133 protein-coding genes, 2 tRNA genes and 1 pseudogene (1 of these 136 running past the window's edge) are annotated in these 108,032 nt (G+C 69.2%); 85 read left to right on the forward strand and 51 right to left on the reverse strand.

All coding sequences use genetic code 11. From position 1 onward, the window contains the following. The 3 genes in view from JNUCC0626_RS17765 to JNUCC0626_RS17775 are tightly spaced (each overlapping or abutting the next) and all read right to left on the reverse strand, a layout consistent with a single transcriptional unit that may run on beyond the window. Window positions 1–1,619, reverse strand: partial view of a BTAD domain-containing putative transcriptional regulator gene (locus tag JNUCC0626_RS17765; RefSeq protein ID WP_394620874.1) — the 5' portion only. It extends 1,171 nt beyond the left edge of the window; the window shows 1,619 of its 2,790 coding nt (coding positions 1–1,619); its start codon is at window positions 1,617–1,619; the stop codon falls past the left edge of the window. Continuing rightward, window positions 1,619–2,251 (reverse strand): hypothetical protein, encoded by a 633-nt coding sequence (locus JNUCC0626_RS17770; RefSeq protein ID WP_394620875.1) that lies wholly within the window; start codon window positions 2,249–2,251, stop codon window positions 1,619–1,621. The genes JNUCC0626_RS17765 and JNUCC0626_RS17770 overlap by 1 nt, the downstream gene beginning before the upstream one ends. Further along, window positions 2,248–2,982: an ATP-binding cassette domain-containing protein gene (locus JNUCC0626_RS17775; RefSeq protein WP_394620876.1), complete on the reverse strand. Its 735-nt coding sequence runs from the start codon at window positions 2,980–2,982 to the stop codon at window positions 2,248–2,250. The genes JNUCC0626_RS17770 and JNUCC0626_RS17775 overlap by 4 nt, the downstream gene beginning before the upstream one ends. Between JNUCC0626_RS17775 and JNUCC0626_RS17780 the strand changes: the two genes are divergently transcribed. The 3 genes from JNUCC0626_RS17780 (at window position 2,981) to JNUCC0626_RS17790 (ending at window position 6,887) form a co-directional block, all read left to right on the forward strand. Further along, entirely contained in the window at window positions 2,981–3,397 is a 417-nt protein-coding gene (locus tag JNUCC0626_RS17780) for a hypothetical protein (protein ID WP_394620877.1), read from the forward strand. The two genes, JNUCC0626_RS17775 and JNUCC0626_RS17780, sit on opposite strands and share 2 nt — an antisense overlap. A 143-nt stretch (window positions 3,398–3,540) precedes the next feature. Continuing rightward, entirely contained in the window at window positions 3,541–6,339 is a 2,799-nt protein-coding gene (gene acnA / locus JNUCC0626_RS17785) for an aconitate hydratase AcnA (RefSeq protein WP_394620878.1), read from the forward strand. 122 nt (window positions 6,340–6,461) lie between these two features. Beyond that, entirely contained in the window at window positions 6,462–6,887 is a 426-nt protein-coding gene (locus JNUCC0626_RS17790) for a DUF1761 domain-containing protein (RefSeq protein ID WP_394620879.1), read from the forward strand. On the opposite strand, the gene JNUCC0626_RS17795 is transcribed toward JNUCC0626_RS17790, so the two are convergent. The 12 genes from JNUCC0626_RS17795 to JNUCC0626_RS17850 form a co-directional block, all read right to left on the reverse strand. Next, complete coding sequence (locus JNUCC0626_RS17795; protein ID WP_394620880.1) at window positions 6,884–7,318, reverse strand: PH domain-containing protein; 435 nt, start codon at window positions 7,316–7,318, stop codon at window positions 6,884–6,886. The two genes, JNUCC0626_RS17790 and JNUCC0626_RS17795, sit on opposite strands and share 4 nt — an antisense overlap. Further along, on the reverse strand, window positions 7,315–7,812 hold the full coding sequence (gene ribH, locus JNUCC0626_RS17800; protein WP_394620881.1) for a 6,7-dimethyl-8-ribityllumazine synthase: 498 nt from the start codon (window positions 7,810–7,812) through the stop codon (window positions 7,315–7,317). Before ribH ends, JNUCC0626_RS17795 begins: the two co-directional genes overlap by 4 nt. Further along, window positions 7,809–9,071, reverse strand: coding sequence for a bifunctional 3,4-dihydroxy-2-butanone-4-phosphate synthase/GTP cyclohydrolase II (locus JNUCC0626_RS17805; RefSeq protein ID WP_394620882.1), 1,263 nt, complete (start codon window positions 9,069–9,071; stop codon window positions 7,809–7,811). The genes ribH and JNUCC0626_RS17805 overlap by 4 nt, the downstream gene beginning before the upstream one ends. Next, window positions 9,068–9,688 (reverse strand): riboflavin synthase, encoded by a 621-nt coding sequence (locus JNUCC0626_RS17810; protein WP_394620883.1) that lies wholly within the window; start codon window positions 9,686–9,688, stop codon window positions 9,068–9,070. The genes JNUCC0626_RS17805 and JNUCC0626_RS17810 overlap by 4 nt, the downstream gene beginning before the upstream one ends. Window positions 9,689–9,696: 8 nt before the next feature. Next, complete coding sequence (gene ribD / locus JNUCC0626_RS17815; protein ID WP_394622054.1) at window positions 9,697–10,680, reverse strand: bifunctional diaminohydroxyphosphoribosylaminopyrimidine deaminase/5-amino-6-(5-phosphoribosylamino)uracil reductase RibD; 984 nt, start codon at window positions 10,678–10,680, stop codon at window positions 9,697–9,699. A 14-nt stretch (window positions 10,681–10,694) separates the two neighbouring features. Continuing rightward, the gene (gene rpe, locus JNUCC0626_RS17820) at window positions 10,695–11,360 is read right to left on the reverse strand and encodes a ribulose-phosphate 3-epimerase (RefSeq protein WP_394620884.1); all 666 of its coding nucleotides are present in this window, start codon (window positions 11,358–11,360) and stop codon (window positions 10,695–10,697) included. 26 nt (window positions 11,361–11,386) lie between these two features. Further along, window positions 11,387–11,884 carry a flavoprotein gene (locus tag JNUCC0626_RS17825; RefSeq protein WP_394620885.1) on the reverse strand — a complete coding sequence of 166 codons (498 nt, stop codon included), beginning with the start codon at window positions 11,882–11,884 and terminating at the stop codon, window positions 11,387–11,389. A 281-nt stretch (window positions 11,885–12,165) separates the two neighbouring features. Further along, entirely contained in the window at window positions 12,166–13,602 is a 1,437-nt protein-coding gene (locus JNUCC0626_RS17830; protein ID WP_394620886.1) for an RsmB/NOP family class I SAM-dependent RNA methyltransferase, read from the reverse strand. Beyond that, window positions 13,599–13,748, reverse strand: coding sequence for a hypothetical protein (locus tag JNUCC0626_RS17835; RefSeq protein WP_394620887.1), 150 nt, complete (start codon window positions 13,746–13,748; stop codon window positions 13,599–13,601). The genes JNUCC0626_RS17830 and JNUCC0626_RS17835 overlap by 4 nt, the downstream gene beginning before the upstream one ends. Further along, complete coding sequence (gene fmt, locus JNUCC0626_RS17840; RefSeq protein ID WP_394620888.1) at window positions 13,745–14,671, reverse strand: methionyl-tRNA formyltransferase; 927 nt, start codon at window positions 14,669–14,671, stop codon at window positions 13,745–13,747. The genes JNUCC0626_RS17835 and fmt overlap by 4 nt, the downstream gene beginning before the upstream one ends. A gap of 2 nt (window positions 14,672–14,673) precedes the next feature. Then, a complete protein-coding gene (gene def, locus JNUCC0626_RS17845; protein ID WP_394620889.1) occupies window positions 14,674–15,222 on the reverse strand; it encodes a peptide deformylase in 549 nt (182 codons plus the stop codon). 46 nt (window positions 15,223–15,268) lie between these two features. Beyond that, window positions 15,269–15,418 carry a hypothetical protein gene (locus JNUCC0626_RS17850; RefSeq protein ID WP_394620890.1) on the reverse strand — a complete coding sequence of 50 codons (150 nt, stop codon included), beginning with the start codon at window positions 15,416–15,418 and terminating at the stop codon, window positions 15,269–15,271. A gap of 119 nt (window positions 15,419–15,537) precedes the next feature. Between JNUCC0626_RS17850 and JNUCC0626_RS17855 the strand changes: the two genes are divergently transcribed. Together JNUCC0626_RS17855 and JNUCC0626_RS17860 are read left to right on the forward strand one after the other, a co-directional pair. Continuing rightward, window positions 15,538–16,140, forward strand: coding sequence for a sigma-70 family RNA polymerase sigma factor (locus JNUCC0626_RS17855; RefSeq protein ID WP_394620891.1), 603 nt, complete (start codon window positions 15,538–15,540; stop codon window positions 16,138–16,140). Further along, on the forward strand, window positions 16,140–17,264 hold the full coding sequence (locus tag JNUCC0626_RS17860) for a hypothetical protein (protein WP_394620892.1): 1,125 nt from the start codon (window positions 16,140–16,142) through the stop codon (window positions 17,262–17,264). Before JNUCC0626_RS17855 ends, JNUCC0626_RS17860 begins: the two co-directional genes overlap by 1 nt. A gap of 67 nt (window positions 17,265–17,331) precedes the next feature. Here the strand turns inward: JNUCC0626_RS17860 and ggt are convergent, their stop codons facing one another. Next, window positions 17,332–19,107: a gamma-glutamyltransferase gene (ggt, locus tag JNUCC0626_RS17865; RefSeq protein WP_394620893.1), complete on the reverse strand. Its 1,776-nt coding sequence runs from the start codon at window positions 19,105–19,107 to the stop codon at window positions 17,332–17,334. 65 nt (window positions 19,108–19,172) lie between these two features. On the opposite strand from ggt, the gene JNUCC0626_RS17870 reads away from it, so the two are divergent. Beyond that, window positions 19,173–19,640, forward strand: a complete 468-nt coding sequence (locus JNUCC0626_RS17870) for a hypothetical protein (RefSeq protein WP_394620894.1) — start codon at window positions 19,173–19,175, stop codon at window positions 19,638–19,640. A gap of 3 nt (window positions 19,641–19,643) precedes the next feature. Here the strand turns inward: JNUCC0626_RS17870 and JNUCC0626_RS17875 are convergent, their stop codons facing one another. From JNUCC0626_RS17875 to pyrR, 15 genes are all read right to left on the reverse strand, one after another. Further along, on the reverse strand, window positions 19,644–22,157 hold the full coding sequence (locus JNUCC0626_RS17875) for a primosomal protein N' (protein ID WP_394620895.1): 2,514 nt from the start codon (window positions 22,155–22,157) through the stop codon (window positions 19,644–19,646). Between the two features lie 30 nt (window positions 22,158–22,187). Continuing rightward, window positions 22,188–23,390: a hypothetical protein gene (locus JNUCC0626_RS17880; RefSeq protein ID WP_394620896.1), complete on the reverse strand. Its 1,203-nt coding sequence runs from the start codon at window positions 23,388–23,390 to the stop codon at window positions 22,188–22,190. A gap of 9 nt (window positions 23,391–23,399) precedes the next feature. Next, window positions 23,400–25,346 (reverse strand): phosphocholine-specific phospholipase C, encoded by a 1,947-nt coding sequence (locus JNUCC0626_RS17885; RefSeq protein WP_394620897.1) that lies wholly within the window; start codon window positions 25,344–25,346, stop codon window positions 23,400–23,402. Window positions 25,347–25,709: 363 nt separating this feature from the next. Beyond that, on the reverse strand, window positions 25,710–26,912 hold the full coding sequence (gene metK / locus JNUCC0626_RS17890; RefSeq protein ID WP_394620898.1) for a methionine adenosyltransferase: 1,203 nt from the start codon (window positions 26,910–26,912) through the stop codon (window positions 25,710–25,712). 38 nt (window positions 26,913–26,950) lie between these two features. Beyond that, the gene (gene coaBC / locus JNUCC0626_RS17895) at window positions 26,951–28,204 is read right to left on the reverse strand and encodes a bifunctional phosphopantothenoylcysteine decarboxylase/phosphopantothenate--cysteine ligase CoaBC (protein ID WP_394620899.1); all 1,254 of its coding nucleotides are present in this window, start codon (window positions 28,202–28,204) and stop codon (window positions 26,951–26,953) included. Beyond that, window positions 28,201–28,479 (reverse strand): DNA-directed RNA polymerase subunit omega, encoded by a 279-nt coding sequence (gene rpoZ / locus JNUCC0626_RS17900; RefSeq protein WP_045313812.1) that lies wholly within the window; start codon window positions 28,477–28,479, stop codon window positions 28,201–28,203. Before rpoZ ends, coaBC begins: the two co-directional genes overlap by 4 nt. A 3-nt stretch (window positions 28,480–28,482) precedes the next feature. Continuing rightward, window positions 28,483–29,079, reverse strand: a complete 597-nt coding sequence (gene gmk / locus JNUCC0626_RS17905; protein WP_394620900.1) for a guanylate kinase — start codon at window positions 29,077–29,079, stop codon at window positions 28,483–28,485. After that, window positions 29,076–29,393 (reverse strand): integration host factor, actinobacterial type, encoded by a 318-nt coding sequence (gene mihF / locus JNUCC0626_RS17910; protein ID WP_030471603.1) that lies wholly within the window; start codon window positions 29,391–29,393, stop codon window positions 29,076–29,078. The genes gmk and mihF overlap by 4 nt, the downstream gene beginning before the upstream one ends. A gap of 296 nt (window positions 29,394–29,689) precedes the next feature. Then, complete coding sequence (gene pyrF, locus JNUCC0626_RS17915; protein ID WP_394620901.1) at window positions 29,690–30,502, reverse strand: orotidine-5'-phosphate decarboxylase; 813 nt, start codon at window positions 30,500–30,502, stop codon at window positions 29,690–29,692. Further along, entirely contained in the window at window positions 30,499–33,801 is a 3,303-nt protein-coding gene (carB, locus tag JNUCC0626_RS17920) for a carbamoyl-phosphate synthase large subunit (RefSeq protein ID WP_394620902.1), read from the reverse strand. The genes pyrF and carB overlap by 4 nt, the downstream gene beginning before the upstream one ends. After that, window positions 33,801–34,943: a glutamine-hydrolyzing carbamoyl-phosphate synthase small subunit gene (gene carA, locus JNUCC0626_RS17925; RefSeq protein ID WP_394620903.1), complete on the reverse strand. Its 1,143-nt coding sequence runs from the start codon at window positions 34,941–34,943 to the stop codon at window positions 33,801–33,803. Before carA ends, carB begins: the two co-directional genes overlap by 1 nt. Further along, window positions 34,910–35,398 carry a transporter gene (locus JNUCC0626_RS17930; protein WP_394620904.1) on the reverse strand — a complete coding sequence of 163 codons (489 nt, stop codon included), beginning with the start codon at window positions 35,396–35,398 and terminating at the stop codon, window positions 34,910–34,912. The genes carA and JNUCC0626_RS17930 overlap by 34 nt, the downstream gene beginning before the upstream one ends. Then, window positions 35,395–36,675: a dihydroorotase gene (locus JNUCC0626_RS17935; protein ID WP_394620905.1), complete on the reverse strand. Its 1,281-nt coding sequence runs from the start codon at window positions 36,673–36,675 to the stop codon at window positions 35,395–35,397. Before JNUCC0626_RS17935 ends, JNUCC0626_RS17930 begins: the two co-directional genes overlap by 4 nt. Next, entirely contained in the window at window positions 36,672–37,604 is a 933-nt protein-coding gene (locus JNUCC0626_RS17940) for an aspartate carbamoyltransferase catalytic subunit (protein ID WP_394620906.1), read from the reverse strand. Before JNUCC0626_RS17940 ends, JNUCC0626_RS17935 begins: the two co-directional genes overlap by 4 nt. Continuing rightward, the gene (gene pyrR / locus JNUCC0626_RS17945; protein WP_394620907.1) at window positions 37,601–38,173 is read right to left on the reverse strand and encodes a bifunctional pyr operon transcriptional regulator/uracil phosphoribosyltransferase PyrR; all 573 of its coding nucleotides are present in this window, start codon (window positions 38,171–38,173) and stop codon (window positions 37,601–37,603) included. The genes JNUCC0626_RS17940 and pyrR overlap by 4 nt, the downstream gene beginning before the upstream one ends. A 257-nt stretch (window positions 38,174–38,430) precedes the next feature. Between pyrR and JNUCC0626_RS17950 the strand changes: the two genes are divergently transcribed. Then, window positions 38,431–38,919, forward strand: a complete 489-nt coding sequence (locus tag JNUCC0626_RS17950) for a transcriptional regulator BldD (RefSeq protein ID WP_030471611.1) — start codon at window positions 38,431–38,433, stop codon at window positions 38,917–38,919. An 86-nt stretch (window positions 38,920–39,005) separates the two neighbouring features. Here JNUCC0626_RS17950 and JNUCC0626_RS17955 read toward each other — a convergent pair whose 3' ends face one another. Together JNUCC0626_RS17955 and JNUCC0626_RS17960 are read right to left on the reverse strand one after the other, a co-directional pair. Continuing rightward, window positions 39,006–39,731 (reverse strand): RNA polymerase subunit sigma-70, encoded by a 726-nt coding sequence (locus JNUCC0626_RS17955; RefSeq protein ID WP_394620908.1) that lies wholly within the window; start codon window positions 39,729–39,731, stop codon window positions 39,006–39,008. 81 nt (window positions 39,732–39,812) lie between these two features. Next, on the reverse strand, window positions 39,813–40,622 hold the full coding sequence (locus tag JNUCC0626_RS17960) for a sigma-70 family RNA polymerase sigma factor (protein WP_394620909.1): 810 nt from the start codon (window positions 40,620–40,622) through the stop codon (window positions 39,813–39,815). Window positions 40,623–40,711: 89 nt separating this feature from the next. Between JNUCC0626_RS17960 and JNUCC0626_RS17965 the strand changes: the two genes are divergently transcribed. Both JNUCC0626_RS17965 and JNUCC0626_RS17970 read left to right on the forward strand, forming a co-directional pair. After that, a complete protein-coding gene (locus tag JNUCC0626_RS17965; protein WP_394620910.1) occupies window positions 40,712–41,413 on the forward strand; it encodes an SDR family oxidoreductase in 702 nt (233 codons plus the stop codon). A 12-nt stretch (window positions 41,414–41,425) separates the two neighbouring features. After that, entirely contained in the window at window positions 41,426–42,049 is a 624-nt protein-coding gene (locus tag JNUCC0626_RS17970; RefSeq protein WP_394620911.1) for an HD domain-containing protein, read from the forward strand. On the opposite strand, the gene JNUCC0626_RS17975 is transcribed toward JNUCC0626_RS17970, so the two are convergent. The 4 genes from JNUCC0626_RS17975 to JNUCC0626_RS17990 form a co-directional block, all read right to left on the reverse strand. Beyond that, window positions 42,046–42,582: a hypothetical protein gene (locus tag JNUCC0626_RS17975; RefSeq protein WP_394620912.1), complete on the reverse strand. Its 537-nt coding sequence runs from the start codon at window positions 42,580–42,582 to the stop codon at window positions 42,046–42,048. The genes JNUCC0626_RS17970 and JNUCC0626_RS17975 overlap by 4 nt on opposite strands. A gap of 97 nt (window positions 42,583–42,679) precedes the next feature. Further along, window positions 42,680–43,099 carry a transcription antitermination factor NusB gene (nusB, locus tag JNUCC0626_RS17980; protein ID WP_394620913.1) on the reverse strand — a complete coding sequence of 140 codons (420 nt, stop codon included), beginning with the start codon at window positions 43,097–43,099 and terminating at the stop codon, window positions 42,680–42,682. Then, complete coding sequence (gene efp, locus JNUCC0626_RS17985; RefSeq protein ID WP_285642325.1) at window positions 43,099–43,668, reverse strand: elongation factor P; 570 nt, start codon at window positions 43,666–43,668, stop codon at window positions 43,099–43,101. Before efp ends, nusB begins: the two co-directional genes overlap by 1 nt. Window positions 43,669–43,699: 31 nt before the next feature. Continuing rightward, window positions 43,700–44,767, reverse strand: a complete 1,068-nt coding sequence (locus tag JNUCC0626_RS17990) for a M24 family metallopeptidase (RefSeq protein WP_394620914.1) — start codon at window positions 44,765–44,767, stop codon at window positions 43,700–43,702. Window positions 44,768–44,802: 35 nt separating this feature from the next. On the opposite strand from JNUCC0626_RS17990, the gene JNUCC0626_RS17995 reads away from it, so the two are divergent. After that, entirely contained in the window at window positions 44,803–45,207 is a 405-nt protein-coding gene (locus JNUCC0626_RS17995) for a B-4DMT family transporter (protein ID WP_394620915.1), read from the forward strand. A gap of 3 nt (window positions 45,208–45,210) precedes the next feature. Here JNUCC0626_RS17995 and JNUCC0626_RS18000 read toward each other — a convergent pair whose 3' ends face one another. Beyond that, complete coding sequence (locus tag JNUCC0626_RS18000) at window positions 45,211–45,810, reverse strand: hypothetical protein (protein WP_394620916.1); 600 nt, start codon at window positions 45,808–45,810, stop codon at window positions 45,211–45,213. Window positions 45,811–45,829: 19 nt separating this feature from the next. Further along, entirely contained in the window at window positions 45,830–46,207 is a 378-nt protein-coding gene (locus JNUCC0626_RS18005) for a VOC family protein (RefSeq protein WP_394620917.1), read from the reverse strand. Between the two features lie 25 nt (window positions 46,208–46,232). Between JNUCC0626_RS18005 and JNUCC0626_RS18010 the strand changes: the two genes are divergently transcribed. Beyond that, window positions 46,233–46,979: a Long-chain-fatty-acid--CoA ligase gene (locus JNUCC0626_RS18010; protein WP_394620918.1), complete on the forward strand. Its 747-nt coding sequence runs from the start codon at window positions 46,233–46,235 to the stop codon at window positions 46,977–46,979. Here the strand turns inward: JNUCC0626_RS18010 and aroQ are convergent. The 7 genes from aroQ to JNUCC0626_RS18045 all read right to left on the reverse strand — a co-directional run bounded on the left by aroQ (window position 46,966) and on the right by JNUCC0626_RS18045 (window position 51,466). Next, a complete protein-coding gene (gene aroQ, locus JNUCC0626_RS18015) occupies window positions 46,966–47,397 on the reverse strand; it encodes a type II 3-dehydroquinate dehydratase (protein WP_394620919.1) in 432 nt (143 codons plus the stop codon). The two genes, JNUCC0626_RS18010 and aroQ, sit on opposite strands and share 14 nt — an antisense overlap. Beyond that, window positions 47,394–48,503, reverse strand: a complete 1,110-nt coding sequence (aroB, locus tag JNUCC0626_RS18020) for a 3-dehydroquinate synthase (protein ID WP_394620920.1) — start codon at window positions 48,501–48,503, stop codon at window positions 47,394–47,396. The genes aroQ and aroB overlap by 4 nt, the downstream gene beginning before the upstream one ends. Beyond that, window positions 48,500–49,006, reverse strand: a complete 507-nt coding sequence (locus JNUCC0626_RS18025) for a shikimate kinase (protein WP_394620921.1) — start codon at window positions 49,004–49,006, stop codon at window positions 48,500–48,502. The genes aroB and JNUCC0626_RS18025 overlap by 4 nt, the downstream gene beginning before the upstream one ends. Next, on the reverse strand, window positions 49,003–50,202 hold the full coding sequence (gene aroC / locus JNUCC0626_RS18030) for a chorismate synthase (protein WP_394620922.1): 1,200 nt from the start codon (window positions 50,200–50,202) through the stop codon (window positions 49,003–49,005). Before aroC ends, JNUCC0626_RS18025 begins: the two co-directional genes overlap by 4 nt. Window positions 50,203–50,215: 13 nt before the next feature. After that, window positions 50,216–50,695: a prepilin peptidase gene (locus tag JNUCC0626_RS18035; protein WP_394620923.1), complete on the reverse strand. Its 480-nt coding sequence runs from the start codon at window positions 50,693–50,695 to the stop codon at window positions 50,216–50,218. Window positions 50,696–50,777: 82 nt separating this feature from the next. Then, complete coding sequence (locus JNUCC0626_RS18040) at window positions 50,778–51,233, reverse strand: PTS sugar transporter subunit IIA (RefSeq protein WP_394620924.1); 456 nt, start codon at window positions 51,231–51,233, stop codon at window positions 50,778–50,780. Next, on the reverse strand, window positions 51,230–51,466 hold the full coding sequence (locus JNUCC0626_RS18045; RefSeq protein ID WP_382442159.1) for a glucose PTS transporter subunit EIIB: 237 nt from the start codon (window positions 51,464–51,466) through the stop codon (window positions 51,230–51,232). Before JNUCC0626_RS18045 ends, JNUCC0626_RS18040 begins: the two co-directional genes overlap by 4 nt. A 111-nt stretch (window positions 51,467–51,577) precedes the next feature. Between JNUCC0626_RS18045 and JNUCC0626_RS18050 the strand changes: the two genes are divergently transcribed. The 3 genes from JNUCC0626_RS18050 to JNUCC0626_RS18060 are packed head-to-tail and all read left to right on the forward strand — an operon-like array spanning window position 51,578 to window position 53,931. After that, a complete protein-coding gene (locus tag JNUCC0626_RS18050) occupies window positions 51,578–52,333 on the forward strand; it encodes a GntR family transcriptional regulator (RefSeq protein ID WP_285642344.1) in 756 nt (251 codons plus the stop codon). Further along, entirely contained in the window at window positions 52,330–53,631 is a 1,302-nt protein-coding gene (locus JNUCC0626_RS18055; protein WP_394620925.1) for a PTS transporter subunit EIIC, read from the forward strand. Before JNUCC0626_RS18050 ends, JNUCC0626_RS18055 begins: the two co-directional genes overlap by 4 nt. A 33-nt stretch (window positions 53,632–53,664) precedes the next feature. After that, window positions 53,665–53,931 (forward strand): HPr family phosphocarrier protein, encoded by a 267-nt coding sequence (locus JNUCC0626_RS18060; protein WP_285642411.1) that lies wholly within the window; start codon window positions 53,665–53,667, stop codon window positions 53,929–53,931. Window positions 53,932–54,129: 198 nt separating this feature from the next. On the opposite strand, the pseudogene JNUCC0626_RS18065 reads toward JNUCC0626_RS18060, so the two are convergent. Further along, a pseudogene (locus tag JNUCC0626_RS18065) lies at window positions 54,130–54,492 on the reverse strand (phosphatase PAP2 family protein); the annotation flags it as partial. A gap of 165 nt (window positions 54,493–54,657) precedes the next feature. On the opposite strand from JNUCC0626_RS18065, the gene JNUCC0626_RS18070 reads away from it, so the two are divergent. The 6 genes from JNUCC0626_RS18070 (at window position 54,658) to JNUCC0626_RS18095 (ending at window position 57,528) form a co-directional block, all read left to right on the forward strand. Beyond that, the gene (locus JNUCC0626_RS18070) at window positions 54,658–56,202 is read left to right on the forward strand and encodes a recombinase family protein (protein WP_394620926.1); all 1,545 of its coding nucleotides are present in this window, start codon (window positions 54,658–54,660) and stop codon (window positions 56,200–56,202) included. Between the two features lie 33 nt (window positions 56,203–56,235). Then, window positions 56,236–56,556: a hypothetical protein gene (locus tag JNUCC0626_RS18075; protein WP_394620927.1), complete on the forward strand. Its 321-nt coding sequence runs from the start codon at window positions 56,236–56,238 to the stop codon at window positions 56,554–56,556. After that, a complete protein-coding gene (locus tag JNUCC0626_RS18080; protein WP_394620928.1) occupies window positions 56,553–56,720 on the forward strand; it encodes a hypothetical protein in 168 nt (55 codons plus the stop codon). The genes JNUCC0626_RS18075 and JNUCC0626_RS18080 overlap by 4 nt, the downstream gene beginning before the upstream one ends. Then, window positions 56,717–56,968 (forward strand): hypothetical protein, encoded by a 252-nt coding sequence (locus tag JNUCC0626_RS18085; RefSeq protein ID WP_394620929.1) that lies wholly within the window; start codon window positions 56,717–56,719, stop codon window positions 56,966–56,968. Before JNUCC0626_RS18080 ends, JNUCC0626_RS18085 begins: the two co-directional genes overlap by 4 nt. Further along, window positions 56,965–57,201: a hypothetical protein gene (locus tag JNUCC0626_RS18090; RefSeq protein WP_394620930.1), complete on the forward strand. Its 237-nt coding sequence runs from the start codon at window positions 56,965–56,967 to the stop codon at window positions 57,199–57,201. The genes JNUCC0626_RS18085 and JNUCC0626_RS18090 overlap by 4 nt, the downstream gene beginning before the upstream one ends. Window positions 57,202–57,451: 250 nt before the next feature. After that, a tRNA-Tyr gene (locus JNUCC0626_RS18095) sits at window positions 57,452–57,528 on the forward strand. A 109-nt stretch (window positions 57,529–57,637) separates the two neighbouring features. On the opposite strand, the gene JNUCC0626_RS18100 is transcribed toward JNUCC0626_RS18095, so the two are convergent. Then, on the reverse strand, window positions 57,638–58,117 hold the full coding sequence (locus JNUCC0626_RS18100; RefSeq protein WP_394620931.1) for a hypothetical protein: 480 nt from the start codon (window positions 58,115–58,117) through the stop codon (window positions 57,638–57,640). A 3-nt stretch (window positions 58,118–58,120) separates the two neighbouring features. Then, on the reverse strand, window positions 58,121–58,516 hold the full coding sequence (locus JNUCC0626_RS18105) for a hypothetical protein (protein WP_394620932.1): 396 nt from the start codon (window positions 58,514–58,516) through the stop codon (window positions 58,121–58,123). A 33-nt stretch (window positions 58,517–58,549) separates the two neighbouring features. Between JNUCC0626_RS18105 and JNUCC0626_RS18110 the strand changes: the two genes are divergently transcribed. The 61 genes from JNUCC0626_RS18110 to JNUCC0626_RS18410 all read left to right on the forward strand — a co-directional run bounded on the left by JNUCC0626_RS18110 (window position 58,550) and on the right by JNUCC0626_RS18410 (window position 103,983). Continuing rightward, a tRNA-Asn gene (locus tag JNUCC0626_RS18110) sits at window positions 58,550–58,622 on the forward strand. 235 nt (window positions 58,623–58,857) lie between these two features. Further along, on the forward strand, window positions 58,858–59,013 hold the full coding sequence (locus tag JNUCC0626_RS18115) for a hypothetical protein (RefSeq protein ID WP_394620933.1): 156 nt from the start codon (window positions 58,858–58,860) through the stop codon (window positions 59,011–59,013). A gap of 694 nt (window positions 59,014–59,707) precedes the next feature. Then, window positions 59,708–59,992, forward strand: coding sequence for a hypothetical protein (locus JNUCC0626_RS18120; protein ID WP_394620934.1), 285 nt, complete (start codon window positions 59,708–59,710; stop codon window positions 59,990–59,992). A gap of 10 nt (window positions 59,993–60,002) precedes the next feature. Then, the gene (locus tag JNUCC0626_RS18125; protein WP_394620935.1) at window positions 60,003–60,335 is read left to right on the forward strand and encodes a phage tail fiber protein; all 333 of its coding nucleotides are present in this window, start codon (window positions 60,003–60,005) and stop codon (window positions 60,333–60,335) included. 19 nt (window positions 60,336–60,354) lie between these two features. Then, entirely contained in the window at window positions 60,355–62,736 is a 2,382-nt protein-coding gene (locus JNUCC0626_RS18130; RefSeq protein WP_394620936.1) for a DUF4082 domain-containing protein, read from the forward strand. A 33-nt stretch (window positions 62,737–62,769) separates the two neighbouring features. Then, window positions 62,770–63,255: a hypothetical protein gene (locus JNUCC0626_RS18135; protein WP_394620937.1), complete on the forward strand. Its 486-nt coding sequence runs from the start codon at window positions 62,770–62,772 to the stop codon at window positions 63,253–63,255. Window positions 63,256–63,279: 24 nt separating this feature from the next. Continuing rightward, a complete protein-coding gene (locus tag JNUCC0626_RS18140; RefSeq protein WP_394620938.1) occupies window positions 63,280–64,908 on the forward strand; it encodes a hypothetical protein in 1,629 nt (542 codons plus the stop codon). Window positions 64,909–64,999: 91 nt separating this feature from the next. Beyond that, window positions 65,000–66,421 (forward strand): phage portal protein, encoded by a 1,422-nt coding sequence (locus JNUCC0626_RS18145; protein ID WP_394620939.1) that lies wholly within the window; start codon window positions 65,000–65,002, stop codon window positions 66,419–66,421. Window positions 66,422–66,424: 3 nt separating this feature from the next. Continuing rightward, window positions 66,425–67,504, forward strand: a complete 1,080-nt coding sequence (locus JNUCC0626_RS18150) for a hypothetical protein (RefSeq protein ID WP_394620940.1) — start codon at window positions 66,425–66,427, stop codon at window positions 67,502–67,504. Window positions 67,505–67,547: 43 nt separating this feature from the next. Then, window positions 67,548–68,066, forward strand: a complete 519-nt coding sequence (locus tag JNUCC0626_RS18155) for a hypothetical protein (protein ID WP_394620941.1) — start codon at window positions 67,548–67,550, stop codon at window positions 68,064–68,066. A gap of 18 nt (window positions 68,067–68,084) precedes the next feature. Continuing rightward, complete coding sequence (locus JNUCC0626_RS18160; protein ID WP_394620942.1) at window positions 68,085–68,462, forward strand: hypothetical protein; 378 nt, start codon at window positions 68,085–68,087, stop codon at window positions 68,460–68,462. 38 nt (window positions 68,463–68,500) lie between these two features. After that, the gene (locus JNUCC0626_RS18165; RefSeq protein WP_394620943.1) at window positions 68,501–69,031 is read left to right on the forward strand and encodes a major capsid protein; all 531 of its coding nucleotides are present in this window, start codon (window positions 68,501–68,503) and stop codon (window positions 69,029–69,031) included. Window positions 69,032–69,033: 2 nt separating this feature from the next. Next, a complete protein-coding gene (locus tag JNUCC0626_RS18170) occupies window positions 69,034–69,546 on the forward strand; it encodes a major capsid protein (protein ID WP_394622055.1) in 513 nt (170 codons plus the stop codon). Window positions 69,547–69,591: 45 nt separating this feature from the next. After that, window positions 69,592–69,885 carry a hypothetical protein gene (locus JNUCC0626_RS18175; RefSeq protein WP_394620944.1) on the forward strand — a complete coding sequence of 98 codons (294 nt, stop codon included), beginning with the start codon at window positions 69,592–69,594 and terminating at the stop codon, window positions 69,883–69,885. A gap of 61 nt (window positions 69,886–69,946) precedes the next feature. After that, window positions 69,947–70,321, forward strand: a complete 375-nt coding sequence (locus tag JNUCC0626_RS18180) for a hypothetical protein (RefSeq protein WP_394620945.1) — start codon at window positions 69,947–69,949, stop codon at window positions 70,319–70,321. Next, window positions 70,318–70,653, forward strand: coding sequence for a hypothetical protein (locus JNUCC0626_RS18185; protein WP_394620946.1), 336 nt, complete (start codon window positions 70,318–70,320; stop codon window positions 70,651–70,653). The genes JNUCC0626_RS18180 and JNUCC0626_RS18185 overlap by 4 nt, the downstream gene beginning before the upstream one ends. Beyond that, window positions 70,653–71,042, forward strand: a complete 390-nt coding sequence (locus JNUCC0626_RS18190) for a hypothetical protein (protein ID WP_394620947.1) — start codon at window positions 70,653–70,655, stop codon at window positions 71,040–71,042. The genes JNUCC0626_RS18185 and JNUCC0626_RS18190 overlap by 1 nt, the downstream gene beginning before the upstream one ends. Next, window positions 71,039–71,221: a hypothetical protein gene (locus JNUCC0626_RS18195; protein WP_394620948.1), complete on the forward strand. Its 183-nt coding sequence runs from the start codon at window positions 71,039–71,041 to the stop codon at window positions 71,219–71,221. The genes JNUCC0626_RS18190 and JNUCC0626_RS18195 overlap by 4 nt, the downstream gene beginning before the upstream one ends. Further along, entirely contained in the window at window positions 71,218–71,592 is a 375-nt protein-coding gene (locus tag JNUCC0626_RS18200) for a hypothetical protein (RefSeq protein ID WP_394620949.1), read from the forward strand. The genes JNUCC0626_RS18195 and JNUCC0626_RS18200 overlap by 4 nt, the downstream gene beginning before the upstream one ends. 63 nt (window positions 71,593–71,655) lie before the next feature. Then, a complete protein-coding gene (locus JNUCC0626_RS18205) occupies window positions 71,656–72,240 on the forward strand; it encodes a hypothetical protein (RefSeq protein WP_394620950.1) in 585 nt (194 codons plus the stop codon). 58 nt (window positions 72,241–72,298) lie between these two features. Next, entirely contained in the window at window positions 72,299–72,631 is a 333-nt protein-coding gene (locus JNUCC0626_RS18210; RefSeq protein ID WP_394620951.1) for a hypothetical protein, read from the forward strand. Window positions 72,632–72,642: 11 nt separating this feature from the next. Next, window positions 72,643–72,912 carry a hypothetical protein gene (locus JNUCC0626_RS18215; protein ID WP_394620952.1) on the forward strand — a complete coding sequence of 90 codons (270 nt, stop codon included), beginning with the start codon at window positions 72,643–72,645 and terminating at the stop codon, window positions 72,910–72,912. Between the two features lie 152 nt (window positions 72,913–73,064). Continuing rightward, a complete protein-coding gene (locus JNUCC0626_RS18220) occupies window positions 73,065–76,763 on the forward strand; it encodes a tape measure protein (RefSeq protein WP_394620953.1) in 3,699 nt (1,232 codons plus the stop codon). After that, window positions 76,760–77,653, forward strand: a complete 894-nt coding sequence (locus tag JNUCC0626_RS18225) for a hypothetical protein (RefSeq protein WP_394620954.1) — start codon at window positions 76,760–76,762, stop codon at window positions 77,651–77,653. The genes JNUCC0626_RS18220 and JNUCC0626_RS18225 overlap by 4 nt, the downstream gene beginning before the upstream one ends. A 181-nt stretch (window positions 77,654–77,834) precedes the next feature. Then, window positions 77,835–78,800 carry a hypothetical protein gene (locus tag JNUCC0626_RS18230; RefSeq protein ID WP_394620955.1) on the forward strand — a complete coding sequence of 322 codons (966 nt, stop codon included), beginning with the start codon at window positions 77,835–77,837 and terminating at the stop codon, window positions 78,798–78,800. 3 nt (window positions 78,801–78,803) lie between these two features. Then, window positions 78,804–79,925 (forward strand): hypothetical protein, encoded by a 1,122-nt coding sequence (locus JNUCC0626_RS18235; RefSeq protein WP_394620956.1) that lies wholly within the window; start codon window positions 78,804–78,806, stop codon window positions 79,923–79,925. Between the two features lie 4 nt (window positions 79,926–79,929). Beyond that, window positions 79,930–81,960, forward strand: a complete 2,031-nt coding sequence (locus JNUCC0626_RS18240; RefSeq protein WP_394620957.1) for a hypothetical protein — start codon at window positions 79,930–79,932, stop codon at window positions 81,958–81,960. 17 nt (window positions 81,961–81,977) lie between these two features. After that, on the forward strand, window positions 81,978–82,220 hold the full coding sequence (locus JNUCC0626_RS18245) for a hypothetical protein (protein ID WP_394620958.1): 243 nt from the start codon (window positions 81,978–81,980) through the stop codon (window positions 82,218–82,220). Further along, a complete protein-coding gene (locus tag JNUCC0626_RS18250; RefSeq protein ID WP_394620959.1) occupies window positions 82,205–82,555 on the forward strand; it encodes a hypothetical protein in 351 nt (116 codons plus the stop codon). The genes JNUCC0626_RS18245 and JNUCC0626_RS18250 overlap by 16 nt, the downstream gene beginning before the upstream one ends. A gap of 64 nt (window positions 82,556–82,619) precedes the next feature. After that, window positions 82,620–82,898, forward strand: coding sequence for a hypothetical protein (locus JNUCC0626_RS18255; protein ID WP_394620960.1), 279 nt, complete (start codon window positions 82,620–82,622; stop codon window positions 82,896–82,898). Further along, complete coding sequence (locus JNUCC0626_RS18260) at window positions 82,885–83,241, forward strand: hypothetical protein (protein ID WP_394620961.1); 357 nt, start codon at window positions 82,885–82,887, stop codon at window positions 83,239–83,241. Before JNUCC0626_RS18255 ends, JNUCC0626_RS18260 begins: the two co-directional genes overlap by 14 nt. A gap of 64 nt (window positions 83,242–83,305) precedes the next feature. After that, complete coding sequence (locus JNUCC0626_RS18265; RefSeq protein WP_394620962.1) at window positions 83,306–83,899, forward strand: hypothetical protein; 594 nt, start codon at window positions 83,306–83,308, stop codon at window positions 83,897–83,899. 153 nt (window positions 83,900–84,052) lie between these two features. Continuing rightward, complete coding sequence (locus JNUCC0626_RS18270) at window positions 84,053–84,667, forward strand: hypothetical protein (protein WP_394620963.1); 615 nt, start codon at window positions 84,053–84,055, stop codon at window positions 84,665–84,667. Between the two features lie 298 nt (window positions 84,668–84,965). After that, window positions 84,966–85,232: a hypothetical protein gene (locus JNUCC0626_RS18275; RefSeq protein ID WP_394620964.1), complete on the forward strand. Its 267-nt coding sequence runs from the start codon at window positions 84,966–84,968 to the stop codon at window positions 85,230–85,232. Between the two features lie 54 nt (window positions 85,233–85,286). Next, window positions 85,287–85,562 carry a hypothetical protein gene (locus JNUCC0626_RS18280; RefSeq protein WP_394620965.1) on the forward strand — a complete coding sequence of 92 codons (276 nt, stop codon included), beginning with the start codon at window positions 85,287–85,289 and terminating at the stop codon, window positions 85,560–85,562. 119 nt (window positions 85,563–85,681) lie between these two features. Continuing rightward, window positions 85,682–86,731 (forward strand): hypothetical protein, encoded by a 1,050-nt coding sequence (locus JNUCC0626_RS18285; RefSeq protein ID WP_394620966.1) that lies wholly within the window; start codon window positions 85,682–85,684, stop codon window positions 86,729–86,731. Between the two features lie 56 nt (window positions 86,732–86,787). Further along, entirely contained in the window at window positions 86,788–86,919 is a 132-nt protein-coding gene (locus tag JNUCC0626_RS18290; protein WP_394620967.1) for a hypothetical protein, read from the forward strand. Between the two features lie 58 nt (window positions 86,920–86,977). Then, entirely contained in the window at window positions 86,978–87,199 is a 222-nt protein-coding gene (locus JNUCC0626_RS18295) for a hypothetical protein (RefSeq protein WP_394620968.1), read from the forward strand. An 86-nt stretch (window positions 87,200–87,285) separates the two neighbouring features. Then, window positions 87,286–87,663, forward strand: a complete 378-nt coding sequence (locus JNUCC0626_RS18300) for a hypothetical protein (RefSeq protein ID WP_394620969.1) — start codon at window positions 87,286–87,288, stop codon at window positions 87,661–87,663. Between the two features lie 203 nt (window positions 87,664–87,866). After that, entirely contained in the window at window positions 87,867–88,019 is a 153-nt protein-coding gene (locus JNUCC0626_RS18305) for a hypothetical protein (RefSeq protein WP_394620970.1), read from the forward strand. Window positions 88,020–88,215: 196 nt separating this feature from the next. Then, window positions 88,216–88,476, forward strand: a complete 261-nt coding sequence (locus tag JNUCC0626_RS18310; protein ID WP_394620971.1) for a hypothetical protein — start codon at window positions 88,216–88,218, stop codon at window positions 88,474–88,476. Next, window positions 88,473–88,823, forward strand: a complete 351-nt coding sequence (locus JNUCC0626_RS18315; RefSeq protein ID WP_394620972.1) for an LAGLIDADG family homing endonuclease — start codon at window positions 88,473–88,475, stop codon at window positions 88,821–88,823. The genes JNUCC0626_RS18310 and JNUCC0626_RS18315 overlap by 4 nt, the downstream gene beginning before the upstream one ends. Before the next feature lie 5 nt (window positions 88,824–88,828). Further along, the gene (locus tag JNUCC0626_RS18320) at window positions 88,829–89,242 is read left to right on the forward strand and encodes a hypothetical protein (protein WP_394620973.1); all 414 of its coding nucleotides are present in this window, start codon (window positions 88,829–88,831) and stop codon (window positions 89,240–89,242) included. Continuing rightward, window positions 89,239–89,436 carry a hypothetical protein gene (locus tag JNUCC0626_RS18325; RefSeq protein WP_394620974.1) on the forward strand — a complete coding sequence of 66 codons (198 nt, stop codon included), beginning with the start codon at window positions 89,239–89,241 and terminating at the stop codon, window positions 89,434–89,436. The genes JNUCC0626_RS18320 and JNUCC0626_RS18325 overlap by 4 nt, the downstream gene beginning before the upstream one ends. Window position 89,437: 1 nt before the next feature. Continuing rightward, a complete protein-coding gene (locus tag JNUCC0626_RS18330) occupies window positions 89,438–89,725 on the forward strand; it encodes a hypothetical protein (protein WP_394620975.1) in 288 nt (95 codons plus the stop codon). Further along, window positions 89,722–89,943, forward strand: a complete 222-nt coding sequence (locus JNUCC0626_RS18335) for a hypothetical protein (RefSeq protein ID WP_394620976.1) — start codon at window positions 89,722–89,724, stop codon at window positions 89,941–89,943. Before JNUCC0626_RS18330 ends, JNUCC0626_RS18335 begins: the two co-directional genes overlap by 4 nt. A 25-nt stretch (window positions 89,944–89,968) precedes the next feature. Continuing rightward, window positions 89,969–90,475 (forward strand): DUF1353 domain-containing protein, encoded by a 507-nt coding sequence (locus JNUCC0626_RS18340; RefSeq protein WP_394620977.1) that lies wholly within the window; start codon window positions 89,969–89,971, stop codon window positions 90,473–90,475. A gap of 78 nt (window positions 90,476–90,553) precedes the next feature. Next, window positions 90,554–91,447, forward strand: a complete 894-nt coding sequence (locus tag JNUCC0626_RS18345; protein ID WP_394620978.1) for an N-acetylmuramoyl-L-alanine amidase — start codon at window positions 90,554–90,556, stop codon at window positions 91,445–91,447. 145 nt (window positions 91,448–91,592) lie between these two features. Then, on the forward strand, window positions 91,593–94,274 hold the full coding sequence (locus tag JNUCC0626_RS18350; RefSeq protein ID WP_394620979.1) for a phage/plasmid primase, P4 family: 2,682 nt from the start codon (window positions 91,593–91,595) through the stop codon (window positions 94,272–94,274). 29 nt (window positions 94,275–94,303) lie between these two features. Continuing rightward, window positions 94,304–94,573, forward strand: coding sequence for a hypothetical protein (locus JNUCC0626_RS18355; protein ID WP_394620980.1), 270 nt, complete (start codon window positions 94,304–94,306; stop codon window positions 94,571–94,573). Between the two features lie 83 nt (window positions 94,574–94,656). Continuing rightward, window positions 94,657–96,603 carry a DNA polymerase gene (locus JNUCC0626_RS18360; protein WP_394620981.1) on the forward strand — a complete coding sequence of 649 codons (1,947 nt, stop codon included), beginning with the start codon at window positions 94,657–94,659 and terminating at the stop codon, window positions 96,601–96,603. Window positions 96,604–96,684: 81 nt separating this feature from the next. Next, entirely contained in the window at window positions 96,685–96,960 is a 276-nt protein-coding gene (locus tag JNUCC0626_RS18365; RefSeq protein ID WP_430623498.1) for a DUF7169 domain-containing protein, read from the forward strand. Further along, the gene (locus JNUCC0626_RS18370; RefSeq protein ID WP_394620983.1) at window positions 96,957–97,265 is read left to right on the forward strand and encodes a hypothetical protein; all 309 of its coding nucleotides are present in this window, start codon (window positions 96,957–96,959) and stop codon (window positions 97,263–97,265) included. The genes JNUCC0626_RS18365 and JNUCC0626_RS18370 overlap by 4 nt, the downstream gene beginning before the upstream one ends. 389 nt (window positions 97,266–97,654) lie before the next feature. Further along, the gene (locus tag JNUCC0626_RS18375; protein ID WP_394620984.1) at window positions 97,655–98,563 is read left to right on the forward strand and encodes a hypothetical protein; all 909 of its coding nucleotides are present in this window, start codon (window positions 97,655–97,657) and stop codon (window positions 98,561–98,563) included. A 67-nt stretch (window positions 98,564–98,630) separates the two neighbouring features. Then, on the forward strand, window positions 98,631–98,780 hold the full coding sequence (locus tag JNUCC0626_RS18380; RefSeq protein WP_394620985.1) for a hypothetical protein: 150 nt from the start codon (window positions 98,631–98,633) through the stop codon (window positions 98,778–98,780). Further along, window positions 98,777–99,115, forward strand: coding sequence for a hypothetical protein (locus JNUCC0626_RS18385; RefSeq protein ID WP_394620986.1), 339 nt, complete (start codon window positions 98,777–98,779; stop codon window positions 99,113–99,115). The genes JNUCC0626_RS18380 and JNUCC0626_RS18385 overlap by 4 nt, the downstream gene beginning before the upstream one ends. A 318-nt stretch (window positions 99,116–99,433) precedes the next feature. Further along, the gene (nrdJ, locus tag JNUCC0626_RS18390; protein WP_394620987.1) at window positions 99,434–101,536 is read left to right on the forward strand and encodes a ribonucleoside-triphosphate reductase, adenosylcobalamin-dependent; all 2,103 of its coding nucleotides are present in this window, start codon (window positions 99,434–99,436) and stop codon (window positions 101,534–101,536) included. After that, window positions 101,533–101,727 carry a hypothetical protein gene (locus JNUCC0626_RS18395; protein ID WP_394620988.1) on the forward strand — a complete coding sequence of 65 codons (195 nt, stop codon included), beginning with the start codon at window positions 101,533–101,535 and terminating at the stop codon, window positions 101,725–101,727. The genes nrdJ and JNUCC0626_RS18395 overlap by 4 nt, the downstream gene beginning before the upstream one ends. A gap of 126 nt (window positions 101,728–101,853) precedes the next feature. After that, window positions 101,854–102,576 (forward strand): hypothetical protein, encoded by a 723-nt coding sequence (locus JNUCC0626_RS18400; RefSeq protein WP_394620989.1) that lies wholly within the window; start codon window positions 101,854–101,856, stop codon window positions 102,574–102,576. A 90-nt stretch (window positions 102,577–102,666) separates the two neighbouring features. Further along, window positions 102,667–103,296: a hypothetical protein gene (locus JNUCC0626_RS18405; protein WP_394620990.1), complete on the forward strand. Its 630-nt coding sequence runs from the start codon at window positions 102,667–102,669 to the stop codon at window positions 103,294–103,296. Window positions 103,297–103,341: 45 nt separating this feature from the next. Further along, window positions 103,342–103,983, forward strand: a complete 642-nt coding sequence (locus tag JNUCC0626_RS18410; protein ID WP_394620991.1) for a hypothetical protein — start codon at window positions 103,342–103,344, stop codon at window positions 103,981–103,983. 59 nt (window positions 103,984–104,042) lie between these two features. On the opposite strand, the gene JNUCC0626_RS18415 is transcribed toward JNUCC0626_RS18410, so the two are convergent. Continuing rightward, entirely contained in the window at window positions 104,043–104,393 is a 351-nt protein-coding gene (locus JNUCC0626_RS18415) for a hypothetical protein (protein WP_394620992.1), read from the reverse strand. A 64-nt stretch (window positions 104,394–104,457) separates the two neighbouring features. Between JNUCC0626_RS18415 and cutA the strand changes: the two genes are divergently transcribed. Beyond that, complete coding sequence (gene cutA / locus JNUCC0626_RS18420) at window positions 104,458–104,781, forward strand: divalent-cation tolerance protein CutA (protein WP_394620993.1); 324 nt, start codon at window positions 104,458–104,460, stop codon at window positions 104,779–104,781. Here the strand turns inward: cutA and JNUCC0626_RS18425 are convergent. Further along, complete coding sequence (locus JNUCC0626_RS18425) at window positions 104,778–106,055, reverse strand: helix-turn-helix domain-containing protein (RefSeq protein ID WP_394620994.1); 1,278 nt, start codon at window positions 106,053–106,055, stop codon at window positions 104,778–104,780. The genes cutA and JNUCC0626_RS18425 overlap by 4 nt on opposite strands. Window positions 106,056–106,378: 323 nt before the next feature. Here JNUCC0626_RS18425 and JNUCC0626_RS18430 point away from each other — a divergent pair, with 323 nt between their 5' ends. The 3 genes from JNUCC0626_RS18430 (at window position 106,379) to JNUCC0626_RS18440 (ending at window position 107,999) form a co-directional block, all read left to right on the forward strand. After that, window positions 106,379–106,768, forward strand: a complete 390-nt coding sequence (locus JNUCC0626_RS18430) for a recombinase family protein (RefSeq protein ID WP_394620995.1) — start codon at window positions 106,379–106,381, stop codon at window positions 106,766–106,768. A gap of 578 nt (window positions 106,769–107,346) precedes the next feature. After that, a complete protein-coding gene (locus JNUCC0626_RS18435; RefSeq protein WP_394620996.1) occupies window positions 107,347–107,592 on the forward strand; it encodes a hypothetical protein in 246 nt (81 codons plus the stop codon). Continuing rightward, window positions 107,589–107,999 (forward strand): hypothetical protein, encoded by a 411-nt coding sequence (locus JNUCC0626_RS18440; RefSeq protein ID WP_394620997.1) that lies wholly within the window; start codon window positions 107,589–107,591, stop codon window positions 107,997–107,999. The genes JNUCC0626_RS18435 and JNUCC0626_RS18440 overlap by 4 nt, the downstream gene beginning before the upstream one ends. Window positions 108,000–108,032: the final 33 nt, after the last annotated feature.

Genomic DNA, 108,032 nt, shown 5'->3' on the forward strand with positions numbered 1-108,032 from the left:
GGCTCGTTCCGCTCGGCCAGTTCCACGTAGTACGCCGCATGCGCCGCCGAATCGGCCTGGCCCTGCTCCAACGCGTACTCGCGCACCGTCTCGAGCAGCCGGTACCGATCCCCATTGCGCACCACCAGGGACTTCTCGACGAGCGCCGCCAGCAGGTCCTCGGTGTCCCAGAGGTCCTGATCTTGTCGGACCCCCTGAGTACGTTGAAACGCAGGGGTTCCCAACTCGGGGGTACCCCTGCGCGAGCCTGCCCCGGCCACGTGGTGCACCGCTTCAGCGGTCGCCCCGCCCACGAACACCGCCAGCCGCGCCAGCAACGCCCGCTCGGCGTCGTCCAGCAGCTCCCAGCTCCAGTCGATCACGGCCCGCAACGTCCGGTGCCGCGCCGGTCCCGTCCGCGCGCCGCGATCCAGCAACCGCAGCCGACTGTCCACTCGCGACTCCAGCTGCGCCGCCGACAACGACCGCGCCCGCGCCGCCGCCAGCTCCACCGCGAGCGGAATCCCGTCCAGGGCAGCACAAACCCGGCGCACGACGTCGGTGTCGAACGCCGACCCGACGCGCGCCGCGAACAGCCGCACGGCGTGGTCCAGGTCCAACGGCGCGACGGGATGCACGACCTCGCCCGGAATGCCGAGCGGCTCGCGTGACGTCGCCAGCACGCGCACGCCCGGCGCCTCGGCCAGCAGCCGCACGCACAGCGCGGCGGCCGCGTCGACGACGTGCTCGCAGTTGTCCAGCACCACGAGCGACGCCCCGAGGCGGGTGAACACCGGCGCTGCCAACGGATTCGGACCGAGGGCAGCGTCCAGCGCCGCCAGAGGGTCGGCCGCCGAGTCCAACTCGACGAACCACGCCTCTGTCGTGGTGGCGGCGTGCGTGAGCGCGAGACGGGTCTTGCCCACGCCGCCGAAGCCCGTCAGCGTCACCAACCTGTTGGCACGCACCAGGTCCGCCAACGCGGCCAAGTCGTCTTCTCGGCCCACGAACGAGCCGACCGGGGCCGGCAGGTTGCCGCGTGACACGCGCTCGCGCAGCACCGTCAGGTGGGCAGCCGCCAGCGCCTCACCGGGGTCCACGCCCAGCTCGTCCGCCAGGGCCGTGCGGACGCGCGCGAACACTGCCAGCGCGTCCGACCGCCGTCCGGCGGCGTTCAGCGCCAGCATCAACCTGGCCTGGACGTCCTCACGCAACGGGTGCGCGGCCGCCAGTGCCTCCAGGCCCGCCAGGTCGGCGCGCAGCAGAGCGAGGCGCACGGCCTCGTCCACCGCGAACGGAGCCTCCTCGAACGCCGCGCCCCGCCACAGCGCGGGGTCGTGCGTCCGCGAGAACTCCTCGACGTCCGTCGGTACCTCCAGCCGGTAGCCGGAAGCGTGTGACGACACCGCGGCAGCACCCACCGACCGCCGCAGCCGCGACACGAGCGACTGCAACGCGGCCGGGCCGTCGACCGGCGGCTCGTCCGGCCACAGGTCGGCGATCAGCCGATCCGCGGGCACGACGGAGCCTGGCTCCATCGCGAGCCGGATCAGCAACCAGCGCAACCGCTTGCCGCGCACCTCCACGGCGGCGCCCTCGGCGGACACCACCTGGAGCGGCCCGAGCACGTTGACCCTCATCAGGCCCGCCGTGCCCCGACCACCACCGCGGCCGCCACGAGCGCCACGCCGACCGCCGCCATCCCCAGCAAGGACAGCGACACCCGGTTGTGGCCCAGCGCGTCCAGCACCCAGCCGAGCGGGGTGGCCCGCCCGAGCGGATAGGTCAGCACCACCACCGAGAACACCGCCAGCACGGTGCGTCCGATGGAGTCGAGCACGGGGCGGGCGAACAGCAGGCCCACACCGACGCCCAGCAACGCCACTCCAGTATGCGCGGCGAGTCCGACAAAAAATTCGCCCGCCGTGTACGGGTGCGGGTTCGTGAGCACCGGCCACACCGCCGCCAGCACCGCGAGCACCAGGCAGATCAGCACCGCCACCAGCGCGGCAGCGGTCAGGACCCGCGACCAGCCCCCGGCGGACACGACCGTGATCTCGCGCCGCACCACGTCTTCGGACGTCGCCACCACCACGGCCATCCACGCCGCGATCGGGTACAGCAACGCCGACGACCCGGAATACGCCTCGAGCGGCTGCCCGGCGTCCGACGAGAACAGCATCCCCATCACGCCGAGGAACACCAGCAGGGGCGCCAAATACCGTTGCCCGCGAAAGACATCGGCCGCGAGGTACCGGACGAGCGCGATCACCGCACGCTCCGCACCGAGCACCCGAGCCGCAACGCCTCCGCCAGCACCTGATCACTGCGATCCGGCGCCACCACCACCCGCACCGACGACCCCACAGCCCGCACCGACCGCACGCCTTCCAACGCCTCCAGCACATCCAGCGCCGACACGCGGCTGAGGTCGATCGTCACGTGCCCACCAGCGAGGTCCACCCGCGTCGCCGCCGACGCGAGGTGCCCCTCGTGGTCCGACACCAAAGCCGTCCGTCCCTCCAACAGGGACACCAGTTCCGCCGCCGCCACCGGGTCGAGACCGGTCCACGGTTCGTCGAGCACCAGCACGTCCGCAGCGAGGAAAGCCTGCGCCAGAGCCACCTTCTGCGCGTTGCCCTTGGACAGCTCCGACATCGGCGCGGTCAGCGACCCGACGAACCCCAGGCGTTCCAACACATCCCCGGCAGCAGCCCGCCGCACCCGGCCCATGTGCGTCAGATACGACGAAGCGGACATCTTGACGTCAGAAGGAAAGCGCTCGGGCACGTACCCGACGGAGGCGGGCCGCGTGACCCGGCCCGAGGTCGGCTTCAGCACCCCGGCGGCGATCTTGAGCAACGTCGACTTCCCGGTGCCGTTGGCCCCGGTCAGGACGGTCAGCCCGGACACCTCCAGCGTGAGGTCGCGCAGCACCCAGGGCCCGCGCCCGTACCGCTTCGAAACCTGATCGAGGTGCACCACGCCAAGATAACCACCCATGACGCACCTTCCGCTCGCTTTGGCGTGCATCTGGCTGGGCATGGTCGTGGCGATCTCGATCGAGGCGCCGCTGAAGTTCCGCGCCCCCGGCATCACCCTGCCGCTCGGACTCGGCATCGGCCGACTCGTGTTCCGCGCCCTGAACGCGTCCGAGATCATGCTGGCGGCGGCCACGGCGGTCACGTTCGCGCTGGCCCCGCGTCCGGCAGCGGCAACCGTGCTGCTCATCGCACTGGCCGTAACGCTCGCGGTGCAGGTGACGGCACTGCGACCGAGGCTCGAAGCCAGGGCGGCGACCATCATCGCGGGCGAGACGCCGCCGAAGAGCAGCACGCACCTCGTCTACATCGCGCTCGAAGGCGTGAAGGTGCTGATGCTGGTCGCATTCGCGGTCACGTTGTTGACCACTGGATGAGCGAGTGACTTAGGGCAACCTGGGTTGAACGGGCTTACAGGACAAGCGTACTGTTTGGGGTCGAGGGGCAGCCGTCGACCGCTTGAGGAAGACTTGCCCCCATCCCGAACTGACCACCGCGCTGTCACCAGATGGAGTTGCACGTGACTGCACCAGCTAGCAAGGACAGCTTCGGCGCCCGCGGCACGCTCAACGTCGGCGACGCCTCGTACGAGGTGTTCCGGCTGAGCGCCGTGGAGGGCGCCGAGCGTCTTCCGTTCAGCCTGAAGATCCTGCTGGAGAACCTGCTGCGGACCGAGGACGGCGCGAACATCACCGCCGACCACGTGCGCGCTCTCGCCAACTGGGACCCGGCTGCCGAGCCCAACACCGAGATCCAGTTCACGCCGGCCCGGGTCGTGATGCAGGACTTCACCGGCGTTCCTTGTGTCGTCGACCTCGCCACCATGCGCGAGGCCGTCACCCAGCTCGGCGGCGACGCCGAGAAGGTCAACCCGCTCGCGCCCGCCGAGCTCGTGATCGACCACTCGGTCATCGCCGACATCTTCGGCCGCCCGGACGCGTTCGAGCTGAACGTCGACCTGGAGTACGAGCGCAACCGCGAGCGCTACCAGTTCCTGCGCTGGGGCCAGACCGCGTTCGACGAGTTCAAGGTCGTCCCGCCCGGCACCGGCATCGTGCACCAGGTCAACATCGAGCACCTCGCTCGCGTCGTCATGGTCCGCAACGGCCAGGCGTACCCGGACACCCTGGTCGGCACCGACTCGCACACCACGATGGTCAACGGCATCGGCGTGCTGGGCTGGGGCGTCGGCGGCATCGAGGCCGAGGCCGCGATGCTCGGCCAGCCGGTCTCCATGCTGATCCCGCGGGTCGTGGGCTTCAAGCTGTCCGGCGAGCTGCCCCCCGGCGCCACCGCGACCGACCTCGTGCTCACGATCACCGAGATGCTGCGCAAGCAGGGCGTCGTCGGCAAGTTCGTCGAGTTCTACGGCGAGGGCGTCAGCGCCGTTCCGCTGGCCAACCGCGCCACGATCGGCAACATGTCGCCGGAGTTCGGCTCCACGGTCGGCATCTTCCCGATCGACGGCGAGACCATCGACTACCTGCGCCTCACCGGCCGTTCCGAGGAGCAGATCGCGCTCGTCGAGGCGTACGCCAAGGAGCAGGGTCTCTGGCACGACGCGGCCAACGAGCCGGTGTTCTCCGAGACGCTGGAGCTCGACCTGGCGACGGTCGTCCCGTCCATCGCCGGCCCGAAGCGCCCGCAGGACCGCATCGAGCTCACCTCGGCCAAGGAGTCCTTCCGCGCCGCGCTGAGCGCCTACGTCACCGACGCCCCCAAGGGCGACGTGGACGAGGCCATCGACGAGACGTTCCCGGCGTCCGACCCGGCCGCGCTGCACGAGGGCATGACCAACGGTGCCCCGGTGCAGTCCGCCGCGGAGGGCTGCGAGGGCCGCGTCTCCAACCCGGTCAAGGTCACCGTCGACGGCAACGAGTTCGAGCTGGACCACGGCGCCGTCGCGATCGCCGCGATCACGTCGTGCACCAACACCTCGAACCCGTCCGTGATGCTGGGTGCCGCTCTGCTGGCCAAGAAGGCCGTCGAGCGCGGCCTCGAGCGCAAGCCGTGGGTCAAGACGACCCTGGCGCCGGGCTCGAAGGTCGTCATGGACTACTACGAGCGCGCCGGCCTCATGCCGTACCTGGAGAAGCTCGGCTTCCACCTGGTCGGCTACGGCTGCACCACCTGCATCGGCAACTCGGGCCCGCTGCAGGAGGAGATCTCGGCGGGTGTGCAGGAAGGCGACCTCGCGGTCGTCTCGGTGCTGTCCGGCAACCGCAACTTCGAGGGCCGGATCAACCCGGACATCAAGATGAACTACCTCGCGTCGCCGCCGCTCGTCGTGGCGTACGCGCTGGCCGGTTCGATGGACAAGGACATCACCACCGAGCCCCTGGGTCTGGACACCGACGGCAAGCCCGTCTACCTGTCCGAGATCTGGCCGTCGCCGGCCGAGATCGCCGAGGTCATCTCGACCTCGATCTCCGCGGAGGGCTTCACCAAGGGCTACACGAACGTGTTCTCCGGTGACGAGCGCTGGCAGTCGCTGCCCACGCCGACCGGCAACACGTTCGAGTGGGACACCGAGTCCACCTACGTGCGCAAGCCCCCGTACTTCGAGGGCATGGAGATGGAGCCGAAGCCGGTCACCGACATCTCGGGCGCTCGCGTGCTCGCGCTGCTGGGTGACTCGGTCACCACGGACCACATCTCCCCCGCCGGTTCGATCAAGGCCGACTCGCCCGCGGGCAAGTACCTGACCGAGCACGGCGTGGAGCGCAAGGACTTCAACTCCTACGGCTCCCGTCGCGGCAACCACGAGGTGATGATCCGCGGCACGTTCGCGAACATCCGCCTGCGCAACCTGCTGCTCGACGACGTCCAGGGCGGCTTCACCCGCGACTTCCTGGCCGAGGGCGCCCCGCAGACCACCATCTACGACGCCTCGGTGTCGTACGCGGAGGCCGGCGTTCCCCTGGTCGTGCTGGCGGGCAAGGAGTACGGCTCCGGTTCGTCGCGCGACTGGGCGGCCAAGGGCACGTCACTGCTCGGCGTCCGCGCCGTCATCGCCGAGTCCTACGAGCGCATCCACCGCTCGAACCTGATCGGCATGGGCGTCGTGCCGCTGCAGTTCCCGCAGGGCGACACCGCGTCGTCGCTGGGCCTCGACGGCACCGAGACGTTCGACTTCGGCGGTCTCACGGAGCTGAACAACGGCACCACGCCGTCGACGGTGCACGTCGTCGCCACCAAGGCGGACGGCTCGAAGGTGGAGTTCGACGCGGTCGTCCGCATCGACACGCCCGGTGAGGCCGACTACTACCGCAACGGCGGCATCATGCAGTACGTGCTGCGCAAGATGGTTCGCAGCTAGTTCTCGTTTCAACGAAAGGGCCGCACACCGCGAGGTGGGCGGCCCTTTCGCCGTCAATGCGTTCGTAACGGTCCACGCGTGCCCCGCGATGCCAAGACACCCTGATCATCGCGGGAGATTCCATGAATTTGAGCGTGCTCGGCGACCTGAACTGGTTAGCCGTCGTCGTGGCCACGATCGCCTACTTCGGGCTGGGCGCGGTCTGGTACGCGGAGTACGCCTTCGGCAGGGCGTGGCAACGCGCGTCCGGCCAGGACCTGAGCCCTCCGGAGAAGCAGAGCGCGGCCGTCTTCGCCGTTCCGCTGCTGACGTGCTTCGTCATCACCCTCGCCACCGCGATGCTCGGGCACGCCTCCGGCACCGACAACATCATGGAAGGCATCCTGCTCGGCCTGGTGGTCGGCATCGGCGTCGCCTTGCCCGTCAGGATGGTGACGGGTAGCTACGACATGACGAAGCCCGCCCCGTTGACGTTCGCGGCCATCGGAGCGGGCTATCACATCGTCGGACTCACGCTCGCGGGCGCGATCCTCGGCCAGTGGACCTAGATGCGGGCTGCCTTGTGCAGTTCCCGCAACGCGCGCACGGACGACACGGCGTAATCGCGGTCCGTCGCCTGCACGGCCATGATGGAGACGTACTCGTCGTCGGGCAGCTCCAACCGGGCCCACGCGGCGCCGTCCGGGAAGCTGACCGACAGCACGTCGTTCCAGTCGTAGTGGTGGGACGTCACGACGTTGCGCACGTCCACACCCGACTCATCGGCCGTGACGCGCGGACGCGTCAGCAGCAGCACACCACCCGCCAACAGGAAACCGAGCACGATCATCGCGACCTGGTCGGAGGTCCGGAAGATCACGCCGGTCGGGGTGTCGCCGAGCAGGACGCCCACCACCGTGAACACGGCGACGAGACCGATCGCGCACGCCCAGGCGACGCGGCGGATCTTCTTGGGGCGCAACACGATCGCCGTCATCATTCGAATCCCTGCTCGGTCCACGGCTGACGCAGGCCGCGCAACACCAGTGCGGTGTCGATCGCGGCGACGGTCGCCTCGTATCCCTTGTCCTCCACCGAGTCCGGCAGTCCGGCGCGGGCCAGCGCCTGCTCCTCGGTGTTCGTGGTCAGCACGCCGTTGCCGACCGGCGTCGACTCGTCGAGCGCGACGCGGGTGAGCCCGTCGGTCACCGAGTCGCACACGTACTCGAAGTGCGGGGTGCCACCGCGGATGACCACACCCAGCGCGACCACCGCGTCGTGGTGACGCGCGAGTTCCTGCACCACCACGGGAAGTTCGATCGCGCCCGCGACGCGCACGACCGTGGTGTCGACGCAGCCCGCGTCTTCAGCGGCCTGCAGGGCACGCGTCACGAGCTGGTCGGTGATCTTGGTGTGCCAGCGCGTCGCCGCGATGGCGACGCTCAGGCCCTTGCCGTCGAGCTTCGTCTGCTCTGGACGGCCCTCGCCGCTCATTCCTGGTCCTCCGTAGCGGAAACAACGGTCTCGTACTGCTCCAGCTGGCTCAGTTCGTGACCCATCCGGTCGCGCTTGGTGCGTAGGTACCGCAGGTTCTCCGGGTTCGGGGAGATCGGCAGCGGCACCCTGTCGAGCACGCGAAGACCGTATCCGGCCTCCAGTCCGACGCGCTTGGCCGGGTTGTTCGTCAGCAGCCGCATGGACTTGATGCCGAGTTCCACGAGGATCTGCGCGCCCGTGCCGTAGTCGCGTGCGTCGGCGGGCAGCCCCTGCTGGAGGTTCGCGTCCACGGTGTCGGCGCCCTGGTCCTGCAACTGGTACGCCTGCAGCTTGTGCATCAGGCCGATGCCACGGCCTTCGTGGCCGCGCATGTACAGGACGACGCCACGGCCTTGTGCCGCAACGGCTTCCAGTGCCGCGTCGAGCTGCGGGCCGCAGTCGCAGCGCAACGAGCCGAGCACGTCGCCGGTGAGGCACTCGGAGTGCACGCGCACCAGCACGTCCTCGCCGTCGCCGATGTCGCCGTAGACCATCGCGACGTGCTCGATGCCGTCGAGCAGGCTGTCGTAGCCGAACGCGGTGAACACGCCGTGCGCGGTCGGGATGCGGGCCTCGGCGGCGCGCACGACCTGGGTCTCGACCCGGCGGCGGTACGCGATGAGGTCCGCGATCGTGATCAGCGCGAGGTCGTGGTCCGCGGCGAACACCTCGAGCTCGTCGCGGCGCGCCATGTCGCCCTCGTCCTTCTGCGACACGATCTCGCAGAGCACGCCGGCCGGCCCCAGTCCCGCGAGGCGCGCGAGGTCGACCGACGCCTCGGTGTGGCCGGGGCGGCGCAGCACGCCACCGTCGCGGGCGCGCAACGGCACCACGTGACCGGGCCGGTTGAAGTCGCTGGCCTTCGCGGTCGGGTCGGCGAGCAACCGGATCGTGCGGGCGCGGTCCGCGGCCGAGATGCCGGTGCTGATGCCCTCGCGCGCGTCCACCGTGACCGTGTACGCGGTGCCGCGCTGGTCCTGGTTCGTGTGGTACATCGGCGGCAGGTCGAGACGGTCGCAGTCCGAGTCCGTCAGCGCCACGCAGACGTACCCGGACGTGTAGCGGACCATGAACGCGAGCAGCTCCGGCGTCGCCTTCTCGGCGGCGAAGATGAGGTCGCCCTCGTTCTCGCGGTCCTCGTCGTCGACGACGACCACGGGCCGTCCGGCGGCGATGTCCTTGATCGCGCGCTCGATGTCGGCGAAGTCGGTGCTCACTGGGCCTCCTCGCCCGCGATGGCCCGCAGGTGCGGAATCGCCAGTCGTTCGACGTACTTCGCGAGCACGTCGACTTCCAGGTTCACCAGGTCGCCGGGCAGCCGGTGCCCGAGCGTGGTGAGTTCGAGCGTCGTCGGGATGAGGCTCACGGTGAACTGGTCCTCGGAGACGGTCACGACCGTCAGCGAGACGCCGTCGACCGTGATCGAACCCTTCTCGACGATGTAGCGGGCCAGGCTCGGTGGCAGTCCGATGTGGACCATCTCCCAGTGCTCGGCCTTCTCGCGGGCGAGAATCGTGCCCGTGCCGTCCACGTGCCCCTGCACGATGTGCCCACCGAGGCGCTGGCCGACCGCGGCCGCGCGCTCCAGGTTGACCCGGTCACCCGCGGCGACCTTGGCGAGACTGCTGCGCGTGAGGGTCTCGCGCATCACGTCCGCGGTGAAGGCGCCGTTCTCGACCTCCACGACGGTGAGGCACACGCCGCTCACCGCGATGGAGTCGCCGTGCTTCGCGTCGCTGGTCACGATCGGCCCGGTGATGCGGATCCGTGCCGCGTCGGGCAGGTCCTCAATCGCCTCGACGTGGCCGAGTTCCTCGACGATCCCGGTGAACACCGCTCCTCCTAAGGTTGCGGAACCGCGCTGATCCGCAAGTCCGGTCCGCTCATGGTGACGTCTTCCACGGCCAACCTCACAGCGTCCGTGATGGTCGACACGCCCGCACCCAGCACCGCCGCGGGACCGTCCCCGAGCAGCGCCGGTGCGACGTAGGCGAGCACGCGGTCGATCCTGCCCGCGCGCAGGAACGCGCCCGCCAGGGTCGGACCGCCCTCCAGCAACACGTCGACCACTCCCCGTTCGGCCAGTGCCTCGAGCACGGCGTCCGGATCGTGCGTGCGCAGGTGTAGCGCGGTCTGCTGGAGCTTCGCTCCACCCGGCAGGTCGCTCATGCCCACGACCACGGGCAACGGCTGGCGGGCCAGCGGAATTCCGTCGGCGTCCCTGGCGGTCAGCGCGGGATCGTCCGTGCGGACCGTGGTCGTGCCGACCATGATCGCGTCGAGCTTCGCGCGCAGGTCGTGGACCTCCTTGCGGGAGATCTCGGAGCTGATCCACTGGCTGGTGCCGTCGCTGGCCGCGATCCGGCCGTCGAGCGACGCCGCGTACTTCCACGTGACGTGCGGACGGCCCGTGCGCGCGTAGTGCAGCCACGCCCTGAGGGGGCCCTTGGCTACGTCGTCCGCTCCAAGGCCGCTTTCGACCGTGATGCCGGCGTCTTCCAGAACCTTCGCGCCGCCCGCAGCCCTCGGGTTCGGGTCGCTGATGGCGTGGATGACGTGCTTGATGCCCGCTTCTCGCAACGCTTCGGTGCACGGCGGCGTACGGCCGTAGTGCGCGCACGGCTCAAGGGTGACCACGGCCATGCCGCCCCGTGCCTTCGTGCCCGCCTCTTTAAGAGCCATGACCTCGGCGTGTGGGCCGCCAACGGGTTGTGTGGCACCGAATCCGACGGCCTTGCCGGCCTCGTCGAGGATCACGCAGCCGACCGGAGGGTTGGGGCTGGTGGAGCCCCGCACCCGTTCGCTCTCGGCGATGGCGAGCGCCATCGCGTCCTCAGGAGTCACGGGGTCCTGGTTCCCCGGGCGCCGGCTGCCTGAGTGCGCAACGCCTCGATGGCCTTGCCGGGGTCGGCCGAGTCGTACACCGCGGAGCCCGCCACGAAGCAGTCGACGCCCGCCTCCGCGGCCTGTTCGATGGTGTCGGCGTTGATGCCGCCGTCGATCTCGACCAGCAGCTTCAGGTGGCCGGTGTCGACGAGGTGCCGCGCCTGGCGGACCTTGTCCAGCACGTCCGCCATGAAGCTCTGCCCACCGAAACCGGGCTCGACCGACATGACCAGCAACGTGTCGTAGTGCTTCAGCACCTCGACGTGAGGCTCCAGCGGCGTGCCAGGCTTGATGCTCAGGCCCGCCTTGCTGCCCGCCGCCTTGAGGTTCTTCGCGAGCGCGATCGGGTCGTTCGCCGCCTCGACGTGCACGGTCACGTTGTACGCGCCCGCCTCCGCGTAACCGATGGCCCAGCGGTCCGGGTCCTCGATCATCAGGTGGCAGTCGATCGGGATGTCGGTCACCTTGAGCAGCGACTTCACCACCGGCAGGCCGAGCGTCAGGTTCGGCACGAAGTGGTTGTCCATCACGTCGACGTGGATCCAGTCCGACGTGGGCACCGCGGCGAGCTCGTCGGCGAGGCGCGCGAAGTCGGCGGACAGGATGCTGGGAGCGATCATCGGCGTGTGGACCACAAGGATGAAGTCTAGGTGTCCAACAGGTCGAGCAGGCTGCCGGGAGGCACGTCCGAGACCACGACGACACCCGCTCCGGTGAGTGTCGTGACGTGCGTCTCCCACATCGGGTGACGGCGCTTGTCGGCGTTGGCGTGAGGCTGGACGACGACCTTGCACCCCTCGACGCCGATCGCCTCGTTCAAGGCGGTCAGCGCCTGGTTGTCCCCGATGCCCAGGGCCAGCTTGGCCACCGAGTTCGCGCTGGCCGGGGCGAAGATGAACGCGTCCGGCGTGCGGTACGGCTTGGGCTGGCTCGGCATCCGCGGCTCCCAGCGGATCGGGAGGTCCGTGAGCGCCTGCAACTGGTCGAGTTCTCCCGACTCCTCGAACCACGGCGCGACCGAGGGGGTGAAGGTGATGGCCAACTGCCAACCCCGTTGCACGGCCGGCTCCGCGAGGTCCGTGCGGAACCACTTCTCCACGCCGCCGCAGCCCGACGCGACGAGTCCGAGCAGACCACGTGTCATGGCGCCGATCTTAGGCTCGACGGCCGGGTGCGACGGTCTCGCGGTTCCGCCCCAACCACACGATCAGGGCACCGACCGCTCCCCACATCACTCCTTGACGCCAACCGCCGCCTGGACCTCCGACGCGGGCATCCCGGCGGTCGTCACGGACATGGGTGACGGCGCCCCCACGCCTCACCCACCGTGTTGCCGCCGGGCTCCCCTCGCCCTCGCCCCGGTCTTCGAGCCGCCTCGTTCTGTCAGACCTCGTGGCTAGCGTGGTTCTCGCAGGTCCTGAGCGCTCAGTTCGGGCGTCGCAGCATCGCGCAGAACATCGCGTCGGTGCCGTGCAGATGGGGCCAGAGCTGGACGTGCGGCCCTTCCCCGAGGTCCGGAACTCCGGGGAAGAACGCCCTCGTGTCCAGCACTTCGGCGCCGGTTCGCTGCGCGACGTCCGTCACCACCCCGACGGTCTCCGAGAGATGAGGTGAGCACACGACATAAGCCACTACGCCTCCAGGGCGTACCAGCCGCAACGCTTCGGTGAGCAGCTCACGTTGCAACTTCGTGAGCGTGCCGACGTCGGCGGGCTGGCGCCTCCACCGCGCCTCCGGGCGCCTGCGCAGAGCACCAAGACCGGTGCAGGGCGCGTCGACCAGCACACGGTCGAACGCTCCTTCGACGAAGTCGGTCTCGCGCCCGTCGGCGACCTCCACGGTCACCGGCAGGCCGGCGGTGAGCTTGCGCACGAGCTCCGCGCGGTGGGGTGCCTTCTCGACGGCGATCAGCTCGCCGCCTTCCAGGCCGACCAGCGCGGCCAGCAGGGCGGCCTTGCCACCGGGGCCGGCGCAGAGGTCCAGCCAGCGGTCGTCCGTGCCCTCGATCGGAGCGCGCGTCAGGGCCAGGGCGCACAGCTGGCTGCCCTCGTCTTGAACTCCTGCCAGACGTTCCCGGACCGGTTCCAGATCACCGGGGTCGCCTGCGCCGGGTTCGAGATGCACGCCGTAAGGCGAGTAGGGCGCCACGTCGCCGCCGACGATCGCGGCGAGCTCGTCGGCGCTCACCTCGCCGGGGCGGGCGACCAGGTGCACGGCCGGCCGGGCGTCGTCCGCCTCCAGGGCGAGCTTCAACGGTTCCTCGCGGCTGCCGAGGGCTTCGGCGAACGCCTGCGCGATCCAGCGCGGGTGGGCGTGGCCGAAGGCCACGTTGCCGATCGGGTCGGTGTCCGGGTCAGGTGCGAGTTCGTCGACCCAGGCGGTCTCGTCCTGCTCGGCGACGCGGCGCAGCACCGCGTTGACGAAGCCCGCGACACCGGACCCGAGCTCACCGCGCACGAGGTCGACGGTCGAGGCGACGGCGGCGTGGGACGGGATTCGGGTGCGCAGCAACTGGTACGTGCCCAGCCGCAACGCGTCGAGCGCCGAGCCGTCCACTTCGGACAGCGGGCGGTCCGAGCACGCCTCGATGACGGCGTCGAGCAGACCTTGTGCTCGGGCCGAGCCGTAGGTGAGTTCGGTGGCCAGTGCCGCGTCACGGCCGGTGATGCGGCGGTCGCGGAGCATCTGCGGCAGCACCAGGTTCGCGTACGCGTCACGCTGGCGCACGGCGCGCAGGGTCTCCAGCGCGGCGAGGCGGGCCGGGTCCTCCACGGGGGGCCGGGCGGGGCCGGTGCGTCGCTTCGGCGGGTGCGGCCTGCGCGGCCGGGAAGGCTTGGAGGCGCCTCGGGCGTGGTCGGTCATGCGGTGTGCTCCACTGTCTTGGGCTGCCTCGCGGTGGCGAGGACCACGCTCTCGGACTCTCGTGCGCTCGCACGGGTCACGGGTGCGTCGTCGCTGCCCTGCGGCTGGCGGGTGGGGTGTGCTGTGCCGGGTCGGGGGAACGTCACGCGATGCGCTCCCCTGCTTCGATCCGCACGCCGCGCGCCCAGTCGGTGGCGGCCATACGCTTCTTGCCCTGCGCCTGGACCTCGCCGAGGGCCACGGCGGTGGTCGCGGTGCCCACGAGCACGCGCTTGCGTTCGACGAGGATCTCGCCGGCGGGCAGCGTCACGTCGGCGACGGGCGTCACCGGGCCGAGCTTGAGCCGCTCGCCGCGGAACTCGGCCCACGGGCCGGGCTCCGGCGTCACGGCGCGCGCCAGGCGGTCGACGGCCGCGGCGGGCGTGGTGAAGTCGAGGCGCGCGTCCTCGACGGAGATCTTCGCGGCGTAGGTGACGCCGTCGGCGGGCTGGTCGACGGCGACCAGGGTGCCGTCCCCGATGCCGTCCACAGTGGACAGCAGCAGGTCGGCGCCCGAGATGGACAGCCGGGTGAGCAGGTCGCCGGAGGTGTCGCGGTCGCGCACCTTCTCGGTGACGACGCCGAACACCGGGCCCGCGTCGAGTTCCTTGACGATGCGGAACGTCGAGGCGCCGGTGATGTCGTCGCCGTTGCGCACGGAGGCCTGCACCGGCGCGGCGCCGCGCCACGCGGGCAGCACGGAGAAGTGGAGGTTGACCCAGCCGAACTTCGGCACGTCCAGCGTCCGCTGGGGAAGGAGGTTGCCGTAGGCGACGACCGGGCAGAGGTCGGGTTCCAGCGCGCGCAGGCGGTCGAGGAACTCGGGATCGCCCGCCTTGGCCGGGGTGAGGACCTCGATGCCGTGCTCGTCCGCGAGGGCGGCTACCGGGGAGCGCTCCAGCTTCCGGCCGCGGCCGGAGGGTGCGTCGGGGCGGGTGACCACGGCGACGACGTCGTGGCGGGAGGAGTCGATGAAGGCGCGCAGCGAGGGAAGTGCGACCTCGGGCGTACCGGCGAACACGAGTCGCATGGTCAGCTGGACCTGCCGAAGAGTGGGTGCGGGCTCTGCTTCAAGGTGGGGACCGTACCGTCGAACCACGTGGACTGCCGGATCTCGCGCATGGCCTGCTTGCGCGTCTCGGCGTCGAGGCGGTCGAGGAAGAGCACTCCGTCGAGGTGGTCCGACTCGTGCTGGATGCAGCGCGCCAGCGTCTCGGTGCCTTCGACCTCGACGGGCTCGCCGTGCATGTTCCAGCCCTTGGCCACGACGTGCAGGTGGCGCTTGCAGTCCCACGACATGCCGGGGATGGACAGGCAGCCCTCGGAGCCGTCCTGCATCTCCTCGCCGACGACGTCCCAGGTGGGGTTCACGAGGTGGCCCGCGAAGCCGTCGCAGTGGTAGGTGAACACCCGCAGTCCGACACCGAGCTGAGGCGCGGCGAGGCCGGCGCCGCCCGCGTCCTGCATGGTGTCCCACAGGTCCTTGACCAGGGTGCGCAGTTCCTTGTCGAAGTCGACGACCTCGGTGGCCGCGGTGCGCAGCACGGGGTCGCCGAACAGGCGGATGGGTTGGACGGTCACGCAGTGCTCCTCGTGTGGACTGGGAGTCAGTCTACGAGGAGCGCGGTCAGTGCTCGGACGCGCTGCCGAGGAAGATCACGCCCACCAGTGCCACGAGGAAGTGGCCGGTGAAGCGCAGCGCCGTCAGGACGGGGCGGAAGAGCGCGGCGAGGTCGAAGTGGGCGGCCGGGGCGCTGGTAACAGTGGTCGTCGTCATGCCACAACTGTGCCGTTCGCGCAGGTCAGCCCACATCGGCTCCGAGTATCGAACCCGGATCAGCCCGAGGTAGGAAGATCGCGTGCAACACTCGGCCGGAAGGTGGACACCTCCAGGTCATGAGGCTGATGCGACCGAGCTGGGAGGGGGCGGCCGCCGTGCCTGAGGACGCCCCGTCGGACGCCGAACTGTGGGCACGAGGCGACGAGCGCGCCTTCGGTGAGTTGTACGACCGGTACGCCGAGGCGGTGTGGAACCACGCCTACCGGCTGACCGCGTCGTGGGCGACGGCGGAGGACCTGACGTCGGCGACGTTCATGACGGCGTGGCGCCGGCGGGCTGAGGTGACGCTGGTGCGGGACAGCGCGTTGCCGTGGCTGTTCACCGTCGCGGGCAACCTCGCCCGCTCGGAGTTCCGCCGCAAGGCGAGGTTCACCCGCCTGCTGCTGCGCGTGCCGAGGGACGACGTGCAGGACGACCACGCCGACGCGATCGTGTCGTCGCTGGACCACGAGTCACGCCTGAGCGAGGTGCTGCGGGCCGTGGAACGCCTCCCCCGCGCCGAGAGGGAGGCCGTGGAACTGGTCCTGCTCGGCGAACTGAGCGCGGCGGAGGCCGCCGAGGCACTGGGAGTGGCGGAGGTGAGCGTCCGCTCACGCCTGTCCCGAGCCCGCAGCCGCCTGCGCAAGGCGCTGTCCGACGACACCCTGGAGGTGGAGTGATGAAGATCGACCTGCCACCCCGGCGCGCGTTGCCCGAGGACGTCAAGGAACGGATGCGCCCAGACTTCGGCCAGGCACGCGACCGCCGCTTCACGCCGCTGGCCGTCGCCGCCGGCGTGGTGCTCCTCGTCGTGGGCGGAGTGCTCCTAACCCGCCCCGCGCCTTACGAGGTCGATCCGGGCCACGAGGCGGTCGTCGCTCCGTCCGAACGCGACGTCACCCGCTGCCGCGACGCTCTGCGCGACCCTGCCTGGTCCTCCACGAAGATGGTGGTCTTCGGCCTGCGCAAGGTGCTCGTCGGCGACGACGGCCGCTTCTGCGAGCTCACGAAGTCCAGGGCGACGGTGGCGTCGAAGGAGTTCGAGCCGGTCGCACTGGAGACGGGCCGCATGACCTACCGCACCGGCCAGATCATCGCCGGCATACCGCCGAAGGGCGCGCACACGGCCAAGGCGCGCGAAGTGGGCCCCTCGCACAGCCGCGCTTCCACGGACAGCGTCGTCACCCCGGAGTTCTTCGTCATCTATTCGCAGATGGCGATGGGAGCGTCCGAACTGGTCTTCGACGACACCACCCTCCAGATCCCGCGGTTCACGGCGTGGTCGGCCGACGGCGAGTCCGACAACTACGAGAGCGGTGACGCGAACCCGAGCAGCCCGGTGAACCTCCTCGCCAGGTGCGCCGACAACGCCTTCAACAACAGCGCGAAGGTCGAGGACCTGACGGACTGGGAGCCGTTGCTGATGTCGGATCCGGCCCAGTCGCACGGCATGCTGCTGGCTCATCGCGGCCACGGCGAGTGGGCGACCTGTTCCGTCTCCAACCAGCACGCAGGCACCCTGTGGACGATCCGGACGGCGTACGAGAACCCGGAGTCCTCCGCGTACTTCCTCACCGGCTACCAGGAGGAGAACCAGTTCGTGATGGTCGGGCGCACCCACATCGCCGCCAAGAAGGTGGAGGTGTCCGACAACGGCGGAACGCCCGTGACCGCCGATGTCGCCGATGGCCACTTCATCGTGACGCTGCCTTTCGCCGCGGGGACGACGCTCAACCCCGCGACCCTGCGCGTGGTCGCCCGCGACGCGGCGGGCACGGTCGTCTACGACGGCGGCGTCAAGTAGGGACCGAACGAGCTGAGGGCCCGCGCGGCGGTTGCCGTGCGGGCCCTCAGCTTTACTGGGAAAGCGGCTAGCCGACCTTCACGACGCGGGCGGCGCCTCCGCCTCGGCGGGTCGGTTCGGCGACGGCGCGCCAGCGGCCGTCCTTGGCGCGTTCGACGGCCGTGGCGGCGCCGATCTCGGCGTTCTGGCTGAACTTGTGGCCGATGGTCTGCAGGCCCGCGGTGGTGGAGGCGGCGATGAACTCCGCCTCGGCCGGGGTGGTGGCCGCGTTGCGCTGGGAGGCGCGCGGGGCCTTGACGGCGTCCACCAGGGACATCTTGCGGTCCAGGCGGGCGGTCAGGATCTGGGTGACCGTGGTGATGATGGTGGCGCCGCCCGGTGAGCCGACGGCGAGCAGGACCTTGCCGTTCTCGACGACGATCGTCGGGGCCATGGACGAGCGCGGGCGCTTGCCGGGGCCGGGGAGGTTCGGGTGCGGGACGCCGGCGGTCGGGGCCACGAACTCGAAGTCGGTGAGTTCGTTGTTGAGCAGGAAGCCTCGGCCCGGGACGACGATGCCGCTGCCGCCCTCCGCCTCGATGGTGAGCGTGTAGGCGACGACGTTGCCCCAGCGGTCGGCGGTCGTGAGGTGCGTGGTGCGCTCGGCGTCCTCGCGCAGGGCGGAGGTGCCGGCGGTGGCTTCACAGGCCTTCGGGTTGTACGGGTCGGCGGCGGGCTGCGGGGCGGGCAGCACGGCGTCGGGCTTGATCAGGCAGGCGCGCGTGTCGGCGAACTTCTGCGACAGCAGGCCCTCGGTCGGCACGCGGCTGAACTTCGGGTCGCCGACCCAGCGCAGGCGGTCGGCGAAGGAGAGCTTCGTCGACTCGATGAAGCGGTGCAGGTACTCGACGTCGGAGACCTTCGACAGGTCGGTCGACTCCAGGATGTTGAGCGCCTCGCCGACGGTCGTGCCGCCGGAGGACGGGGCGGCCATGCCGTAGACGTCGAGGCCCCGGTAGCGGCTGTGCGTCGGCTCGCGCCGTTCGACCTGGTAGCGGGCGAGGTCGGAGAGCTGCATGTCGCCCGCTCGGACGTTGCGGGTGGAGCCCGGGACGACCGGCGGCTTCTGCACGGTCTTCACCAGGTCGCGGCCGACGGCGCCGCCGTAGAGCGAGGCGAGTTCGGTGCGGGCGAGCTCGCGGTAGGTGTCGGCGAGTTGCGGGTTGCGGAAGGTGCTGCCGACGGCGGGCGGCTGGCCGCCGGGCAGGTAGAGGTCGCGCGTCGAGGTGAAGTCGGCGAAGCGGGCGGCGTTGTTGGCGATCTGCGAGTTGAACGTCTGGTCGACGACGAAACCGCGCCGTGCCAACGATTCCGCGGGGCCCATCGCCTCGCGCAGGTTCAGCGTGCCCCACTTGCGCAACGCCTGCTGCCACGTCTTGGGGGTGCCGGGGACGCCGACGGACTTGCCGCTCGTCATCGCCTCGGCGAACGGCAGGGGCTTGCCGTCCTCGACGAACAGCTGGTCGGTCGCGGACCTCGGCGCGGTCTCCCGGCCGTCCAGAGTGGACACCCGGCCGGAGCGGGCGTCGTAGTAGACGAAGAAGCCGCCACCACCGATGCCCGCGCTGAACGGGTCGGTGACGCCGAGCGCGGCGGCGGTGGCGACGGCGGCGTCCACGGCGTTGCCGCCGCGGCGGAGCACGTCGATGCCGATCTGGGAGGCGTCCGGGTCGACGCTGGAGACCGCGCCTCCCCAGCCGACCTGCTCGGGTACGCGTGGCGCTGGCGAGGACTCCGCCGCTCCCGCCGGGGCGGGGGCGACCAGGGCTACGGAGAGCGTCAAGGCGGCGACCGTTCGCAACATGCGGAAACTTCTACTCCGTTGTGACCGGATGGCAACACCCCTTGAGGAAGGCCTAAGGTGCGGGCGTGTCGATCGATCTTGACCAGTTGCGAAACGATTTCACGAACACCCCACTCGACGAGGCCGACCGCGAGGAGGCGTTGCACCTCCTGCTGCGCGAACGCCGGGACGGCGACGCCGACCTGCTGCGCCACCTGCTCGCCGAGGAGACCGCCGCACACCAGGAGGGCTGGGGCGTGCGCGAGGCGTTGGTGCTGGCCGCCCTGCTGCTCGCCGAGTGCGGGCGCGAGGACGACGTGTGGGCGTTGTGGGAGGCCAAGAACGCCTCCTTCGACACCATGGCGGGCCTCGACGGGTTCCTGCTGTTCCCTGCGGGCATCGCGGGCACGACGGCGCACGTGATCGCGAACGAGCAGCACGCCGACCGCAACGACCTCATGACCTACATGAGCGAGTACCTGGAGTACGAGAAGCTGACCGACGAGGACATCCGCGAGCACATCGCCGGCCTGCGTTCCCACTACGAGAGCTGACCGCTACAGCACCTCGAGCGGGTCGAGCTTGATGCGCACCAGGTCCTGTTCCTTGCGGGCCGTCCGCACCGCCTGCGCCTCGGCCAGCACGGCGGCGAGCTGACGCCCCTCGGCGCGGGACACCCGCACCAGTGCGCGTTCCTTGGACTCGTCCTCGCCCAGCGGCACCGGCCCGAGGATCTCGCCGGTCGGCGGCAGCCGCAGTTCGTCGAGCACTGCGTTGACGGCGTCCGGGGTGCCGTCGACCGTCGCCATCCGGACCGCCGGCGGGAACCCGAGTTCGGTGCGCGCGGCCAGTTCGGTCGCGGCGTGCCACACCGGGTCCCAGCGGACGAGGGCCTGCACCGGCGTCAGGGACGAGTCGGCGATCACCACCACCCGCCCGTTGCCCGGTCGCACCAGCCCCGCGGCCGTCATCCACCGCCGCAGCGCCTCCTCGGACGCCCTCAGGTCAGCCCTGCCGAGCAACGCCCACCCGTCGAGCAGCAGCACGGCGCCGTACCCGCCCTCGGCGACGGGCTCGGCACCCGGCGTGGCGACGACCAGCGAGGGCTTGCCGGGCACCTTGGTCAGCACCTCGTCGGCACCGCTGGTCCGCACCGGATGGCCGGGAAACGCCCGCCCGAGCTCCTCGGCCGTCCGCCGCGCCCCGATGATCTGCCCGCGCAGCTTGCGCGACCCGCAGGTGGGACACCGGAACCCGGCCTCGGTGGCCGCGCACCACCGGCAGTAGGCGGGCTTCGGCAGCCCGTCCTGCGTGCCACCGGGCAACGCCAGCGGCCCCGCACACCGGCGGCACCGCGCGGGCCCCCGGCACTGCCCGCAGGCCAGCGACGGCACGTACCCGCGTCGCGGCACCTGGATCAGCACCGGCGAGTCGGCCAGCGCGAACCGAGCGGCGTCGAACGCGATGGACGGCAACCGCGCCGTCCGGGCGGCCGAGTCCTTCACGTCCTGCCAGTCGTTGTCACCCACCGACACGACCCGCGGCGCCACGGCCCTCAACGTCTCGCGCGACGCCACGATCTCGTGCGCCCACCCCGTCTCGACGAGCAACTGCGCCTCGGCCGTGCGCGCGAACCCGCCGATGAGCAACGCCGCACCCGTCATGTGCGCGCGCTGCACCAACACGTCCCGCACGTTCGGATAGGGCGACCGCTGCTCCACGTGCAGGTCGTCGCCGTCGTCCCACACCACGAGCAGGCCGGGATCGTGCACAGGCGCGAACGCCGTGGCGCGCGTCCCGACCACCACTCGCGCGATGCCACGCCGCACCGCCAGCCAACGCTTGTAGCGCTCCGACGGCCCGAGGTCGGCCGACAGCGTCACGACGCCCTCGATGAGCTTCCCGCAGGCTTCGGCGACGCGCGCGAGGTCGCGGTGGTCGGGGACGACGATCGCCACCCCGCGTCCCGACGACGCCACCGCTGCCGCGGCCTCGGCGAGGCGAGCGGGCCAGTCCTCCGCCGGCAGGGCCTGCCAGACGGCGTGGGCGGGGCGGCCCTCGCGCAGGGCTTCCAGGTACTTGGGGCCGCGGGGGTAGCGCGACCAGGCGTCGGCGGGGACGGGCGGCAGCTGCGACCGCGCGGGGACTTCAAGGGTGGGCGCTTCGGGCGTGGGATCAGCGGGGCCGGCGTCGGGTGTCGCGGGCACGACGTCGGTGGTGGCGGGGTCGGTGGCAGCAGCAGCAGCGGTGGTGGCGGCGGCGGTGGCGGTGGTGGTGGTGGTGGTGGGGGCGGGGGCGACCAGGTCGGTGGTGGTGGTGGTGGGGGCGACCAGGTCGGTGGTGGTGGTGGGGGCGACCAGGTCGGTGGTGGTGGTGGGGGCGGGGGCGACCAGGTCGGTGGTGGTGGTGGTGGTGGGGGCGACCAGGTCGGTGGTGGTGGTGGTGGGGGCGGTGGGTGACTCGGGTACGAGGTTGGGAGCGGGTGGAGCGGAGGTGGTGACGGGCGCGGCGTCGACGGGGACGGACTCGGCGGCAGTGTCGGCGGAGACAGCGTCGGCGGCAGGGGTGGGCTCAGCGGCGGTGCCGTCGGCAGGTGCCGGGGCTGCGGCCGGCTCCTCGGTGGCGGGCGGCTCCGTCACCCAGGCAGGCAGCTGCGGCAGTGGCGGGGCCTCCCCCGGTGCCGCTGCCTCCGCGCGGGCGTGGCGGGGCGGGATGGCAAGGCGCAGCACGTCGATCATGCCGCCGGCGTACCTGTCGGCCACGGCGCGGGCCAGGGCGGCGATCTCCGGTGCCAGCACCGGTTCGGGTGACACGACCTTTTCGAGGAAGGCCAGTTTCTTGCCGTACTCCGAGGTTTCGGCGCGCTCCAGCAGGTAGCCGTCCACCAGTTGGCCCGCGAACCGCACGCGCACTCGGCAGCCTGGGACGGCGGTGTCGTCCAGTTCGGACGGAACCGCGTAGTCGAACGGCCGGTCGAGGTGGGCCAGGGGCACGTCCACCACGATTCGGGCGACCGGCAGCGACTCGGCGGGGACTCGCTCCCCTTTTCTCGCTCCGGTCTTCGCGCTCATGCCTCCTGGTGTATCAGACACCCCCGACAGTCACGCGTTGCGCCTCACCAAACCGGTGAAGCCCGCCACGAACAGGGTTGCGAACGCCCACGCCAAGATCTGCAGCAGCCACGTGGAGGCCAGCACCAGCTGGCCGGCGGCTGAACCGACGTCGACGGTGCAGCGGGCGGCGTCCACCTTGACCAGCGGTGTCGCCACGTTCAGGGCGTAGCCGACCTGTTCCACCGCGGAGCACCGGACGGCGCCGCTGGTGAGCACGACGCCCACCGACAGCGCCAGCACCCCGGCCAGCCACACCAGGGCGAGGCCCGGGCGGTAGCCGTGGCCCACGGTCACGCCTCGGATCAGGTGCCAGCCGCGGCCCCAGCGGGAGAGTTGGCCTCGGCGGCGCAGATCACGTTGCTGGGCAACGCGGATGCGGCGCACGTCGCGTTCGTGGCCGGCGGACTGGTGGGCCGCGGCCAGCTGCGCCCACGGCTGGGCCGAGTAGCGGAGGGTGCGCTCGGACAGCAACGACAGCCATTCGTCCACAGTGGCGTCTCGCGGCAGGCCCTCGTAGACGAGCCCTTCGAGTTGTACTTGGCCGTCGATGCCGGCGAACGGCATCAGCAGGTCCTTGCCCACTCGCACGTGGCGCAGGTCGAGCGCTACGGACGAGCTGAAACGGCCCTCCCGCAGGATGATCTGCCCGTCGACGCGGGTGCCGCGCAGGCGCACCGCCGCGTGCCGGCCGCCGCCGGAGACGTCGCAGCCCTCGTTCAGGAAGATGCCGTCGCCGATCTGCAGGTCCACCAGGTTCAGGCCCGCCTCGAACCGGCCGCCGCCGCACATGAGGACGCCCGCCACGCGCGAGCCGCTCAGCGTCACGGTGCCCGCCGCGTGGAAGCCCTCGTCGAGGTAGACGCTGCCGCCGATGCGCAGGTGCAGCGCGTCGATCGACTCCGCGGCGGTGAGCCGGGCGCCGCCCAGGCGGAGGTGGTGCTCCACGGCGAGGCCGCGCGCCTCGATCGACGGGGCCACCAGGCCGCGCAGGTCCAGGAGGCTGAACTGCGCCCGGCTGAGCAGCACCGGGTGTTCCGTCTCGCAGTCCCGCAGCACCAACGGTTTCTTCGCGACGACGTCGGACAGGTCGAGCTGCCCCGTGATCGTCGCCCCGACGATCTGCAGACCGCCGGGACCCAGTAACTCGTGCTCGATCATCCGCTGCTGGATCTCGTCCCCCGTGATCTTCACGGGACCACGTTAGCCGGAGATCGACTCCTGGCCGTTCTCGATGTGACCGCAGAGCCGGCGAAGGAACTTCGGCTCCTCCTCCACCGTCACCGTCAGGTCGTACCAGCCGGAGTTCATCACGGTCAGCCACGGGATCACGGTGCGATGGCCGGGCCTCACGACGTAACGACGCCGCCCCAGCACGAACGTCAGCCGCGACGAACCGCTGTTCTCAAACGTCAACGTCAGCACACGGCTGTACCCGCGCACCGACGACGACACGCGCGCACGGTCCGAAGAGCTGCCGCCGAACTCACGGCGGAACCCGTTGGGCCCCAACAACACGAGGTCGTGCTCACCGGCAACCTCGACCGACGCCTCCTTGGCAACGTCGAAGTGCTGCGGCAGCGCGAACTGCCCCGAGTACGGGTACAGCGAAAGGTGCACGGAAGCCGCGCCCGAGTTCGACATCTCCAACGTCGTGCCACGCAACGACGCGTCAGGCTGGTACGGCAGAGCGCGCGCACGTCGCCGTCCGGCCTCCTGCTCCGGCATCTTCTGCTCGGACGGAGGCGTGGGCCGCCATCGGGGCGTGGCGGGCGGCACGGCGGCGGGTTCGCCGACCTCGGGCCAGGTCCGCCGCCGGTCGAAGTCGAACGCCGACGTCAGGTCACCGGCCACCGTCCGGCGCCACGAGGAGATCTCCTCCGAACGCACGCCGGTCCACGTCTCCAGGAACCGCGTCATCGACGTGTGGTCGAACACCTGCGAGTTGACGTAGCCACCTACAGACCACGGCGACACGACCGTCATCGGCACACGCGCACCAAGCCCCAACGGCCGGTCACCCACGTATTCGTCCGTGACGGCCAACGGCGGGCGCGGCGGCGGCACGTGGTCGAAGAACCCGTCGTTCTCGTCGTAGGTGATGAACAGGACGGTGGACTCCCACACGTCCTGGTTGGAGGCCAACGCGTCCAGCACCTGGTAGGTGATCGACGCGGACGCGGCGGGCGACGACGCGCCGGGGTGCTCGGAGTCGACGGACGACGGCACCAGGTACGACACGGCGGGCAACCGCCCGGCGACGACGTCCGCGCGGAACGCCTCCCCCAGCCCACCCGGCTGCACGCGCCGCAATCCCCGGTCGTACAACGACTTCTCCGCCGCCGAGAGCGTCGAGGTGTCCAGCGACCCGATCAAGGCGGCGTCGCCGGTCCCGTACAGCTTGTCGAGCGACTTGAACCCGGCGGGCAGCACCTTGCGCGCGATCTCCTTGAACCGCAGGTAGAACTCGAGGTTGTTGTCCTGGAAGTTGTCCCACTCCTGATAGACCCGCCACGACTTCCCGGCGGCCTCAAGGCGTTCCGGGTACGTCTTCCACGTGTAGCCCGTGTGCGTGTCTTCGCTGTACGCGGCGTTTCCGGTCGCACGGCCCCCGGCGGGCTCATAGCCCGTGTAGCCGGAAACCCAGTAGTTGCGGTTCGGCGACGTAGAGGACGGCACCGAGCAGTGGTAGGCGTCGCACAACGTGAAGGTGTCCGCGAGCTCGTAGTGGAACGGGATGTCCTGGCGCGTGTAGAACGCCATCGTCGCCCCGGTCTTGGCCGGCACCCAGTTGTCGTTCCACCCGCCCCGCAACGCGGAGTGCCCGCCGTTCCAACTGTGGTCGAGGTCGCCGATGTACTGGATGTCACGGCCGGACGCCGCCTCACGCACCGGGAACGGCATGACACCGGACTGGTTGAACACACCCCTCAGCGCGTTGCGATCCGAGAACCCGCGCACGCCACGCAACGACCCGTAGTAGTGGTCGAACGAACGGTTCTCCTGCATCAACATCACGACGTGCTTGATGGCGCGCAACCCACCCGCACGGGGCTCACGGGCCAACGCGGCGTACACCGACGGCGGCAACAACGTACCCGCACCAGCAGCAGCGACCGCAGCCATGAACCCACGACGAGAGAGCGACATACCCCGAGTTTGTAGTCCCGGTACATGTCGCGGAACCGACCCTCGTATGAACAAAGGCCCAGGAAGATCAGGGTGTTGTTCACAGATCACAGCGGGCGGCGGGAGGCAGCGCCGACGGTGCGTTCGAGAAAGTTCGGGTGACTCGTGTATCAGGCCTGCACTGGCGAACTCCGCCCGAACATGGGCCCGCGCTCGCCTGGTCCGTGCCCCTTGAAGTACCCGGGCCAGGCGGCGTGCCGCGCCTCGCCGGTCCGCGCCGGCGCTCCCTCCCGGCGCGACCGGCGAGGCGCACCCTCAACGCAGCCGCAGACGCGAAACGGCCCGCCTCCCCGAAGGGAAGCGGGCCGTTCGAGAGCGAACCCGTCAGGCGCCTGCGGCGTTGCGCAGGGCCTCGGCGCGGTCGGTCGACTCCCAGGGGAGGTCGACGTCGGTGCGGCCGAAGTGGCCGTACGCCGCGGTCGGCGCGTAGATCGGGCGGAGCAGGTCGAGGTCGCGGATGATCGCGGCGGGCCGGAGGTCGAAGACCTCGGTGATGGCCTGCTGGATCTTCTGCGGGTCCACGGTCTCGGTGCCGAAGGTCTCGACGAACAGGCCGACGGGGGCCGCCTTGCCGATGGCGTAGGCGACCTGGACCTCGACGCGCGTCGCGAGGCCCGCGGCCACGGTGTTCTTGGCGACCCAGCGCATCGCGTAGGCGGCCGAGCGGTCGACCTTCGACGGGTCCTTGCCGGAGAACGCGCCGCCGCCGTGGCGGGCCATGCCGCCGTAGGTGTCGACGATGATCTTGCGGCCGGTGAGGCCCGCGTCGCCCATCGGGCCGCCGATGACGAAGCGGCCGGTCGGGTTGGTGAGCAGGCGGACGTCGGTGGTGTCGAGGCCCAGTTCGGCGACCTCGGGGGCCACGACGTGCTCGCGGAGGTCGACGCCGAGGAGCTTCTCGAGGTCGATGCCGTCGGCGTGCTGGGTGGAGATGACGACGGTGTCGAGGCGGACGGGCTGGTCACCCGCGTACTCGATGGTGACCTGGGTCTTGCCGTCCGGGCGCAGGTACGGAACGGTGCCGTCCTTGCGGACCGCGGTCAGGCGGCGGGACAGGCGGTGCGCCAGGGCGATCGGGAGCGGCATCAGTTCGGGCGTGTCGGTGCACGCGTAGCCGAACATCAGGCCCTGGTCGCCGGCGCCCTGCTTGTCGATCTCGTCGTCGGCGCCTTCGACGCGGTTCTCGAAGGCGGTGTCGACGCCCTGGGCGATGTCCGGGGACTGCGCGCCGATGGCGACGTTGACGCCGCACGAGTGGCCGTCGAAGCCCTTCGCGGACGAGTCGTAGCCGATCTCGAGGATCTTCTCGCGGACGATCGTGGGGATGTCCGCGTAGGCCTCGGTGGTGACCTCACCCGCGACGTGGACCTGGCCGGTGGTGACCATCGTCTCCACGGCGACGCGCGAGCGCGGATCCTTCGCCAGCAAGGCGTCCAGGATCGAGTCGCTGATCGCGTCACAGATCTTGTCCGGGTGTCCCTCGGTCACCGACTCACTGGTGAACAGCCTGCTGCTGTGCTGGCTCACGGACACTCCTTCGTTGCGGGGCTGGACTGAGGCAAACCTTACCGAGACCTCGTCAAGCGAGCGGTAACCGCGTCCCAGACAGCGGACGCCACTTGAGTTTTCGGCCCGTGGGGTATAGGCGTTTCGGCGCCGTCCGGGGACAGCAGCCAGCCGGCGTTGTCCTCCTGTTCGAACGCCTTGCCGTCGCCGACGGCGTTGAGCACCAGGAGATCGCAGCCCTTGCGGCGCAGCTTCGCCCGGCCGTAGTCGAGCACCGACGTGGTCTCGTCACCGGTCTCCGCCGCGAAACCCACGATGAGCTGGCCTGTCCTACGTGCGGAGACGAGCTCCACGAGGATGTCGGGGTTCTTCGTCAGCGCGATCGGGTCGGGGTCGCCGTCGGTCTTCTTGATCTTGTGGCCGGTGAGCGACAACGGCCGGAAGTCGGCCACCGCGGCGGCCATCACGACCACGTCCGCGTCCGCGGCGACCTTGTGCATGGCGTCGCGCAACTCCACCGCGGAGCCCACGCGGACCAGATCCACGCCGGCAGGTGTGGCCAGATCCGCTGTGTTTCCCGCCACCAAAGTCACCCTTGCGCCGCGCTGTGCGGCCACCCGAGCGAGCGCGTACCCCTGTTTTCCGGACGAGCGGTTACCGATGAACCGCACCGGATCGAGTGGTTCTCGCGTACCACCGGCGGAAATCGCTACGTGCACACCTTCGAGTGTCCTCGTCAGCGCGTTCCCCTGCACCAGCAGCAGGCGAGCAAGTTCGAAGATCTCGGCCGGGTCGGGCAGGCGGCCCTTGCCGGTGTCCTTGCCGGTGAGACGGCCGGCGGCGGGTTCGGCGACGATCACGCCGCGGCTGCGCAGCAACGCCACGTTGTGCTGCGTGGCCGGGTGCTCCCACATCTCCGTGTGCATGGCCGGGACCAACAACACCGGGCAGCGCGCGGTCAGCAACGTGTTGGTGAGCAGGTCGTCGGCGAGGCCGTGGGCGGCCTTGGCGATGAGGTTCGCGGTCGCCGGGGCCACGACGACGAGGTCGGCGTTCTGGCCCAGTTTGACGTGCGGCACCTCGTGCACGTCGTCGAACGGGTCCGCGGACACGACCTGGCCCGACAGCGCCTCGAACGTGGCGGCTCCCACGAACTTGAGCGCGCCCTCGGTCGGGATGACCCGCACCGAGTGGCCGGACTCGGTCAGCCGCCGCAGGACCTCACAGGCCTTGTACGCGGCGATGCCCCCACCAACGCCCAGGATGATCCTGGGCTTGATGGGGGCATCAGCGTCGCTAGACGCGGAGGTCACTCGCCCTCGGTGTGCTCGAGGAGACCCGCGTGGATCTCACGAAGAGCGATGGAGAGGGGCTTCTCACGCGGGCCCGGCTCGACGAGCGGGCCGACGTACTCCAGCAGGCCCTCGCCGAGCTGCGCGTAGTAGTCGTTGATCTGGCGGGCACGCTTCGCGGCGTAGATCACCAACGCGTACTTCGAGCTCACCTGCTCCAGCAGGTCGTCGATCGGCGGGTTGGTGATGCCCTCCGGAGAACCGGTCAAGTGACCGAGCTCGGTGTGGGTGATCACTTGTCAATCTCCTGAAATTCGTGGTCCGACCATCAAGGATAGCAAGTCGGCCGCAGCCGACTGCACGTCGGCGTTCACGACGACCTCGTCGAACTCCTTTTCGGCCGCCAGCTCCTCGCGGGCGATCTCCAGGCGACGCTCGACGACGTCCGGGTGTTCGGTGCCTCTGCCCGTCAACCGGTCGACCAGATGCTCCCAGGACGGGGGCATCAGCATGACCAGCTGGGCTTCCGGCATGGCCACGCGGACCTGGCGCGCTCCCTGCAGTTCGATCTCCAGGAGCGCGGGACGGCCCGCTGCCAAAGCTTCTTCGACGGGCCTGCGAGGGGTTCCGTAGCGATTGCCGGCGAAGTCGGCGTGCTCGAGAAACTCGCCCGCCTCGACCATCTGCTGGAACTTCTCGTGGTCCACGAAGTGGTAGTGCACTCCGTCGACCTCGCCCGGCCTCGGCTTCCTGGTGGTCGCCGAGACGGAAAAGTAGACATCGGGCTGCTGCTGGCGCAGCTCCGTCAGGACGCTGGACTTGCCAACGCCGGACGGCCCGGACAAGACGGTGAGGCGGGAACGGGTGGAACCCGTTCCCGCCTCGGTGCCAATCACTCTCCGCTGAACTCGGAAAGCAGGGCCTTGCGCTGGCGGTCACCGAGACCGCGCAGGCGACGGCTGGGAGCGATCTCGAGGCGCTCCATGATCTGCTGCGCGCGAACCTTGCCGACGCCCGGGAGGGCCTCGAGCAGCGCGGACACCTTCATCTTGCCCAGGACCTCGTCGCTCTCGGCGGCCTTGAGCACGTCCGTCAGGGTCGTGCCGCCGCGCTTGAGGCGCTCCTTGAGCTCAGCCCGAGCGCGACGAGCGGCAGCAGCCTTCTCCAGCGCTGCGGCTCGCTGCTCCTCGGTAAGCTGGGGAAGAGCCACGATTTCCTCCGTGGTGTGGATTCTTTTCGGATCGGTGCCGCGACCGTACCGACCGCAATTGCCTGAGTACAACGTGACCCAGTCAGGTAAATCTTCAGCGGTGGTGAGTGATGCGGCGGGTGGTAGTAGTACCAACACCCTCCGGCGGCCTGATCACTGCCTCCGGCAACTCGTCGCCCACGTTACGTGTGCTATGAGCCCGGTGACCAGCGGGGCAGCCGGTGGCGTGGACCCTACCAACACATGTTTCCCCAGGTGAGCGCGCCACACCCCAAAAGTCGTGGCGCGCCCGTCCCCTAGAGGCTCTGCTGGACCCTCCGCACGGCGCTGACCAGCGCAGACACGTCCGGCCCGTGCTTCAGAACATCTCGCGAAGAAGTTGGCAGAACGCCCCGCATGTCGGGTCCGAAGAGCCGTTTTAGATCTGCCACAGAGCCGCCCTGGGCACCGAAACCGGGGGCCAGGATCGGTCCGTTGAACCCGGAGAGGTCTACATCCGTTTCCCCGATCGTGGCACCTACGACGAGCCCGACATCACCGCTCGGGGAAATGCCTGAATTCCGAGCGGTTGCGAAATCGATGATCGTCTGCGCCACGGTTCGCCCGTCCGGAGCAACCGACCGCTGGACCTCGGCGCCCTCCGGGTTGGAGGTCAGCGCGAGCACGAACACCCCGCGGCCGGTGCTGCGGGCCGTGTCGAGCGCGGGCTGCAACGACCCGAACCCCAGGAACGGCGACACCGTGACGGCGTCACCGGCCAGCGGCGAGCCGTCGCTCAGGAAGGCCTGCGCGTAGGCGGCCATGGTCGAGCCGATGTCGCCGCGCTTGGCGTCCACGAGCACCAGCGTGCCCGAGTCGCGCAGCTCCGCGATCACCCGCTCCAGCACGGCGACGCCACGGGACCCGTAGGCCTCGAAGAACGCCGCCTGCGGCTTCACCATCGCCACCGTGCCGCCGAAGGCCTCCACGGCCGTCAGAGCGAACCGTTCGAGGCCCTCCGCGGTCGGCGAGAGGCCCCACGACTCGAGCAGGCTCGGGTGCGGGTCGATCCCGACGCACAGAGGTCCGTGCGCCCCAACGGCTTTCTCGAGCTTCTCGCCGAACGTCACGCGTCACCCCGCAGCGCGGCCTGCAGGGCCTGCAGCGGCTGGACCCCGATGTCACCCCGGATGAGCGCCTCGATGCCGTGCACGGCCGCGGCGGCGCCCTGGATGGTGGTGACGCACGGGATGTCCTTGGCGACGGCGGCGGTGCGGATCTCGTAGCCGTCCACGCGCGGGCCGCTGTTGCCGTACGGCGTGTTGAAGATCATGTCGATCTCGCCGTTGAGGATCATGTCGACGACGTTGCCCTCGCCCTCGAAGTGCTTGCGCACCTCGGTGCACGGAATCCCGTTGCGCTTCAACACCTCTGCGGTGCCGGCGGTCGCGAGGATCTGGAACCCGAGGTCGGCGAGGCGCTTCACCGGGAAGATCATCGCGCGCTTGTCGCGGTTCGCGAACGACACGAACACCTTGCCCTTGGTCGGCAACGAGCCGTACGACGCCGTCTGCGACTTCGCGAACGCCTTGCCGAACGACGAGTCGATGCCCATGACCTCGCCGGTGGACTTCATCTCCGGGCCGAGCAACGAGTCGACGCCGTGGCCCTCGGGCGTGCGGAAGCGGTGGAACTGCATGACCGCTTCCTTCACCGCGACCGGGGCGTGCTCGGGCAGCCGGGCACCGTCACCGGTGGCCGGCAGGATGCCCTCGACGCGCAGTTCCGCGATCGTGGCGCCGAGCATGACGCGCGACGCGGCCTTCGCCATCGACACCGCCGTCGCCTTGGACACGAACGGCACCGTGCGCGACGCACGCGGGTTTGCCTCCAGGACGTACAGCACGTCGTCCTTGAGCGCGTACTGGACGTTCAGGAGCCCCTTCACGCCGATGCCGCGCGCGATGGCCTCCGTGGAGCGGCGGACGTTCTCGATGTCCGAGGCGCCCAAGGTGATGGGCGGCAGCGCACACGACGAGTCGCCGGAGTGCACGCCGGCTTCCTCGATGTGCTCCATCACGCCGCCGATGAACACCTCGGTGCCGTCGCACAGCGCGTCCACGTCGATCTCGATGGCGTCGTCGAGGAACCGGTCGACCAGCACCGGGTGCTCGGGCGTCACCTCGGTCGCGCGGGCGATGTAGCCCGACAACGACTCCTCGTCGTACACGATCTCCATGCCGCGCCCGCCGAGCACGTAGGAGGGGCGCACGAGGACCGGGTAGCCGATCTCGTCCGCGATCTCCTTCGCCTCGCCGAACGACGTGGCCGTGCCGAACTTGGGTGCGGGCAGACCGGCGTCGGTGAGGACCTTGCCGAACTGGCCGCGGTCCTCGGCGAGGTGGATCGCCTCGGGCGTGGTGCCCACGACCGGCACACCGGCGTCCGCCAGGCGCTGCGCGAGACCGAGCGGTGTCTGGCCGCCCAGCTGCACGATCACACCCGCGACCGTGCCCGAACGCTGCTCGGAGTGCACGACCTCCAGCACGTCCTCGAACGTCAGCGGTTCGAAGTACAGGCGGTCGGAGGTGTCGTAGTCCGTCGACACCGTCTCCGGGTTGCAGTTCACCATCACGGTCTCGTACCCGGCCGCCCGCAACGCCATCGCCGCGTGCACGCACGAGTAGTCGAACTCGATGCCCTGGCCGATGCGGTTCGGCCCGGAGCCGAGGATCAGCACCTTGGGCTTCTCGCGCTGCTCCGCGACCTCGGTCTCGGCGTCGGGGTCGAGCTCGTAGGCGGAGTAGTGGTACGGCGTCTCCGACTTGAACTCCGCCGCGCACGTGTCGACCGTCTTGTAGACCGGACGCACGCCGAGGCGGTGCCGCAGGGCGCGCACGCCGTCCTCGCCCGCCAGCTCGGGACGGAGAACGGAGATCTGCCGGTCGGAGAGACCGGCACGCTTCGCCTTGCGCAGCAACGGTTCGTCGAGCACGGGAGCGTCCAGCAGCTCCGTGCGCAACGTGCCGAGCCAGGCGATCTGCTCGATGAACCACGGGTCGATCTTCGACGCGGTGTAGACGTCCTCAATGGACGCTCCGAGCCGAAGGGCGCGCTCGACCGTGTACAGCCGCCCGTCGTGACCCCGTTCCAGCTGGGCCAGGACTGACTCGAGCGTAGTGCCCTCCGGGTCGGGCTGAGTCCAGAAACCGACCGATTTCGTTTCCAGCGAACGCAGCGCCTTGCCCAGCGCCTCGACGAAGTTGCGGCCGATGGACATGGCCTCGCCGACCGACTTCATGGTCGTCGTCAGCGTCGGGTCCGCACCGGGGAACTTCTCGAACGCGAACCGCGGCGCCTTCACGACCACGTAGTCGAGCGTGGGCTCGAACGACGCCGGGGTCTCGCCGGTGATGTCGTTGGTGATCTCGTCCAGCGTGTAGCCGATCGCGAGCTTCGCGGCGATCTTGGCGATCGGGAAGCCCGTCGCCTTGGACGCCAGCGCCGACGACCGCGACACCCGCGGGTTCATCTCGATGACGACCATGCGGCCGTTGTCCGGGTGGATGGCGAACTGGATGTTGCAGCCACCGGTGTCGACGCCGACCTCGCGGATGACCTGGATGCCGACGTCGCGCATGTGCTGGTACTCGCGGTCGGTCAGCGTCATCGCCGGCGCCACGGTCACCGAGTCACCGGTGTGCACGCCCATCGGGTCGATGTTCTCGATCGAGCAGATCACGACCACGTTGTCGTTGCGGTCGCGCATCAGCTCGAGCTCGTACTCCTTCCACCCGAGCACGCTCTCCTCGATGAGCACCTCGGTGACCGGAGACTCCTCGAGCCCGATCGCGGCCAGGCGCTCGAGCTCCTCGGGCGTGTACGCCATGCCGGAACCCAGGCCGCCCATGGTGAACGACGGCCGGATGACGACCGGCAGGCCGAGGTCGGCGACGGTCGCGCGGACCTCGTCCATCGTCTTGCAGACGGCCGAGCGCGGGACGTCGGACCCGATGCGGCGGACCAGGTCCTTGAAGATCTGCCGGTCCTCACCGCGCTGGATGGCGTCGATGTTCGCGCCGATCAGCTCGACGTCGTACTTCTCCAGCACCCCGCGCTCGTGCAGCGCGATGGCCGTGTTCAGCGCCGTCTGGCCGCCCAGCGTCGCCAGGATCGCGTCCGGGCGTTCCTGCGCGATGACCTTCTCCACGAACTCGGCCGTGATCGGCTCGATGTAGGTGGCGTCGGCGAACTCGGGGTCGGTCATGATCGTCGCCGGGTTGGAGTTCACCAGGCTGACCCTGATGCCCTCCTCCCGCAGCACCCGGCACGCCTGGGTGCCGGAGTAGTCGAACTCGCAGGCCTGACCGATGACGATCGGACCGGAGCCGATGACCAGGATGTGCTTGAGATCAGTCCTCTTCGGCATCAGCGGGCCTCATTCATCATGGTCACGAAGTCGTCGAACAGGGGCGCGGCGTCGTGCGGACCGGCCGCGGCCTCGGGGTGGTACTGCACGGAGAACGCCGGCGCGTCGAGCAGCCGGACGCCCTCGACGGTGCCGTCGTTCGGGCAGTAGTGCGACAGCACGGCGCGGCCGAACTCCGAGGAGAACTCCTCCCCCGGCGTCCCTTCCAGCGCGAACCCGTGGTTCTGCGAGGTGATGGCGACCTTGCCGGTGGTCACGTCGATGACCGGGATGTTGATGCCGCGGTGGCCGTAGCGCATCTTGTACGTCCCGCGGCCGACCGCGCGGCCCAGGATCTGGTTGCCGAAGCAGATGCCGAACAGCGGCAGCTTGCGGCCCAGGGCTTCCTTGGTGAGCGCGATCGCGTGGTCCTGCGTGGCCGGGTCGCCGGGGCCGTTGCTCAGGAAGAGCCCGTCCGGGCTGACCTTCAGGATGTCCTCGAACGTGCTGGTCAGCGGCAGGACGTGCACCTCGATGCCGCGCGCCGCCATCATCCGCGGGGTGTTGGACTTGATGCCCAGGTCCAGCGCCGCGACGGTGAACTTCTTCGCGCCGATGGCCTCGACCACGTACGGCTTCGACGTCGTGACGTCGACCGCGAGGTTCGCGCCGACCATCTCGGCCGACGCCTTGACCTGCTCGACCATCGACGCGTCGTCGGTCAGGTCGGAGCCGGAGAACACCCCGGCGCGCATCGCGCCCTGCTCGCGGATGTGGCGGGTCAGCGTGCGGGTGTCGAGGCCCGCGATGCCGACGACGCCCTGGTTCGCGAGCTCCTCGTCGAGGCCTCGCTTGGAGCGCCAGTTCGACGGCGTGCGCGCGGGGTCGCGGACGACGTAGCCCGCCACCCAGATCTTCGACGACTCGTCGTCCTCGTCGTTCCAGCCGGTGTTGCCGATCTGCGGCGCGGTCTGCACCACGATCTGGCGGTGGTAGGAGGGGTCGGTCAGGGTTTCCTGGTACCCGGTCATGGCCGTGGAGAACACGACCTCGCCGAGCGAGACGCCGGTCGCTCCGTACGCCTCACCGCGGAAGACACGTCCGTCTTCCAGCACCAATGCCGCGTTCGTCACGCCTTGCCTCCCACGAGTGCTGCTACCCATTCGTCGTACACGTCTTTGTCGTCACCGCGAAAACCAGTGTCGAACAGGTGGCCATCGTTTTCCCACTGCACCACCAACAAGCCCTCTTCGCTGAACATGACCTTGCCCGCGAGGCCGCGGTCCGTCCGGGCGTCCCGGATGGACTCGGCGGGGATGAACAGCGGCGAGGCGCCGGTCCGTTCGATCGCGATGCCCTCCGGCACCAGGCTGAGCGTCGCCTCGGCGCGGTGGCCGATGTCGCCGACCTGGATGCGGTCCTGCCAGTTGCCCGCGTTCGTCGTTCCGATGTAGACGCCCGTGGTCGCGAGGCGCGCGGCACCGAGCTTCTCCGGCGTCGAGGGGAACGCCGGCAGGTCGGCCTGCTTGCGCTGGCGTCGCGTCCAGCCGTGCCACATGCCGTAGACGCACAGGGCGAAGAAGACGAAAACCGCCAGGGACAGGAGGATCCGGGTCATGGCGCAATCCTTCCCGCCAGGGCGGTCACCCGGCCACGCAAGATGGTGGCCGTCACCGCGGCGGGCAGCTCCATGCCCTCGAACGGGGTGTTGCCCGCGATGCTCGCGAGCTCGGCGCCGCGCACCGTCCACGCGGCGTCCGGGTCGACCAGCACGAGGTTCGCGGGCTCGCCGACCGCGATCGGGCGGCCCTGGTCGGTCAGCCCGGCGATCTCGGCGGGCTTCTCGCTCATGACCCGCGCGACACCGCGCCAGTCCAGCAGCCCGGTCCTGACCATGGTCTCGACGACGATGCCCAGTGCGGTCTGCAGCCCGAGCATGCCCGGACGGGCCGCCGACCACTCGCAGTCCTTGTCCTGCACGGCGTGCGGGGCGTGGTCGGTCGCGACGCAGTCGATCGTGCCGTCGGCCAGCGCCTGGCGCAGCGCGTCCACGTCGGTCTGCGTGCGCAGCGGCGGGTTGACCTTGTTGACCGGGTCGTAGGTCTCGAGCCGGTCGTCGGTCAGGATCAGGTGGTGCGGGGTGACCTCGGCGCTCACCTTGGTGCCGCGGGCCTTGGCCCACTTCAGGACGTCCGCCGTGCCGGTGGTGCTGACGTGGCAGACGTGCAGCTTCGCGTCGACCTGCTTCGCGAGGATGCAGTCGCGGGCCACGATCGACTCCTCGGCCGCCGCGGGCCAGCCCTGCAGGCCGAGGCGCGAGGCGTTCTCGCCCTCGTGCGCCTGGGCACCGACGGTGAGCTTCGGCTCCTCGGCGTGCTGCGCGATGACGGCGCCCAGGGACTTGGAGTACTCCAGGGCCCTGCGCATGATCAACGGGTCGTGCACGCAGTGACCGTCGTCGGAGAACACCCGGACGTTCGCCTTGGACTTGGCCATCGTGCCGAGCTCGGCGAGCTTCTCGCCCTTGAGGCCGACGGTGACGGCGCCGACCGGGTGGACGTCGACCAGGCCGACCTCCTGGCCGCGGCGGGCCACGTGCTCGACGATGACGGCGTTGTCGGCGACCGGGTCGGTGTTGGCCATCGCGAACACGGCCGTGTAGCCGCCGAGAGCGGCCGCGCGCGACCCCGTCTCGATGGTCTCGGTGTCCTCGCGGCCCGGCTCCCGCAGGTGGGTGTGCAGGTCGACGAACCCCGGCAACAGCACCGCGCCGTTGCCCTCGATGACCTCGGCGTCGGAATCCGTGCCCTCCTCGATCACGCCGTCGCGGATCAGCAGGTCGATCGGTTCCCCCTCGCCATAGGGACGTACTCCCTTGAGCAGCAAGGGCTTCACGCGTTTTCCTCCTCGTGGGCGAGCAAGTGGTACAGCACGGCCATGCGCACGTGGACACCGTTGCGGACCTGCTCGGTGATGGCGGCCTGCGGGCTGTCGGCGACGACGGAGGCGATCTCCATGCCGCGCAGCATCGGGCCGGGGTGCAGCACGACGGCGTGCTCGGGCAGCAGCTTCAGCCGCCGCTCGTTGAGGCCGTACGCGATCGAGTACTCGCGCGAGCTCGGGAAGAACCCGCCGGTCATCCGCTCGGCCTGCACGCGCAGCAACATCACCGCGTCCTGCGAGGCCAGTTCGGAGTCGATCTCGTGCGAGACCGTGACCGGCCACTTCTCCACGCCCGTCGGCAGCAGCGTGGGCGGGGCGACGAGCGTGACCTCGGCACCGAGCGTGGTCAGCAGGTGCACGTTCGACCGGGCGACCCGGCTGTGCAGCACGTCACCGACGATCGCGACGCGGCGGCCGTCGAGGCTGCCGAGGCGGTCGCGGAGCGTGGCGGCGTCGAGCAACGCCTGGGTGGGGTGCTCGTGCATGCCGTCGCCCGCGTTCACCACGGACGTGCTGGTGTGCTTGAGCCAGCCCGCGAGCCGGTGCGCGGCACCGGACGCCGGGTGCCGCACGATCACGCAGTCGGCGCCCGCCGCCTGCAACGTCAGGGCGGTGTCGCGCAACGACTCGCCCTTGCTGACGCTGGAACCGGAGCTGCTGACGTTGATCACGTCGGCGGACATCCACTTGCCGGCGATCTCGAAGCTGACGCGGGTGCGGGTGCTGTTCTCGTAGAACATCGTGATCACGGTGCGGCCGCGCAGCGTCGGCAGCTTGCGGACCTCGCGGCCGAGCAGCGCCTGCTTCAGCCGGTCCGCGGTGTCGAGGATCGCGACCGCCTGGTCGCGGCCGAGGCCGTCGGTGGAGAGCAGGTGCTTCACTTCAGCACCACTCCGTCGCGGCCGTCGAACTCCTCGAGGTTCACGACGACGTCCTCGGTCTTGGACGTCGGCAGGTTCTTGCCCACGTAGTCCGCGCGGATCGGCAGTTCGCGGTGACCCCGGTCGACGAGCACGGCCAACTGGACGGCGCGGGGCCGGCCGTGGTCGCGCAGGGCGTCGAGGGCGGCGCGGATCGTGCGGCCGGAGAACAGCACGTCGTCCACGAGCACGACCAGCTTGTCGTCGATGCCGCCCTCGGGCAGCTTCGTCGCCTCCAACGGCCTGGTGGGGCCTCGGCGGAGGTCGTCCCGGTAGAGGGTGATGTCGAGCGTGCCCTCGTGCACCGTCCGGCCGGAAAATTCGGCGATCTTAGCGGCTAGACGTCGTGCGAGGGGAGCTCCCCGGCTGGGAATACCCATCAAGACGATGTCGGGTGCGCTGGGTGCATCGAGAGCGGTCTTCTCGATGATCTGATGGGCCATTCGGGCGACAGTGCGCGCGACGTCACCGGCCGAAAGAATCTCGCGATCCCCGGCCGGATCCGTCGCGCCACGTTGACGTGACGCCACGGCTGGACCTCCTTCCCCGCCTCACTGGACGGGTCCTTAAAGGACGTCGGACACCTAGTAATAGCTAGGCTGACCTGCACCGTATCACCTACGGACGGTCAACCATCCGAGTGGTAGGCCAGGCGTGGCGCGCGTCTCTCCTTGAGATCAGCTTGACCTGCCGACCACGGCGAGTAATCATTACTCTGCGTATCGATCTAAGCCTCCCCGCAGCCAGCGTGTACTGCTGACGGGGCGAATGAACGGAGAACCGCCACATGGGCGACTACGCCAAGGCGCTGGGGGCCAAGCTCCGCGCTATCCGCCAGCAGCAGGGTCTGTCCCTGCACGGCGTCGAGCAGAAGTCCGGCGGTCGCTGGAAGGCCGTGGTCGTCGGCTCCTACGAGCGCGGTGACCGCGCGGTGACCGTGCAGAAGCTGGCCGAGCTGGCCGACTTCTACGGGGTTCCCGTCGCCGAGCTGCTGCCGGAGGGCCGCGTGCCGTCGGGCGCCGAGCCGGCCACCAAGATCGTGATCAACCTCGAACGGCTCCAGCAGCTGCCGGTCGAGAAGGTCGGGCCGCTGGCCCGCTACGCCGCGACCATCCAGTCGCAGCGCGGCGACTACAACGGCAAGGTCCTCTCCATCCGCACCGAGGACCTGCGTTCGCTCGCGATCATCTACGACATGACGCCGGGCGAGCTCACCGAGCAGCTCATCGACTGGGGTGTGCTTCCTCCCGAGGCGCGTCCCGCGAAGGAAGACTGAGCTTCCTCGTTCCGCAACGCGAGGCTCCCCCGACGTCCTGTCAGTCGCCCTGAGGACGTTCGTGGGAGCCTCGTGCGTTCAGCGGGTCATTCGGGTGAGAACAGTCGGCGGACGTGCTCCCGGTCCGTGATCGCGTGGATCGCCGCGATCTTCTGCTCGCGCACGGTGAACGACACGAGTGCGACCGGCTGCCCCTCCACGGTGGACACCAGTCCCGCCTCGCCGCCGACCACCGCGGGTTCCACGCACGGCGCGTTCTGCAGCACCGCCGCCTTGGGCCCGACCATGCCCACGCCGCGCAGCCAGATCTCCTCCGAACGCAGCGTCACGTCGGGGTCCAGCACGTCCTCGCCCGCCATGAAGGCGTCCACGACCTCGCGTTGCTTCATCAGGCCGACGTCGGACACGGGTCTGTTCTCGACCCGCTTGCGCGCCCTCGCCTCGACCTGCAACGCACCGAGCGGCGTGCGGCCGATCAACGGCGCCACCTGCTCGAACGGCTCCTCGAACATGTCGTGCAGCACGTACGCGACGCGCTCGTCGGGGGTCAGCGCGTCGAGCGCGGTCAGCACACCGAGGCCGGGTTCGTGGTTCGGCCCCCTGCTCACCACGGGGTCCGGCATCTCGAAGCCGTTCTTGGCCCGCGCCCGCAGCATCGTGAGGCTCACCCGCGCGACGACGGTGCCCAGCCAGCTCGGTTCGCCGGTTTTCTCGATCTTGCGCCGCGCTTCCTTCACCGCGTCCGCCGCCTCCGCGAACCGGCCGAGCATGCGGTAAGCGAGCCTGTTCTCCTGGTCCAACTCCCCGATCACGTTGGTCCCCTTCAATCGAGCGCCCACCCAAATAGACACCTCGCGGGCGTTCGACGTGACCAGCGACAGCAGTGGTATTGCTCACGGAATAATCGACGCCAGTTGCTGTTCGTCCTGGATCACGTGGATCGCGGCGATCCGGCCGTCGCGCACCGTGAACGCCATGACCGAGAACGGCCTGCCGCCCACCCGCGTGATGAAGCCGATCTCGCCACCGATGACGGCGAACTCGATCTCCGCCTTCGCCGCGTACTGCCGGAACAGGCTGGCACGACCTGCGACTTTCCGCCCGCCGACCACTTCCAGGGCACCCGCGCGCAGCAGTGCGTCCGGGTGCAGCACGGCGACCAGGCGTTCGAGGTCGCCTTCGCGGGCGGCGCTGAGGAACGCGGTGACCGCCTCGCGTTGCGTGGCCAGGTCGGCGTTGGGCCGAGGGCGTTCCTGGACACGCTTTCGTGCCCTGCTGGCCAACTGCCGTGCGGTCGCCGGGGTCTTCTCGATCAACGGGGCGATGTCGTCGAACGGCACGGCGAACATGTCGTGCAGCACGAACGACAGCCGCTCGTCCGGTTTGAGCGAGTCGAGCACGATCAGCATCGCCAGGCCGACCTGGTCGCTGGTGACGGCCTGCTGTTCCGGCTCCTCGCTCTTCTCGATCACCGGATCCGGCATCTCGTGGGCGTGTTCGCGCCGGTCTCGCAGCATGTTCAGGCAGACGCGGCTCACCACGGTGGTCAGCCACGCGGCCGGGTTGTCGATCTCGCTGGTGTCGGCCCGGTCCGCGCGCAGCCAGGCGTCCTGCACGGCGTCGTCCGCCTCGGCGAACGACCCCAGCATGCGGTGGGCGATGGCACGCAGCCGCGGCCGTTCCTGCTCGAACTGCGCGATCAAAGCTCCCCCATGTGGCCTGGCGCACACCCTGTCACGTTGTCGAGCGCTGCCGGGTCGAGCAGGCAGCGGACTCATCCTGGAGGGTAATCATGAAGATCGTCGTCACGGGCGGAACCGGCACTCTCGGCACGCACGTCGTCCCGTTGCTGCGCGAGGCGGGCGCGGAGGTGACGGTGCTGAGCCGTCACGGCGACATCGCCTGCGACCTGCTCGGGGACGTGCCGCCGATCGAGACCGACGTCGTGGTGCACCTGGCCGGAGGGCAGAAGGGCGACGACGTCGCCACCCGCACCCTGCTCGCGGCCTGCCGGGGCGTCCGCCACTTCGTCTACATCTCGGTGATCGGCGCCGACACCGTGCCGCTGGCGTGGTTGCGCACGAAACTCGCCTGCGAGCAGGCGGTCGAGGCCTCGGGCATCCCGTTCACGATCCTGCGAGCGGCCCAGTTCCACGACCTCGCGCTGACGATGGTGCGCGGCCTCGCGAAGCTCCCGATCGTGCCGGTGCCGGGGATGCGGTTGCAGCCGGTCGACGCCCGCGACGTGGCCCAGCGGCTCGCCGGGCTCGCGCTGGGACGGCCCGCGGGGCGCGTGACCGACCTCGCCGGACCTGCCGACTTCGACCTCCGCGATCTCGTCCGGGACTACCTGACCACCGCGGGCAAGCGCCGGCTCACGATGCCGATGCCGTTGCCGGGCAAGGCCGGGAAGGCCTACCGGGGCGGGCTGAACCTGAGCCTGGACGGCGACCGCGGCGTGCGCACCTGGGAGGAGTTCCTGGCGAGTCGGTAGGATCTCGGCAACGTGGACCTCCTCGCTGACCAGAACCCGTTGCCGTCCGTTGTGGACTCCCGGCTGCGCGAGCACCTCACGTTCCTGATCGAGGTGGACCGGCTCAAGACCGTGTTGCGCGCTTCCCCGCTCGCGGCCGCCGACCGGCGCGAGAACGACGCCGAGCACTCGTGGCACCTCGCGTTGATGGTCATGACGCTCGCCGAGTACGCCGACGAACCGATCGACGTCGGCCACACGATCAAGCTCGTCGTGGTGCACGACCTGATCGAGATCTACGCCGGGGACACGCCGATCTACGACACGGCGCTGGCCGAGAGTCAGCAGGAACGCGAGGAGGCCGCGGCGGACCGGCTGTTCGGGATCCTGCCGGCGGACGCGGGTGTGGTGATGCGGGCGTTGTGGGACGAGTTCGAGGCCCGGCAGACGCCCGAGGCGCGGTTCGCGAAGGCCATGGACCGGCTGCAACCGTTGCTGCTCAACTGGATGGCGCGCGGCGGGACGTGGCGGACGCCCGGCGTGACGGCGGACGACGTGCGGGCGCGCAAGGCCGTGATCGGGGACGGGTCGGCGAAGCTGTGGGAGGCGGCGTTGCAGCTCATCGACGAGGGTGAGCGGCGGGGCTGGGCTCGTTAGGGCTGGTGCCAGCCGCCGGTGAACCAGGTGACCTCGCCGGTGGCCGGGTCGTAGCGGCGGCGGCTGATCGTGCCGATGTCGGCGCCGTAGACGTGGATGCCGATGGTCGGGTCGTCGGAGGCGGCTTCGACGGCGTGCACGTCGTCGTCGGTCGTGCAGCACACGGTGACGCTGCCGACGTGGAAGGTCTGTTCGTCCAACGCCGTGAGCAGGCCGGTGGTGGTGGGCTTGGCGTAGCGGATTTCGCGTTCCGCGCCTGAGTAGATGCCTACGACGCCCCACGTCTCATGGCCGTGCACGGGCGTGCGTTGTCCTGGGGCCCACACGACCACCGCGACGCACCAGGTGGAGGTGCGGTGCAACGGGTAGTTGACGTGGTGGTCCGGGTCCGGGCGGGTGAGCTCGGGCGGGAGCCGGTAGCCGCCGGTCAGGAGCTCGGACAGGTGGTCGGCCACCTGCTTGGTGATCACGTGCTCGTCGTCGTTCGCGGCGACGACCGAAGCCACTTCGTCCAGGAAGTTCTGCAGGTTCATGCAGCTCAGCGTGGCGTGAGGCGGCACATGACGTCCAATGCCAAAACCGCGGGCGTTCCATCAAGGTTGTCGATGGAACGCCCGCGGTTCTGAAGAACTACAGGACGGCGCGCAACTGGTCCGCGATGACCGCGATCCGGCCGAGCACGCCGTTGACGAACCGCGGCGAGTCGTCCGTGGACAGACCCTTCGCGAGTTCCACGGCCTCGTCGATCGCCACGGCGTCCGGCACGTCGGCCGCCCACAGCAGCTCGTACAGGCCGATGCGCAGGACCGCTCGGTCGACCGCCGGCATGCGCTGCAACGTCCAGCCCTCGGCGTGCTCCGAGATCAGGTCGTCGATCCGCGTGCGGTGCGCGGTGACGCCCTCGACCAGGGAGACGGTGTAGTCGTTCACCGGCGGCACGTCCGGGGACCCGACTCGTTCGGCCAGCAGCGTCACCGGGTCGGTGCCCAGCAGGTCGGCTTCGTAGAGGAAGTCGACCGCGCGCTTGCGGGCCTTGCTCCGAGCACCCATCAGGACTTGTCGCTGATGCGGCCGAGGTAGCGGCCGTCGCGGGTGTCGACCTTGATCTTCTCGCCGGTCGTGACGAACAGCGGGACCTGGATCTCGGCGCCGGTCTCGAGCGTCGCGGGCTTGGTGCCACCGGTGGAGCGGTCGCCCTGCAGGCCCGGGTCGGTGTGCTGGATGACGAGCTCGACCGAGGTCGGGAGCTCGATGAACAGCGGCACGCCCTCGTGGACGGCCACGACGGCCTCCTGGTTCTCCAGCATGTAGTTGGCGGCGTCGCCAACCGTGTCCGCCGGAACCGGGATCTGGTCGTAGGTGTCGCCGTCCATGAAGATGAAGTCGGAGCCGTCCTTGTAGAGGAACGACATGCCGCGCTTGTCCACGGTGGCGGTCTCGACCTTGGTGCCCGCGTTGAAGGTCTTGTCGACGACCTTCCCGGTCAGCACGTGCTTGAGGGTCGTGCGCACGAAGGCGCCACCCTTGCCGGGCTTGACGTGCTGGAACGCGGTGACGGTCCAGAGCTGGCCGTCGAGGTTCAGCACCAGGCCGTTCTTCAGGTCGTTCGTGGTGGCCACGGTGGGATTTCTCCTGTGTAGGGCGGGGGTGTCAGACGACCACGAGTTCTTTCGTGGTCAGGGTGAGGAGCTCCGGACCGCTTGCGCGGACCACGAGGGTGTCCTCGATGCGGACCCCGCCCCGCCCCGACAAGTAGACGCCGGGCTCGACGGTGACCGCCATACCGGCCGAAAGTGTACCGGCACCCACCTTCGACAACGCCGGTGCCTCGTGGATCTCCAGGCCGACCCCGTGGCCGAGGCCGTGCAGGAACTCTTCGCCGTGCCCGGCCTTCTCGATCACCTCGCGTGACGCGTGGTCGACGTCGCTCACCCGCACGCCCGGCGCCAGGGCGTTGCGTCCGGCCGCCTGCGAGCGCGCGACCAGGTCGTACAGGTCCCGCTGCCAGTCGGCGGGCTTGCCGAGCACGAGCGTGCGGGTCATGTCGGAGTGGTAGCCGTCGACCAGCGCGCCGAAGTCGAGCTTGATGAGGTCGCCAGCGTGCAACGTCCGGTCCGTCGGCGAGTGGTGCGGGATGGCGGAGTTCGGGCCGAACGCCACGATCGAGGAGAACGACGGGCCCTCCGCGCCGTGGTCGAGCATGCGGCTCTCCAGCTCGCGCGCGACCTCGCGTTCGGTGCGGCCCGCGCGCAGGCCGCCGTGCCCGATCAACGCCGCGAGCGCCCGGTCCGCCGCCGCGCACGCCATCCGCAGCGCCTCGATCTCGACCTCGTCCTTGACCAGCCGCAGTTTCTCGACCAGGCCGCCCGCCTTGTGCAGCTCGGCCTTGGTCGAGGCGTGGAGCTCGTCCAAGCCGTCGACGGTGACGTGGTGGCTCTCGAACCCGAGCCTGCCCTTCGCCCTGGCCGCGAGCGTGGTGTCGCAGGGGCGGTCGATCAGGCGTTCCAGGTCCGGCACCTGCTTCGCCGACTGCGTCAGGTAGCGGCCGTCGGTGCAGAACACGTCGTCGCCGTTCGCGCCGACCAGCACGGCGGCGTTCGATCCGGTGAACCCGGTGAGGTACCGGACGTTCAGCAGGTTCGTGACGAGCAGCGCGTCCAGGTTCGCGGCCTGGAGCTCCTGACGCAGGGCGGTTCGGCGTGCGGCGTACGACGACATGCCTCGCAGCGTACGACCAGACCTAAGCTGTCCGCATGCGTCCTTGGTTCGTCCGTGCGTTGTGGATGGGGCTCCTGCACGGAGCCGTGCAGACCGGCGTCGCGGCCGTGGGCGTGCGCAGTCCGGAGGCCTCGTCGGTCCGGCCGATCGCGCTGGGGCTGCTGATCGTCGCCGCCGTGTTGTGGGGCGCGGTCGACGCGTTGCGCGAACTGGACGGGCGCGGCATGCAGTGGTTCGTCGCGGCACTGATCGCCGGTCCGTTCGCGGGGGCGCTGGGCGTGATCGGGTCGGCGTTGCTGGTCGACCAGACCGGGCAGGAGGCGCTGTGGGTGGCGCTGACGGGCGGAGCGGCGTTCACGGCGTTGCTGGTGCTCGCGCCCGCCGGCCTGGGGATGCTGCTGGGCGGGTTCCTGGCGAAGAAGGAATCTGCGCGCGGCTAGGGCCTAGTCCGAGGCGCCCACGGTGAGGATGTAGCGCGCGGACGTCCTGAAGGTGCCGAACTCACCCTGCACGCGCAGCTCGTGCTCGCCGGGGCTGAGCGGCGGGATCCACGCCCACAGCCCGCACGCGTTGGCGTTCACCTTGCCGGTCGGGGCGCCCAGCACGTTGTCCCGCACGGCGTCGAAGGTGATCGGGGCCGAGTCGATCCGGCGCAGTTCGACCAGCTGGCCGTCGAGCGTCACCGACCCCTTGGCGCTGGCGAAGAACGTGTCGCAGTTCGTGTAGGTGTTGACCGCCGGGCCCGCGAGCGGCCTGCCCGCCGGCACCTGGCAGCGGCGGTTCACCGAGCCGCCGAACGTGCCCGCGAAGAACCACACGTCCTTCGGCTGGTTCTCCGCGCACCACTGGCCGCTGTCGTCGACGACGGGGTTGCGCTTCTCCGTGCTCGACGCGGCCCACGTCCACCACTGCGCCTGGAGCTGCGCGTCCGACAACGGCCGGTCGGGCTGCGTCGTCGTCTCGCTGCTGACGGGCGTGGGCTCCGGAGCGGCCGCGCACCCGGCCAGGAGCAGTGCGAACGCGGCGATCAGCAGTCTCGGCACGTGTCGAATCTTTACACGTTCAGACGCCTACGAGCTCGATTTCGAACCCGTCCTCGTTCTCCATGAACGCCGCGTAGTGGTCTGGTCCTCCCGCGTGAGGATGCTTGTCCGCGAACATGAGCTTCCAGCCGTTGGCCTCGGATTTCGCGGTGAGGCGGTCGACGTTCGCATTGGTGCCCGCGTGCAGGGCGAGGTGGTTGAGGCCTGCCTTCATGCGGTCGTGCGGGCCTGTCATGGCGTTGGACTGCTCTACGACGACGTAGGTGTCGCCCAGCTTCCAGCTGACGCCTGCGGTCCATCTTTGGTGTTCGGTCCAGCCGAGTTCGGTGAAGATCCACCCGAACGTGGCTTCGGCGCGGGCGAGATCCGGGACCCAGAGTTCGACGTGATGGAGCATTCCGCGCCCTTCTACGATCAGGTTCGTGGAGATCGTCTCGAACGGCTCGCGGCCCGATCTGCAGGGGGCGGCGCAGGCCGCGTTGCGGGACGGGTGGCCGCCGTTCGTGCTGCGCGGCCAGGTGCCGCGCGAGTGCCGCGCCGCCGTGGCCGAGTACTTCCCGCGCTACGACGTGCTTCTGCTCGATGACGACGACTCGGTGCTGGCGCGGGCGACGGCCGTGGCGTTGCGCTGGGACGGTTCGGTGCCGGGGTTGCCCGACGGCGGGTACGACGGGGCGTTGGCCGCGGCGGTCCGGGAGCACGAGAGCGGGCTCGCGCCGGACACGTTGTGCGTGGTCGCGGCGACCGTGCGGACCGGCCGAACCGGAGGCGGGCTGGCCGGCCGCGTGCTGACCGGGTTGCGCGAGCGGGCGGCGGAGGACGGGCTCTCGCGCGTGATCGTGCCGGTGCGGCCGACCTTGAAGGCGACCTACCCGCTGACGTCGATGGAGGACTTCCAAGGGTGGGCGCGGGAGGACGGGCTGCACCTCGACCCGTGGATCCGCACCCACCAGCGGCTCGGGGCCACGATCCTCGCGCCCGCGCCCCGGTCGATGGTGGTGACCGGGACCGTCGCCGAGTGGGAGCGGTGGACCGGGACGGCGTTCCCGCAGAGCGGGCGGTACGTCGTCGCCGGTGGGCTGGACCTGCTGCGGATCGATCGGGAGCGCGACCAGGGCGTCTACGAGGAGACCAACCTCTGGATGCGCCACCCCGTTACTTCTGCTTGAGCGCCAGCCAGCGCAGGGCGAGGAGGTAGCCCTCGACGCCCAGGCCCGCGATCACGCCGGTGGCGACCGCCGAGACCACGCTGTGGTGCCGGAACTCCTCGCGCTGGTGGATGTTCGAGATGTGCACCTCGACCAGGGGCGCGGTGAGCTGGGAGCACGCGTCGCGCAGGGCGATCGAGTAGTGCGTCCAGGCCGCGCCGTTGAGGACGACCGGGGTGCCCGCGTCGGCTGCCTCGTGCAGCCAGTCGACCATCTGGCCCTCGTGGTTGGTCTGGCGGACCTCGACGTCGAAGCCGAGGTCCTTGCCTTCGGCGACGCACATGTTCGCCAGGTCGGCGTGGGTGGTGCTGCCGTAGATGAGCGGCTCGCGGGTGCCCAGGCGGTTCAGGTTGGGGCCGTTGAGGACCAGGACCTTCACAGCAGCACCGTCCCGCCCTGCGCCTTGGGCTCGGCGGCGACGGCGCCGTACGCGGCGGCGATCAGCGACGGGTCCGGGCCTTCGAGGCGGCCGGGCTTCGCGAGGCCGTCGAGGACGACGAAGCGGAGCACGCCCGCCTTGTTCTTCTTGTCGACCTTCATGCCCTCCATGAGCTGCGGGAGGGCGTCCGGGTCGTAGGTGGTCGGCAGGCCGAGGAGTTCGAGGACGCGCTTGTGGCGGTCGGCGGTCTCGTCGTCGAGGCGGCCGGCGAGGCGGGCCAGTTCGGCGGCGAAGACCAGGCCCACGCTGATGGCGGCGCCGTGCCGCCAGCGGTAGCGCTCGCGGCGTTCGATGGCGTGGCCGAGGGTGTGGCCGTAGTTCAGGATTTCGCGCAGGGACGACTCGCGCAGGTCGTTCGTGACGACGTCGGCCTTGATCTGGATCTTGCGGCGGACCAGGTCGGCGAGGACCTCGCCGGTCGGGTCGAGGGCCTGGGCCGGGTCGGCCTCGATCAGGTCGAGGATGACCGGGTCGGCGATGAAGCCGCCCTTGACGATCTCGGCCATGCCGGCGATGAGTTCGTTGCGGGGCAACGTCTCCAGCGTGGCGAGGTCGACGAAGATGGCGTCCGGTTCGTAGAACGTGCCGACGAGGTTCTTGCCCGCGTCGGTGTTGATGCCGGTCTTGCCGCCGACGGCCGCGTCGACCATGCCGAGCAGCGTCGTCGGGATGTTGACCAGCCGCACGCCGCGCATCCAGGTGGACGCGACGAAGCCCGCGAGGTCGGTGACGGCGCCGCCGCCCAGGCCGACGACGACGTCGGTGCGGGCGAGGCCGATCTTGCCCAGGACGTCCCAGCAGAAGCCCGCGACGGCGAGGTCCTTGCCGTCCTCGGCGTCGGGGACCTCGACGCGGTGCGCGTCGACGCCCACCGCCTTGAGCTCGTCGACCAGCACCTTCGCGGTCTCGGCGAGCGTGGGCTGGTGGATGATCGCGATCTTGGCGGTGGTGCTGAGGAACTCGACGATGTCGCCGAGCAGGCCGCGGCCGATCACGACGTCGTAGGCCTTCTCCGCGGCGACCCGGATGCGCACGGGCTCGGTCATGCTTCAGCTCCCTTGATCACCGCGTCGGTCACCTGGTCCGGGTCGAGGGCGTCGGTCAGCACCTCGATCGTCGCGACCTCGCGGTACAGCGGCAGGCGCGCGTCGAGCAGCGCCTTGAACGTGGCGCGCGGGTTCACGCCGGTCAGCAGCGGACGGTTGGCCGCGAGCCCGGTGCGGCGCACGCCCTCGGCCATGCCCACGTTCAGGAACACCACGGTGTGCTCGCGCAGGCGTTCGCGGGTCGTCGCGGACAGCACCGCTCCCCCGCCCAACGCCAGCACGCCCTCGTGTTCGACGAGCGCCTTCGCGACCGCTTCCTCTTCCATGGCGCGGAAAGCGGGCTCGCCGTCGTCGAGGAAGATGTCCGAGATCGGCTTGCCGGCCAACTCGACGATGTCGGCGTCCGCGTCGCGGAACGGCAGGTCGAGGCGGGCCGCGAGCAACTCGCTGACCGTGGTCTTGCCCGCACCGGGCGGGCCGACCACGACGAAGCGCGGGCTCACATGCCCTCCCAGCGGGCTTCCAGCGCCTTGAGGTACGCGTGGGCGTTGCGGCGCGTCTCGTCGAGCGAGTCGCCGCCGAACTTCTCCAGCGCCGCCTCGGCGAGCACCAGCGCCACCACGGACTCCAGCACGACACCGGCGCGCGGCACGGCGCAGACGTCCGAGCGCTGGTGGATCGCGACGGCGGGCTCGCCGGTGCGCACGTCCACAGTGGACAGTGCACGCGGGACGGTCGAGATGGGCTTCATGGCCACGCGCGCACGGAGGATCTCGCCGTTGGTGATGCCGCCTTCGAGGCCACCGGCGCGGTTCGAGCGGCGGGTGACGCCGACCGGGCCGCTGCCGCGGTCGATCTCGTCGTGCGCCTGCGAACCCCAGCGCTTCGCCGACGTGAACCCGTCACCGATCTCCACGCCCTTCATCGCCTGCACGCCCATGAGCGCGGCGGCGAGGCGGGCGTCGAGGCGGCGGTCCCAGTGCACGTGCGAGCCGAGGCCCGGCGGCAGGCCGTAGGCGAGCACCTCGATGACACCACCGACCGTGTCCCCGGCCTCCTTGACGGCCTCGACCTCGGCGATCATCGCGTCCGTGCCGCGCTGGTCGAAGCAGCGCACCGGCGACTCGTCGATCGCGGCCAGGTCGTCCGGCGTCGGCAGAGCCGCGTCCTCGGGCGTCTCGGCCTTGCCGATGGACACGACGTGGCTGACGATCTGCACGCCGAGCAACTGCTGCAGGAACTGCCGCGCGACCGTGCCGAGCGCGGTGCGGGCTGCGGTCTCGCGGGCGGACGCGCGCTCCAGCACCGGGCGGGCCTCGTCGAAGCCGAACTTCTGCATGCCCGGCAGGTCCGCGTGACCGGGCCGCGGGCGGGTGAGGGCCTCGTTGCGGCCCGTCGGCTTGAGCAGGCTCGGGTCGACCGGGTCCGGCGACATGACCGTCTGCCACTTGGGCCACTCGGAGTTGCCGATCGTCACCGCCACGGGACCGCCCTGGGTCTTGCCGTGGCGGACGCCGCCGAGGATCTCGACCTCGTCCTGCTCGAAGCCCATGCGGGGCGAGCGACCGAACCCGAGCCTGCGGCGCCCGAGCTGGGCGACGAGGTCCTCGGTGGTCACCTCCACCCCGGCGGGCATGCCCTCCAGGACGGCGACGAGGGCGGGGCCGTGTGACTCTCCAGCGGTGATCCAGCGCAGCACGTTCACAATCCTTTCACAGCGTCGTCAATGCCCAGGTGGCGGCCAGCAACCCCGGTCCGTGGGGCACCGCGCGAGTGCGTCTGAACGCGGCGAGGGCGAGAGTGACCGCACTGGACAGGATCGCCGCAGGTAAGAGGGCCGGCAACGAAAGTGCGGCGCCGAGGCCGAAGGTCAGCTTCACGTCGCCGCCGCCCATCAAGGCGGGCTCGCACCACCTCACCGCGAGATGCGCGCCACCGAAAAGCGCGGCGCTCAGCAGCGCTTCTCCCAGCCGGTGGGACTGCAGGAGCAGCAGGACGGCGGCCAACGGGAGGGTGAGGGCGTCCGGCAACCGGTGGTGCCGCAGATCGATCACCGCGAGCACGATGCCGAACCAGGCCAGCACGAACGATTCGGGTGGTGCGTCCAGGACGGCGGCAACCGTCCACAGCGAACCCACGAGCGCGCCCAGGACGAGCGCGCCCGGCGTGAACGAGAGCAGGACCGTGGTCATGACACCACGGTCCTGCTTGGTACGACTTCGACCAAATTTCGGCCTGTGGTGAACGGTCCGTTCACCACACAGGTCTACGGGGTCAGCGAGACCAGTCGAAGAGCGCGTCGTTCGCCGTCACGTCGACGCCCACCGCGAGGTCGCCGAGCGCCTCAGCAGACGCGTCCAGCGCGATGACCGGGCAGATCGGCGCGTACCCGGCCGCCTCGACCTCGGCCGGGTCCCACGTCACGATCTTCTGACCGGCCTGGACCTGCTCGCCCTTGACGACGTGGACCTCGAAGCCCTCGCCCTTGCGCTTCACGGTGTCGATGCCCAGGTGGACCAGCACGGCGGCGCCGTCCGCACCTGCGACGACGAACGCGTGCGGGTGCAACGTGACCACGGTGCCGTCGAGCGGGGAGACGACGTCGGCCTTCGCGCGGACGGGCTCGACGGCGACGCCGGGGCCCACCATCGCCTCGGCGAACACCTGGTCCGGAACCTCGGAGAGCGCGACCACCCGGCCGGCCACCGGGCTGCCGACGCGGACGCTCACAGGAGGTCCTCGATGTCCGACGCGATGGTGTCCGCCTCGGGGCCGACGACGACCTGGACGACGTTGCCGGAACGCATGACTCCGTGTGCTCCCAACGCCTTCAGGGCCTTCTCGTCCACTACCGACCCGTCCTCGAGCTCACACCGCAGACGGGTGATGCAGGGCTCGATCTCGATGACGTTGTCGCGCCCGCCCAGCGCGGCGAGGATCTTCTGCGCCTTCTCGTCAGCCACGTTCGTACCTCTCGTTCCCGTAACAGCGGTTGACACCCGCTCGGTGCGCGGAGCATTCTCCCGCACCAACTGGTCTAGACCGGAAAGTACCACTAGCGAGGAGGTGAGCGAGTGAACGAGATCGTGGAGGGGCCCAAGCCCAAGCACGCGCAGCTGCGCGAGATCCTGCGGCGGCTGGCCGAACAGGAGCTCGCTCCCGGCTCACCGATTCCGTCGGAGCGCGACCTGGCCGAGCGGTACGGAGTCTCTCGCATCACCGTGCGGGCCGCAGTCGGCCAACTGGTCGCCGACGGCCTGCTCACGCGGGCGAAGGGGCGTGGGACGTTCACCGCCAAAAGGCGCTACGACCTGCAGCTCTTCCTGGCGTCGTTCACCTCGGACATGAAGGCTCGCGGCGTCGAGCCCAGCACCGAGGTGATCAGCGCCGGCCAGGCGGCACCCGGTTCCAAGGCCTCTCTCGGCCTGGAACCGGACGAGTACGCGTACCGCGTCGTGCGGCTGCGCAAGGCCGACGGGGCACCGTTGGCGCTCGAGGCCGGCTGGTACAGCCCGCACATGCTTCCCGAGCTCGACCGATGTGACCTGACCGGATCGCTCTACGAGATCATCGCGACCCGGTACGGAATCCAGCTCGACCACGCGCGGCAGACCGTGTGGGCCGAGACCGCCGACGCGGAGACCGCGAAGGCGCTCGACGTCCGCAAGGGCAGCCCGCTCCTCGTGTTCAGGAGGGTCGCCAGTGCCAACGGGCAGCCCTGCGAAGACGTGACTTCCTGGTACCGGGGCGATCTCTACCAGGTGACCATGCAACTGGACCGGACCGTCCCGGGTTCCGCTCCTCACTCCGCCAAGGGAGGTACCACATGAGCGCCAGCGCCCCAGAGGCGACAGGCGGTCGCGGGTTCAAGGGCCTGGCCGGTTTGCAGCGGTTCGGTCGCAGCCTCATGCTGCCGATCGCTTCACTGCCCGCCGCCGCACTTCTCCTGCGTCTCGGCCAGCCGGACCTGCTCGGCAAGGAGGGTCTGGGCTGGAACCAGGTCGCCGCCGTCATCGGTGGTGCGGGCGACGCCCTGTTCAGCAACCTGCCGCTGCTGTTCGCGGTGGGTGTGGCGATCGGGTTCGCGCGCCGGGGTGACGGTTCGACCGCTCTCGCCGCCGTCGTCGGCTTCGTGGTCACGCAGGCCGTCTTCAAGGCCATGTCGCCGATCGTCCTGCCGCTCGCCGAGGACCCCGCGAAGCAGGAGCAGATCAACTACTCGGTGCTGACCGGCATCGTGGTGGGTCTGATCACCGCCGTGCTGTGGCAGAAGTACCACCGCATCAAGCTGCCCCCGTACCTCGCGTTCTTCGGTGGCCGTCGCTTCGTGCCGATCATCGTCGCGGGCGTCATGATCCCCGTCGGCGTCGTGATGGGTCTCATCTACCCGTGGTTCGACAAGGGTCTGACCGCCGTCGGCGAGGCCGTCTCGGGCAGCTCGATCATCGGTGCCGGCATCTACGGCGTGATCAACCGCCTCCTGATCCCGCTCGGCCTGCACCACATCCCGAACACGTTCATGTGGCAGGTCTTCGGCGAGTACCAGGTGGACGGTGCCACCAAGACCGGTGACATCCCGCGCTTCTTCGCCGGTGACCCGACCGCGGGCACGTTCATGTCCGGCTTCTTCCCGATCTTCATGTTCGCGCTCCCCGCGGCCGCCCTGGCGATCATCCACACCGCCAAGCCGTCGCAGAAGAAGATCATCGCCGGCATCATGGGCTCCGCGGCCCTCACCTCGTTCATCACGGGTGTCACCGAGCCGCTCGAGTTCGCGTTCATGTTCGTCGCGTGGCCGCTGTACATCATCCACGCGATCCTGACCGGTACGTCGCTCGCCATCACGAACGCCCTCGGCGTGCACGACGGCTTCGGCTTCTCCGCCGGCGTGATCGACTACCTGCTCAACTTCAACATCGCGACGCGTCCGCTGCTTATCATCCCGATCGGTCTGGTGTACGCGGCGATCTACTACTTCGTGTTCCGCTGGGTCATCACCAAGTGGAACCTGAAGACGCCGGGCCGCGAGGACGACGAGTCGCCGGAGGCCGACGAGAGCGTCGTGGGTGCCTCGGGTTCGGCCGACACGGCCGTCACCGAGAAGCCCGCCAGGCACGACAGGCAGTAGTCAGCTCAACCAGCTCTACCGGGAGGAACCATCATGGCCGAGCGACGGGTCACCGTGGCCAGCAAGGTCGGACTGCACGCCCGGCCTGCCGCATTGCTGGCGAAGGCCGCCGCCGACCAACCGGTGACGGTCACCATCCGCAAGGACGGCGGCGAAGCCGTGGAAGCGGCGAGTGTCCTGGGACTCATGACCCTGGGCGCTATGCACGGTGACGAGGTGGTGCTCAGCGCCGAGGGGGACGGAGCGGACGCTGCTCTCGACGCCATCGCCGAACTGATCGCCACCGACCACGACGGGTGATCCCGGTCGTGAGTGGTCCTGCCCGCCCCGAAGGACGGGACCACTCACGACCCACCCGAAGTGCAGCACCACACCCGCGGTCACGACGGCGGCGAGAGTCGACGGCGTGGCCTGCGGGTAGCTCACCATCAGCCACACCCCGCCGGCCGCCAGCGCGGGCGGCACCACCAGCCCCGCGGTCCACCTGCGCAGCAGCAGGAACGCGAACGTCGAGACCAGCAGCGCCGCGCCGAGCGTGTCGCTGAACCGGTGCCAGCCGAGCGACACCGTCTCCGCCGCCACCGCCCCCGCGCCGATCGCCCCCGGCACCGCCACGAACAACGCGAACCGGCGCGGCACGGCCATCGTCACCGCGATCACCGACGCCACCGCCGCCGTGGTGTGCCCACTCGGGAAGCTGTTGTGCACCAGTACCGCGTCGTCGTCCATCGGCGGCCGCACCAGCACGTAGAGCTTCAGCACCTGCGCGCCCAGCACCGACCCGCCGAGCAGCAGCAACGGCGTGAGCGACTTCTTGCGCGCGAACACGATGACGAGCACTGCGGCGACGATGATCGCCATGTCCACGTTGGACGCCCACGAGCGTTGCAACGACAACTCGGGCAACGCGGCGTTCGCCGGATTCCACTCAACCCCGTATGAGCCGAGCCACCGAAAGTTCACCACCGCAAGTTTTCGGTGGTAGCTTGAGCGCAGTCACCGAAAGCTCACCACCGAGAGGTTGCTGTGGCTCGCTCTATCCTGCTCCAGGCTCCGCCGAACACTGTTTCCATCAACATCCGCCTCTCTAAGCAGGCAAAAGAGGAGAACCTCTCCAAGGACGGGATGCTGAACGACTGCATCCAGCTCGCCGCGAGGATGAACCTTCGGGTCATCGCAGTACACATCGACGACGGCACCTCCGGAGCCATCCGCAACCGAAAGGGCTTCACCGGCTGGCTCGACGACGCGCGCGAGGGCCGATGTGACCACCTCCTCGCCTGGCACGTCGACCGCATGACCCGCGAGGGCATCAACGTCGCCGGGATGATCCTCGACACCATCGAGGGCAAGGACCCCGAGACTGGCAAGGTCGTTCGCCAGCCCGTCCGGCTGCTCGACACCCAGGGCCTCGACTCGGGCGGTGACGAGACCTCGTTCCGCATTCAGTTCGTGATCAAGGCCGAGATCGCCAGGGCCGAGCGCGAGCGGATGCGCGACCGCAACCGCAATGCGAACGCCCGTGCGCGAGCGGCGGGCCGCTGGCCTGGCGGACCCACCCCCTACGGGTTCAAGGCCGTCGACAACCCAGAAGGTGCGGGCAAGGTCCTCGTCCACCATGACAAGGAGGTCTGTTTCATCCGCGAGGCTGCCGCGCGCGTCCTGGTCAAGGCCGTCGGGGGCACCCGCAAGAACACGTTGGGCACCGTGGTCCGCTGGGCCAACACCTCCGCCGGACACCCGCCCCGCCGAGCGAAGAAGTGGACCCGCAGAGCACTTATGGGCGTCCTCTGCGGCTGGCCGGTCCGTGGCTACCTGACTGGCACGGTTGACGGCAAGCTCGGCCCGATCCTCGACGAGACGGGCCGCCCTGTCCGCATCCCCGAAATCCTGACCCCGGACACGAGCGCCGCGATCCGAGCCCTTGCGGCCTCCCAGTCCACTCCCAAGGGAGGCCGGCAGCCCTCCCGGCTGCTCAGCGGGCTTATGCGCTGCCTGACCTGTCACTCCGTGATGTACGTCGGGAACCGCAAGGGCAGGTCTCACGCCTACCGGTGCTCTACCGGCGGAGGTACCGCTGACTGCTCATCTCAGACCAGCATCAACGCCGACCAGACGGAGGCGTACGTCGCGGACTACTTCCTCGAACGCTGGGGGACCTCGCTCGAATACACCCGGCTCGCTCAGGTGACCGGCGCGGCGGAGGTCGAGGCCGCAGATGCCGCCGTCGCCGCAGCCCTCATCGCTCTCTCCCAGGACGCCAGCCTGGAGAACCTCGCCGCGCTCAAGCGTGCCCAGGAGCGCCAGAAGACCGCACAGGACATCCCGAAGACCTCTCAGATTCTCGTCGTGCCCACTGGACGCACGATCACCGAGGCGTGGGAGGCAGGGTCCATCGACGACCGCCGGGAACTCCTGGAGACCAACTTCGCGGAGATCCTCGTGTCACCTGGCTACCGCGGCTCTCGCTACATCGACACGCGCCGCCTGAAGTTCGTCATCCAGCCCCCGCACGTGCTGGAGCACCTCGACGAGGACTGGAGGCCTGGCGCTGTCACCGTCGCCGTCTGAGTAGGACCGCCGCAACTCGCAGACGTCATGACCATGACCACCTCTCGATGCCGTTGTGGGCGGACGTGGACCGGCACCGTGTCCGCCCACTGCGCGTGCTGCCACGAGCACTTCTCCACGCCCAAGAACTTCGACCTGCACAAGCCCAAGGCCCGCAAGCCCAACGGCGAGCCCGGATGCAGGAAGCCCGCCGTGATGACCCGCGAGCGCCAGGACGGCACGGTCGTCCCGCTCTTCAAGGCCACCGAGGGCGTCTACGGCACCACCTGGGTCGGCTGGACCGAGGAGAGCCCTTACCAGGGCACCTTCGAGGACGGGGAGAGCATCGTTGGCCGAGAGGACTTCGCAGCGTGAAGCGCATCCCGAGCATCCTCGGCACCGCGGCTGACCAGCTCCACGACCACGTCTTCACCCGCGTCGCCGCGAGCGGTCGTGTCTCGGCGATCGATCTCGTCCTCATCCAGCTCGCCGACCAGCTCCGGAAGCTGGCCGATCTGCTCGGAAAGGCGGCTCAGTGAGGTCTCCCCAGCGCAAGGACGTCCCCGTCGAGCTGGTCCTGGCCTACGCGAGGGACTGGAAGGCGGGCGGGGCCGACGGGCTCGTTCACCGGCTCGTCCAGCACGGCTTCCCGACCAAGGTGGCACTCGCCAAGGTCAACCAGCTCATCGGGCTCCGCCTCCTTGAGTGCGGAACCACGGCCTTCTACTCCTGGCCGACGGACGAGGGCCTCGCCCTCCTGCACACCCTGGAAGGAGGTGCCGCGTGAGCCTGGCCGAGATCCTCGGCAAGGTCGACGACCCCGAGGAGCGCCAGGCCCTCGGGTCTCGGCTGCTCCACGAGATCGCTCGTCGCCGCCGCGCCGCCGCCTCCGCTGGGCCACGCATCGTGCGGACCGAGAAGAGGTGTCCGGGATGCGGAGCGACCAAGCTGGTCGCCGAGTTCGGCCGCAACGCCGCTCGGCCCGACGGCCTCCAGTCGCTCTGTCGCGGATGTCGGTGAGCTTCGCCTCGGCCCCGTCTCCCTCGTGGAGGCGGGGCCTTTTTCGTTTACACGGCTTGAGTCACCGCGCTCGCCGATCTCCCCAGTAGAGAGCGGCGGGCCTTCTGGGTCCTTCCGGTGCGAGCCCTTGTGGGCACCGAGGACCGACCCGCCGCCGCGGCTGGGAGTGTGCGCGCCATCGCGCCCCCTGGACCGCTGTCCCGCCGAGTGCGCTCCTCCGCCCGCTACCCGGAGTCGAGCGCCCGGCGGGGCCACATGTCGCGCTAGCTCAGTGGCAGAGCGACCGAGATAGTCGGATGGTCCGGGGTTCAAATCCTCGATGCGGCGGGGCCGCATTAGCTCAGCGGTAGAGCACCCGATGATCGGTAGGACCGGGGTTCGAATCCTCGGCGCGGCCCCAGGGCGGCCTCACGGACTGCCCTGCCAGTCTCACCGCTCAGTCCGCCGAATCGACACGGACTGGGCGGCTGTTCTTCCGTCGTGCCGTCGAGGCCGACGCCCGAACGTGCACGTGCGTGAGCTTGTGCCGCGCCAACTCCTTGAGGACGTGCTCCCGACGGATGTAGAAGCTTCCCTCGTCGCCCACGTCGAGCCGTTGCGGGAACTTGAGCGAGTTGAGGTCCGACAGGTCCGTGTCGGCGAACGCGAAGATGGCGTACTTGTGATTGCGGCGCATCCACGCTGGAAGGCGGTCCCGCACTCGTCGAGGCTTGCCCAATGTCAGGTGGGCAGACTGCACAACGGTCGCGCGCCTCCCGATGTTGGTGACCGTGATGGCGAAGACGTGAAGGTCTCCGGGGTGCATCGACATCTGGGAGACGCTGACCTTGAGCGCCGCACGGTCCACGCGGAGCGAGTAGATGAGTTGCCAGAGCAGAGCGAGCCCGGAAACGCCGAGCGCGAACCATGCGACCACGGCTCAGGCCTTCCCCAGCGGAGCCAGGGCACGGACCAACCAATGCGCATCCCCGTAGACCAGCTCGACGGACTGGACCGGCCTCCGCTCGGTCGCGTCCGCTCCGAAGGTGATGACCGGCCCGCCGATGACGACATCGTCGCCCTCCTGGGTGATCACCCAAGGGTCCGTGTCGGCCAGCTTCGCGCCGCGCGCCGCCTGGTGGTCCAACGCCTGATCGACCGCCGCGAGGAACTGAGCCAGTGCGCTCGTCGGCACTCCGAACCGCGCCGTTCCGTCCGCATTCCGCTTCGCCGACAAGACGAGCGCGTCCGGTGCGGTCGAGACGTAGAAGCTCTCCCCGCGAACCTCGACACCGAACGGACCCGCCGCCTCGGTGCCTTCAAGCAGAAATCCCATGCACCACATCGTACTTCCGCGTCTTTCTACCAATCCCGGATAGCTCAGTCGGCAGAGCGGCGGACTGTTAATCCGCGCGTCCCAGGTTCGAGTCCTGGTCCGGGAGCACCCACGCCAACCCCTCGACCGCTCGGATGGCTACCGAGCTGGGTGGCGTTAACGGGGCCGCTGGCCTCGCGCTCCGGTTCGCCAGGAGACGCCCTCGGCGGAGACGTCCGCGCGGAGGGTTCAGGGGTCGAGGGCGTAGGCCTGACCCAGTCTCCAAAACCGATGTCCGGAGGTTCGACTCCTCCCGGCCCTGCTCAGCGTTTACACCCCCTCCCCCTGGAAGGACACCCGCGGTGACACGCCCCAGCAACCCACTGCGCGCCATCCAGCAGGCGGGCTACAAGTGCAAGGCCCGGTCTCCCCAGGGCTTTGTGTGCAACCGCCCCGCCGGCCGAGTGGACGGGGTCACCGGGCTCGTCGTGTGCCAGGACCACCTCACCCGGCCCTGATGGAGCCCCCTCCTACTTCGCCCCCCAGCTCCCGCAACGGTTGAGCTGGGGGCCACTTCACGTTCCGGCCCCCGTTGGCCACCCCCCTCCCCCTTCTACAGGCCCCTCCACACGAGGCCCTGGGTATGCAGGCCAGAAGATCAGGTGATACATGCCAAGAGCTAAGCGCGTGTGCCGTGAGCCTGACTGCGGTGAGCCCACGACTTCGACGCGATGCGTTGCGCACCAACGCGAGTACGAAGCCGCACGCGGCACCGCTGCCCAACGCGGCTACGGCTACGCACATCGCAAGGCAACCGCGAAGGCAACAGCCAAGGCCAAGGCGTGCACCTCATGCGGCCAGCCCTTCACCGAGGCCAACCCCGCAACCGGCGGCCACGTGCGAGCCGTTCGCCACGGCGGAACGGTCCACGACGGCATCGAGGCCCAGTGCCGCACATGCAACTACGGGTGGAGGCGCACCGGGCTTTGAGCCCCCCAGCTCGCTCGCCGCGAACTCCCCGAAATTCCCCCGAGAAAGTTGCTCGAAAGGCTTGACAAACCGGCGCGACCCCACCCCGACCTGGGGGGTGCCCCCCTCCCCTCCGCACACAGGAGACCGGTGGAGAGGGCATCTCAGGGTTAGCCAGGTTCAAACGCCTCCAAAGTGACCCCTCTTCACTCTCTGCCACCCGCCTCGGAGAGGAGGCCCTTCATGGCGCTCGTCTGGGTCGCCGTCGCGCCGATCTGGCACGGCCAGTTCCGCGCGTTCAACCCCGGCCAGATCGTCCCGGACTCCGTCGAGGCCCGTTGGGACTACTCCGGCCAGGGCCTCGTCGCCCGCGCCGAGGTCGACGTGGGCGAGACCCCCGACCTCGAAGAGACCGGCGTGGCTTTCCGCGAGGACGTCGTCCTCCGGACCCAACTCCACATCGGACCGACACCTCCGGAAACTCCCGATGTCGGGACGGTCTGGATCGACAACTCCGTCACCGTCTAAAGGGAGCCTCATGCCCATCGACACTGCGCGCCAGCGCGAGAACCTCGCCGCCGCGTACGCCGCCGCCGCAACGCACGTCGCCGCGCACTCGACCGACCCCGGCACCACCGGCACTGGCGAGATCGCCGGTAGCCGCAAGGCGATTTCGTGGACGGCCGGCACGGTTGACGGCGTCGTCACCGCCACCGTGACCCTCGACATCCCTTCTGGCGCAACGGTTGCCGGGATCGGCCTGTGGGACGCCTCGGTCGGCGGCAACTACCTCGACGGCGGCCCGGTCACGTCCCAGGCCTACTCCGCCAACGGCACCTACACGATCACGCTGACCTACACCCAGAGCTGACCTATCAGGAGGTGGGCGAATGCCAATCCAGGCCCCCACCCTGGTAGCGACCTACTCCGCGGGTCCGATCTCAACGTCCCCGGTCACCGGCAACGTCACCATCGCGGCCGGGGACGTGCTCGTCCTCATCGTCGACACGTCCGACTTCCTCCGCCTGGCTGGAACGCCGGTCGGCGGGAACGCGATCAACTGGACCCTCCAGCAGAAGAGCGAGTTCTTCGACTACGCCAACCAGTACATCTGGACGGCGACCGCCCCGAGCGCGCAGAACTTCACGCTCTCCGTCCCCGCCTCTAACGGCAACCCCGGAGCCCAGGAAGTCTTCTGGAGGCTCCACCGCTACTCGGGTTCGGGCGGTATCGGAGCCTCGAACATCGCCCACGCCGCCGGGACGCCCACGCTGGGCATCACGACCACCCGCGAGAACTCGGCGCTCCCGTTCCACATCTGCGACTGGAACATCGTCGACGGCTCCGGCCGGTCCTACCTGACGTCAGCGGGGGCAGCGCCGGAACTGGGCTACGCGCGCACCTCGGCCGCGACCTACTACCACGCCGTCCACCACAACGTCGGGGCCGCCGGAGCCAAGACCGTCGGCCTCTCCGCCCCATCGGGGCAGGTCTGGACCCTTGGTGTCGTCGAGGTCCTCGGCGACACCATCGCACCGAGTCAGGTCACCGACCTCAAGGCCACACCGGCCTCGGCCACCTCCGTCCGACTGGACTGGACGGCCGCCACCGACAACGTCGGAGTCGCCTCCTACACCGTCCGGCGCGGCGGCTCGGTCGTCGCCTCCGGAGTCACGGCGACGAGCTGGACCGACACGGGCCTTGCGCCGAGCACGCACGTTTACACGGTCCAAGCCGTCGACACCTCCGGCAACGCCGGGCCACAGAGCGGCTCCGCCTCGGCGTCCCTCGTCCCCGTCGCCGTGAGCGGCTCCGGATCGGGTTCCCTGGCTTCCTCTGCCGCCTCGGTGGGCTTCCCCGGTGCACTCACCCTCGACGGTTCCAGCGCACTTGTCCTGACAAACCCCCTGACGGGATTTCGAGGCTCCTTGGCCCTCGACGGCTCCGGCGGGCTGGCGCTGGCTGGCGCGAAGTGGGGCTACCGGGGCAACCCGATGGACCTCGGCGCTTCCGGCGACCTCGCACTGGCCGACTCCGCGCTGACGATTGTCACCGCTCTCGCCCTCGGCGGGACCCCGATCCTCGGACTCCTCGGCCCGCTCGTCGAGGTGCCCTCGCCTGGCTCCTTCCCGCTTGAACTGGAGGGCGGCTCGGCGTCCGCGCTCGACGGCCACCCCGGCTTCTCTGACTTCGTGCCGCTGTCGGGCTCTGGCCAGCTCGTCTGGACGCCCGTCGACATCAAGGGCTCCGGAGAGCTGACACTCACTGGCCTCGGGCGGCTCGCGTACGCCGACCCGAACTCCAAGCCGATCTACTTCTGGACCGGTGAGTCCTGGAGGCCCGCGGACGTCTTCGTCTGGAACGGCCGAGCCTGGCTCCCGTTGCGCGCCAACGACATTCACGTCATCGCCAGCCCTCCCGGACCTCCTGACCCCTCGTCGGGTTCGGGCTCGCTGACCGCGTCCGGCATCGGCCAGCTCGCGCTCGCCGGGCTGAAGGTCGCCAGCTCCGGCGGTCTCGCGCTCGCTGGCTCCGGTGCGCTCGCCACCACGGCACCCGCCCCGGCCAGCCCCGGCTCGCTGCCCCTCGGGAGTGCCGGCCAGCTCGCGCTCGCGGGCACCTCGGCCGCCGTCGATTCCCTTGCCCTCGACGGCTCCGGCGCACTCGGCCTCTCCGGTGCTCCAGCCCTCCTGGACGCCCTCGGCCTGTCTGGCATGGGCACGCTCGTCCTCACAGGAGCCGCGGCTCCCACCGAGTACCGGATCACCCCGAACGCCGTCGGCCCCTCGACCAGCGTCACCGACGGACAACCGCTCACCCTCGGCGTCGAGTTCGCCCTTGACGCTCCGGCGTCCGCGACGAAGCTCCACTTCTGGCGTTCAGCGCTCGACGTCACCGGGACCATCACCGGCCGGTTGTGGGAGATCACTGGCGCAGCTACCGGCGTCCCGGTGCCTGGCAGTGACGTCACCTTCGTCCTCTCGGGGACCGGGTGGCAGACAGCAGCCTTCTCCGCCCCGATCACGCTAAATCCCGCAAAGCGGTACATCGCCTCCGTCCGATTCCCTGACCGCTGGTCACTCACGACCGGCTACTGGGACGACCTGGGTGACGGCAGGAACGGGTACGTCAACGGCCCGCTCCGGGCTCACTCGTCGGCAGAGAGCCTCTACGGCCAGGCCGTGTTCACCACCGGCTCAGACAGCACATTCCCAGACCGCAACGGTCAGGGACGCCACTACTGGATCGACGTCTCAGTGGTCGCCGTTTAGCGACCCCTACCAAGGAAAGGAGGACGACCCGCTATGTCGTCAGGTGGAGCACGTGGCCGGTCCGGCCCCGCCGCCGACCCCAATGCCATCCGGCGCGACCGCGAAGGCGACTGGGTCGTCCTCTATCCGCGGACCGGTCCGCTCCCGGACTGGCCGCTCTCGTTCCCGGCCTCCCCCGGTGAGGCGACGCACTGGGAGCGGCTCTGGGTCACGCCCCAGGCGACCCAGTGGGAGCGCAACGGTCAGGAAGTCGAGGTCGCACTCTACGTGCGCTCGCTCGCCGAGGCCGAAATGCCTGGAGCCGCCGCAAATCTGCGGAACCTCGTGAAGCAGCTCCAGGAGAACCTCGGACTCTCCGGCATCGGCCTCCAACGCTTCCGCTGGAAGGTCGCCGACCCCAACACCTCCGCCACCTCGGCGACCCCATCCGCCAAGACTCCGGCCGCACGGCCTGACCGGAGCCGCCCTTCCGCGCGCGACCGCTTCCGAGTGGTGCCGCCGCCGACCGAGGGCGACTAACCCTGAAGGGAGGCCGTTTACACGATGGCCTCCCCCGAATTCCCGCCGATCGACTTCCCCACGCTGGGCTTCCTGATCATCGACTGGATCGAGGCCCACTGCGTCATCCCCGACGGCTTCTCCCGAGGCGAGCCGTTTGTCCTAAGTGGATGGCAGGCCTGGAACATCCTCAACCACTACCGCGTGAAGCCCACCGCGGAGGGCGTGCGGAAGAACCAGTTCGCCTCGGCGTTCGTCTACCGCCGGTCCCAGACCGTCCGTCCACAGAAGACCGGTAAGGGACCTTTCACCTCGTCCGTCATCTGCGCCGAGGGCGTCGGCCCCGTCCTACTCGACGGCTGGGCCACCGGAACCGAGGTCTACGACTGCCGCGACTACGGGTGCGGGTGCGGCTTCCTCTATCTCTACGAGGCCGGCGAGCCGATGGGCACGCACTGGCCCACCCCGCTCATCCAGATCACGGCGACCTCGGAGGAGCAGACGGCGAACGTCTACGCCGCGCTCCGGCCGATGATCGACCTCGGCCCGCTCGCCGACATCATCACCAAGACCGGCGAGGAGTTCATCAGACTCCCCGGTGACGGCCGCATCGACACGGTCACCTCCAACGCCCGGAGCCGCCTCGGCGCACGCGTCACCTTTGTGCCGCAAGACGAAACCGGCATCTGGACCCCCTCGACCGGCATGGTCAAGGTCGCCGAGACCCAGCGCCGAGGCCTCGCGGGCATGGGTGGTCGAGCCTGGGAGACGACGAACGCCTGGGACCCCAGCGAGAACTCCGTGGCACAGCGGACCTTCGAGTCCGGCATGGAGGACATCTTCGTCGACTTCCCCCAGGCTCCGGTCGCTCTGTCGTTCCGCAACAAGGTCGAGCGTCGCCGCGTTCTGCGCGCGGTCTACGCCGGAAGTCCGTGGGTCAACCTCGACGACATCGAGGGCGAGGCCGCCGAGCTGCTCCGCGTCGACCCCCAGCAAGCGGAGCGATTCTTCGGCAACAGGTTGGTCTACGCAGCGGGCTCCTGGCTTCCCGACGGCCGTTGGGATGAGACAGAGGACTCGCAGAGATCAGTCAGTGACGGGACGTTGATCTGCCTCGGCTTCGACGGTTCCGAGAACAACGACTGGACGGCCCTTCGTGCCGAGACCGCCGACGGCTTCCAGTTCACCCCGACTTACGGCCCCGACCGTCGTCCGACGGTGTGGAACCCGGCCGAGTGGGGTGGCTCGATCCCGCGCGAAGAGGTCCACGCCGCTATCGACGAGCTGTTTACACGCTTCAACGTCGGTCGCCTCTACGCCGACCCCCACGACTGGTATTCCGAGATCGGGGAGTGGTCGCTGAAGTACGGCGAGAAGCGCGTCATGGAGTGGGCCACCAACCGGCCCGCCGCCATGTACGACTCCTTGCGCCGCTTCGAGGTCGACCTGGCGAGCGGCCGGCTCACACACGACGCCTGCGCCATCGCCAAGATCCACGTCGCCAACGCGCGCAAGAAGGCCGTGCCCGGTCAGAAGTACGTCCTCATCAAGCCCGCTGACCACCAAAAGATCGACGTGGCAATGGCTTCCGCCCTCGCGCACGAGGCGGCCTCTGACGCCCTCGCGAGTGGCTGGGGCAAGCCGACGTCCAGGCGAGTCCTCGTCCTGCGCTGAACGTCAACGACTTCTTGACGCCCGTGAGGCGTTCTCTCCGCCGCCCATCACATCCCCCTCGGCGGCCCTCCTCGAAGGGAGGTGCCCTTCTGTGGCCCTGTCCAAGTTCGAGACGGACACCATCAACCGGCTTGCCTCCCAGCTCCGCCGCGACTCCGTCAAGCTCAATCGCTACGGCGACTACTACGAGGGCCTCCAGGCACTCGAAAACCTCGGCATCGCCATTCCGCCGGATCTCCGCCAGTTCGTCGTCATGGTCAACTGGCCGCGCATCGTGGCGGACAGCCTCGAAGAGCGCATCGACGCCGAGGGCTTCCGCCTCCCCGGCAAGCACGAACGCGACGAGAACCTCTGGCATGTCTGGCAGGCCAACAACCTCGACGAGGAGAGCCAGCTCGGTCACCTCGACGCGATTGTCTTCGGCCGCTCCTACATCTGCATCGGCACCAACGAAGACGACGAGAACACCCCGCTCGTCACCGTCGAGTCGCCGCTGGAGATGACGGCCGAGATCTCACCGCGCACCCGCAAGGTCACCGCGGCTCTTCGGCTGTACCGCGACAAGGACGATGACGGCCGCGTCGTCGACAAGGCCACGCTCTACCTCCCCAAGGTCACCATCTGGGCCGAGCGCCGCTGGACGGGTCCGTCGCGCGGCTGGGTCGAGGTCGAGCGCGACGAGCACAACCTGGGCCAGGTCCCCGTCGTCCCGCTGGTGAACCGCCCGCGTATCGGCGACCGCTACGGCGTCTCGGAGCTCCAAGACGTCATCGACCTCACCGACGCCGCCGCCCGTGCCCTGACGCTGGCCCAGCTCGCCACCGAGGCTCTCTCCGTTCCCCAGCGTGCCGTCCTCGGTGCGTCCGAAGAGGACTTCGTCGGCCCGGACGGGAAGATCCTGCCGAAGTGGGCCGCGTACTTCGGTGCCATCTGGGCACTGGAGAACCCCGAGGCCAAGCTCCACCAGTTCTCGGCCGCCGACCTCGGCAACTTCAAGACCATCGTCGACCACTACGCCTCGATGGTCTCCAGCGTCACCGGCCTTCCCCTCCGCTTCTTTGGCCAGAACACCGCGAACCCGCCGAGCGCCGAGGGCATCCGCGCGGACGAGGCCCGCATCGTCAAGCGGGCCGAGCGCCGCCAGCGAGCCTGGGGAGGCTCCTGGGAAGAGGCCATGCGCATCGTCAAGCGCTTCCAGACCGGCGAGTGGGACGACACCCTCAAGGAACTGGAAACCATCTGGCGAGACCCCGCGACGCCGACCCGCGCTCAGCAGGCCGACGCCGCGGTGAAGCTGGTCCAGGCGAACATCCTTCCCGTCGAGGCCGCCTGGGAGGAGATGGGTTACTCCCAGACCCGCATCAAGGCCCTCAAGAAGATGAGGGACGACCAGCTCGCCGCCACCGACGTCCTCGCCCGGCAGATCAACGCCTATCGCCAAGGCGTGACAGAAGATCCCGGAGCGAACGAGGGCATCGAGGACCCCGAGCCCGACGCCTCCGCGACGGAGTAGCCGATGGCTGGCAACGCCGCCGTCGGGTCCTACGAGCAGCAAGCCCAGATCTCCAACGCGGCTACGCGAGCCGCCGCCGAGGTCTGGGCCGAGCTGGACCCCACAAGGCTCTCCGCGAGCTGGACCCAGGACCGCATCGGCGACCAGCTCTTCCTCACGGTCTCTCGAGCACAGGAGCTGGCGGCCCTCACGGCAGACGTTTACACGGGCCTGATCCTGGCGGAGGACGGAGTCGACATCCTCCCCGAGGGCCAGATCGTCCACTCCGCACTCGCCGGTATCGCCTCCGACGGGCTCCCGCTGGACTCCCTGCTCCTCCAGCCGCTCGTCACCGCGAGCGTTTCCCAGGCCACCGGAGCAACCGCCGCCGAGGCTCTCGCCTCCGGGCTGGCCCAGCTCACCCGCATCGTGTCCACCCAGGTCCAAGACGCTGGGCGAGCATCCACCGGTATCTCAATCGCCGCACGGCCGAGAACTGGCTGGATTCGCCTGGTAGAGCGCAAGGCCTGTGCGCGCTGCGCCATCCTGGCCGGCCGCTGGTACCGCTGGAGCAACGGTTTCGACCGGCACCCCATGTGCAAGTGCCGCAACGTCCCCGCCTCCGAGGAGGTGGCGGGAAGCAGGGTCGACAACGACCCCGCAACGCTCTTCAACGCCCTCTCCGAGGCCGAGCAGAACCGCCAGTTCACACGGGCGGGAGCCCAGGCCATCCGGGACGGGGCTGACATCGCCCAGGTCGTCAACGCCCGCCGTGGCGCTCTCGGCCTGAGTTCCCCCGGCCGCCTCACGGCCGCAGAACAGAAAGTGCTCCGCGGAGGCAAGGAGCGAGGCCGCCTCGTCCGCACGGACGTCTACGGGCAGCCCGTTTACATCACCTCCGAGGGCACGACGAAGCGAGGCCTCGCTGGCGCTCGCCTGATCTCCAACTCCGGATCGACCACGACCCGAGAGACGCGCGGCGGCAAGCCCATCTGGCGCACGCGCGCCGCGACTCCGCGCCTCATGCCGGAGTCCATCTACCAGCTCGCAACCGACCGCGAGGACGCCCTCCGGCTCCTCAAGCGCTTCGGCTACATCACCTGATCTCGCCCCGCAAAGGGGCCTGTCCCGCTACGGGAGAACCGCCATGTCCGCCGACCAGAACGGCACCGTTCAGCAGCCCCAGGACGGCACCAAGCCGGAGTCCGAAGCCCCGAAGGCCGACGAGACCCCGAAGTCCGTGGAGGAGCAGCTCGCCGAGCTGACTTCCAAGTTCGACGACCTCAAGACCAACGCCCGCAAGTGGGAGACCAGGGCGAAGGAAAACAAGGACGCCGCGAAGGAGCTGGCCGACCTCAAGGCCCAGGGGATGACCCCGGACCAGAAGCACCAGGCCGCCGAGGACCGCGCCGAACAGGCCGAGCGGGAACTGGCTCGCTACAAGGTCGCCGCCGAGACGGGCGTTCCCGCGCACCTCCTGGCCGGCGACGACGAGGACGCCATGCGCGAGCACGCCAAGGCCCTCAAGGAGTTCAAGGGCGAGCAGCCCAGGAACCCGGCCCCGAAGCCCGACCCGAGCCAGGGCGGCTCCGGCGGCAAGCAGAAGGCCAGCGCCGCCGACGAAGGCCGCGCCGAGGCCCAGCGCCGCTTCGGCACCAAGAACTGACCCGTAGGAGGGACACGCATGACCAACATCTCCGTCCGCCGGAAGGACCCCTTCCAGAGCGAGGACCGCTCGTGGCTGGCAGGCCCGCACGGCACCGAGCCGGGCACGACCCCGACCGTCACGCTCGACGTCTCCGCCTTCCCGGCGGGCAACGGCTACATCCGAAGCGGCACGCCGATTTCCAAGCTGGCGAGCGGCCTGTGGGGCCCGTTCGACGCCGCGGCGGCCTCGGGCCAGCACGGCCTCCTGTTCGGCTCGCTGCGCAACGACCAGGGCGACGTCGCGGGGGCCGCTGTGGTCCACGCCTTCGTCTACGCCTCGAAGCTCCCTGGCGGCACCCCGGCGAACCTCGCCGCGCTGAAGACCGCCCTGCCGCTCATCCACTTCTACGCCTGATCTCGGCCACCGAGATCCCCTGAGGAGCCGCTGACTACATGGCAATCTTCTTCGACGCCGAGGTGTCGCCGGACGCCCTCACCGCCTTCGTGCGGGAGGTGCCGATGCCGGCCAACCTGGCGATCTCCAACGCTTTCCCGACCCGTACGGTCGACGACCACAAGGTCGACTTCCGCGAGGTCGTCCACACGAACCGGACCGCGAAGTTCCGCGCGTTCGACGGTGCCATCTCCACGATGGGCCGTGACGGTGGCAGCGAGTACGAGGTCAGCCTTCTGCCGCTGTCCAACTCGATCAACATGGGCGAGTACGAGCGTCTCCAGCTCCAGTTCGCGCGGACCGGCGGTACCAACAAGGCCGCGCTCGCGAACGCGATCTACAACGACGCCCAGAACCTCGTCGCCTCCATCCGGAACCGGATCGAGCTGGCCTGGGGTGACGTGCTCACCGACGGCAAGCTGACGATCAGCGAGAACGGGCTGACCGGCGCGGCGGGCGAAGCCGACTTCGTGTCCCGGCCAACCACCTCGTCACCGCGGCGAAGGGCTGGCTCGACCCGACGGCCCTGATCCTGGACGACCTCTTCGCCTGGCAGGAGACCTACTCGGCCACCCCTGGCGCTGGCGACCCCGGCGCGATTCGCGCGTCCCGCAAGATGATCCGCGCGATGCAGAAGAACAACCAGCTCGTCGCCGCGATCCGGGGCACCAACAACGGCTCCTACCCGCGCGTCACCGTCGAGGAGCTGCGTACCTACCTCCAGAGCGAGGGCCTGCCGAACCTGGCCGAGCTGACCGACCTGTCCCTGGACGTGGACGGCACGCCGACCCGCGTCATGCCGGACAACCGCGTCCTCCTGACCCCGGCGGACCTGGGCGACTTGGGCTTCACCGCCTACGGCGTCACGGCGACCTCGCTGGAGCTGGTGGGCTCGAACGTCGCGGAGATGACCTTCGCCGACGCTCCCGGCATCGTGGGTGTGGTCGAGAAGGTCGGCCCGCCCTACCGCCAGTTCACCTTCGTCGACGCCGTGGCGATGCCGGTCCTGTCCCAGCCTTCGCGGCTCTTCGTCGCTTCCGTATGACCTGAGCCACCGAAAGCTTTCTCTCGCAGAAGGGACTGACCGACCGTGAAGGTCCGCACCTACGTCCACGTCCGCTCGGTGGACGGCACTCACTCCGCCGTCCTCCGGCCGGGCGACACCGTCCCCGACTGGGCCGAGGTGTCCAACAAGGACGCACTCGACGCCTCGACGGAGCCGGTCGACGAGGTCCCGGCCCCGGTGGTCGCGACCCCGGTGGCTGACGCCCCGGTCGTCGAGGCCCCCGTCGTCGAGGCTCCGGCCGCGCCAGCACCGGCACCGAAGACCTCGGGCCGCCGGAAGGCCGCCGCGCCGAAGGCCGACGAGGCCCCGGCTCAGTGATCAGGGAGGAGCCGACCTCACGAAGGTCGGCTCCTCCTCCCACTCGAAGGAGGGGGCCAGCGTGGCCCAGCTCGTCTCCCGCGAGGAGCTGGCCCTCGTCCTCGACGAGGCCATCTCCGCAGAGCGTTTCAACGCGCTCTACTCCACCGCCCTCCGCATCGTGCGGACCGGCTACGACGGCGATCCCGAGGCCGCAACCGGCCGCGCGCTCGACGTCGTCACCGGAGTCCTCCAGAGCGTTCTCGCCCGCATCCTGACCAACCCCAAGGGTGCACGCACGGTCGGACTCGGCTCGGCGAACGTGACCTTCGGCGGCCAGGACTCCGACATCGCCAACGTCTTCGCTCTCACCGAGGCCGAGCGAGCCGACCTGACCGAGGTCTCCCCGCGGCCTGTGCGCTCCGGGGCGTTCACGATCATGCCGGGCCGCTCATGATCGGCCTCCTCATGGAAGAGGACCTGTTCACGGTCCTCCGCTACGGCGTCACCGGCCGCGACCCGCTGGGCAAGCCGGTCACGTCCATCGTCGCTCGCTCGACCACCGACGGCCGTCTGGAACAAGCGACCACGGCCGAGGGAGAGGCGTTCGTCGTCGACAAGTTCCGCGGCTTCTTCCCGATCGGGACGGACGTCCGTCCCGGCGACGAAGTCCAGGCTCGTAGCCGGAAGTACGTCGTCGAGGGCTCTCCTTCCGTCGAGCGCATCCCCGGCTTCTCGGCTCTGTCCAATGTGGCCGCAACGCTCAAGTACGTCGGACCGGTGACCTGATGCCCGTTCCCTTCCCGGACCCCGCCGTCGTCGCCCTGCTGGCCGGGCTTCCAGGCCTGGAGGACGTGGGTGGCCGCGTGTCCACCCGGCTCGACTCCACGCTCCCCGCCATCCGCGTCACGAAGGTCCGCGACCGCGAGGCCCCCGCGAGCTGGGAGGCCACCCCCATCTACCAGCTCGAAGTCTGGGCCGCAGAGGAGCTCCAGGCCGGCCAGCTGGCCTGGGTCATCAAGAACAACTGGCCCACCGCCGTCAAGCGCGTCATCGGCGACGCCCTCGTGACCGGCCGCTGGGTCGACGTCGACCCCTCACCCGCACCCGACCCCGAGACCGACCTCCCCCGGTACCTCGTCACCGTCGGCATCCGAATCTCTGGAGCCACCCCATGAGCGCCACGCGCTACATCGCCACCCAGGACATCTACGCCGCGCCGTTCGTGCGGGCCTACCGCAAGGGCGACGAGGTTCCGGCCTCGGCCGTGGAAACCCTCGCCTGCCAGGACAAGGTCGCCTCCGAGCGCGGCAAGGCGACCGCGACGACCGCCAAGACGACCGCCAAGGACGCATGAGCCGCGCGGGCCGCGTCGACCTCTACCCCCATCAGCTCGACGAGATCCTCCGGGGCGAAGAGTCGAGGCGGTTCTTCGGCGCAGTAGGCCGCGAGGTCCGCGACCGGGCACGCGCCAACGCCAAGACCGCTGTTTCCTTCTCCGGCACCGTCGGCACCCGACGCCGCGACTCCTCCGGCCGCTTCAAGGCCAGCGTCGCCGACCCCTCCGAGGCCATCATCTCCGTCCCCGGCGAGGACTCCGAGAGCCTCTACGTCGATGTCGGGTACTCGAAGCACCACCCCGGCTTTTACCTGTGGTGGTGGGAAGTCGGCACGGTCAACCACGCCGCTCGCCCGCATCTCCGGCCCGCCCTTCTGCCGCGCGGCTAAGCCCGTTCCCCCTTTCCTCGGTCGGCCGTCGCCGCCGAGATCTCTCCTTCGGAGGTAACTCCTTTGTCTGCTCCCGTAGGCAACGCCGCACCCCTTTCGCTGGGTCCGGGCCGCCTCTGGGTCGCGCCGCTGGGCACGGCCCTCCCGACCGACCTGGGCACCGCGCTCGACGCCGCCTTCAAGCCGGTCGGTTACACCGAGGAAGGCTCCGAGTTCAGCTACGAGCTGACCAGCGACCCCGTCGAGGTCGCCGAGAGCCTCGACCCCGTCTTCTACCGCACGACCGGCCGCAACGGCACGGTGACGTTCGCGATGGCGGAGAACACGGTCCGGAACCTCACCCTCGCCTTCAACGGCGGCTCGGTGACCCGCACGACCTCCGGAGCCGTCAGCTACGAGCCGCCGGAGCCGGGCACGGAGGTCCGCAAGGTCCTCGTCTTCGACTCCGAGGACGGCGAGGAGCGCTGGATCTTCAACCAGGTCTTCCAGGGCGGCTCGGTGACGATGTCCCGCCGCAAGGGTGCGGACAAGACGACCATCCCGGTCGAGTTTCGGCTGGAGAAGCCCGCCCTCGGCGGTGCCCCGTTCCGCGCGATCTACGCGGACGAGCGCGACGGCGGCTCCGGTGTCGCCCCGGTCACGCCCTGACCTTCTGACTTTTCCCATCTCCCGCAAGCACTTCACGTAGACGAGGACTGAACTGCTCATGGCTTCCCGGACCACCCCCGCCAAGTCCGCTGTGGACTCCGCCATCGCCGAAAAGAAGGACAAGGGCTTCGGCTCGGTTGCCTTCGACGGCGTGGAGTACAGCATCGAACGCAAGCCCAGCACGCTCCTCGTGAGCGAGCTGGCCCGCACCGGCTCCGGTGACCCGGAAGCGATGGGCGTCTTCGCCGACTTCTTCGAGTGCACGCTGGGAAGCAACTACCCGGCGTTCAAGAAGGCCGTCTACCGCTCCGACTCCGACGACGTCGAGGCCGACCTCCAGAAGGCCCTCCAGGACGTGTTGGAGAAGACGCTGGGCCGCCCTACCAAGTAGTCCAGGCCCTCTTGAGCTGGGCCGTCGATTCGTGGACCGAGGTCGAGGCGCGAGCAGTGATGCTCGGCCTCACCGCGCGAATCGGCGGCCCTGACTCGGTTCTGGACTTGGATGCCAGGCACTTCCTGGCACTCCTCGAAGGAATTCTCCGCGAGGACGACGGCCGCCGGAAACAGGTCAACGACCTCTACGCCGCCTCGGTCCCCGCCCCCAAGGCACCCGCCAACCGCGGTGAGCGCAACCGCGAAATCGCGCGCCTCTCGCGCCTCTTCGGCGGCTGACCCCCGTCTCCATCCCCACCTCCCGCGAGAGGAGGCGAACTCCCCTGTCCAACTCCATCCTCGGCAACGCCTACGTCCGCATCCGCCCGGACACCAACGGCTTTGAGAGCGAGGCCCGATCCGGTCTGTCCGGGGCCGTCAAGAACCTGGCCGTGACCGTCGCAAAGGGACTCGCGCTCGCCACGGCGGGAGCCGCGATCGGCGGCGGCCTCGCCGCGGCCTGGGGCCTCAAGGTCGCCTCCGACATGGAGCAGGCGAACATCGCGTTCACCACACTCCTCGGCAGCGCCGAGAAGGCTGACGCCTTCCTCAAGAAGCTCCAGGCATTCGCCGCGACCACACCGTTCGAGTTCCCCGAACTCCAGACGGCCGCGTCGTCCCTCATCGCCATCGGGATCGACGCCGAGAAGGTCATCCCGATCATGACCACCCTCGGCAACGTCACCTCCGGAATGGGGACGGGCTCCGAGGGCGTCAAGCGCGCCACCATCGCCCTCCAGCAGATGAACGCCGCCGGCCGCATCACTGCTGAAGACCTCAACCAGCTCCGAGACGCGGGCATCCCCGTCTTCGACCTCCTGGCCGGTGCCACCGGCAAGGCCAAGGAAGAGCTGGCCGCGATGGCCCAGAACGGAAAGCTCGGTCGCAAGGAACTTGAGCAGCTCATGGAAGCGCTCGAGACCGGTAAGGGCCTGGAGCGTTTCAACGGCCTCATGGAGGCACAGAGCAAGTCGCTGAAGGGCATGTTCTCGGCCTTCAAGGACACGCTCCAGCTCAACCTCGCCGAGGCGATGGAGCCCTTCATCCCGAGCATCAAGCGCGCGATGTCGGCGGCCACGCCGGTCATCGACTCCGCGCTAGACCGCTTCGCCAAGAAGAGTGCCGTCCTCGTCGAGCAGGTGCCCAACCTCCTCGACGCCATCCGCGAGCGTGACGCCCAGGGCATCGGCGAAGTCGTCGACAACATCCTCGGCAACACGGGCGAGCACGTCGCGTACTTCCGCGACCGCGCCGCCGAGCTGCTCCCCGTCGTCGATCAGCTCAAGGCCCTCTTCGCGAACCTCTGGGGCATCGCCCAGGACCTCGCCCCGCTCTTCGGTCCCGAGGGACTCGGCGGAGGCGTCCACATGGCGTGGGAGGCGTTCAAGCTCCTCCTCCCCTACCTCGTCCAGATCACGGGCTGGCTCAACGACAACGAGGGCGTCGTCTACGCGCTCGTCGGGGCCTACGTCGCCCTCAACGCGATCACTCGCGCGCACGCCGCCGTGATGGCCGTGCAGGCCGCGGGCGGAATCATCAAGTGGATCAAGGCCGCGCAAATCGCGCAGACCGTGACGAAGGTGTGGACGGCCGTCCAGTGGGCCTGGAACGCCGCGGCGAACGCCAACCCCATCGGCCTGATCATCACGGCCATCGGCGCACTCGTCGCCGGCCTCATCTACGCCTACAACCACTCCGAGACCTTCCGCAACGTCGTCCAGACCGCCTTCCGCGCGGTCGCCGCCGCCGGGGTCTGGATGTGGGAGAACGTCCTCAAGCCGGTCTGGTCAGCACTCCAGACCGCCTGGACCGCTGTGGCCGACGCCGTCTCCTGGGCCTGGGAACACCTGATCAAGCCCGCCTGGGACGCGATCTCGAAGGCCGCCTCCTGGCTCTGGTCTTCGGTCCTCCAGCCGGTGTTCTCCGCGATCTCGACCGCCTGGTCCGCGCTGGCGACCGGCCTGGAATGGGCCTACCGCAACGTGATCGAGCCCATTTGGGCCGCGCTCCAGGTCGCCGGAAAGGTCCTGCTCGCCATCCTGGTCGTCTCCGTCTTCGGCCCGATCCTGCTGGCGTGGAAGGCCCTGTCGCTCGGGATCGAGTGGGCGTGGGAGCACCTCCTCAAGCCCGCCTGGTCCGCCGTCGAGGCTGGCGCGATCTGGTTGTGGCGCAACGGGATTCAGCCCGCCTTCGCCGCCATCGAGAAGGGTTGGGCCTACCTCCTCGCCGGAATCGAGTGGGCGCGTGTAAACGTCCTGGAGCCGATCTGGGCCGCCGTCAAGGCTGGCGCGCTCTGGCTCTACGAGAACGTCCTCCGCCCGATCTTCCTGGGGATCAAGCTCTACTGGGAGCTGAACCTCGCGGCAATGCGGTTCGCCTACGAGAACGTCCTGGTCCCGCTGTGGAACGCCATCCAGGTCGCCGCGCGCTGGCTCTACGAGACCGTCCTGGTGCCGATCTTCAACGGCATCAAGTCCGCCTGGGACGGTGCCCTTCGGGGGATGCGCTGGGTCTACGACAACATCCTCTCTCCGATGTGGCGCATGTTCCAGGACGCCATCGGCTCCGTGAAGACCGCCTTCGGGCAGGCCGTGAGCGGCATCGAGACCGCCTGGAACCGGATGCGCGAAATTGCGGCCAAGCCGATCAACTTCGTCATCGGCACGGTCCTCAACCAGGGCCTCTTCAAGGCGTTCAACTCGGTCATCGACACGCTCGGCCTTCCCGGCAACTGGAAGATGAGCAATCTCCCCCTCGTCGCGTTCGCCGCGGGTGGTCGAGTCCCCGGCTACTCGCCGAACGACAAGGCCGACAACATCCCCGCCTGGCTCACCGCGGGCGAGTACGTCCACCCCGTGTCCTCCGTGGACTACTACGGGACTGGCGTCATGGAGGCCATCCGCCAGCGCAAGATCCCGCGCGAGGCCTTCGACGGGGCCATCCACCGCGCCGAGGGAGGCCCGGTCTACCAGCAGCTCTTCGCCAAGGTGAAGAGCCAGTTCCCGCGCGCCAACCTGAACTCCGGCCAGCGCAACACTCCGGACTTCCACGGTCAGGGAATGGCCGTCGACCTCGGCGAGATCGGCCGAGCTGGCGGCAACGGCACGCCGTTCCTCGCCGCGATGAACCGCTGGATCTACGACAACTTCAAGGCCCAGACAGCAGAGCTGATCTACGACGGCCTCGGCGACGACCGCCCAGACCTCAAGAACGGTGCCGACTTCACCTACAACGCTGCGACGCGCGCCCAGCACGCCAACCACGTGCACTGGGCGGCCCGCACTGCGGCCGGCATGGGTGCTGGCGGCTCAGGCGTCGGATGGTTCGACGTCCTGGGCAAGCTCCGTGACTCCATCAACGCGCCGCTCAAGGGCTTCTTCGGGCAGTTCGGGGAGAACACCCTCACCCGGACCATCAAGGAAGTCCCCGGCCAGATGGTCGACAAGATCTGGACAAAGGCGAAGGACGCCGTCGCGTCGGCCTGGACCAGGTTCGTCGACTTCGTCGGCGGAGGCGACAGCGCTTCGGGCGGTGTCAAGGACATCGTCCGCGCAATGGCCTCCGCGCGCGGCTGGGGCCAGAGCCCCCAGTGGGACGCCCTGGACTGGATCATCACGCGCGAGTCGGGCTGGAACCCCCGAGCCCAGAACCCGTCGAGCACGGCCTACGGCCTCTTCCAGTTCCTCGACTCGACCTGGTCGACGGTGGGTGCGACGAAGACCTCCGACGTCGGCCAGCAGGCAAACGCTGGGCTCCGCTACATCGCCCAGCGCTACGGCAATCCCCTTGCCGCGAAGGCGTTCTGGGAGCGCAACCACTGGTACGCCGACGGCGGCCAGGTGGGTCTTTACGACTCCGGCGGAGTCCTCAACCACGGGGACACCGGGGTCAACCTCTCTGGCAAGCCGGAGGCCGTCCTGACGAACGAGGAGTGGGGAGTCATCCGCTCCCTCGCCAAGGGCGATGGTGCCGCGCCGCTCATCGGCGGAGACCTCGTCCTCCAGGTCGGTCCGGGTGCCAGTGTCCGCGACCAGATGGAAGAAGCCATGTTCCAGCTCCGACGGATCAAGAGAGGAGGTGCACTCCGGTGATCGATGGACAGTGGAAGGTCGTCTACCCCGGCACGGAGTACACCTTCGGCACGCCGGACCTCCCCGCCTTCAACCGCACGACCCCCGACATCGGCGACGTGGACCTCCGCGTCGCCGATGTCGACCGGCCCCGTGCAGACGGCAGGGCCTTCGGCGTCGACTTTCGATCTGGCCTCACCATCTCGTTCGATCTGGGCATCCGTGCCCGGACCGAGCGCGAGGCACGCGACGAGGCGGCCCTCCTGGCGACCACCTGGAGGGCCGACCCCGTCCGGCTCACGCCCGGTGCGGTCGCCGAGCTGCACGCGCGCTACGCCGGCCGCGAGCGGGTCGTCTTCGGACGTCCCCGCCGCTTCGCGCCGAACTTCTCCGACGTGCGTGTAAACGGCTTCGTCACCGTCCAGGCCGACTTCGCGTGCGTTGATGACCTCTTCTACGCACCCGAGGACGACAGCGTCCAGTTCGGCATCGTGCCGCCGCTGGGCGGAGGGTTGCTGGCTCCGCTGGCCTCACCACTGTCGACGACGCTGTCCTCCGACCGCTCCCAGGCGATCCGTGTCCGCTCGGAGATGCCTGTGTGGCCGGTGGTCGAGATCTTCGGCCCGGTCACCACGCCGGTCGTCACCGTGGTGGGTGCGGGCGGGGCCGGGCTGACCTTCGAGGTCCGTACATCCCTGCTCTACGACGAGAAGATCGTCATCGACACCCGCCCCTGGAAGCGCTCGGCACTGCGCAACGGCGGGGCCAACGTGGCCGGTCTGGTCCGAGGAACCCGCCTCGGAAAGGCCTCGCTCGCCCCTGGTGACTACGAGGTCGGCCTCAAGGGGACCGACCCGACGGGAACCGCCCGTGTGCGGCTCTCCTGGCGTCCGACCTACGCCTCCCTCTGACCTTGCCCACCGGCTCCGCGGTCCTCGGTTCTCCGTCAAGAACTCCTTGACGGCGCAACGCCTCCGAGACAGCACCCGCGCAGATCTACCCGATAGGCCTCGAACTCGGCCCCCTGGGCCTGGCGCTCCTCCTCGTCTCGCGCCGGGTCCAGGGGCCGACCTGTCTTCCTAGGAGAACTCCATGTGGGATTCCGTGCCCTGGTTTGTCGGGGGAGGTGCCCAGCACTCGCCCGAAGTTGCCCGACTGCTCGCCTACGCCGCGACCTCCGGTGCGGAGGGCATCGTTACGCCCGGAGACCTCAAGGTCGTCCCGCTCGACATCCCCGGCTCCTCGGTCCGCGTCATGTCCGGAGCGTGCCTCGTCCTCAACAAGGCCGCTGGCGGTGCCCAGCAGACCTACGTGGGCCGCAACCCCTCGGTGGACCTCGCCACCATCGCCGCAACCGGCTCCGGCTCCGGCCGCTCGGACCTCGTGGTCGCCCGCGTCGAGGACCCGAACATGCCGGGCGAACCCTGGGCCGATCCTGCCGACCCCGCCAGCGGCCCCTACATCTTCACGCGCGTCATCCCCAACGTCGCCCCCGGCACGACCACCATGCCAGCAGGCCAGAGCGGCATCCCGCTCGCGCGCATCGACATCCCGGCCAACACCGCGACCATCACGACGTCGATGATCAAGGACCTCCGCAAGCTCGCCTCCCCGCGAGCCTGGAGCGAGTACGACGTCCAGAGCCCGCCGGCCGGAGACTACGTCCTCGTCACCGAGACTGCCTGGCACAACTGGCCTGTCAACGGCCTCTCCGTCCCCGTGCCGAAGTGGGCCACCCACGCCCAGGCCTCCATCCACCTCAACGGAATCGGCGTCAACGGCCCCGCCGACGTCAACACCCGCATCCAGTTCGGAGCCCTCACCGGCCAGGACCAGTTCATCGACTACAACGGCAACCCCGGAACTCCGGTCGGCTGGGTCGAGACCATCAACCACACCACCTTCGCCGAGTTCGACGTCCGCGGTTACCAGGGCTCCAACCAGCTCGTCCGCCTCAACGCGCGACGCACCTGGGAAGGGGCCAACAGGGGCGACATCTACACCTGGGAAGGAATGCAGGTCGTCTTCGACGTCCGCTTCCGCGAGCAGGTGGTTTAAACGATGAGCCGCTGGACCTTTCTCGCCCAGCGTGCGACGACCGGCGAGTGGCTCGACTGGGACGTCCCGATCGAGCTGGACGCCCTGGAGTGGACGCTCTCCGGCCCCGGCTCCCTGACCGGAACGGTCACCCCCGACGTAGGTGGCCTCCGGGCCGACGACGGCCAGCTCCTCTTGGAGGAGTGGGGAACTCTCATCTACGCCGAGTCGGGCGGAGAGATCCGCTGGGGAGGCATCCTCGTCTCCTCCTCCTTCGAGGGCGAAGCCTGGCATCTCGACTGCGCTGGGTTCTCCACCTACCCGCACGCCATCACGTACGAGGGCGAGTTCTCCCGGATCGGCATCGACCCCGCCGAGTGCATCCGGCACATCTGGGAGCACGCACAGTCCTTTCCGGACTCGAACCTCGGCGTCATCGTCACCGGCACCGGAACCCCGGTCCGGCTCGGCCGCGACGCCTGGACCGAGACCCGCGAGGACGGCTCCACCGAGCAGCACGACGCCGAGCCCTACGAGCTGCTCTGGTGGGAACACCCGAACTGCGGTGAAGAGCTGGACGCCCTCGCCAAGGCCACGCCTTTCGACTACGTCGAGAAGCACTACTGGGCCCCCGACAAGGAAACCGTCGTCCACGAGATCGAGCTGGGCTACCCGCGTGTCGGCCGCCGCCGCGACGACCTCGCCTTCACCCAGGGCGACAACGTCGCCAACGTCGTGACCATCGAGTCCAACGGCGACGACTTCGCCAACACCGTCGTCGGCCTCGGGGCAGGTGAAGGCCGCGCGATGCTGCGCCGAGAGACCGCCGTACGCGACGGACGCCTCCGCCGCGTCGCCGTCTACTCCGACAAGGCCGTCACAGACTCCTCGCGGATGGACGCCCTCATCGCCGACGAGCTGGCCCACCGCGAGGCCGCCCTCCGCATCACCCAGCTCGACGTCATCGACCACGCCAACGCCCCTCTCGGCTCGTGGCAGGTCGGCGACGACGTCCTTGTACGGGCGGAGCTCCCCTGGCTCGGGGAGATCGAGATGTGGGTTCGCATCACCGCGTGGTCGCTCACAAGCGAGACCACAGCGTCCTTGTCCGTCACGAGATCCGACCACTTCCGCTACGGAGGCTGACCCCGTGCCCGCACGCGACCCCGCCGCTCAGCTCGCGAAGGAGCTGGCCAACCTCCGACGGGAGGTCAACTCCCTCTCCCGCGGCTCCCAGATGACGTTCCGCTCGATCGAGGGCGGGTCCGTGCCGGTCTACGACGACCACGGAAACCTCCGCGGCAACATCGGCCAGCTCCCCGACGGGACCACCGGCTTCGTCACCCTCAACGGCCCGAAGCCTCCGACCCCGTCCGCTCCGATCCTGGAGCCGACTGTCGGAGGCCTCGCCGTCACCTGGGACGGCACCTTCTTCGACGGCGTCGACCGCCCCGGCGACTTCCGCGCCATCGAGGTCCACGCCAGTTCGTTCTCCGCCTACGAGCCCACCGACACCACCCGCCGCGCCAGCCTTACTTCCCCTGGCACAGCTCAACTTCTCCTCCCGCCTGACCCGTACACCGTGACCTTCGTGTGCGTGTCCACCTCCGGCCAGCGCTCCGACCCCGCCGCCTTCGCCACAGAGACCCCCGAGCGCGCACCGACCTACACCGAGGTCATCGCCGCCAACGGGAAGAACAAGGTCTTCTGGCGTACCGACGACAACGCCCCCGACCTCGTCGAGGACAAGCTCATCGACGGCGATCTCTGGTTTCAGGCTGACCACGACCACCGCCCGGTGAAGTGGGAAACCGCGACGGCGAGCTGGGTGGTCGCGAGCTTCGGCGACCAGGCCCTCTCCGGCCTCAACGTCGGCAAGCTCGTCGCGGGCGAGATCGCCGCCGGACAGAAGATCATCGCCGGTCCCCAGTTCGGTACCCACGCCGAGATGGCCGACGACGGCTTCCGCGTCTACCGCCAAGACCCGGTCGACGGCCTCACTGACGAGGTGATCCGGCTCGGCACCACGACGAACGACTACTTCGCCGTCGTCGACACCAGCGGCGAACTCGTCGCCTCGATCGACGACACCGGCCAGGCAAATCTCACTGGCCTCAACGTCTCCGGCGATCTCACCTACAAGGGCACCAAGCTTGAGTCCATTCTGGAGTCCAGCGGAGGCCGCCAGGTCGGCTGGTACATGGCCGCCCTCAAGGGATTGGAAGGTCAGAGCGGCCTCGGAATCCGTTCCGAGTATGGACTGGCCCAGGTGACGTTCCCGGTCCGTGCCGGCCGGAGCTACCTGATCAAGCAGTACGGCCCGATCTGGTATCCGTGGGCCAACGGCGGCGAGTACTGGTTTCACATGCGCTACGCCAAGGACTCCGTAGCCACGCCCTCGTCACCGGTCGGTCGCTTCTGGGTGGTCTCGAACCTGGCCAACCAGTCCTACCAGCTCACCGACCATGATTGGGTCTACCACTCCGACCACACCGGCTTCATCTCAGTGCAGTACTCGGTGGGACTGAACTGGCCCAACAATGACCAGTCCGCCATCCGCATCGTCGAGGACTCCACGATCGTCATGGAGGCCTTCGACATGGGGCCGACCCCGCCGATGGCCGGAGCGGCCGGTTCCGGCGGTCAGCTCTACCAGGGACCGCCGCCCCCTCCGCCTCCACCACCCACCCGCCAGTACTACGTGGACCTCGCCCCTTCCGGCTGGACTTCCTGGCGTGGCAACAACACCGCGCGAGGCGACGTGTCAGGCCCGGTCCAGGGCTGGGACCCGTCCGGCTTCAACGGGGACGGCAAGGGCCACTGGTGGTTCTCCCTGCCGAGCATCTCCGGCCGCATCGACCGGATGGACTTCTACGCCTACAGCTCGCATTGGTACTACAACTCCGGTGGCACAGCGATTCTCAACGTCGCGATCGGCGGCAACGGCGGCCCGAACTACGCGAAGCCGCGGGGAGACTGGCACGTGGGCGGCTGGCCCAAGCCCGGTGGCGTGACCGCCACCCTGCCGTCGGACTGGTATCCGCTGTTCCAGAACGGCGGGGCCTACGGCTACGGCCGCGCGGACGGCATCACGGTCGGCCCCAGCGGCGGCTCGAACCTGTCCTACTACGGCCGTTTCGACGGCGGTTCCGCGCGTCTGCGCATCTGGTACACCCAGTGATCCCCGAGGAGCCCCACGTGATCCACGTCTGGCTCGCCCTCGACCCCGAGGACCGACGCGTCCTGGTCCAGGCCCGCGAGTTCGCCGAAGGGGACTTCCCTCGGGGACTCCGGGGCCTGGACTGGCCGGTCCGGGAGGCCGACGTCGATGAGACGACCTGGGCGGCCCTGCTCTCCGGCGAACTGACTCCCGAGGAGCAGAACGCCTTTCACCGCACCCTCTGGACCGAGAACGGAGACACCCCGTGGCCATCGACTTGAGCGCCCTGGCCGACGAGCCCGTGGTCCCCGTGGCCGGGCTCCGCGTGCCGGCCTCGCTGGTCCCCCAGATCATCGCCGCCATGCGGCACCTCTACCCGACCGTCACCGCGGACCTCGACGACGACGCCGCCGTCCGAGCCGTCCTCCGCCACTGGGTCACGGTGACCCTCACAACCTTCGCCGCCCAGCGCGTCTCCGCGCCTGTGGCCGATCGGGTCGCCGCCATCCGGGAGGAGGCCCGCGTCGCCGAGCTGGCCGCGCGCGAGGCCGCCGAAGCCGCCGCCGGACTGATCACCGAGGCCGCGACGCCCGCGCCGGACGACCCCGCCCTCTGACATCCAACCGAGAGGCCCTCTTCCCACTCGGAGAGGGCCTCTCGGCATTCCCGGAAGGAGCACGATGAGCCGCCTCGCGGACATCGCCGCCAAGATCCGCCTCTTCTACGACCCCACGCGCGAGCCGCTCCGACGGCACGTTTACACGACCCTGCTGGGCCTCGTCGCGTTCGCCGTCGCAGCCGGTCTCGTCACGGGCTCGGTTGCCACGGCGCTCATCGGGCCGCTCGCGCTCGTCCTGGCGGTCCCCGCCGTCGAGCGGGCACGCGCCCAGGTGTCCCCCGTGGCCGGTGACAAGCCGGGCAAGCACGCACGGCCGGAGGTGCCCGATGACGGGAGCTGAACTGGTCCCCATCCTCGTCGCCGTCATCTCCGCTGGCGTTCTCCGCGACGTGGTCCGTTGGTTCGGTGCGCGCCGCAAGGCCCGAAGCCCCGAGGGCAAGCAGGCCGCGAGCCTCATCACCGTTGACCAGTCCATCGCCGTCGTCGCCCGCGCCCGCGACGAGCTGATGGAGGACAACGTCCGTCTCCGCGAGCAGCTCGCCGAGACCGACGCCCGGCACGCCGCCGAGCGCGTCCAGTGGGCCGAGGAGAAGGCCTCGATGCGCGCGGAGATCACGGGCCTGGAGCGCCGCCTCCGCGAGCTGCTCACCGAGGTCGAGGACCTCAAGATTCGCCACTCCTGAGCAGGACGGCGGAAACGCGCAGACCTCCCGAGGTGACACAGCCCCGCACCTCCAGGAGCAGCGCATGGCCTCGCGCATCATCGGCGTCACCGGCAAGAAGTACGCGGGGAAGGACACCTTCGCCCGCCGCCTCATCGAGGCGCACGGCTTCACCCGCCTCGCCTTCGCCGACACCCTGAAGTCCGTCATGGAACACCTCAACCCGGTCATCCCGGTCGAGGCCGACGAATCGGGAATCGTCTACGGCCCAGGAGCTTTCCCCATCGCGACCCACCTCCGGCTCAGCCAGATCCTCGAGACTGCTGACTGGGACACCGCGAAGAAGCTCAGGGAAGTGCGCCGCCTCCTCCAGGATCACGGCGTGGGCATCCGCCAGTACGTCGACCCGAACGTCTGGGTGGACGTCGTCCGCCGCAAGGCCGAGGAGACCGACGGCCCCGTGATCGTCACGGATGTCCGCTTTCCCAACGAAGCCGAGTGGGTGCAGGCGGCGGGAGGCCAGCTCGTCCGCGTCTACCGCAACGGCCAGGCCGCCGACGACACCCACGTCTCCGAGACGGCCCTGGACCGGTGGGCCGTTGACGCCGAGATCCCGAACCACGACACGATCGCCCGTTTGCACGAGTTGGCAGACGAATTCCTGGTGAATTCGCGCTGATCAAGTCACCCGCCCGCGCCCATGAGGCACCCTCGATCACCCGATCGGGGGTGCCTTTTTGCGTTTTCAGACACTCCGTGTGCTGAAGATGGGTGATCGTGCGCGTGCACGCGCGGTATCGTTTGGATCTCCTAGAGCAGATGGGACCCGCTCATGCCTTCCCGTTCCGTTGCCGAGCTGGAGGTCGCCCTCACCGACCTCTACGTCTCGTACCTCGCGGAAATCTCGAAGGACCGCCGGAACGCCCTCCTCAAGGAGCTGGCCGCCGCCACGGTCGATCTCCGCGAGCACTACAAGCTCGCCGACGGGAAGCGCACCGACTGGGCTGGGCGGTCACCGGGCTACCGGGCATCCATGAAGCGCGTCTACGAGGCCGCCGAGGTGCCCGAGGTCGAGAAGGTCCGCATCTCGGGAGCGCTCCGTTGGCATACCGGAGAAGAGCTGCGCAACCGGGCGAGCGCGGAGGAACTGGCCGAGGTCGGCCTCTCGTCGACCAAGCCGAAGGAGCGTCTCCAGAAGACGCGGGACGCACTCAAGGCTATGGCCGAGGACGCGACGCCCCAGGCCGACATCCCCCGCCTCGCGGCCTACGCCCAGGCCCTCTTGGAGTACGCGGATGAGACCGCCATCCGCAGCCTCACGCCGGCCGAGTGCGTGGCCGCCCGAACCGCCCTGGAAGCCATCCTCCACCGCTCAGACCAGCTGCTCAGCGTGCTCGACACCGCGGAGACGAAGCCGCAGGCCGTACGCCGGCCCCAGAGCGTGTAAACGACCGAACGCCCGGAACCCCACCAAGAGTGGGGTTTTCGTGCATCTAGGCCAACTTTGTCTATGTCGAGGTCTCTTACATAGGCAGTAATGGAGCCCTACCCCACAAACCCCACTCACGGTGGGGTTCCGGCCTCCCCGCCGCGTCGAGAGCCACCGAAAGCACTCCGCAGCCGACATCGGACGCCCATCTCCGCAGGTCACAGGCCAATCTTTGTTTACACGTTGCCACCGAAAGCTTTCGTTGGTAACTTTGACCCCAGCAGCCCCACCAGCAACACCAACCACGGAGGCCCCGATGCCCGCCCTCACCGAGACCGACAAGTACGGCAACTTCGTCCGCCGGATCATGCGGGCCTACAGCCGTCGCGTGGCGGACCTCGATATTGAGGGCCTCAAGGGCCTCGTCGAACTCCGTAAGGAGCTGGACGCCCACATCGAGGACGCCGTCAAGCAGCTCCAGAAGCCCAAGCAGGGCAACGGCTACTCCTGGGCCGACATCGGCAGGGTCCTCGGCGTCTCCCGCCAGGCCGCCCAGCAGCGCTACGGCCAGAGGAAGCCCTGACCTCATTTGACCTGAGCCACCGAAAGCATTCGTTGACTTCCTGAAGGAGCCCCGATGTCCCGCCCCGTAACCGCCTGGCAGGTCCGCAACTTCACCGCCTTCGCCGTCCAGCCCTCCGGCGAAACGACCCAGCTCCCCGCGACGCTCACTTTCACTGAGTCGCGCCGCGCTCTCGACGAGGCCGGAGTGGAGGGCTGGGTCGTTTACACGGGCCAGCTCCCGGCCGGTTCCCTCGACATCATCGCCGAGCGCGACGCCGAAGGCCGCTGGATCGCCGCCGACCCCATCACCGGTCAGACCGTGGAGCTCCAGCCGACGACCGCCGCCTGATCAGCTCGCCCCAGGCCCCCGCCCTCACCGAGGTCGGGGGCCTTCCCATGAGCAGACCCGCACCAACTCGCAGACCTCCCGAGGTGGCAAGCACTTCACTTCACTCTCGGAGCGAGCACATGACCGACCCGTTCAACACGGTCGCCACCGAACTCCCGCGCGACCGCTGGGGACGCCCGCTGATCACGCCGCCGGGCGAGACCGAGGCCGTCCCCTACACCCGGACTACGACGTTCGTGGGCGTGCTGGAGGACACCTACCACCTCGGCCTCTGGCAGATGCGCATGGTGGCGCTCGGCATGGCCTCGCGCCGGGACCTCCAGCTCGCGGCCAGCGCCATCTCCGACCCGAAGGACCGCTTCCAGAAGCGGACCCTCAACGACATCGCGAAGTCCGCGATGGAGGCAGCGGCCGGCTCCGCCGCAGCAACCACCGGCACCGCGCTCCACACCTTCACCGAGAACATCGACCGCGGCCTCCCGGTCGGCAACATCCCGGAGGAGTTCGCTCCAGACCTCAAGGCCTACAAGGACATCACGGCGGACTTCACCGTCGTCGACATCGAGGGCTTCTGCGTCCACGACGGGCTCCGTGTCGGCGGCTCCTACGACCGCATCATGCGGCTCCCGGTAGGAGGCTTGCGGGCCCCGGAGTGGTGGATCGAACAGCACCCCGACGAGGACCCGATCATCGAAGGTTCCGTCATCTGGGACCTCAAGACCGGCGGGTCGATGGAAGCCGGGCTGTTCGGCATCTCGAAGATCGCAATGCAGATGGGCACCTACGGCAACTCGGTCAACTACGACCACACCCTCGGAAGCCGGACTCCGTTGCCCGGCAACCCGAGGAAGGACCTCGGCATCGTCTGTCACCTGCCCGCGGGCTCCGGCCAGGCCCAGCTCATCTGGGTCGACATCGCCGCCGGGTGGGAGATGACCCTTCACATCGCGCCCGAGGTCCACGCGTGGCGCAAGCGCAAGGATATCTCCGCCCCGTTCCGCGCGGCCTCGGCGACTCCGCTGGAGCTGACGATTCCGGAGCAGATCAAGCGCGCTGACTCCTACGCCGTGCTCCAGGCCATCTTCGCCGAGAACCGTCTGGTGTGGACGCCGGGCCTCACCGCGCTCGCCACGGCACGCAAGGCCGAGCTGGAGACCGTCCGCTCGTGATCGCCACCGGGCGGGGCCACACCGGTCCCGCCCGGTCTCCCACCAAGGAGCCCCTCGTGGTCCTCGGCTTCTTCGGCTTCTTCGGCTTGTTCGCGCTCGTCGCCCTTCTGCGCGACGAGCTGGAACTGACTGGCCTCGCGCTCCTCCTGGCCGCGCTCCTGGCGTGCGGCATCCTCGCCACCCTCTGACACGGAGGTCCTCGTGATCCGTGCCCTCCTCCGCTACCTCCTCCCTCGCGTTGGCCACATGAGCCCGTCCGAGGCCGCCGATTTCGGGCAGGACCTCACCAACGGTGCCGTCTACTTCGGAGTCGGTCCGATCGTCGTTCTCCTTGACCTGCCTGGGTTCCTGATCAAGCCGGACCCCGAGCCGGACTTCCGTGAACCCAGCCTCGACGAGATCAACGCTGCCCTCCGCGCTCAGCGCGCCGAACAGGAGGACGCCGCCAGAAACCTCGGCGAGGAATGAGCAAACGCCGCCCAGTTCGCAGACCTCCCGAACTGAGGCGGCCCCCGCCTTCTCCACGCACGCCCCGAGAAGGAGCACATCCCCGCATGAGCGACCAGTTCAAGGAACCGAGCACCGTCAGCGGCATCGAGTGGAAGAACCTCAACGGTGCCCTCCTGCTGATCAAGGTGCACGGCCAGGAGCACGCGATCAAGACCGTGCACGGCGACTCCTCGGCCGTCCGCGCGGACGTCTTCGTCCTCGACGGCGACCAGGCCGACACGGCCTACGTCGACACGCTGGTCTTCCCGAAGGTCCTCCAGAGCCAGCTCAAGCCGTCCGTCGGCGCGATGGTTCTGGGCCGCCTGGGTCAGGGCCACAAGAAGCCCGGCCAGTCCGCTCCGTGGACGCTGGCCGCCGCGACCGAGGCGGACAAGGCCGTCGGCCGCGACTTCCTGGCGAAGTCGGTCGAGACGCCGTTCTGATCTCCCGCCAGCCCTGCCGGCCGGGCCGAGCAGCTTAGCCAGGCCACTCCCGGAGATACGGCTGTACCGGGCGGCCCGACCGAGTCCTAACAGGACGGACGCCGTGACGGCGCTGCAACGGATACCCGCCGCCGAGTGCGTTCCGGCACGGCGTCCGTCCACCCCTTCCGTTGGTAGCGAACAACTTCCCCCAGGAGCACCCCGTGACCGAGAACGCCTCCGAGCCGACGACCGCCCAGATGCGCGCGTGGCTGCGCATCAACCGCCCGAACCTGGGCGTCGGCAAGCGCGGCTTCCTGTCCGCCGACGCGGTCCGCGAGTACCGCCAGGCACACGGCCTTTCGGTCCAGGCCTGATCTCCCGCCCCACAGAGGCCCCCGCTCCCACCACCACATCGGGAGCGGGGGCCTCTTCGCACGCGAACGAGAACGAGAACCGCATGGACATTCCCGAGCCCTGGGCTCTGCTCCCCAGCGAGGTCGTCTGCGACCGCTGCCACCTCGCCCACCACAAGCACCTCCCCGAATGCCCGACCTGTAGGGAGATCGCTCGATGACCACCACGGTCCGCATCCACATCGAGGGGGCCGAGCCGAACGTCATCGCGCTCGTCCCGGTGGGCATGACGCCCTACGCCCTCGTCTCCTTCGACTCGATGAGCGAGGACGCCGAGGGAGGTGAGGTCCACCTCCGCATCGATGTTGGCGGAGGACTGACCGCCGACGTCGCCGACCTCGCCGACACCTTCGCCGACCTGGCTTCCCTGCTCCGCAAGGGGATCAGCGACGAAGACGCCCCGGCGGTGAGGGAATGAGCCGCCTCGACAAGGTCGACGCCGCCTGGTTGGCCGGGCTCCTCGACGGAGAGGGGTGCTTCGACCTTCCCCGAGGCAACCCCCGCGTCCGCGTGAAGATGTCGGACCTCGACGTCATCCTCCGGGCCGCAGACCTCATGGGCGCCAAGACCTACCCGGAGGTCGTCCCCGGCCGAAAGCCTCTGCTGGTAGCGCAGATCACCGGGGACGCCGCCGTCGAGGTCCTCCGTGCGGTCCTGCCGTTCCTCGGCTCACGCCGGTCCGCTCGCGCCACCGAGATCATCCTGGCGCACGAGGCGAAGGGCCGCCCCGCTCTCCGGCTGATCACCAGCCAGCAGGCCGCCTGACCGGCATGGCGAACCGCAACAAGGCCAAGGGTGACCGCTGGGAAAACGCCCTCCTGGAATACCTCCGCGAGGTCTTCGGGAGGGCGGCCATCCGACCCCGCCAGGAGGGCCACATCGACGTCGGCGACCTCCACATCTCGCCGTTCGTCATCCAGGCCAAGGACGAGGCGAAGCACACCTTCTCGTCCTATGTGGACGACGCCGAGAAGCAGGCCGCCGCCGCTGGCGAGCCCTACGGAGTCGCCGCGGTGAAGCGCCGCCAGCTCGGCGTCACCCGCGGCTACATCGTCGGCTCCGTCGGCACCTTCCGCCTCGTCGTCGCGCGCCTCCGCCGCGCCGAGGAGCTGCTCCTCCGCGCCAACCCCGACCTCTTCGACCAGCACATCAGCGAGACCAAGAAGGAGTCCGAGAACCGATGACCGCCCAGTCCTCGCTCAGCGAGGTGATTCTCCCGGCTCTGCCTCGCGGTGCCAGGTTCCTCGCCGCCCTCAACGTCCGGGCCTTCCGGACCGGCGTGCCGATCTTCGCCGGGTTCAACCCGGACGAGAAGGCCCGCCGCCGCGCCGCCGGTAAGCGCCAGCGCGCCGCGCGCCGAGTCCACCGGAGCCGCTGACATGGCACGCGTCCTGACCGCCAGCAACAACGAAATCTTCCGGGCCGTCGTGGTCGAGACCATCACGCGCGAGGGCGAAGAGCCGCGCTCGTTCACCTCGTACTACGGCCCGTTCGTCGACCGTGGCCCGGCTAGCTCCGCGATCACTCGCGCCAAGACCTCGGCGGCCTGGGACAACGACCGCCAGGTCTACATCGCCTCCGTGCGCGCCGACCACAAGCCGAGCACGCGCACCGTGGAGGGCCACGTCGAGAGCCTCTCCGGTGCCTGGGAGCGGGTGACGGCGTGAGCAGCTACGCGCGCCAGTACGAAGGCGACGTCCTCTACCGCGCGGTCATCGTTCGCCCGCTCTACGACGGCGGAACGCGGACCAGCTACCTCGGCCCCTACGACACCTCCGGCAAGGCCCAGGCCCGCCTCACCCGAGCCGTCGGCAACCCGCCCCGGCCCGGATACGAGGAGAGCCGCGTCGAGGTCGCCCACCCCGAGTGGATGCCGCTCTCCTGATGAAGCCCGAAAAGGAGTGCGCTCAGTGCCGTTCCTGACCAACCCGGTCGTCGCGTGTAAACCCGACGGCGTCTCCTTCCAGCTCGTCGAGCACGCCCGCTACCGCGGCAAGGTCGACGACTGGACCATCCCGGCCGGCTTCGGGACCGACTTCGCGACCATCCCGGCTGTCGTCTCCTGGGCCATCCCCAAGCTCGGGGCCTACACCCAGGCCGCCATCGCCCACGACTACTTCTGTGCCGCCGGAATCCTCTTCGGAGAGATCTCCGCCCGCGACACCGACGCCGTCTTCCGCCGGATCATGCGCGAACTCGGCGTGGACGCCGTCACGCGCTGGCTCGTGTGGACCGGCGTGCGTTGGGGAGCCCTCTTCAACCCGATCCGGCGGCCCGAGTGGTGGAAGGACGCCCCGGCGGTCCTGTTCCTCTCCCTCCTGGCCGCTCCGGTCATCGTCCCCGCCTCCCTCCTGGCCGTCGGAGGCCGCCTGGTCCTCCGGGCTGCCTCCGCAATCTCCCGGCTCTTCCGCCGGTAGACGCCCCACCCCACCCGAAGGCCCTGCCTCCCGCTCCGGGAGTCGGGGCCTTCGGCGTTTCCGAGAGGAGAACGCTGTATGGCGGAACCCGCCATCACCATCCGCGCCTATCACGACTCCGGTGGCGGCAACCTCACTCCGACCCGCGTGGTCATCCACGCCACCTCGGGTGGGACCGGCTTCCCCGCCGAGTCCGACGCCGGATCGGCCCGCGCGACCGCCCGCTACTTCGCGAGCGCGAGCGCTGGCGGCTCGGCGCACTACATCGAGGACGTCGCGGGCGAAGAGCACTGCGTCCCGGACAACGTCATCGCCTGGCACGCACCGCCCAACCCGCGCTCCATCGGCATCGAGATCTGTGCCGACTCCACCTACACGCGTGACCAGTGGCTCTCGCCGCAGGTGTGGCCGGCCGTGCTCCGGGCCGCCGCGCGCACGCGCGAGCTGTGCGACCGCTACGGCATCCCGCGTGTGAAGCTCTCCATCGCCGACCTCCAGGCAGGCCGCGGGGGCATCTGCGGTCACGTGGACGTCTCCAAGGCATTCGGCGAGAGCACCCACTGGGACCCCGGTCCCGGCTTCCCCTGGGACAAGTTCATGGAGGCCGTCGGCGGCTCGGCCGTCGCGCCTTCCGGACCAGCTCCGGCCCCGACCAACGCACCTCCGCGTCTGGCCTGGCCGTTCCGCGCTGACCACTACGTCGGCGACCGGCTGGGTCCGGACGCCAGCCACGGTGGGTGGTTCGTGGCGGAGCGCGGCTTCATCAAGAACGTCCAGCAGTGGCTCATCTACAAGGGCGTCGTCCCTGGCGTCCCGGCGTCGAGCTGGGCGACCTCCGGCTGGGCGGACGGCCTCTTCGACAAGCCGTACTCCACGGACGCCGCGATCGAGTGGCACCGCCGCTACTACCCCAACCAGCCCTACCCCGACCAGATCTGGAGCGACGACTACGACCGACTCGCCCGGCCCTGACGTCGCCGCCGAGAAACTTCGGTTTTCGGTGAGCAGATCGGCTCCGGTTCGCAGAGGTCCTCGGTGACCCGGACATGAACGAGCGGCCCCCGGCCTCCCACGTGGAGGTCGGGGGCCTTCTCGCGTTTACACGAGCTGGAGCACCGTGGACCCCTTCAACGACCCGACCCCAGCAGGGCGGTCGACGCCCCTCACCCTCGCCGCCTTCCTCGACCGGTTCCCCGAGGTCGAGACGGAGTCCAACGGCTACGTCGTGACCTGCCCGAGTCACGAGGACAGCAAGCCCTCTCTCCGCGTGGGCTACAACGCCGAAAGCAAGAAGATCGGCCTGAAGTGTCGCGCGGGCTGCGAGACCAAGAACGTCCTCGCCGCGCTCAAGCTCGGCATGGCCGACCTTTTCAACGTCGAGCCCGGCGACCTCGACGACGTCCGCTCCGCGGGCCGAGTGCCCGAGCGGCCTTCCGTCGGTGACCGCGCCGCGCTGAAGCTCTACCTCGACCGCACCGTGGCGTGCGCTCGCAACGCCGAGGACACCGAGGCCTTCGACTACGCCTTCCGTCGCTTCGGTGTCGACGCCGAGAAGTTCCGGGAGCTGGGCCTCGGCTACGACGACGGCACCGTGGACGGCGGACGCCTTGTGCTCTCTCGCGCGCTGTACCACGACGCTCCCCGCCTCGTCGTCCCGTTCAACGACTTTGACGGACACTGCCAGTACCTCCAGGCCCGCGCACTCCGCGGTGACGGCGTCCGCGCGAAGTGGTCCGGCCCCAACAACCCCGAAGGTGCCGCCTGGGCGAAGTTCGGCTTCTTCTCCGGCGGCTCCGGCTGGTCCGAGGTCATCGTCACCGAAGGCCCCGGCGACGCGCTCACCGCGACCGCACTGGGCTACGACGTCGTCCTGATCCGAGGTGCCGGGCTCGGCACGAACGCCGCCCTCGCCGACGAGCTGGCCGCCGGGCTCGCCGGCCGCCGGGTGGTCGTCGCCGGAGACGCCGACGCCTCCGGCCAGAAGTTCACGCGCGACGTCGCCGACGCCCTGTCGAAGCGCGGCATCGACGTCCACAAGCTCTCGATCCCGGTGGACGCCAACGACATCACGAAGTGGAGGGAGGTCTCCGGCGCGGCCTTCGACCGGGCCTTCATCCAGGCCGTCCAGGAGGCCCCGCGCTACGGCTCCGACGAGATCACCGTCGAGCAGATCGCCCAGGACATCACGAGGCTCTTCTCCGACGTCTACAACGCCCGGACGCTCCTCGCCGTTATCCAGGAGCAGGGCGGAGACGTCCGCTTCACCGGAGAGGCAGGCTTCATCGTCTACCGGCCGGACTCGGGGACCTGGGTCGTCGACCACGCGGAGTGGGTCCGCTCCCAGGCCCAGACCGTCGCCGCCCGCGTCCAGCGCGCCATCCTCGACCAGATGCAGTCGATGGACACCCGCGTCGCGGGCATCGACGACAAGACCCTCCGCGAGACCACCGGGGACCTCCTCGACGCCCAGCGCAAGAAGGCTCGGTCCGGCTCGCTGGTGTCCTACGTTATGTCCACTCGTGGCATCGACTCGATGATCCGCGAACTCCGCGCGCTGCCCGGCGTCTTCGCGTCCTACGAGGACTTCGACCAGCACCCGCATTTGTTGGCGTGCGGGAACGGAGTCGTGAACCTGGAGACGGGCGAGCTGATCCCGTACTCACCGGCCACGAAGGACCTCCTTCTTCTGCGCAGGGTCGACACGCCCTACGTCAAGGGCGCGCGGAACCCGCGCTGGGAGCGGTTCCTGGGGGAGATCTTCGACAAGTACCCGGATCTCCCGGCATACATGAAGCGGCTTGTCGGCTACGGCATCACGGGCCACACCACGGAACAGGCTCTGGCCGTGTTCTACGGCGGCGGCTCGAACGGAAAGGGCGTCTTCATCGAGACCCTCACCGGCATCTTCAAGGGGATCAGCACCACCACGCCGTTCTCGACGTTCGAGGTGAAGCCGTCCGGCGGCATCCCCAACGACATCGCCGCGCTCAAGGGCTCCCGGCTCGTCATGGCGTCCGAGGGCGAGCAGGGCCGCCAGATGGCCGAGGCCGTCATCAAGCGGCTCACGGGTGGCGACACGATCTCCGCGCGCTTCATGCGCAAGGAGTTCTTCGAGTTCGTCCCGACGTTCCTGATCATGTTGGCCACCAACTACAAGCCCAACTTCCGTGGCCAGGACTACGGCCTGTGGCGGCGGGTCAAGCTCATCCCGTTCGACCGCACCTTCACCGCCGACGACAAGGACCGCTACCTCACCGCGAAGTTCCTCGGGAAGCGCGTCCCCACCGCGGCCTATCGCGACGGCGAGAACTACGGCGACGGACCGGCTGGGATCTTGGCGTGGGCGGTCGAGGGCGCGATGGAGTGGTTCCGGTTGACCCTCCAGGACCCCGAGGTCGTCACGCGGGCGACGGCGGAGTTCAAGGAGACCAGCGACAACCTCGCCGAGTTCTACGCCGAGCACCTCGTGAAGGAGCCCAAGGGCCGCATCTCTGGCCAGGACGTCTGGCGGCTCTACCAGGAGTGGTGCGAGGAGGAGCAGCTCGACAAGAAGGACCGCTGGAAGCGCTCGACCTTCTGGAAGGCCCTGGAAGAGCGCGGAGCCGTCAAGACCCTGCCCGGCGGCTCGGTGAGCTTCAAGGGCATCCGCAAGCGGCGGCCCTCCGAGAGCCCCGGCGGGGCCGTGCTCGAGACCCCCGAAAAGTTCTCCGAAGATCCGCGAGCAGAAGAGGCACCGCTCGCAGACGTCCCCATCGAAGGAGCCATCCAGGCACCGAGCCTCGACGCCTTCCTCCCGTGACTGGCCCCGACGAAGGAGCACGAGCACAGATGTTCAAGCGCACCGACACCCCCACCGCCGTCGCCCCGGCCTCGATCGAGCAGACCTTTTCCGTCGCGTCGGGGGCCTCGGCCGCCGCAAAGTCCACCTTCACCACGACCATCGACGACCTGAAGACCGCCAATGCGGGCTTCGCCGCCGTCGAGGTCGACACCGAGGCCGAGATCGCCCGCCTCCAGATTCTCCGTCAGGAGGCCATCTCCCAGCGCGAGGTGAACGAGGCCGTCATCGCTCGGCTCCAGGACCTCGTCGGGGTCTAGCCGCCGCCCAGCTCCGCCCACACCCAGGCCCCGCCTCCACCACGGAGGCGGGGCCTTCTCGTGTTCGAGACAGGACGACGGCCGTGAAGACCTTCAAGTACCGCGTAGATCGGGAAGAAGTCACGATCTACTTCCCCGAGACCGAGGACGACCTGGCGGGCTTCCGGCGCTTCCTCAACGCCGCTCCCCGCGTCATCGGCCTCGACACCGAAACCACCGGCCTCCGGATCTACTCGCGTGGGTTCCGGTGCCGCCTGGTCCAGTTCGGCGACGCCCGCGAGGCCTGGGTCCTCCAGGCCGACCGGTTCCGCGCCGAGATCATCCGGGCGCTCGCGCGGCCGGAGCTCCGCTTCGTCGCCCACAACGCACCCTTTGACCTGCTGGTCCTCGACCGCGTCGGGCTCGCCTCGCTGGAGGACCTCGGCCCGAGGGTGTTCGACACCTACATCCTCGCCCATCTCTGCGACCCGCGGACCGACCGGGACGGCGGGGCCGGGCTCAAGCTCAAGCAGCTCGCCGCCGTCTACGTCGACAACGACGCCGCAGACACCCAGGACGGCCTCAACTCGATCTTCCTGGAGATGTACCGGGCCTGGAAGAAGACGGTGTCGCGCGACGAAATCCAGGCGTGGCAGCAGACCCACGCGAAGAAGCCGCACACCGCCTACGGCTTCACCCACATCGCCATCGACCACCCGCTCTACGTCACCTACGCCGGGCTCGACGTCGTTTACACGGCCCGGCTGCTGGCCGAGCTGGGCCTCCTGATCAAGGGTGCCGGGCTCACCAAGCTCGCCCAGTTCGAGCACCGCGTCCAGCTCATCACCACCCACCAGCAGCGCCGCGGACTGCTTATCGACGTCGAGTACACGAAGACGCTCGCCGGCCGCCTGGAGGAGGAGGCGGAGACCTACCGCCACGTCGCCAAGGGCTACGGGGTCGACAACGTCAACTCCACCCGCCAGGTGATCGAGGCCCTCCGGGGCATGGGCGAGGTGTGGAGCGACAAGACCGACACAGGCAACCCTGCCGTCGGCAAGGAGGTCCTCCTCCCGATGGCGGACCTGAACAAGGACTGGCAGCGGGTGGGCGTCCGCGATCCCAACCCGCTCGCCGACGCCATCGTCCGCGCCAAGCGCGCCGAGAAGTGGAAGGAGAGCTACGCCGTCCCGTTCCTCACCGACCGGGACGAGAACGACCGCATCCACCCGTCCATCAAGTCGCTCGCGGCCCGCACGGCCCGGATGAGCGTGTCCGGCCCGCCGCTCCAGCAGCTCCCCTCAGGAGACTGGACGATCCGGCGCGCAGTACTCGCCGACCCCGGCCACCTCATCGTCGCCGCCGACTACTCGGCCGTCGAGATGCGTGTCCTCGCCGCGCTGGCCGACGTGCGGGAGATGAAGCGGCTCATCGCCGAGGGTGCCGACCTCCACACCGCCACGGCGATCATGGTCTACGGCCAGGACGTCTGGGACGCCGCGACGCCCAAGCAGCGCAAGCGGATGCGCAGCCTGATGAAGACCGTTGGCTTCGGCAAGGTCTACGGCGGCGGGGCCACCGGCCTCTCGAAGCAGTCGGGCCTGCCCTACGCCGACGTCAAGAACGCCGTCGACCGCTACGACGTGGTCTACCCGGAGATCCCGGCCTACGGCCGTCTTCTCCAGCGCCAGGCCGCCTACAAGGGCGGGGCCGTTTACACGCCCGTCGGGCGGCGGCTCCCGCTCGACCGCGACCGGGCCTACGCCGCGACCAACTACGTCGTCCAGAGCAGCGCCAGGGACGTCCTCGCCCAGGCCCTGTGCCGCATCGACGACGCAGGGATGAGCCACCTCGTGTTGCTCCCGGTCCACGACGAACTCGTCTGCCAGGCCCCGGCCGGTGAGGCCGAGGAGGTCATCCGCGAGATCGGGCGGCTCATGGAGACCACCGTCCGCGACGTCTTCATCCAGTCCGAGCCCGAGGTCTACGGGCGGAGCTGGGGAGCCGGATACATGAGCCCTGACGACAGAGCGTCACTGGACGCTGCCTGATTGAACAGTCAACTACTCCGAACGAGTGAAGAGCAAACGAGAGAAGTGGCGATGAGTAACGCTCGGAAGTTGTACCTCGACATGGCCAATAGCGTTAGGACGCTTGGGGGAGTCCTGGGGCCTGCACTTGCCGTGCAGTACGAGCCTTCCCCCGGCACGCGGATCAACGGCAGCCAGGGGGTACCTAATCCGACTCTCTCGACCGTCGTGGACCCGCGCCGCCTTGCGCTGTCCGAGGAGATCGGAGCGACCGCCCGCGACATGCGGGCGGCCATCGCTCTCCTCGAACCGCACATCCGGACCCTCCGCCAGGCTCTCGCCCGGTGGGAGGGAGAGGAAGGGAGCCACGACCTGTGACCGCGTCTTCATCTTCGACGTCGACCGGCTCCGACATCTCGGAGTCCGACCTCGAAGCCGGAAGGGCGCTCCACGCGAGCCTCTTGGCCGAAGCGCGCGGATTCATCAACGACTTCATCGAGAGGCGAGCCGAGGCAGACAAGCTCGGCACCCCCATCCCCTCGACGGAAGACGTACTGGAGAACCCCGCGTTCTGGTTGATCGGCCCTGGCCGCGCGCTGACCGACACGGCGCTCTGCGAGCACAAGATCCTCATCACGAACTTGTGTCCGTTCTGCCTCTGTGAGTGTCGGCAGCCGGCGTAAGACCCACCTCCCCCCGCCACTAACGCCCCCGCCTTCCCCCAGGAGGCGGGGGCGTTTTGGCGTTCACGGACTGTGATGCAGTCGACGCTAAACCTGATCTTCCCTATTCCACGACGAGGGTGTTAGCGTCCGTTTAGCCACCGAAAGCTCACGGTGACTACGGTCGAGGGTTTGCCTCGACGCCAGGCTCGAAGGGACCGCCCGTGCGTCACCGCTTAGCGATCTAGCCCCACGCGGCGGCCCCGCTTCACCCCCCCGGCCCTAATCGCCGGTCTCACACCTCGCGTCGCCGAGGTGCCTCATGCGCTCGACCGCTCCCCGGCGGAGCGACCCCTTGCGCCCTCAGTAGGTCACTAAAAGTGACGAACTCGTAACCAGGAGTCATCGCCATGCGCTTTTCATCCTCGGCCACCCTCGCGACCACTGCCACCGAAAGCTTTCTGTCGTTCGAGGAACAGTGCGAGCTGATCGCCGCCGCCCAGAACGTCCCGTGCTCCGTCGACACCGACACCGAGGGCAGCGAGGTCGTCCGCTTCGGCCGCACGCCTGAAGCCGACGCCGCCATCACCCGCCTCGTCCAGGCCTTCACGCCGCTCATCCGCTCCCTGGCGCGCACCTCGGCGCGGCTGGACTACGACGAGGCCGAGGCTGTCTGCCTGGAGCGCTTCCTCCAGGCCGTCCGGGAGCACGACCTCGACTCCCCGATCCCGTTCTCCCGCGACATCCGGACGATGCTGCGCTACGAACTGTCCGACAAGGGCCGCACGTCCGACCTCGTCCAGATCAAGGAGAACGTCGCCGCCCGCTACTTCCGTCTCCTCCGGGACTGCGACTTCGACGCGACGGCCGCCTACGAGATCTGCCGGACCACGCCCAACGGCCTCGACCCCCAGACCTTCCTCGCGGTCCACCGGGCTTACGGGCACGTTGTCTCGCTCGACCTGGCCCTCACGGGCGACGAAGACGCCGAGGACCGCCACGAGGCGTTCCTGATCGACCAGATGGCCGGGGACTACACCGAGGACATCGCCCAGCGCGACCTCGTCGGCTGGCTGTTCACCAAGGTCAACGACCAGGAGGAGCAGATCCTTCGCCTCCGCTACGGCTTTGGCGACGCTGTCACCGAAAGCATTCGGTCGGAAGCCGGTTTCCTGCCGACCTCCAGCGACCCCGTCATGACCGACGGCCAGGTCGCCCAGTGCGTGCGCCTCCCGCTCTCCACCTGCAACCGCCAGCGCCGGAACGCCCTGGCCACCATGCGCGCCGCCCTCGACGCGCTGGCCGCAGAAAGCGAGTGAGCAGACCTCCCGCAACTCGCAGACGTCCCGAGTGACCCCCGAGCACAAGCCCCAGAAGGAGCCAGCAGTGAGCATCTCGACCGCCCTGTCCCTCGAAGACCTCGACGAGACCTACCCGATGGACTTCGACCAGCTCGACGAGCTGGAGACCGTGCGCGCCGAGCGCGCCCGCGAGTACCTCACCGGCCTCCCGGCCCGTCCGGGCACCCGCCGGTGACCACATGGTCTGACCTCCGCCTGTTGTCCTCGATCGCCCACGTGATCGAGGACAACGACGGACGCCCCCGCCCCTTCATGGACCAGGCCGCGGACATCGTCGGCCAGCTCGCCGAGGCGGGCTACGCCATCGTCCCGGCTTCCCGACCGCGCGCCGAGCTGGCCGACCAGCTCCGCTCCGCGGTTCGCGAGCTGGAGCTGGCCGTCGACACCGCCTCCTACTGGGACGGCCTCAACGGCACCCGCGAGCGCCACGAGGCCGCGCGTGCCGTTGTGGCCGCCCTCATCGACGAAGTCACTCACACCGACCGGGAGGGCTCCCCGTGCTCGACCTGATCGCCATGATGCTCGGTTGCATCTGGCTCGGCGTGTTCTTCCTCCGCCTCGCCGAGCTGGTCGAAGAGATCGAGAAGCGCGACCGCGAGAACGGCCTCCGGTGACCCTCGCCCTCGTCCTCCTCCTCTGGCTCGTCCTCTCCGTGCCCGTAGCGCTGGCCATCGGCCGCGCGATCCGGCTCCGCGACGAGCGCGGCTAAGCCGCCCTCAACACGGCCGCCGCCCTGGCTACCTCGGTGCCTGGGCGGCGGCCTTTTCGCCGTCAAGAACGCCTTGACGCTCTTCGCCCGATCTCCTGTGACCTGGAGCAACCGCCCTGATGCTGTCCTTCAAGCTCTCTGACGCCTTCGTAGCCAGCTACCTCGGCCGGCCCGTCCCCTGGGGTTTCACCGACGCCGCCGGTAACTCGGTGGGCGAGCTGGTGTTCCTCCGTACCTACTCCCGCATCAAGGCCGACGGCTCGAAGGAGACCTGGCTGGAGGTGTGCCGCCGCGTGGTCGAGGGCGTCTTCTCCATCCAGAAGGACTACGCGAAGTCCAACCGGCTCCCGTGGTCGGACCGCAAGGCCGCCGCGACCGCCCAGGAGATGTTCGAGCGGATGTTCCACTTCAAGTGGACCCCGCCCGGCCGAGGCCTGTGGATGATGGGCACGCCGCTCGTCAACGAACACCGCAACTCCGCCGCCCTCCAGAACTGCGCCTTCGTTTCAACGGGCTCGATGACCAAGACCGACCCGGCGGAGCCCTTCGCCTTCCTCATGGAAGCCTCCATGCTCGGCATCGGCGTCGGCTTCGACACCAAGGGTGCGGAGAAGAACTTCCCGGTCTACAACGCGGGCATCTCCGGCATCGAGAGCCGCCGCGAGCGCGAGCCCGAGCTGACTGCCGAATACGTCGCCCGCCACACCTACGTCATCCCCGACACCCGCGAAGGCTGGGTGGAGTCGGTAGTGCGGCTGCTGAACTCCTACCTCAAGGCGGACGCCCCGGTCGTCTTCTTCGACTACTCCCAGATCCGCCCGGCCGGAGCGCCGATCACGACGTTCGGCGGGACGGCCGCCGGCCCCGAGCCGCTCCGGCGTCTCCACGAGAAGCTCCGGGAAATCCTCGACCGCCGCGCCACCTTCGGCCAGGACGTCGGGATGCCGGAGTACCGGTCCGTCCTGACCTCCACGGACATCCTCGACATCGGCAACCTCATCGGCGTCTGTGTCGTGTCCGGCAACGTCCGTCGCTCCGCCGAGCTGGCGCTGGGCACGATCGACGACGAGGAGTTCCTCAACGCCAAGGACTTCGCGGGCTCGGCCGCATCTCGAGCGGAGTGGGGCTGGATGAGCAACAACTCCGTCGCCGTGAACGTCGGCGACGACCTCTCCCGCGTCGTCGAGGGCATCCAGCGCAACGGCGAACCCGGCGTGGTGTGGATGGACCTTTCCCGCGACTACGGCAGGCTCGTCGACCCGCCCAACGGCCGCGACCACCGAGCGGCGGGCTACAACCCCTGCGCGGAGCAGACGCTGGAGTCCTTCGAGTGCTGCACGCTCGTCGAGACCTACCTCAACCGCCACGAGAACCTCGACGACTACCTCCGCACGCTGAAGTTCGCCTTCATGTACGCGAAGACCGTGACGCTCCTGCCGACCCACTGGGCAAGGACGAACGCGATCATGCAGCGCAACCGCCGGATCGGGACCTCCATGTCTGGCATCGCCAACTTCGCCGACCGGCACGGCCTGGCCGAGCTGCGCCGCTGGATGGAGGCGGGCTACAGCACCGTCCAGCACTACGACACGGTCTATTCGGAGTGGCTCTGCGTCCGCGAGTCCATCAAGGGCACCACGGTCAAGCCGAGCGGAACGGTCTCGATCCTGGCCGGTGAGTCCCCCGGTGCCCACTGGGCTCCCGGCGGGGAGTTCTTCAACCGCCGTGTCGTCTTCGCGGCGGAGGACCCGCTCGTCCCGCTCTTCCGCTGGGCGGGCTACGACGTCGAGGACTCCGTTTACACGCCGGGGACCTCGGTGGTCGTCACGTTCCCCGTCCAGTCCCAGGCGAAGCGCTCCGAGAAGGATGTCTCGATCTTCGAGAAGGCCAACCTCGCCGCGACCGCCCAGCGGTACTGGAGCGACAACTCCGTCTCCGTCACGGTCTCCTTCGACCCGGCGACGGAGGGCCAGCACGTCGGGACCGTCCTGGCGATGTACGAAGGCCAGCTCAAGACCGTGAGCTTCCTGCCGATGGGCGGGGCCTACGCCCAGATGCCCTACGAGGAGATCACGGCCGAGGCCTATGTCCGCGCCCAGTTCCGGCTCATGCGCGTCGACCTCTCCGAGGTCTACGCCGGCCGGGCACTCGACGCGGTCGGCGAGGCGTACTGCACCACGGACGCCTGCGAGGTCAAGACCCCCGCCGGGATCGCCTCGTGAGCGCGCCGAAGCGGCCCGAAGCCGCCCACACGAAGGTCTTGCGCGCCGTCGGGAGCGGGAGCCTCATCGGCTTCCTCATCGCCGCACTGGCCGCCTGGTCCTGGGTCTGTGTCGCTCTTGCCGTCGGCATCTTCGTCGGCACCGCCGTAGTCGACCTGATCTGGGACGGCATCGACCAGCTCCGCGGCTGACCCCTCCTCCCCTCAACGGCCCCGTCGTCCACATCGGACGGCGGGGCCTCGAAGTCGCGTGAGCAGAAACCCGCCAAGTCGCAGACGTCCCCGATTGACCCCGCACCGCAAAGAACGAGGAGCACCGTGAGCACGACGTTCCGCCGCAACCAGCGCGTCACCATCCGCCAGACCGAAGCCCTCGCCGATCGCCGCTTCGTCGGCATGGAGGGCGTCTACCTCGGCCGGTCCGGCATGGGCAACACCGGGGCCTACATCGTCCAGGTCGCCAACCCTCTCGGTATCAGCCCGCACGTCGTTCGCGCCCGCACCATCGAGGCCGTCGTCACCACCAACGTCAGCACCCCCTGGGCCATCCACACCTCGAACGCCACCCGCACGACCAAGCCCGCCGAGGCCGAGGGACCGGTCCTCATCGACGTCAAGCGCGCCCAGGCCGCCGCGCTCGCCCACCAGCTCCTCGGTGGTCCCGAGGCGCACCTGGACGACCTCATCGGGGTCGCCGAGTTCCTCCTGGGCGAGCACAAGCCCGTCACGCGCATCGCCGACGTCGCCGACTTCGCCGAGGTCACTCGTTCCGCGAGCACCTCACTCCAGTCCGCCGTCCAGTCTGCCGTCCAGACCCTGCTCGACGCCGCCAAGCCCGCACCGACGATGCCGAACGACGAGGCCCGCGAGGTCGTCCGCTCCGAGCTCAACGTAGACGAGCTGGCCGTCCGGTTCGACGACACCCCGGACGACGACGTCGTCAGGTTCGAGAGCTACGGCACCACCTACCTCAAGACCAGCGACGTCGACAAGCTCATCCGCTACCTCCAGGCCGCGAAGGTCGCTCACGCCGCGCGCTGAACCCGCACCACCCCGAGCCGAGGCCCGGCCACCAGCTGACCTTCGAGGTCCTGGTGGCCGGGCCTCTTCCACGTTCCCAAGGAGACCCGCGTGTCCGAGACCACCACCCCCTCCCCCTCCTACCGCCCCGGTGACAAGGTCCGCGTCCTGGTCGACGAGCCCTACTCGACCGAGCTGGCCGCAGGCGACATCGTCACCGTCATCCAGCAGACCACCAAGACCGAGCCCGACGGCTCGGACCTCGACGTCGTCCAGGTCGCCACCGACGGCGGTACCCGCTGGCTCGGCCTCGACGTCGTCGAGCCCTTCGCCGACGCCTACCGGCCCGCCGAGCCGGACGAGGTGGTCGACGCCCAGCTCCGCGCGATCTTCGACGGCGACCCCGAGCTGGCCGCCTGGGCGCACGATGCGGAGATCGCCCTCGGTGCCGAGGACGCGAAGGTCTCCGACCGCCTCCAGCCCACGCACGCCGACGATCTGGAGCACTACGAGGGCTTCGTCTTGCCCGGCCCCGGCAACCAGTTCGTCGTCAAGGACTTCAACGACGATGTCCTGACCATCGCCTACGCCGAGCACAACTGCCCCAAGCACGGCAAGGAGGGAGCCTTCTTCTTCTCGGTCAACGACCACACCAACCCGGTGATCATCCCGGCCGCCCTCGTCGGCCCCGTCATCGCCTTCCTCCTCGACCGCGCGCGGTTCTCCCAGCGCCCGGAGTGACCCGAAACGCCTTGCACTGCTGGTCAAGGCAGGTACCTTGCTCGGGTGACTCACCGCAAGCTCTCGGTCGCTCTACTCGCGCTGGCCGCTGCCCTGACCATGTCGGCTTGCGGCGGCGGCAACTCCGCCGCCCCCGCCAGCTCCCCCTCGACCTCCACCAGCTCGGCGTCCACGCCGGCCACGGCTCCGTCGCTCGACCGGAGTCAATGCCAGGACCCCTACTTCGCCAGAACGCACGCCGAGTTCTGCGCCAACGTCCCGGACACGACGATGGGACCGGCCACCTCCACCGCGGCCTTCCCAGGCACCGGCCTCGAAGCCCGTGTCCTCTCGGTCAAGATCGGCCCCGCCGACCCCACCCGGCCAGGCAAGGCGAACGAGACCACCCTGGTCACGATCACGATCGAGCTGAAGAACACCGCCACCGAGCCATTCGTCTTCTCCTCGGCCGGAAACTCCGTGACCGAGCTGCTCCTCCACGGCCAAGACCTCTACGAGGCGACCTCCTGGACCGTCTCACCCGGAGGACGAAACGACCTCCCGGCCCGACTGACCACCGGCTCCACCACGACCACCACGTCTCAGTTCACGGCCCCCGCATCCGTACCGCTCTCCTTCTCGTTCAACCCCAGCTCCCAGACCCTCCCCACGTACACCTTCGCCGGAGTCGAAACGCTCGCGCGCTAGCAACAACGAACGCCCCCGGCCTCGATGAGGTCGGGGGCGTTTACACGTTCTGGGGTGGCTTAGCCCTGCCAGCTCCGGCCGCGTTGCTCCGGTCGGGCGGGGACGTCGTTTCGCGGCTCCAGAGCCGTCTCGATCACCAGGTGCGCCATGCGGAGCCCGCCGTCGCCCTTCTGTTCGATCCGGTAGGACACGAACCCCGCCCAATGCCCGGTGGTTGTCATCTGCCAGAAGTGCAGCTCACCGGGGACGCGTGACTGAAGATCGACCCCCTCCGGGAAGGCGAACCGTGGCGGCCCGCCGATCGGGTTGACCTTGTCGAGGTGGACCCAGACCGCCGTCTTCGGGTTACGGCGGACGATCCGCCCGCCCTTGCGTGGCGGCTCAGCTCGACTGCCGAGTCCATCGATCACATGTTCGATTATGCGTGGCGACCGCGAACCGCGAAACGCGGAGCCTCGTCGGTACGCTCAGCCCATGTCGTCTGAGTACGTGATCGTTGCAACCACGACCGACAGCGAAGAGAAGGCCCGAACTCTCGCGGCCAGCGTGGTCGATGCCCACCTTGGCGCTTGCGCCCAGATCACCAGTCCCATCACCAGCGTCTACCGGTGGCAGGGCAACGTCCAGACAGACCAGGAGTGGCGGGTCGAGATCAAGACCGCCGCCGACCGCGTCGAGGCCCTCGTCGAGCACATCAACGGCAACCACTCCTACGACCTGCCCGAGGTGGTCGTCACTCCGATCATCGGTGGCAGCGCCGCGTATCTGGACTGGCTGGGCACCGAGAGCCGCGGCTAGGCCAGAAGCTGTTGGGTGAGCTGCTCTCGCGTACGGCCCGCCGCACTCCGGCGGTCCTCTGGGAGCAGCTCGACCAGCTCCCACAACCGGTCAATCGCCAGGCTCGCCTCGGTGCGGACAGCCAGCGGCGCAGCTTGGCCAACCAGCGCATCTACCCGGTCGAAGTCCGCCACTCGGCTCGCCGACGTCGCGAGGTCCGCGAGGACGAGCGCCTTGACCTTGTTCTCGGTCGGCATCAAGGAGTCGAGCAGGTTCCTCGCCGCGTCGTCGGTGTCTGGGTGGCCGAGGCGTCCGAACGCCGACACGGACAGCCCGCCCAGCCTGCTCGGCGTGAAGAAGGCGGTCCACGACCGCTCGGTCATCGGGTTCGCGTAGTCGAACACCGTCATCGCGTTGTCCAACGCCCGCAGAGTTCCCGACGCATCGCCGAGGCCAGCCAGCTCCTCCGCGCGCCTCGCGGACACCCATGACTGCGTCGCCGCTGCCGCACCCCGAACCTTGGCGCTCGCGTCGGCGAGCAACCGGACCGCTCCGTACGGGTCCTTCTGGTCCGCCGCCAGGTAGCTCCAGTAGGCCAGCACACACGCTTCCAGCGCGTTGTCGCCGGCCTGGCGGGCCAGGTCGATCGCTGTCTCGTACCGGTTCTTCGCGGGTGTCGTCCGGTCGACGTCGAACAGCGACCAGCCTTCGAGCGCCGCAGTCTCTCCGGCCGCCGAAAGCAGACGGCGACGGAGACTGTCGTCTGCCGTCGTTTTGACCAGTTGCATGATCTGTAGTCGGTGCGTTTGCAGGGAGACAACCAGCTCTCTCGCTGGCTGTGTCTCCTCTGACCGGAAGAAGTCGGTGGTCTTCTCCTCGATCAGCTTGACTGCGATTGCGTCGGCGGGGCTCTGCCGGGTGAGCAGGTCGGCCACGCGCTGCCACGGACTGTCCAACAGGCCGGAGCCTGCCGCCAACGCGGCCCCGGCGAACTTCAACAATTCTCGTCGGTCCACGTCTTCGAGGTTAGCTTTTTCCGGAGCCACGCCGGATTCGTCCGAAGTATCGCCGAGGTCGAACCACAGAAGATCTGCGGGTACCGCCAGCACACCGGCCCACTTCTCCAACTTGTCCAGGTCCGAGGGCGGCTTCTCCGCACCCTCCAGCCGACTGACCTGAGCCTGGCTCAAGCCGAGCCAGTCGCCCATCTTCTGCTGGGTGATGACCGGGGTGTGAGCGTGCCGGTAGGCGTACAGGAAGCGCCCAAAGTGCTTGGCCCGCAACGCTTCCCGCACCGCGGAGTCCTGCCAGAAGGCGGCACCGCACGCCGGAGGGCGACGTGTAAACGCCTGGGCTCCGGGCTTCTTGGCGCACGGCGTGCAAACGTTCGCCCGCTGGTCATTTGCCAGGCGAGCGCCACACCGGGCGCACCCGCGACGCGTCTTGGTCACACACCCATCGTAGCGACGGTTTCCATCGAAACGTATACGTCCAGACACCCTCTGTTCAGGTGATATACCTCCGACGCATACGTGATCAAGATCCGTATACGCGCCTGTCGTTTCCAGTCATACGAGAATCGCCGCACAGTCGTACCTCGCACCGGAGGAGGTACGCGATGAGGCCCGAACTACGGAACGGCGACGCCAAGCCCGACGACCCCGAAGACTGCGTTGTCGGCTACGTGCGGATTGAGCCCGCCGATCCAGCAGCGCTCGGGCCGCTCTGCGAGAGCGTCCGCGCCTTCTGCCGCGCGAAGGGACTGATTCTCGGCCCGGTGTTCATCGACCGCGAGGTCTCTGGGAGCGAGGCGGACCGAATCGGTTTCACCGCTCTGACGGACGTGCTGGCGCTCCCGTTCGTCAAGGGCGTCGTGATGCCGTCGCTCGACCATCTGTCTCCGACGATGGATGTCCGGGTGCGCCTCATGAAGCTCTTCCTGAGGTACTCCACCCCGGTCCACGTCGTCGAGGAAGTCGAACTGGGTGCAGACGGAGCGTGCGCGTGATGCGCCGCTCACAAGCCTCCATAAGCACACCCTCGGCGGGGGCAGCGTCGAGGAAGCTGGCGGGCAGCGACGTTCAGAGCGCGAGGGTTCCCACCCCGTACGCGCTCCGCCGCTCGCCCGCCCTCAAGCCGCAGCGGGGACGCCGTACCCCCGAACGTCGTCCCCGCTGCGCTTCGCTGGCCGATGAAGCCACCCGAACACCGAGCAGGTCGAGGTGACCTCATGGGGCTGGCTGTGTGTGTTCTGGACGGCTCTATCAACCGCGAACCGAATAGCCGACATCCTCGCCGACCTCTCCGGCTTCCCGGAGCCGACGGCTACGAAGCGGAAACGACGTTCATACCCCGAATCCCCACTGGCCCAGATGCTTCGAGCAACGACGGCTGGTGTGTGGAATGCGACGCCGAGAAGCACGTCTGGGCAAAAGCAGCGCGGATCGAGGTAACCGAGGTCGGCACGCTCCACCGCCGCCCTTGCGAGTGCGACTGTCCATGCTTTCGCGAAGACGTCCGAATCGAGAATCCCCACCCTTACCAGCGGCGGAATCTGATCGAGCCGCCTACCAGCCGGAGAACGGAATGACGAAAGAAGTAGCCAAGCAAGACGACAGCTTGACCCTGGTGGGTTTCTCCTCGAAGAGGGTCAAGATACTTCTCGCCATCTTGCACCTTGAGGCCGGCGACGTGGTCGAGGTTCCCGAGAAGCTCGCCGAACTGTGGGGCTTCGGACGAATCGCATTTGTGGTCGACGACGACACCCCGACGACCGCCGTCCTCTCGAATCACGACCTGACCAAGATCTCGCAAGGGCTCGACATCTCATGAGAGGGAGAGACCTCCTCGACCGGGCCGCCGCGAAACGGGTCGTCGAATACGCAAACAACCTGGTCGACGAAGCCGGGAAGTTGACCGCCATCGAGCGCCGCGAAATTGCAGACGTTCTACAGGCCGAAGGGCTGGCAGTCGGGCGCTGGAGGATCGGACATCTGGCCAGCGGGCTCCTAATCGTGGGTCTCGCCGTCTTGACGATCCTCGGCGCAATCGACGTTAGCCGCGGTACGTCTCCATCCATCGCCCTCGTCCTGATGTGGGTCGGAGCAATCGGCCTGTCGTTCGTCGCTGGCTCGGTGTGGAAGCTGGCCGGCCGGGCCATCGACTACCCCATCGGCATGTACGCCGTGGCGATCACGGAGCACGCGCGAAAGCTGCGCGACACCGAGAAGCCGAAGTAGCCGCACGGCAGATCTCGAGAACGGCTCCCGGAT

Source organism: Lentzea sp. JNUCC 0626, assembly GCF_043632865.1.
Classification (GTDB): Bacteria; Actinomycetota; Actinomycetes; order Mycobacteriales; family Pseudonocardiaceae; genus Lentzea.

What these genes read in the sequence shown, in the direction of transcription:
- JNUCC0626_RS18105 (WP_394620932.1), bottom strand. Translation starts at nt 58,516, where the DNA reads ATGGGATTTCTGCTTGAAGGCACCGAGGCGGCGGGTCCGTTCGGTGTC.
- JNUCC0626_RS18375 (WP_394620984.1), top strand. Translation starts at nt 97,655, where the DNA reads ATGCGCTTTTCATCCTCGGCCACCCTCGCGACCACTGCCACCGAAAGC.
- JNUCC0626_RS18185 (WP_394620946.1), top strand. Translation starts at nt 70,318, where the DNA reads ATGATCGGCCTCCTCATGGAAGAGGACCTGTTCACGGTCCTCCGCTAC.
- JNUCC0626_RS18295 (WP_394620968.1), top strand. Translation starts at nt 86,978, where the DNA reads ATGAGCCCGTCCGAGGCCGCCGATTTCGGGCAGGACCTCACCAACGGT.
- nrdJ (WP_394620987.1), top strand. Translation starts at nt 99,434, where the DNA reads ATGCTGTCCTTCAAGCTCTCTGACGCCTTCGTAGCCAGCTACCTCGGC.
- JNUCC0626_RS18315 (WP_394620972.1), top strand. Translation starts at nt 88,473, where the DNA reads ATGAGCCGCCTCGACAAGGTCGACGCCGCCTGGTTGGCCGGGCTCCTC.
- JNUCC0626_RS18055 (WP_394620925.1), top strand. Translation starts at nt 52,330, where the DNA reads ATGAGCGCCAGCGCCCCAGAGGCGACAGGCGGTCGCGGGTTCAAGGGC.
- JNUCC0626_RS17995 (WP_394620915.1), top strand. Translation starts at nt 44,803, where the DNA reads ATGCGTCCTTGGTTCGTCCGTGCGTTGTGGATGGGGCTCCTGCACGGA.
- JNUCC0626_RS18310 (WP_394620971.1), top strand. Translation starts at nt 88,216, where the DNA reads ATGACCACCACGGTCCGCATCCACATCGAGGGGGCCGAGCCGAACGTC.
- JNUCC0626_RS18330 (WP_394620975.1), top strand. Translation starts at nt 89,438, where the DNA reads ATGGCACGCGTCCTGACCGCCAGCAACAACGAAATCTTCCGGGCCGTC.
- rpe (WP_394620884.1), bottom strand. Translation starts at nt 11,360, where the DNA reads ATGATCGCTCCCAGCATCCTGTCCGCCGACTTCGCGCGCCTCGCCGAC.
- JNUCC0626_RS17830 (WP_394620886.1), bottom strand. Translation starts at nt 13,602, where the DNA reads ATGACCGACCACGCCCGAGGCGCCTCCAAGCCTTCCCGGCCGCGCAGG.
- nusB (WP_394620913.1), bottom strand. Translation starts at nt 43,099, where the DNA reads ATGGGTGCTCGGAGCAAGGCCCGCAAGCGCGCGGTCGACTTCCTCTAC.
- JNUCC0626_RS18275 (WP_394620964.1), top strand. Translation starts at nt 84,966, where the DNA reads ATGCCCGCCCTCACCGAGACCGACAAGTACGGCAACTTCGTCCGCCGG.
- JNUCC0626_RS18075 (WP_394620927.1), top strand. Translation starts at nt 56,236, where the DNA reads ATGACCACCTCTCGATGCCGTTGTGGGCGGACGTGGACCGGCACCGTG.
- carB (WP_394620902.1), bottom strand. Translation starts at nt 33,801, where the DNA reads ATGCCGAAGAGGACTGATCTCAAGCACATCCTGGTCATCGGCTCCGGT.
- ggt (WP_394620893.1), bottom strand. Translation starts at nt 19,107, where the DNA reads ATGTTGCGAACGGTCGCCGCCTTGACGCTCTCCGTAGCCCTGGTCGCC.
- JNUCC0626_RS18160 (WP_394620942.1), top strand. Translation starts at nt 68,085, where the DNA reads ATGACCAACATCTCCGTCCGCCGGAAGGACCCCTTCCAGAGCGAGGAC.
- JNUCC0626_RS17780 (WP_394620877.1), top strand. Translation starts at nt 2,981, where the DNA reads ATGACGCACCTTCCGCTCGCTTTGGCGTGCATCTGGCTGGGCATGGTC.
- JNUCC0626_RS18325 (WP_394620974.1), top strand. Translation starts at nt 89,239, where the DNA reads ATGACCGCCCAGTCCTCGCTCAGCGAGGTGATTCTCCCGGCTCTGCCT.
- JNUCC0626_RS17930 (WP_394620904.1), bottom strand. Translation starts at nt 35,398, where the DNA reads ATGACCCGGATCCTCCTGTCCCTGGCGGTTTTCGTCTTCTTCGCCCTG.
- JNUCC0626_RS17975 (WP_394620912.1), bottom strand. Translation starts at nt 42,582, where the DNA reads ATGAACCTGCAGAACTTCCTGGACGAAGTGGCTTCGGTCGTCGCCGCG.
- JNUCC0626_RS18355 (WP_394620980.1), top strand. Translation starts at nt 94,304, where the DNA reads ATGTTCAAGCGCACCGACACCCCCACCGCCGTCGCCCCGGCCTCGATC.
- JNUCC0626_RS17875 (WP_394620895.1), bottom strand. Translation starts at nt 22,157, where the DNA reads ATGAGCGCGAAGACCGGAGCGAGAAAAGGGGAGCGAGTCCCCGCCGAG.
- JNUCC0626_RS18190 (WP_394620947.1), top strand. Translation starts at nt 70,653, where the DNA reads ATGCCCGTTCCCTTCCCGGACCCCGCCGTCGTCGCCCTGCTGGCCGGG.
- JNUCC0626_RS18130 (WP_394620936.1), top strand. Translation starts at nt 60,355, where the DNA reads ATGCCAATCCAGGCCCCCACCCTGGTAGCGACCTACTCCGCGGGTCCG.
- JNUCC0626_RS18260 (WP_394620961.1), top strand. Translation starts at nt 82,885, where the DNA reads ATGACGGGAGCTGAACTGGTCCCCATCCTCGTCGCCGTCATCTCCGCT.
- JNUCC0626_RS18435 (WP_394620996.1), top strand. Translation starts at nt 107,347, where the DNA reads ATGACGAAAGAAGTAGCCAAGCAAGACGACAGCTTGACCCTGGTGGGT.
- JNUCC0626_RS18430 (WP_394620995.1), top strand. Translation starts at nt 106,379, where the DNA reads ATGAGGCCCGAACTACGGAACGGCGACGCCAAGCCCGACGACCCCGAA.
- JNUCC0626_RS17795 (WP_394620880.1), bottom strand. Translation starts at nt 7,318, where the DNA reads ATGATGACGGCGATCGTGTTGCGCCCCAAGAAGATCCGCCGCGTCGCC.
- JNUCC0626_RS18125 (WP_394620935.1), top strand. Translation starts at nt 60,003, where the DNA reads ATGCCCATCGACACTGCGCGCCAGCGCGAGAACCTCGCCGCCGCGTAC.
- JNUCC0626_RS18300 (WP_394620969.1), top strand. Translation starts at nt 87,286, where the DNA reads ATGAGCGACCAGTTCAAGGAACCGAGCACCGTCAGCGGCATCGAGTGG.
- JNUCC0626_RS18150 (WP_394620940.1), top strand. Translation starts at nt 66,425, where the DNA reads ATGGCTGGCAACGCCGCCGTCGGGTCCTACGAGCAGCAAGCCCAGATC.
- JNUCC0626_RS18200 (WP_394620949.1), top strand. Translation starts at nt 71,218, where the DNA reads ATGAGCCGCGCGGGCCGCGTCGACCTCTACCCCCATCAGCTCGACGAG.
- JNUCC0626_RS18270 (WP_394620963.1), top strand. Translation starts at nt 84,053, where the DNA reads ATGCCTTCCCGTTCCGTTGCCGAGCTGGAGGTCGCCCTCACCGACCTC.
- JNUCC0626_RS17965 (WP_394620910.1), top strand. Translation starts at nt 40,712, where the DNA reads ATGAAGATCGTCGTCACGGGCGGAACCGGCACTCTCGGCACGCACGTC.
- JNUCC0626_RS17790 (WP_394620879.1), top strand. Translation starts at nt 6,462, where the DNA reads ATGAATTTGAGCGTGCTCGGCGACCTGAACTGGTTAGCCGTCGTCGTG.
- JNUCC0626_RS18195 (WP_394620948.1), top strand. Translation starts at nt 71,039, where the DNA reads ATGAGCGCCACGCGCTACATCGCCACCCAGGACATCTACGCCGCGCCG.
- JNUCC0626_RS17950 (WP_030471611.1), top strand. Translation starts at nt 38,431, where the DNA reads ATGGGCGACTACGCCAAGGCGCTGGGGGCCAAGCTCCGCGCTATCCGC.
- JNUCC0626_RS17850 (WP_394620890.1), bottom strand. Translation starts at nt 15,418, where the DNA reads ATGACGACGACCACTGTTACCAGCGCCCCGGCCGCCCACTTCGACCTC.
- JNUCC0626_RS17775 (WP_394620876.1), bottom strand. Translation starts at nt 2,982, where the DNA reads ATGGGTGGTTATCTTGGCGTGGTGCACCTCGATCAGGTTTCGAAGCGG.
- JNUCC0626_RS17990 (WP_394620914.1), bottom strand. Translation starts at nt 44,767, where the DNA reads ATGTCGTCGTACGCCGCACGCCGAACCGCCCTGCGTCAGGAGCTCCAG.
- JNUCC0626_RS18060 (WP_285642411.1), top strand. Translation starts at nt 53,665, where the DNA reads ATGGCCGAGCGACGGGTCACCGTGGCCAGCAAGGTCGGACTGCACGCC.
- JNUCC0626_RS18345 (WP_394620978.1), top strand. Translation starts at nt 90,554, where the DNA reads ATGGCGGAACCCGCCATCACCATCCGCGCCTATCACGACTCCGGTGGC.
- JNUCC0626_RS18235 (WP_394620956.1), top strand. Translation starts at nt 78,804, where the DNA reads ATGAGCCGCTGGACCTTTCTCGCCCAGCGTGCGACGACCGGCGAGTGG.
- JNUCC0626_RS18230 (WP_394620955.1), top strand. Translation starts at nt 77,835, where the DNA reads ATGTGGGATTCCGTGCCCTGGTTTGTCGGGGGAGGTGCCCAGCACTCG.
- ribD (WP_394622054.1), bottom strand. Translation starts at nt 10,680, where the DNA reads ATGGCGCTCGCCATCGCCGAGAGCGAACGGGTGCGGGGCTCCACCAGC.
- JNUCC0626_RS18255 (WP_394620960.1), top strand. Translation starts at nt 82,620, where the DNA reads ATGAGCCGCCTCGCGGACATCGCCGCCAAGATCCGCCTCTTCTACGAC.
- JNUCC0626_RS18210 (WP_394620951.1), top strand. Translation starts at nt 72,299, where the DNA reads ATGGCTTCCCGGACCACCCCCGCCAAGTCCGCTGTGGACTCCGCCATC.
- aroB (WP_394620920.1), bottom strand. Translation starts at nt 48,503, where the DNA reads ATGACCGAGCCCGTGCGCATCCGGGTCGCCGCGGAGAAGGCCTACGAC.
- JNUCC0626_RS18365 (WP_430623498.1), top strand. Translation starts at nt 96,685, where the DNA reads ATGGCCAATAGCGTTAGGACGCTTGGGGGAGTCCTGGGGCCTGCACTT.
- JNUCC0626_RS18035 (WP_394620923.1), bottom strand. Translation starts at nt 50,695, where the DNA reads ATGACCACGGTCCTGCTCTCGTTCACGCCGGGCGCGCTCGTCCTGGGC.
- JNUCC0626_RS17860 (WP_394620892.1), top strand. Translation starts at nt 16,140, where the DNA reads ATGAAGATCGACCTGCCACCCCGGCGCGCGTTGCCCGAGGACGTCAAG.
- fmt (WP_394620888.1), bottom strand. Translation starts at nt 14,671, where the DNA reads ATGCGACTCGTGTTCGCCGGTACGCCCGAGGTCGCACTTCCCTCGCTG.
- JNUCC0626_RS18155 (WP_394620941.1), top strand. Translation starts at nt 67,548, where the DNA reads ATGTCCGCCGACCAGAACGGCACCGTTCAGCAGCCCCAGGACGGCACC.
- JNUCC0626_RS18120 (WP_394620934.1), top strand. Translation starts at nt 59,708, where the DNA reads ATGGCGCTCGTCTGGGTCGCCGTCGCGCCGATCTGGCACGGCCAGTTC.
- JNUCC0626_RS18320 (WP_394620973.1), top strand. Translation starts at nt 88,829, where the DNA reads ATGGCGAACCGCAACAAGGCCAAGGGTGACCGCTGGGAAAACGCCCTC.
- JNUCC0626_RS18140 (WP_394620938.1), top strand. Translation starts at nt 63,280, where the DNA reads ATGGCCTCCCCCGAATTCCCGCCGATCGACTTCCCCACGCTGGGCTTC.
- JNUCC0626_RS17855 (WP_394620891.1), top strand. Translation starts at nt 15,538, where the DNA reads ATGAGGCTGATGCGACCGAGCTGGGAGGGGGCGGCCGCCGTGCCTGAG.
- JNUCC0626_RS18005 (WP_394620917.1), bottom strand. Translation starts at nt 46,207, where the DNA reads ATGCTCCATCACGTCGAACTCTGGGTCCCGGATCTCGCCCGCGCCGAA.
- JNUCC0626_RS17885 (WP_394620897.1), bottom strand. Translation starts at nt 25,346, where the DNA reads ATGTCGCTCTCTCGTCGTGGGTTCATGGCTGCGGTCGCTGCTGCTGGT.
- JNUCC0626_RS18165 (WP_394620943.1), top strand. Translation starts at nt 68,501, where the DNA reads ATGGCAATCTTCTTCGACGCCGAGGTGTCGCCGGACGCCCTCACCGCC.
- carA (WP_394620903.1), bottom strand. Translation starts at nt 34,943, where the DNA reads ATGGGTAGCAGCACTCGTGGGAGGCAAGGCGTGACGAACGCGGCATTG.
- JNUCC0626_RS18280 (WP_394620965.1), top strand. Translation starts at nt 85,287, where the DNA reads ATGTCCCGCCCCGTAACCGCCTGGCAGGTCCGCAACTTCACCGCCTTC.
- JNUCC0626_RS18135 (WP_394620937.1), top strand. Translation starts at nt 62,770, where the DNA reads ATGTCGTCAGGTGGAGCACGTGGCCGGTCCGGCCCCGCCGCCGACCCC.
- cutA (WP_394620993.1), top strand. Translation starts at nt 104,458, where the DNA reads ATGTCGTCTGAGTACGTGATCGTTGCAACCACGACCGACAGCGAAGAG.
- JNUCC0626_RS18265 (WP_394620962.1), top strand. Translation starts at nt 83,306, where the DNA reads ATGGCCTCGCGCATCATCGGCGTCACCGGCAAGAAGTACGCGGGGAAG.
- JNUCC0626_RS18440 (WP_394620997.1), top strand. Translation starts at nt 107,589, where the DNA reads ATGAGAGGGAGAGACCTCCTCGACCGGGCCGCCGCGAAACGGGTCGTC.
- JNUCC0626_RS18285 (WP_394620966.1), top strand. Translation starts at nt 85,682, where the DNA reads ATGACCGACCCGTTCAACACGGTCGCCACCGAACTCCCGCGCGACCGC.
- ribH (WP_394620881.1), bottom strand. Translation starts at nt 7,812, where the DNA reads ATGAGCGGCGAGGGCCGTCCAGAGCAGACGAAGCTCGACGGCAAGGGC.
- JNUCC0626_RS17825 (WP_394620885.1), bottom strand. Translation starts at nt 11,884, where the DNA reads ATGACACGTGGTCTGCTCGGACTCGTCGCGTCGGGCTGCGGCGGCGTG.